Here is a 115,343-nt window from a genome sequence, read left to right as displayed (position 1 = left end):
TCGGAAGCGTTGCGAATCTCGACCTGCAGCTCTGCTGCCTGGCTGGCAAACCATGCGTGGCTCGTTTCTCCCGAGACAATAAACCAGTCGTCCGCCAGCCGGAAAACCAGGCCGTCGCCGACGAGAAGACCGGCGCGATTGCACCACGGCGTGTACATCACATGGTCGACTTCGAGCCGCGTCATGTCGCGGGTCATCAGCCGGTCGACGAGGCGATGCGCGTCGGGGCCACGCAACTCCATCTTGGGCAGCGGCGACATGTCGATCATGGCAACGGCGTTGCGGATGGCCGCAAGCTCCCGCGGCATGCTCGTGTAGACGTCGGGGACGATGTGTTTGTCCCACGCATACCACCAGGTGGTCCGCACCTCGGCGCTGCTTGCAGCATGGAACGGTGTTCCGTTGCCCGCCAATTCAGCCTTGTCCAGCACTGTCTTTCTCCTCCGAACTTGTGTGTCCCGACTGTGCAGCCAACGGGGCTTAGAGAGAATACCGCGCCAACGGCAATCCATATCCCTGATGAAAGCCGGGATGGAATTTATCTAATGGAGGTCTTATTCTGCTTTACCTAATCAAGGCAGAGAGTGTGGTTGCATGGACTCTATCGTCGACGTTGACCACGGCTTCGCCTTTGGCGAAACGACCTATTCCCGCGGCGGCGTCTATGGGCCGTTGTCCAGGCAGTATGTCAGCCTGATCTTCGTCCATAAGGGGCTGATTAGGGTTACCTGCGACGACGAGAAAACGACGGTCATCGGTGGGCAGGCCGCCTTCTTTCGGAATGATCGCCTGTTCTTGATCGAGATGGAGCGCGACATCCTACACCGGGTGGGATGGTGCGAGGGCGTGCCCGGCAAGATCTGGGCGAACGGGCCCTCTCCACTCGCCGGCGCCTCGCCTGTTGTCCCCCTAACCGAAAGGCTGGCCGACCTGCAGCGAATCGGCGTTGAGCTCGGCTTTTCGTCAAGCACGGGTCTCAACGACGTGCGCAATGCTGTTGGCTACGCGCTCTACACCGCCTTGTTCCATGAGGCGCAGCTCACCGCACGCGACCGGTTCGTTCCCAAGCAGGTCCTGCGGGTGAAGCGACACATGGATGAAAACATGGACAAGGACATCACAGGTGGCGCGCTCGCGGCCATCGCCAACCTGTCGCCGCAACAGCTGATTTCGTCGTTCCGCAAGCACATTGGCGTCACGCCGATGCGCTATCTCTGGCAGATGCGGGCCAATCGTGGCCGAGCCCTGCTGCTGCAAAGCGGCCTGTCGGTTTCCGAGATCGCCTATCAATGCGGCTACAAGAACCCGTTTCATTTCTCGCGCCATATAAGGCAGAATTTTGCGATGACGCCGACGGAGATCCGCGCGAACAAGGGCTACCGTCCTCCCAGCGATGTGCTGGAGAATCCAGGCAATACGGCGTTCTGAGATCGCCAGAGAGTATTCTCTCTATCTCCCTGTTTTCGAGCAATTGCGAACGCAAAGCCGCCTTTCCGGAACTGCTCTGGAACGAAACAGGCGACATGCCGGCCGCATGTCGCCTGTTGGAGATATCGCTGCAAGGAACTGCTGCGAAAGCCGGCCCGGTCATTCCCTGGCGTAGGGGATGCCCAGCCTCGCCGGCTGGCCGGACCGGAAGCGCAGGCCCATCAAGAGGCCGATCGAAGCGAGATAGGGCAGCGCGAGCAGCAGTTGGTGCGGAACCTGGGCGCCCACCACCTGCAGGTGGGTGGCCAGCGATTCCAGGAACGCGAAGGCTGTCACCGCGACGAGAACGCCCTTCGGCCGCCAGTTTCCGGCGATGAGCGCAACGATGACGATCCAGCCGCGACCGGCAGTGAAATCGGCCAGAAACCGGTCGGAAAAGCCGAGCATGAGGAAGCCGCCGCCAAGGCCCGTCATAGCACTGCCCAGCATGACGGCTGCATATTGCCGGGCCGAAACGCTGAGGCCCTTGACGTCGAGCGCCTTGGGATTTTCACCAAGGCAGCGCAGTTCGAGCCCGTAGCGGCTGCGATAGAGCAGGAACCAGACGACCGGCACGACCAGCAGGGCGACATAGGTCAGGGCACGTTGCGAAAACAGCACCGGGCCAATGACGGGAATGTCGGAAAGCAGTGGGATGGCAACGTCCTGAAAGCCCGAGAAGATCGGTTGCGGCCGGCCCTGGATATAGCTCTGGAACCAATAGAGCGTGAGCCCGCCGGCAAGCAGGTTGAGGCCGAGACCGGCGATGAAGTGGTCGACGCGCAAGGTTGCGGTCATGAAGGCAATGACGATGCCCATCAATGCGCCGGCGACGACGGCTGCCAGCACCGCCAGCCACAGCGAGCCGGTCGCCGTTGCAACGAGGTAGGCGGCAAAGGCCCCGGTGAGCATCGTGCCCTCGACGCCCATGTTCCAGATGCCGGCACGCTGGGTGATCAGCTCGCCCATCGCCGAAAACAGCAAAGGGGTCATGATGCGGATGGTTGAGGCGAGGATGCTGATGATGATCGCTTCCTGGAACAGCTGGCTCATTGGACGGCAACCTTCATGACGATTCGATAGCGCGCCAGGACGCCGGCGCAGAGGAAGAAGAACAAGGTGATGCCTTGCATGGCCGGCACCAGCGAAGCCGGCACGTCGCCAAGCACCCGCATGTAGACGGCACCGCTCGCCAGGCCGCCGAAGAACAGCCCGGCAAACACGGTTCCTATCGGGCTCAGGCCGCCGATCATGCCGACAATGATGCCGGCATAACCAAGGCCGATGAGATTGTCGGCGCGCAGGCGGTGAGAGACGCCAAAAAGCTCGATGGCGCCGGCAAGCGCTGCAAGTGCGGCACTCGCCATCATGATCACGCTCACTGTACGGGCGATGTCGACGCCCTTGTGGCGCAGGGCCTCCGGATTGTAGCCGAGGCCACGGATTTCATAACCCAAAGGCGTGCGCGACATGACGAGCGCGCAGATGGCGGCGGCGAGGAAGGGCAGCAGCACCCCGGCATGAAGACGGCTGCTGCCGAACAGCGCCGGCAGGAAAGCTGCATCCGGCAGCATCGGCGACTGGTGGTATGCAACCGTGCCGCCAGTCTCGCCCCAGGGCCCGCCCTGCAGCAGCCATGAAAGCAGATAGACGACCAGATAGTTGAGCATGACCGTCGAGATGATCTCGTTGACGGCAAAGCGGCTGCGCAGCACCGCCGCGATCCAGCCAAGCCCCATGCCGGCCGCCATGCCGAAGGCCAGCACGCCGGGAAAAAACAGCACCGGCGGCAGACCGGCAAGCAGCTGGGCGCCGAGATAGCCGCCCATGGCGCCAGCAAAGACCTGCCCTTCCTGGCCGATGCTCCATATCTGAGCGCGGAAGGCGATGACCGTCGCCAGTCCGGTCAGGATCAGCGGGGCGGCCTTGACCAGCGTCGTTGCCAGCGCCTTAGGCGAACCGACCGAGCCCTGCAGCAAGGCGCCAAAGACATCAGGCACATTGGCGCCCGTCGATGCGATCAGAATTGCCGAAGCCGCCAGGCCGGCTACAATGGCCATGATGAAGGAAGCGAGCGTCCAGAGTGCGTTCGCCTCCATCCTGCGTTCGAAGACGATCATGCCGACACCCTTTTCTTGCTGGCCGCGGTTTCCCCACGGCGGCCGGCCATCATGACGCCGACTTCGGCAACCGTGACCGTCCTGGGGTCGACGATGCCCATGATCTCGCCCTTGAACATCACGGCGATGAGGTCGGCGAGGTTGAACAGGTCGCTGAGCTCTTCCGAGGCGAGCACGATGGCAAAGCCTTCGGCGCGCTTCTTCAAGAGTTGCGTCTGCACATATTCGATGACGCCGACGTCGAGGCCGCGCGTCGGCTGGTTGGCGAGCACCAGGCCCGAGGCATGCAGGAACTCGCGGGCGATGATGATCTTCTGGGCGTTGCCGCCCGAGAGCTTGCCTGCCGCGACATGCTCGTCGCGCGTGGCGATCTGGTATTCGCCGATCATCTCCCGGGCCAGGCCAGTGATCGCGTCGCGATCCATCAGCGGGCCCTTGCAGTATTTCGGGTTGCGCTGCCAACCGAGGACGACATTCTCGGCGACGCTGAACTCGGGCACCAGTCCTTCGCGGAACCGATCGTCGGGGATGTGCCCGACGCCGCGGTCCATCATCGCCCGCGGCGACATGCCGGCCACCTCCTCACCCTTGAAGATGATCGAACCGGCGGCCGGCCTGCGCACGCCGCAGAGCACCTCGAACAGTTCCTTCTGGCCATTGCCGGCAACGCCGGCAATGCCAAGGATCTGGTGCCTAGCGACCGAAAAGGAAACATCCTTCAGCACCGCATCGCCCCAGAAGCCGCGGGCCGACAGGCCTTCGACGGCCAGGATCGTCTCGCCCGGCGCAAGTTCGGGCTTGGTGACGGTAAAGAAGACATCGCGGCCGACCATCAGCCTGGCCAGTTCGTCCGGCGTGGTCTCGGGCCTATCGAGCGTCGCCACCACCTTGCCCTTGCGCAGAACCGTCACCCGGTCCGACTGCATCACCTCGACCAGCTTGTGGGTAATCAGGATGATCGACATGCCGCGGGCGCACATCTTGCGCACGATGTCGAACAACACCCGCGACTCGCCCGGCGTCAGCACCGCCGTGGGCTCGTCGAGGATCAGGATCTGTGCATCGAGATAGAGCACCTTGAGGATTTCGACCCATTGCTGGCGCCCGACCGGCAGTTCCCAGACATAGGCATCGAGATCGAGATCGATGCCGTAGCCGTCGCAGATGCCCTTAAGCTTCTGGCGCGCCTCGGCGGCATTCAGCCGCCAACCCGACCGTTGCGTGCCGACGATGATGTTTTCGAGCACGGTGAATTCCGGAACGAGCACGAAATGCTGGTGCACCATGCCGATGCCGTGGCGGATTGCGTCCATCGGCGAAGCAATGTGCACGGGCTGGTCGTGCAGCAGGATCTCGCCCTTGTCGGGCCGGTAGAAGCCAAAGATGCAGGATGAAAGCGTCGACTTGCCGGCACCGTTCTCGCCGAACAGGCAGTGGATCTCGCCGCGGCGAAGATCGAAGTCGACATCGTCGTTGGCGGTAACCCCGGCGAACCGCTTGGTCAGGCCTTCGACACGCAAGGCAGTGGACATGAGAGGCACCAACTTTCGAGTGAGCGAAGGCCGCGGCAGGCGAAGGCGCCCGTCGCGGCCGGGCTTTCAACAGGCTACTTAGCCTTCGGATCGGAGACGTCGACAGGCACCTCGAAGCCGCCGGCCATGATCTTGGACTTAAGATCGTCGAGTTCCGCCTGGACATCAGCAGGCACGTTTGCTTGCAACTCGGCATTGGGCACCACGGCCGAGCCGCCGTCCTTCATCGGGAACCAGTGCTTGTCGGTGTTGCCGGCATAGGGCTTGCCTTCGGCCTTGTGCGCCCACCATTCGTCGACGATCCAGCTGACATCGGGATCCCACTGCGCCACGGCGCTCGACAGGACGGTCGAAGGCGAGAACGACTTCTGGTCCTGGAAATTGCCGAAGCACAGGATCTTGGCTTCTTCGCACGGCTTGAAATTGCCGGTGAGCTGGAAGATCAGGTCCGCCCCGGTGGCGATCTGCGCCTTGGTGTATTCGCCAGCCTTGGCCGGATCGTACCAGGACTCGATAAAGGCAACCGTGCGCTGCACGGCAGGGTTTGCCGCCTTAGCACCGGCGAAAAAGGCATTGATCTCGTCGTTGACGTCATCAGCCTGGAACGTTCCGACAGCACCAAGCTTGTTCGACTTGGTGAGCTTTCCGGCGGCATAACCAAGCAGGTAGGCCGGCTCATGAACACGCTTGTACACCCAGTACTGGTTGCCGCCGAGCCCTTCATTGCCTGAGCCGACGACGACGAAGAGGATGTCGGGAAACTCTTCCCGCAGCTTCTTGACCTGATCGGAATAGGTGCTGTGGGCCCAGATGACGTCATACTCGCCGCTTTCGGCAAACAAGCGCATGGCATCTCCGGCGTCGTCACCCCAGAGCGGATCGGTGTATTTCCAGGTGATATCGAGGCCATGGGGCTTTGCCACTTTTGCGCGTTCGAGCGCCTCGATCAACGTGCCGTCCCAGGCGCTCTCGATGCCTGCCGACAGGATGACGGCGATGTTGAGCTTGTCCGGATCGGCTGCCTCTGAGCGTTCAGGACTTCCGACGATGGCTGCGATGGCAAGCATCGCCAAGACTGCCAGCTTTCTGGCGAAATGTTCGAACATAGGATTGTACCTTTCCCTCTGGTGTCATTGTCTGGGTTCTATCCCGACTGTTCTTATTGTCGTGGAACCGCTTCCTCCTCGAGGCGGATCAGATGGTGACGCGAGCTTCCTCCGGCTCCGCCATCAACAGGCCGATGTCCTTCGTCCACTCGGCATGCCTAGAGATCGAGGATCAGCTCGGCGCTGCGGGCGCGCGAGCAGCACAGCGTCATGTGGTCGGCACGCTGCCTGTCGGTCAAAACGAGATCGCGATGGTCGGGCTCGCCCGAAATCACGCGGGTCACGCAGGTGCCGCAGATGCCCTGTTCGCACGACACCGGAATGTCGATGCCGCTTCCGGCCAGCACCTCGACGATGCTTCGCCCCGGCGCGACGTCGAAGCTGTGGCCGGTACTCGCCAGCGTGACCCTGAACGGCTGATCGGCTTGCGCCTTGGGAGCGGAATTGGCGAAATACTCACGATGGACCGCATCCGCCGGCCAGCCTGCCTTGGCCCTGGCAACCACGGCATCGAGAAACCCCGATGGACCACAGGCGTAGAGATGGGCGCCAGCCGGTCGATACGCCAGCAACCTGTCCAGGCTCAGAAGCTGTGCCGGTGGGCCGTCGTCGAGATGGAACCTGACCTTGCCGGCAAAGGGCGAAGCCTCGATTTCGTCGCGAAAAGCCAACCGGCCTGCACTGCGGGCACAATAGTGGAACTCGAAATCCCGCCCGAGCGACGAGAGCCTGTGGGCCATGGCTAGGACCGGCGTGACGCCGATGCCGCCGGCCAGCAGCAGCGAAAACGGCGCGGCCTCATCGAGTTCGAAGGCGTTGCGCGGCGTGCTCGTCTCCAAGGCATCGCCAACGTCTAACCTGTCGTGGACGTAAGCCGATCCGCCACGGCCGCCAGGCTCACGCAGCACGCCGATTGCATAGCGGTGACGTTCACGCGGATCGTTGCGGAGCGAGTACTGACGCGTGAAGCCGCCGGGCAGGAACAGATCGATGTGGGACCCAGCCGTAAATGCCGGCAGGGGCGCGCCATCGGGTGCAACGAGGTCGATCGCGACGATGCCCTCGGCAGCGGTCCACTTACGTGCGATCCGGAGTCGGAACCTGTTGTCGGCTACCGGCGCCGCGGGTGTGAGCCCGTTTCTCGTGAACGCCATGGTCAAGACGCCCTCCTCCATTGTTGGGCTGCCGGGCCGTCGTCCTGTGCTGGTCGGGCGCGAAGCACGGCCAGGTGATGGAAGCAGGTTTCGAAACGGATCGGCATCGTCTTTCCTGATATCTGCAGTTGCGATGATGCTGCGGGATCAACTCGCGATCGGCGCACCGAGGCCAAATTTGCTGGCCAGCCCACGGCGATATTCGAGCGACATGCGATCCGATGGCACATGGATTTCCTCGGTCAGATCGAGCGGCAGTTCCTCGGGATGCTGCTCCTCGACCATTGGCTTGTCCTCATCGTTGATCAGCAGCGCATCCTTGACCCAGTAGTCGGTGTCCGGATCACCGGAGGTGTCGGTCATCATCTGGAAGATGCGTGTCTCGCGCGCTGACACCGGGCAGACGGTGTCGGCGAAGTAGACGACGTAGTCGGAACCCTGCGGATCGATCTTGATCAGCGTGGAGAACGGATAGGTCAGCTCGTAAGTATATACCACGTCGCGCTCGTCGCCCTCGACGCCATCGTCGAAGCGGTTGAAGCCTTCGTGGTAAGGCAGCTCGAAGCGCAGGCCGTACTCCGTCTGCTCGACGTCGTAGGGAGGGATCGGATCGACCGTGCTGCCACCAAAGCTCTGCGTGTGCACCCATGGGAAATGGGCAACGTCGTTGAAGTTCTCGACATGCCGGCTTGCCGCCGCATACCAGGTGCCCTCAGGGACATAAACCTTCCGGAGAGCCGGGTTTGAGATGCCGTCCCAATCCGGCAGCTGCCAGATCGGCTCTCCCTTCAGGCACGTCCAGATGATGCCGTAGCGCTCGACCGATGCGTAGGTTTCGAGGCGCAGCTTGGGAGGTATGCGCCCTTCGGAATTGGCGATCGACGGGATCTTGGAACAGGCCCCGTCATGCCCGAAATGCAGCCCGTGCATCGGACAGACGATCTGGTCGTCCGTCATCCAGCCGGCGCTGATGCGGGTGCCGCGGTGCGGACACAAATCGCGGGCCACAGTGATGCCGGCCGATGTCTTGTAAATCACTAGGTCGACGTCGAGCAGCTTGGCGCGCACCGGCTTGTCGGCGATGTCGTGAACGAAGGCAATCGGATGCCAGAACGAGGCCAGGATATGCCAGTCGCTCGCGGCAAATGTGCAGCCCCGCGGCAGGTCGTTTCTTGTCTTGGAATTGTCGGCTGGCAGAAACACGTTTTCCCTCCGCAGGATGCGTCTTGCTGGCATGTCCAGGCGGCTTGATCGGCTCGCCTGTTGATGGATGGAGTATTCCGCAGCCCTTGTTTTCACGGAATGCCTGCGCGAGTCGAAAACATATCTGCCATTAAGATCATATTCTTCTAATCTTTGACGACGCATTTAGCCGTGCTAAGAAAACGCATGACGCGACAAGCGAGGCCTTGGCTATGCGTGCATTTATCGACAATGGCCGGGGCTTCGCCTTCGGTGAAGCGATATACCCGGCAGGCGGCGTCTACGGGCCCCTGAAAGAACGCTATGTGACCTTGCTGATCATCCATGAAGGCAAGGCAAGGGTCATCTGCGACGATGACGAGACCGTCTTGAGTTCCCGGAGCTGCGGCTTCTTCCGCAATGAGCGAAGCATCTCCATGGAATACACCGAAGGACGACACACGCGGGTGAGCTGGTGCGAGGGCTACGCTGGCGACGTCAGCGAAGCACTTGCCTCGCGGCTGCGCTCGTTGCCGACCCGGATTCCCCTGCCGCAGCGCATCGAGAGCATTCAGCGTATCGGGGTGGAGCTCGGCGCAGGCTCGGGTTCCAATCTCAACCAGCTTCGCAACACACTGGGAGAGTCGATCTTTCTCGCCTACTTCCATGAAGCGCAGATGTCCGAGCAGGAGCGGCTCACGCCGCGTTCCGTTCTGCGCGCCCGCTTCTACATCGACGAGAACTACGAAAAGGAGATTACGGTCCAACGCCTCGCCGCTCTTGTCGGTGTCACGCCGCAACATCTGGTTTCATCATTCCGCAAGCACATCAGCACCACCCCGATGCGTTATCTCTGGCAAGTCAGGGCCTCGCGCGGCCATTCCCTGCTGCTGCAGACGGCTCTGCCGATCTCCGACATCGCCTATCAGTGCGGCTACAAGAACCCATTCCACTTCTCGCGGCAGATATCCGAACAGTTCGGAATGTCTCCGCGCCAGGTTCGCGAAAACAAGGGCTACCGCGTGGCAAGCGACGTCGCCGAAGGCGCTGGCGACACAGCCTATGGCATGGCGCTTCCCGATACGACGGTACTCCAGCCCGAGACGTCACCGGCGATGATGGTCGAAGAAGAAATCCCCCCCAACACAACAGCCTAGAGTGGCCGTTCGGCGGGCTTGGTCGCGCACATGGATCGCACGAAGTGCCGTTGCGTACGCGGTTGCCGACCCCAATGCCGAAGCAGCTTGGCTGGACATTGAACGCAAGTTCAAGGATTTTTTGACGCGTCTTCAGTGGCGCGCCAGACGACGTATTGGGGGCCGGGAGCGGTCCGTCAGCTCCGCGGATGAGGTAATGGAATAGCGGCCGTTCCGGTCGCGACGAATTGATCTTGGTGCCGGTCATCAGCATCAGGATCAGGCGCAAGTGATCCTCGCCATGGTCCTGGCCGATCTCGCGCAGCGTAGGCTTACAGCATTCACGCGGCTTCCAGCTGGTCGGACTATGCTCGTGCCCTTCCCGCAGGATCACCCCGCATTCACGGGCAACTTTCCAGATATCGCATCGATGCTTCACTCGCGCTTCCGATGCAGGTCGGGAACGGACATCGGGTGCTTGCCGTTGTTTTTGGGAAAGGAGGCCCGCCATGCAAGACCAAGTTGCTGTGCCCTTCCGATCCGGCAGCTGCGTTTGTCGGGGCGTCACATTTCGGGTAACCGGCGATCCGCTCAGGGTCGGCATTTGCCATTGCACTGAGTGCCGCAAGACGAGTGGTGCTCCATTCGCGGCGTTTGCTGTTTGGCCATCGGAGGCATTCGAACAAAGATCCGGCTTCACGACCACGTACGCCGGCCGAAGCTTTTGCACTACATGCGGAGGCCGCGTGTTTTCCGTGTCCGACGAGGAGGTCGAAGTCATGATTGGAAGTCTCGACGAGGCTCCGACCGACTTGACCCCGGAATACGAGTTGTGGGCCGGGCGCCGCGAGACGTGGTTTACCCCCCTGCCCGACACGGTTCAGTTTGAAGGTGATCGGGATCCGCCTAGTCATTCGCAAGCCCCTGGCCCCGTAACGGCCGATGAGCCCTCTCCACCTTGACCTGCCGGCCTTTGACAATGACGGCACCTAGCGCGGCCTCCTGATCCTGTGCAGCGCGGGCGGCGCGTTCCTCATGCCATTCAGCGACACCAAGGACGTCTTTGGCGACTTCGGCCCGCTCGGCATAGATCGTTGGGTTCAGGATGCGCCTGACGCGCACGCCTTGGCCACCTCAATGGCCTGACTAGCAGTATCGCATTCGACCGGGGCATCATCCTTGCGAACATAGCGCCAGCGCTTAAATGCGAAGAGCAACATCGGGCGATATCGACCGTTCCACGGCATCGTGCGTCGCCAGATAAAGCAATATGATCTTACTGAGAGGACGAGGTGCTGCCCTATGGCTGCATCATGACCGGCGACCGGGAAGCGAATGCTCCATGGAGGAGGAAGCGTAAGGCTCGCAGCTGAATCGTCACCGTCGACGCCCCGATTGTCGTCGACGGTGACGGGGCCGTGACCGGACAGTCTGCCTTGTATCCTGCACACCGCGACAGCTGACATTCGCGCACAGTGAACAGGTTGGCACCGAAGTCCCGTCATAAACGCTTGTCCTGGAACATCCAACGCGCGTTTCGATGACAGGTCACGATCGCCCATTTTTTAGCTGAACTTACAGATGCATGCAGTTATCGGCGCCTTATCGCAGAATTCGCAAGGGTCTATCTCTCTGGCAGACAACGCTCGCCGAGACCGGGCGACATGCGCAGAGAGCTCTGGATATGAGACGATACGCCTATATTGCGGCAGTGGCCGCGCTCGCTGCCTGCGCCGCGCCCCTCGTCGGCTGGCAGGTCCATGCCGAGACCGCGCGGGTGCAGTTTCCGGAGCTCGAGGCGCTGGTCCACTACACCACGGTGCGGCGCGGCGAGGTGACCGAGCACATTATGACGACGCCCGAGGCGATCGAGGCAGTCAAGCAGAGGCAGCCCATACCGCACGGCACCCATTTCGTTCTCGTCGACTACCGCAATGACCAGGTCTTTCGTCATGGAGAAGGGCCCGGACTGGGGGCTCGACTATGACGAGTCCCTACCCACGGACGACTGGCAGTTCCAGCGGTTCTGGCCGGACCGGTCGGTGAACATGGACGAGAACACGGCGCGCTGCCAATCGTGCCACAGCAGCCAGTCGGGCAGCGGCTTCCTGTTCACGGCAAACCGGGTTCCCCGCTTCGACGGCACGCCGGTCGAATAGGATTTCGCCCATGTCCCGCATTTTCCTCATGCGGCTCGGCTTCGATCTCGCCGCCGCCGCGCTACTCCTGTTGTGCAGTCAATTCTCGCTTGGCTCCGACCGCCGCCCACCTAGGATCGTTAACCAAATATTAACCTCTGTTGATGCAATTTAAACGCGGACATGAGGCCAAGGCCCCCCCGCTTAGGTTCTCAATCCGCCCCCATGCAAGCCCCGCCGCCGCAAGGTTGCGGGGCTTTTTGTGCGATAGGGAACGCTTAAGCCTTGACGTTGTTTGGGGCACGGCGGAAACGCCGGAGGTAAACATGACCGACGTGCCAAACAAGCCGCTAGATCCTCGGATCGCTTTCGTCCAGCGTTTGGCAAAGGAGACCAATATCACTGAAGAGCAGGCTCGAAAGCTTATTGCTCTCATCGGATACGAGTGGTCGTCCCTGGTGAGAGAGGCGACGCTGTTGGCGAAAAAGAAATAACGTCACTCTCCGACGCCTAGGCGATCCTTCGGATACGACCTTGCGCCAGTCGGAACATGCCGCTCATCCCGCCTTGTTTTGCGAAATCGGATTGCAGCTCATCCCAAATACCGAGATGTCTGCCGCAATCCTCACACGAAATCGGCGTGTTCGGCTCTACATTTTCAGGAATACGTAGGCGAACGGTGCCGCAATGAGGACATTCGAGCTTGTGATTGAGGTACTGAGCGTCGCCCATGATCAGATCCTCCTGCTATGTCCGAAACGTATTCAGATGGCGGCGGATTTCAAGGGATTTGTACGGCTACGCCCCGCCGTATCCGTGGTCGGAGGAGCCATCCTGATTGAATGCCTGCAACCGGCTTGTCTTAAGCGTTCCCATCCACTTCGCCATCTTCCTCAAGCATCCGCACCGGCAGATACCCGCCCTTTCCAGCCATTCGCCCGGGGTTTACCGGCCGTTGCCGCGCCACCATGGCTGAAGCGGGCATGTATCCAGTACCGTTGAATAACCACCCAATCGCCCTGTCGCCTGTCGGTGGCAGGGCTTTTTGCCGTTGCTTTCTAGATCATTGAAGCCTTCGTGCGCCGGAGCGAGTGAGTGCCATATTCCTCTGCACGCAGCCCGATCGCGGTCACCCACTCGTCGACCAAGCGGGCGTATTGCCTTGTGCTCATGTGGTGTGCGTGACCGACTCGACTTGGGAATGCAAAGTCCTCGACGGTACCACCACGCCGTTCCAGCCAAGCCAACAGGCTTGCTCTCACATCGCTGGTGATCTCAAACTGCACTGGCCGGCCTGTCTTTTGCTGAACTACGATCGCGCGGGTCCTGATCTCTGTCCCAGCGACCACATCGCCAATCCTGATCTTGACCAGGTCGCAGCCGCGAAGCTTGCTGTCGATGGCAAGATCGAACAGGGCACGGTCACGAATGCGGCGCTCGCGATCGAGAAAGAAGCGAACGGCCCAGATCTGTTTCTGCGTGAGCGGACGCTTCGTTCCCACCTTCTTGCCAGCGTTCCAAGCCGCGCGCTCGCGGCTGGCATCATCGAATTGAGAATGGCCCATGTGAGTTCTCCTCGGCCGTGATTGGCCGAAGGAGAAACGGTGCAGGGCACTCGCCGCTTGGGGGCCGGAAGCTTGCTGGTCTGGTTTCGGCAGCTGCACGGTAATAGCGGCCGCTCTGGTGCTTACCTTATCGCGAAAGTAAGCACCCTCGCCTCTGGTATCTAGATTTGCCTGACCAGGTCGCCGCCACTCCCCTGTACCAAGGGAACAAAATCGGACGCCGATCGAGGGCTACCGCCGATAGACAGGATAGGCAAACAATCAGTCGAACCGCCTGGGCGTTGCCAGGCGGTTAACCCAGACACCGGCTCTATTTCTCCAAAAGCTCGTTTGTATAAAAATCAGACGAAGGCCGGCGCTCGCCTATCTGCTCATTCGTGGAAATTAGGTCCAGTGCCTCATTGATAAGGTCGTCGCTAATCCACCCGATTGGTTTCTCACTCCCAGTATCCAAAGTCGCAGAAGTTGCCACTATTTGTTGTTGGACCAATTCCTGGGAGGGAGCCGCGCTCCAGGCTTGAAGTAGCGCTGCTGTAGCTGATGCGGGATCCTCGCGAGTAAGTTCAATGGCTTCTTTGGTAGACTGTAGGAAGCGTTTGAGGACGTCGGGCTTTTCGGCAATGCCACGGTCGCTTACCACCGCCGCCAGGCCTGGCACCGACAAACCAAAGTTCGGAAGGTCGAGGACGGCAAACTTCATCCCGGTCCGCTGTTCGATGAGTGGGAGATCCACATTGGTGTAGATGGTAATCAGATCGACGCGCCCTTGCATGAATTGTGGGATCTTCAGTTGCGGATCTAACTGAATTTGCTGGATTTTGTTGCAATCAACATTGTTGGCCTTGCAGAAAGCACCCAGATAAGTCGTAGCGGTGTCACCGACCGAAACTGCAAGCGAGCGGCCTTCGAGTTCGCTTGGCTTGGTAACAGCGTTGTCCAGCTTCGAGATGAATGCGAACGGAGTGCGCTTTTGGTAGATCGCCGCGATCTTGACGGGCATGCCCTTCTGGATTGCCGAGATAGCAAATATCGCAGGCACAATAACAACGTCCTCGTTGCCTTGAACAAGCGCGCCTAGAGCCGCTTGCGCTCCAGCACCTTCGCCCAAATGTGGATCGACATTATTGCGTTGATACAAACCCTTTTCTTTCCCGAGATAGAAGAATCCATACTCTCCCTTCAATTTCCAGCTGAATCTCACATTGACCTGGTCAGCTGCCCACGATGTGATTGGCATTGCGGCAGTTGCAGCAAATAGGACCACACTTATGATTTTCAGTATCTTCGACATGCTATTCTCCCATTGTGTTGATCGCCCATTGGATGCCACCCTCGTCGCTTCAAATTGTCGTTCTATTGAGTGGCCCAACGATGGATATCTTGACTGGTTATGACTTCAGCACACCTTCTTCGCCGCCCAGGTCGCGATATAGTCCATCAGCCCGGGCGAAAGGCAGTCGTAAGGCTCGAGGCCGAGTTCCTTCAGCCGGCCACGCACGCCGTCCATCTCGGAGGGATCGACGCCCGCCTCGATGATCGACGACACGAAGGCAGCAAAACCGGGCCCGGCCCAGCCTGCTTCCTGGAAGCGCTCGGGATGGATGAAGTCGAGGCTCTTGAAGGCGTGGTCGCGCTCGACCGGACCGTACATGTGCACGCCGCAGGCCTTGCAGGCATGGCGTTGGATCAGTGCTGACGGATCGACCACGGCGAGCTTGTCGCCGTTTTCCAGCACAGTGACGTTTTCATGCGCGGTGACGGCGACGACAGAAAACTTGGCGCCCTCGGGCTTCCAGCACTTGGTGCAGCCGCAGGCATGGTTGTGGGCGACCTGCCCCTTGATCGCCACCTTCACCGGCCGGTCGGCGCAGGCGCAGACAAGCGTGCCGCCGCTGAAGCTTGAGCTGCCGGGTTTGACCCCGCCGTCGACTGCGGGATGTATCGATACTGAAATCATATCTTGTTGCTCCGTGTTGCTGAGAAAAATTTGGATGCGGATGCTCCCACAAAGGGAGCTCAGTAAACGACCACGCTTCTGATGCTTTCGCCCGCATGCATCAGGTCGAAGCCCTTGTTGATGTCTTCGAGCTTGAGCGTATGCGTGATCATTGGGTCGATCAGGATCTTGCCTTCCATGTACCAGTCGACGATCTTCGGCACGTCGGTGCGGCCGCGCGCGCCGCCAAAGGCGGTGCCCTTCCAGGTCCGACCGGTGACCAGCTGGAATGGCCGCGTCGCAATCTCCTGGCCGGCACCGGCGACGCCGATGACGATGCTTTCGCCCCAGCCGCGATGCGATGCTTCGAGCGCCTGGCGCATCACCTTGACGTTGCCGGTGCAGTCGAAGGTGTAGTCGGCGCCGCCGATCTGGTCGGCGCCACGCTTGGTCATGTTGACGAGGTAAGGCACGATATCGCCCTCGACCTCCTTCGGATTGACAAAATGCGTCATGCCGAACTTTTCGCCCCAGGCCTTGCGGTCATTGTTGATGTCGACGCCGATGATCATGTCGGCACCGGCAAGGCGCAGGCCCTGCAGCACGTTGAGGCCGATGCCGCCGAGACCAAAGACAATCGCCGTCGAACCGATCTCGACCTTGGCGGTGTTGATGACCGCCCCGATGCCTGTCGTCACGCCGCAGCCGATGTAGCAGATCTTGTCGAAGGGCGCGTCCGGGTTGACCTTGGCGAGCGCGATCTCGGGCAGCACGGTGAAGTTCGAAAACGTCGAGCAGCCCATGTAATGGAAGATCTTGTCCTTGCCGATCGAGAACCGGCTGGAGCCGTCAGGCATCAACCCTTGTCCTTGCGTCGCGCGGATCGCGGTGCAGAGGTTGGTTTTCCGCGACAGGCAGGACGGGCACGAGCGGCATTCCGGCGTGTAGAGCGGGATGACGTGGTCGCCCTTCTTGAGCGAGGTCACGCCCTTACCGACATCGACGACGACACCGGCACCCTCATGGCCGAGGATAGCCGGGAAGATGCCTTCGGGATCGGCACCCGACAGCGTGAACTCGTCGGTGTGGCAGATGCCGGTCGCCTTGATCTCGACAAGCACCTCGCCCTCGCGCGGCCCCTCGAGGTCGACCTCCATGATCTCGAGCGGCTTTCCGGCTCCTACGGCGACGGCGGCGCGGGTTTTCATCGATGATCCCTATTTGGTGTTGAGTAGTATTATATATCGAGCACTAATTGCTTTGATTTCGCACGCGAACAACAAATGGACATCTGTTTGTTTTCGAGTTTTTCTTTTTCGGTCTGATAAGTATCTCGGTGGTCGACATCGCCACTTATTACTCGTGTCAAACACGTTCCACAGATGCCTTGCTCACAAGAAAGAGTCGGTACGATTCCGGCATCAATAAGTGCATCGGCGATCGACTTGTCGGAGGGCACGGTAATCGTCTTTCCGCTGCGCGCAGCCACGACCTCAAACTCGGCCTCCCCTTCGACTTTGAGTGACGTAAAGCTTTCGATATGAATTTGGTCTGCAGAGCAGCAGCCAGAACTCTTCGCAGCGTTTGTGACAAAATCCATGAAGCCTCTAGGGCCGCAAATGTAGATTGTGGCCTGCGGGCCTATCCCGGCAAAAACGCGCGAGGGATCGAAGCGCTGCTGGGATGGCCCCTCATCCAGGTGAAGGTGAAATTTCGATGCGAAAGAACTAGCGGCGATCTCGTCGATGAAGGCCGCGCGATCCCGGGAACGAGCGCATAGGTGAAAGGTGAACTCCGCTCGCAGGATAGATAGCTGATATGCCATCGACAGGATCGGCGTGACGCCAATTCCTCCTGCGACTAGCACAACATCTGTTAAACTTGCTGTGAGGCCAAAATTGTTCCGTGGCCGGCCGATACGGATGACATCATCGGTGTGGAATGTCTCATGGATCGCTTTAGATCCGCCTCTCGAGGTCGCCTCTTTTTGGACTGCAAGGCGATAATAAGAGGGGTCGGCCGGATCGTTGCATATCGAGTATTGTCGAATGACGCCTTCGTTGATGAAAACGTCGACGTGGGATCCGGCCGAAAAGGGAGGAAGGTCAAAATCACCAGCAGGAACAATTTCTAAGCATGCAATGTCTTTTGCGATCACCTCGAAACGACGGATGCGCACGTTCATAAATTGACTAGCTTCATTGGTCATCGGCATACAAACCCATTGATCAGGATTTTCGGCTCCCACGTTGTCGAGGAGAGACCTGACTTCTAGAATTGTAAGCAAGCGCAACGGTGCGGGGAAATTGGCATTGTGGACGGCTGCTATCCGTCAGCGCGATAGATCAGTTTTTCGTTTTTGATTTCTGAGCCGCAACACGGACCACTTCGTCGCGCATCCATTGCAGGCCGGGGTCCCGGTCATGGGAACGGCGCCACTGCAAGACGTCAGTCATTAGTGGCAGCTCAAACGGGACCTCAACTGTTCGAATTGGAAGGTGTGCGGCCGCTCGCTCAGCTAGATCCTGGGGCACCAATGCGAGGAAATGGGTCCCGATCAAAGCATCGGGCAGCAGCGTAAAGCTGGGAGCCGTAATTCCTGCTCTTGGGGCCTTTCCGAACTGCTTAAGAAACCAGGCTTCGATAAAGGTCGTTCGTTCACTATAGGCTTGCGCATGCCTGACTTCTAGAAAGTCTTCCAATGAAATCGAATTGCCGATCAGATCGTTGTTCGCCCAAACGATGCATACATATGCTTTAGAGGGCAGCGGGAGAAAATGGCAATCCTCAAGCATAAATCGGTCAGGGACAATCAGAAGGTCGATGTCAGTCTTGTAGAAGCGGGAACTCGGACCTTGGTAGTAAATGTTCACCGAAGGTGCAATTAGGCGCAAATGCGAAATAATTTCGACTATTAACGTTGCCCAGACATAGTCGGAACAGGCGATGGTAAACTGCCTGTCCGAACTCGCAGGATCAAATGCGCTCCTCATCGCTAGGAGTTTTTCTGTTTCGGAGAGAATTGCGGAGAGTGGGGTAATTAGCTCCTCTGCCAAGGGCGTGAGCGCCATGCGGCGGCCGCTTCTAACTACGAGGTCGTCCTCAAAATGCTCACGTAGACGGGCGAGGATCCCGCTCGTGGCGGATTGACTTAAGCACAGCCGCTCGGATGCACGCGTAATGTTCTGGTGCGTGAGAATTGCGTCCAGCGCGACCAGCAAATTCATATCAAGGTGACGGAATCGCATGACGCGCTTTTGAACGGTTGGGGCTCCCTGCACGTTAGCTCATCTCCGCAGCGCGGGCCACAAATCGCTTGATCATTCTCGTTGCCAATCCAAATGAGAATAGCCCGCTGCGCCCCGGACGAGACTTTGCTCTTTCCGGGGCGCGCAAGAGTCAAATGCTAGCGCTCCGCTTGCAGCTTGGCGTCAACGATACGCCGAGCTCTGACAGCCGGCCCATCGGTTTGCAGCAAGACGGGATTGAGCGCCATCAGCTCGCTGGTGTCGATCGCAATCTGTTGGGCCTCGATTACTGGCTTATCTTCGTCGTCAAAGACCGCTACCCCAACCCGCAAGAGCTCCTCACTCAACGCTACTTCGTCCTGGCGGAAGTCACGTGACATGGCCCAGAAATAGTGAGTGGTAAGGTCCGTTTCAGGGGTGAGCAGGTGCGAGGTGGGGATTGATAGCCCTTCTTCGACAGGCCGGCCAACGCCAGTCATTCCAACGTCGAGTAGCAGGAGTGATGGCGTCGACCAACGCATGAAGTTGCGATGGTCGCCTCGCTGATCCGCCGGATAGCCGAGCATCTGGAAGTACTTGTTTGGGTATTGGTTCGGTCGCGAGAAGCGTGCCCAGACTTCGTTGTCTGACGGATTCTTCTCCGGCTCGAAGTGTGGCGGTCCCTCCGCATTCTTAAACATTGGGTGGATGTATTGACCATGGCTAAGATCGAGAAGGTTATCGGAAATGAGCTGGTAACCCGCCCTGACATGAAGATAGCTGCTGACTGTGCAAAACCTCGGGTCTGTCATGATGCTGAAGTCAGCGATCAGGCCTTCATCGGCCAGCTCGGCTTCGCCGAACCAAAGCCAAGCCACGTTGTACTTCTCGACAACCTTATAACTTTTCACTCGAGCCGCGCGCGGGATCTTACCATCTCCGTGCGGGTTGAGAGTGCAAGCGCCTGACGGATCAAAGCAGAGTCCGTGATATGCGCACTCGACAATGTCGCCTTCAAGCCTGCCAAGATGAAGCGGAACAAAACGGTGCGGACAACGATCTTCGATTGCGGCGACACCACCGGCTTCGGTGCGATAAAAGACGATCTTTTCATTGGCGATCGTACGTGCAAGCATCTGTCGAGTTATTTCTTTCGACCAAGCTGCTGCGTACCAAGTGTTTCTGATAAAAGGCATGGACTCCTCTCTGGCTCCGATTTGTGGATAGGTCCTGAGCCAAAGATTGTCACTTGAGACGCTTTTGTTGAAATCGTGAATCCAAATATCGACTATCGATCAAATCACTAGTTCGATGCCCGCCTAGATGCGGTGGAGCGGCCAAGCCGTTCGGTTTTCAACCCATTGCGAAACTGCCTCGTCTGAGATGGCGGCATCCGTGAAAAGGGGCCGACAACGGACTGTCCGCTCTCCGCCTCAATCCAGCGGATAGCTGCCGACCTCGTATTAGTTGCTCCTTTCCACCATGACGCCGCCAGATTGCGGACGTTAAAGGTGGCCCGGCTGCGACAAGGCAGCCCATGCGCGGCCGGCGCCAGCTTTCGTTCAAGTCGGGGGACGCCTTAGAAACCTCAAGCTTCTCTTGGCTCGATCGCAGTCATCCGGATCGGCGCAGACCCGCCGCACTGGCACGTTAACTCGAAACCACCCTTTGTCGCTGTTCACCAAGCTTGTCTATGTGCAGGTGCATCACATTGCCGGGCTTGAGAAACACGGGGGGTATCTGTGCCATTCCGTTGCCCGGGGGCGTGCCGGTCGTGATCACGTCGCCTGACTGAAGGCTCATAAAGCCAGATACATATGAAACGATCTCGGCGATCCCGAAAATCATCGTGCGCGTTGAGCCGTCCTGATAGCGCTTGCCATCGACCTCGAGCCACATGTCCAGATTGCTTACGTCTCCAGCCTCGTCCTTCGTGACGAGCCATGGGCCAAGGGGCCCAAACGTATCGCAACCCTTGCCCTTGTCCCATGTTCCGCCGCGCTCCATCTGGAAATCACGCGCCGACACGTCATTGACAATGCAATAGCCTGCCACGTGATCGAGTGCGTCAGCCTCGTCGATGTAGACGCCGCCCTTGCCAATGACGACTCCAAGCTCCACTTCCCAGTCGACCTTGGTGGATCCGCGTGGAATGACGACGTCGTCGTTCGGGCCGCTGATTGAACTTGTGGCTTTGAGCAAGACCACAGGCTCTTGTGGCACTTCCTGCTCCACCTCGGCGGCGTGGTCGCCGAAATTGAGGCTGATGGCAATGAACTTGCCGACCCGGCCCACGCAAGGGCCAAGCCTCACCTCCCCCTCAATCATCGGCAACGAGCGCGGATCAATAGCAGCGAGCCGCATGAGCGTCCCTGTCTCCAAGGCGTTGCCCGACAGGTCGTCGATGTGTTCCGAAAGATCGCGAATACAGCCGTCCTGATCCAGCAGGCCCGGGCGCTCGCGGCCCTTCTCGCCATATCGCAAGAGCTTCATTTCTTATGTCCTGACTTATTGAGGCTACCGGCAGAGTTGCGCCAGACCAAGGCCATTGGGCATCAAGCCGCCGCGCCTGAGTGCATCGTCCCATGTCGCGACATGGGCAGGGTTAACCGTGGCATCGGGCACCCAAAGCTCTGCGCGCTGGTATCGTGCCACCTGTGCGGCAATGTCAGTTGCTCTTTTGTCCGCGAAGACCTTGGCAAGTACACGCGATGCCTCTTGGGCTGAGTTGTCATAAAGCCATATAGCCGCCGCAGAGACTGCCTGGCGAAACGCGACGAAAGGCCTATTCTTTTCAGCGGCGAGCACTGATGTGCTGCAATAGACGCTCCACGGTACAGGCCCCAGCGCAGCAGCAACGGATGCAACCTCCTTCAACCCTGTCCGTGGTTCGATGGATTCGGGGTCTACCAGCAGAAAATCTCCAACACCGCGCTTGAATTCGGACACTGCCTGTTCGGCAGAGTAGCCAATCACAAAGGCGACTTCGTCGAGTGCTAAGCCTTTGTTGAACAAAGCTTGGCGGAATGCGACCCATGGCGTAGGCACGTTGGTCGGCGATACAACGACTGTCGCGCCTCGCAGTTTTCCCCATACGAACGTTTGTTGGTCTTCGCGCGCCATCAGCCAGTGGCGCGTATTCTGATTGCTCTGGGCCACGAGGACCGGCGAAAGACCTTCCTGCACCATCCTCAAGGCAAAGAGCACACTGCCGAGAACCAGATCTGCCTGACCGTTGTTCAAGGTATCGATGATGGCGGAATCTCCCGCTGGACAGGCCAGCAACTCCACCTCTACACCCTCACGTTCAAAGAACCCAAGCGCCTGGGCCACGTATTGCGGGGCGTAGGCAAGATGGTGGGCGCTGGCAATTGCAAGTCTGGAGGATGACATGTCAGCTCAGCTTCAGACCAATTTCGCCGGAAAGCAGCGGTTCGATGACCAACCCGTTGCCTGTTGCAAGGGTGTCCTGAACGGGCGCTATCATGCTGGAGATGTGCCGATGCATCAGCCGTTGCGACCGCTCCGGATCGCGAGAGATCAGCGCTTCTGCAATCTCCACATGCTCGTTGGCATGGCCGGCCACTCTGGAGGACTGCACGGAGACATTTTCCAGAACGCCCGTAAGCGCCGGATTCGACGGCTCGAGCAGTACAAGCGCGACCGAGATCAGCATCGGATTGTGCGAGGCCTCGGCAATGCTTCGATGAAAGCGCGTGGAGCTCTCTGCCTCCGGAACACGTTCAGCCCTAACGTCACGGACATGCGATTGCGCCTGAGCAAGAATGTCCTGGAGTTCGGCATCGCTTGCACGAAGTGCGGCGAGGCGAGCTCCTTCGGCTTCCACCGCACGCCGCACCAACAGGAGTTCATGGAGGTCCGACAGATCCGTGACGGTTGCTGCATCCATGAGACGGGAGCTTTTCTCGCGCATGGTCATCTTGTCACGCAGGTCTTCCAAGCGTGCGATGCCGTCCCGGGTGATTGTGCGGCCGCGTTTTCCTCCATCGCCCTTGATGAGGCCAAGAAGGTCAAGCTGGCGCAGAAACCGACCAGCAGTCGCCTGTGACAGGTCGTGCCCAGCCTCCTGCAAGGCTTCCGCCAGACGCATCGACCCCACTGGTCCATCTGCTTCCGCAAGCACGCCAAGGGCGACCAATTCCAGCGCCTCGTTTCTATCAGTCTCCATCATCCGCCCCCTTGCAACGGCGCCGCCAATTATACGATTCGAGCGCGCCAATCAGTGTGATGATACCGGAAATAACTGGAGTATTGACGCCCGCCTGCCGCGCGAGTTTTTCTATCGGAATGAGACCGTAGGGAACATCCTCTGTAACGAACCGTCTGGAGAACGTCCGGCCCATGCGTGGTGACACGGCCTCGCGAGCGCCTGGCCCATAGGACTTCAGCGAAAACTCGGTGCGAGCAATGGCGTAGTCTCCAAGCCCAAGAGCGCGCATGACCTGCATGCGTTCATGGTCCAGCGCCGTACGCAGCTGCAGTACCTCTTCGGAGGAATAGTCCTCGAGGTAGAAGGCGCCGCCACGGGTCGCATCAGGCGCGACCGGCTCGGAGCAGCGGGCCTCGGCGGCATTCAAGAGATAGCTCGGCACGTGAGCGACCGGGTTCTGGTTGTTCAAGCTGGAGGCAAGCGCGTTGTCGCAAACTTCGATGCCCGGAACGATACCTGCGAGCAGTTCATGATGTTTGCGAGCAAGCCCGTCTTCGAATGAGCTCAACTCCATCCAACGCTTACGGGCAGTCACGTGCACCCTACCCGGCTCTGGACTGCAAACGAGGAAGGGCGTGGTGTTGAGTTCGAGCACCGCTGGCCTTGTCGTGCAGCCACCCGCTTCGAGAGCGGCAGCAAAGCGCTGTGAACCGTTCACATAGCCATTGGCAAGAAGCACTAAGTGCTCGTTCATCAACGCCGGAGCAAGTGCATGAGCGACCGCCTCGTGGGCGTCGACGGTCGTAGCCACCAGTATCACTCGACCCTTAGCCGCGGCATCGGCATCGAGAGCGAGAGGAGGCATCAAAACATTCACCTCACCCATGTGGCCGCTAAGTCTGATCTGTCCAACCTCGCGCAAGGCATCAACATGGGCCGAATTGTGCTCGACAAGCGCACTGACTGTGTAGCCGCGCCGTGTAAAATCGACGACGAAAGTCTGGCCGATGGCGCCAGCACCGATAACCGCTATCTCAGGAAACGCGGTCATTTCGACACTCTCTCCGGCCGGATGAAGCGGCCATATCCCGGCTCTGCCGTAACAACTCCGTTGCGTGCAACTTCCCTGCCGCGAACATAGGTGGCTGCAATGCCGCCTCGCGTTTCGCGCCCATCCCAAAGCTGTGCAGCGTCACGGCTCTTCGATTGCATGACGTTGCGATCGACGTTGCCGCGTTGGGAAAGATCGATAAGCACGAAATCTGCGTCGGCGCCCTCGATCAGGGCCCCCTTCCTTGGCGCAAGACCAAAGAGCTGCGCAACATTGCCAGACACAAGCCTTGTCAGTTGCGGCAGTGTCAGTCGCCCGCACACCACCTCGGTGATCAAAACAGTCAAAGCAGATTCAATGCCATGCACACCGGACGGCGCCTGCCAGATGTCGCTCCAGCCAGGGTCCTTCTCTGAAACCAGATAAGGAGCATGGTCGGTGCCGATGAAATCGATCGTGCCATCCAACAGGGCTGCCCAAACAGCCGCGCGATCACTCTCGGATCGGAGCGGCGGATTGATCTTGCCGTAGGGACCGACCTTGAGAAGAACCTCCTCGTTGAGAAGAAGATGATGCGGACATGCCTCCGCCGTCACGCGCCATCCTTGACGCTTGGCGTGGCGAATGCGCTCCAAGGCTCCAGACGTACTGATATGCGCGAAGCTGATGCGCGCATCTGCTTCGCGTGCCAGCAGGATCGCGCGGCTTACCGCCTCTTCCTCGGCGAAGTTGGGGCGCGACTCTCCGTGTGCGGCCGGGTCATTCCGACCCTGGGCGCGCAGGCTCGCGGCAAGCGACTTGCACAGTACGTCATTTTCGGCGTGGAGCACGCCGATGCGCCCGGTCTGTGCGATCCGTTTCATGGCAAGGAGAAAGACATAGTCATCGGGCAGACAACGCGTCAGTCCATCCGGACCGGCGGAGGGGGCCGGTGCATTCATGAAGGACTTGAAGGCCACGGCGCCGGCATCGGCCTGCTCGACAATAGTATCGAGGTTGCTCGCTCCTGCCCCGCCATAAAGTGCAAAGTCGATCAGAGAACGCGACTGAAGATATTCGGCTTTGCTGGTGAGGATCGCGGACGTCGACACGGCCGGCACCGTATTCGGCATGTCGAAGACCGTCGTCACACCGCCGATGGCGGCGGCGGCCGTGCCGCTCACGAAGTCGTCTTTGTCTGCTTGGCCAGGATCGCGCATGTGCACATGCGGATCGATCATACCCGCCATGACAAAAAGACCCTGCGCGTCGATATCGCCGGACTGCAGGGGCGTGCCCCAAGGCTCGAACCCGACGATGATCTCGCCATGCAGGATCATGTCGGCCTCAACGATACCGTCGGCCAGTACTATCTTCCCGCCGCGGATGGCGCGTTCGGCATCAGGCACCGTCGTCGCTCCTCAATCCTTGCTCATCACAACAACGGCACCCTTCACATGGGTGAAGGCGAGAAGCGCGTCATAGCCCTTCTCCACGCCGTAGCCGGATTTCTTGCGGCCGCCGAACGGCAGCTCGACCCCGTTGGAGAAGGTGTTGACCATCACCTGGCCGCAATGAAGTTCTCGAATGAGCCAGTTGGCGCGGCCGATGTTGCGGGTCCATACGCCGGTAACCAGACCGTAATCGGTGCCATTGGCGATCTCGACTGCCTCGTCCAGATCGCTAAACGACGTGACTGTGAGCACCGGCCCAAATATCTCGCGCTGAGCGATTGTCGCCCCGGGCGCCACATTGTCGAACAAAGTCGGTTCGATGAAGTATCCTTCTTCATATTCGGCGCCCGCAGGACGGCGGCCGCCATGGACGAGCATGGCTTCACCGCGCCCGATGTCGACCAGTTCACTGACACGCTGGTGCTGGAGGGCGGAGATCACCGGCCCGAGATCCGGATCGGTTTTGCCTGCTCCGATCGTCGCGCGGGCAAAGATGCCCTTGAGGCGCGAAACGAGATCGTCATGCACATCGCGATGCACGAGAAGCCGCGCGCCGGCAGAACAGGTCTGCCCAGCGTTCTGTAGGATGGCACTTGCCACCACCGGTGTGGCCAGGTCGAGGTCTGCGTCCGCTAACACGATGTTGGGAGACTTGCCTCCCAGTTCGAGCGCGGCAGGGATAAGGTTTTTCGCTGCCGCTTCGGCAATTTTGCGACCGACCGGCACCGAACCGGTGAAGGAAACATGATCAATGCCCGAATGGCCGGAAAGAGCTGCACCTGCCTCCGAACCCAGGCCTGGCACCACATTCAGGACACCTGCCGGGAACCCGGCCACCAGCGCAAGTTCTGCAATCCGCACGGAACTGAGAGGGGCCTGCTCCGCCGGTTTCAGCACGCAGCAATTGCCCGCAGCCAGCGCGGGAGCCAACGTCCGGCTCGCAATGCCGAGCGGATAGTTCCATGGGATGATGTGGCCAGTGACCCCATAGGCCTCACGAGTCGTGAAGGTGAAGCGGTCGGTTGCAGCAGGGATGACCGAACCGAACACGGCCTCGGCCATATGCGAGTAGTATTCGAAATAGCGCACAGAGAAGGCTACATCGATCTTTGCTTGCCGCATCGGCTTGCCCGTATCTCGGCTTTCAAGCGCAGCGAGTTCGTCTGCGTGCTCGGAGATCACCTGGGCGAAGCGTGACAGCAAACGTGCTCGCTCTGCTGCAGTGGTCAGGCGCCAAGATTTATTGAAGGCTTTGCGTGCAGCAGCAACCGCCTGATCGACCTCAGTCTCACCACAACGCGCGACAGTGGCAAAGACCTTGCCAGTAGCCGGATCGATGACCTCGATGCTTTGCGCGGTGAAGATGCGCTCACCGCCGATGATTGCAGGGTAAGCGCCTTCAGGTATCGTCACGTTGCTCATCGCGCTTTCACCTCGAAATTTTTGTGATTTTCAATCCAGTGCCGGGCGACGTCCTCGCGGCGAGCGAACCAGACATCACCGGGGGTCAGTGCATATTCGATGAAGCTGCGCAGACCCGCCATCCGGCCGGCTTGGCCGGTATGACGCGGATGGAGTCCGATGGACATCATCTTGGGGAACCCGCCCCTGCCCTCTCTGCGCAGCTCGTCGAGCCCAAGACGGCAGGTCTCCCAAAAATCCGCGGGGCTTGTGTAGCCAACTGGCTGCACGAGTTTGCCTTCGGTGTAGGTGAGTGTGTAGGGCACGACGAGATGATTGCCCGCATCCTTCGGGAAGTACGGCAAATCGTCGTTGTATGAATCTGAATCGTAGAGGAACCCACCCTCTTCGATCAGTAGCCGGCGCGTGTTTACGCTCGCCCCAGTGCGCGACCGCCAGCCGACTGGGCGACGGCCCGTCGTTTTGATGACGGATTCCACCGCTAGTGCGATACGCTGGCGCTCCTCTTCTTCGTCCAGCAACCACGGTTCGCTCCAGCGCCAGCCGTGACAGCAGATATCGTGCTGGCGTTCGCGCACCCAGGCGCTGACTTCTGGATTGCGCTCGAGAGCGACGGCTGCCGCAAACAGTGTCGCTGGAATAGCGTGCTCGTCGAGCAGTTCAGCCAAGCGCCAAATACCGGCGCGGCTGCCATATTCAAACAGCGTCTCCACGGCGAGGTCACGGTGCGTCTCGCCGATCGGATAGACGCCACCCAGGCTCTCGCCGCGTTCGTCCCCGGAAGGTTTGGAGCGCTCGGCCCCCTCTTCATAGGCGATGCAGAAATTCACCGCCACCGTTGCCTTTTCAGGCCATTCGACGCGCGGCTTCCTGCGGCCATAGCCGACAAAGTCCCGTTCAGGTCCGGGAACGATCTGGTCCTGGAAAGTCAATGTTTTGCTCCCGTCATGATACCGGACGGCTCTGTGGCGGCCCAGGTCTGGTCATGCGTCTTGCGCGGTTGATATAAGGATGGATTGGGTCTCAGCGACGAGGCGAGAAGCTGTTGCGTGTAGGGATGGCTGGGCCGCTCAAGGATCTGCCCGACATCCCCCATCTCCACCACCTTGCCCGACTGCATTACCGCCACGCGATCACAAACGCTGCGGATGACATCGAGATCGTGGGAGATGAATACGTAAGACAGACCACGCTGCTTGCGCAGGTCGTTGAACAGGTTGAGAACCTGCGCGCGCACCGAAACATCGAGCGCCGAAACCGGCTCGTCGGCAACGATGATGTCCGGTTCTGCAGCGATCGCTCGCGCAATGCCAACGCGCTGTCGCTGTCCGCCACTCAGATCCTTGGGAAACCGGCCGGCAAATCGAGCTGGAGGATTGAGCCCCACATCACTGAGCAGCTGTTGTACCCTCTCTTCGATTGCCAGTGACGTTAGGCGCTCAATACGCTCCCGCAACGGCCCACTGACCGAACCCGCAATTGTCTTGCGGGGGTTGAGCGAAGCATAGGGATCCTGAAACACCATCTGGATGCGGCGTCGGAAGCTGCGCAGTTCTTCGTCGCGCAGGGCAAGAAAATCCTTGCCGTCAAGAAAAACGGACCCGGATGTTGGCTCCACCAGCCTTGTGATCAGCCGCGCAACAGTGCTTTTGCCTGAACCTGACTCACCGACAATGCCGAGTGACTCGCCGCGCTTCAGTTCGAAGCTGACATTGTCCACTGCCCGCTTTTCCGGGGCCACGCCACCGAGCAGACTACGCTTGCCACCATAGGTCTTGGTAAGGCCGTCTACTTTCAGGATCACATCAGACATTGGTGCCCTCCTTGTCCTCGACGAGCCAGCAGGCCGCATCACGATGATTGTCGTGGCGGAGCCGCTGGGCGGGGTCCTGAGCGGCGCATATGTCCATCGCGTAGCCACAGCGCGCGCGAAACCTGCAGCCCGATGGAGGCGCCAACAGATTGGGCACAGCGCCCGGAATAGAGGATAGTCGTTCGCTGCCCTCGCTCAGGCTCTTCAATGAAGCGAGGAGTCCTTGGGAATAAGGATGCTGTGGGCGGTCGAAGAAGTCATGAACATCCGCATGCTCGATGACTTGGCCGGCATACATCACATAGACGCGGTCGCAGATATTGGCCACAACGCCAAGGTCGTGGGTGATGAGCACGAGCCCCATCTGCCGCTCTGTCACAAGCTGGCGCAAAAGCTGCAAGATCTGCTTTTGCGTCGTCACGTCGAGCGCCGTCGTCGGCTCGTCGGCGATGAGAAGTTGAGGGTCGCAAGCTAGCGCCATGGCGATCAACGCGCGTTGGCGCAGGCCACCACTGAGCTGATGCGGATAAGAGCCGGCAACACGCTCGATATCGGGAATCTGCGCCGCTGCAAGTGCGTCGCGTACCGCATTCTGCAGTACCTCCCCGCTCAGCTTCTTGTGGGCGTGGAGTACCTCGCTGATCTGGTCGCCGATGCGCATCAATGGATCGAGGTGGCTCATCGGATCCTGGAAGATCATTGCGATACGTGCGCCGCGAATCCGGCGCATTGCGGCTTCAGAGAGCGTGAGCAGATCCGTGCCGCCGAAACGAACGTGGCCCGATGTCACCTTGTCGATAGGACGCGGCAGCACCCGCATGATCGAACGCGCAGTCATCGACTTGCCGCAACCGGATTCGCCAACGATCGCAATCGCCTCGCCGGGGCGCACAGTGAAGCCCACATTGTGGAGGGCATGTACCGTGCCCTTACGGGTGCGAAGTTCGGTGGAGAGGCCCGCGACGCTGAGCAGTGTCTCAGGACCTGCGCTTATGGCAGTCAGACTATTCATGGCCACGCACCGCATCGTTGAAGGCATCGGCAACCAGATTGAGGCTGATGGCCAGAGCCGAAAGCACAAGGCCGGGGAACACCGCGCTCCACCAGGCAAGACCAAGAAGCCCGTAGGCATCCTTGAGCATCAGGCCGAGGCTGCGCGGCTCCGGATCGCCAACACCTAAAAAGGACAGGCCAGCCTCGATGAGAATGGCCGCAGGAACCTGTAGCGCAGTCGACACCAACACGAGGTCAAACGTGTTCGGCAGGATCTCCGAGAAGATCAACTTGAAGCGACGTGCACCATAACCGCGGGCTGCCTCGACAAAGGCTTCCGATCGCAGCTTCAGGAACTCAGCGCGCACGAGCCGCGCAATGGAAGGCCATGCCAATCCACCGATCACGAAGATCACGATCAAGCGGGAGGAGCCGAAGACCGGAATGAGGACCAACGCCAGAAAGAGCACGGGGATCGTCAGTATGAAGTCAGTGATGCGCATGAGAAGCGCATCCACCCAACCGCCGAGGAAGCCAGCAAGCGCACCGATGATTGTTCCGAGGATTGCCGCAACGAGCCCGGCCATGAGACCTACAGCCATGGAAATGCGCAGGCCGTAGAGCGCGCCGCTGTAAACGTCCCGCCCAAGGTCATCAGTACCCCACCAATGAAGGGCATTGGGACTCTGCAGAACGTCCATCACACTGACTTCGGTCGGACTATAAGGCGCAAGCCAAGGTGCAAGAAGCGCGGCAAAGCCCAACAGCAGCAGCACGCCCAGGGCAAGTACAGCGATACGGCTATGCCTGAAGTGGACCCATGCTTCGCGCCAATGCGGTACCGTTTGCATCGGCTCCTCGCCCTTGCTCATGGCAAGCGGATCGGCAACTCTTGAGATATCAGCCATTGCTGCGAAGCCTCGGATTGATGGCGAGATAGACAAGGTCGGTCAGAACATTGGCGATGATGACCATCACCGATGTCAGGAGGAACATGCCGAGCAGAAGCGGATAGTCGCGCTGGGCAACCGCCTGCACTGTGAGCACGCCGAGCCCCGGCCAGCCAAAGACTGTTTCGGTCAAAACGGCCCCCGAAAGCATGAGGCCGATCTGCAGCCCAAGCACCGTCACGATCGGGGTAATCGCGTTCGGAACGGCATGCCTAAGTACGATGCGCCAATTCGACAGACCCATGGCCCGGGCGGTGACGATGAAATCACCACGCAGGGAATTGAGCATCGAGGTGCGCATCAGGCGCGCAATGAGACCGGTGTAGAAGAGCGACAGCACCGCCACCGGAAGCACAAGGTGGTGCAGAACACTCTTCCAATATTCCCAGCTTCCGGGTTCCAGACCGGACTCCACCATGCCTGAGATCGGAAGCCAGCCGAGCTCCACAGCAAAGATCATCAGTGCAATGAAACCGAGCCAGAAAGTCGGCACGGAGTAGCCGAGGATCGCAATTGTCATCAGCACCCGATCCTGCAGCGATGAAGGCCGGAGTGCCGCAACAATGCCAAACAGCAGCCCAAGGAATGTCGACAGGAGATAGGTCGATCCCATCAGAAGCAGGGTTGCAGGGATTCGCGAGGCAATGATCTCGCTCACGGGCTGGTGGTAGACATAAGAGGTGCCGAGGTCGCCCTGCAGAACGCTGGTCAGGTAATCCAGGAACTGGATGTGAAGCGGATTGTTCAGTCCCAGGCTTTCCCTGAGCGCCTCCATCTGGTCCGCAGAAACCGCACCTTCGCCCACCATCATCGTCACGGGGTCGCCCGGTGCGAGATGGATGATAGCGAAATTGACGACCACCGTTGCAATCAGCAGCGGAACAGCCTGTAGCAGGCGCGTCCCGACGATCCTCGGCACCGTTGACATTACTTTGCCTCTACCCAGAGATCGTCCATGGGATCGCGACCGTCCCAAGGACCAGCCGGGAGGCCCTGGACACGGGTGCGCGACGCCGACCAGTCAGACCAATTCATTGGCCAGATCGCTGGAGCATCGTCGATGATACGCTGCTGCATCTCGACGTACACCGCCTTGCGCTTGGCCTGATCGGACTCTGCCGCGCCCTTGGCGAAAAGCTCGTCCACCTGCTTGTTGCAATAGCCCATGAAGTTTGAATAGGGCGCAGGACGAATGTTCTCGCAGGCATAGAGTGGTGCCAGATTGTTGGCATCGAAGGCTGATATCCAGGCGACGCTGGAGACGTCGAAATCGGACTCGATGTAGGTGGAGGCAGTATACGGAGCCGATTCAAGCGGGCGAAGCGAGGCATTGATGCCGATCGCCCTCAAGTTCTGCACCACGATCTCGTTTGCCTTGTGGAACACAGCCACGCTCGGCCGCGTATTGACGGTCATTGCGAAGCGGAAGCCGTCGGCCTTTACAGGAAGGCCAGCCTCGTCGAGCATTTTCTTGGCAAGCTCGGGATCAAAATTATAGCCTTTGAGGCTCGCATCCCAGGCCCAGCTTTTGGAATTCAGAGGTCCGACGGCCGCCTTCTCGTGCTTAAAGCTCACTGCCTCCGCAATGAACTCATTGTTGATCGCGTGGCTGATAGCCTGACGCACCTTCACATTATCGAACGGCGCACGGCGCAGATTGAAGCCAATCGTCAGCACCTTGGCGGCGGCTTCGTCGCCGATCGGCTGCAACTTGATGTTCTCGTCGCCTTCAAGCATCGCGAGCGAGCTGTAAGGCATCGCCGACGGCGGCAGATAATCGATGGCGCCCGTCTTCAGAGCAAGCATGCGGGCGGAGGCATCCGAGATGAAACGAAAAGTCATTTCGTCGAGATTGGGAGTATCAAAGGCGTCGGGGTTGCGAACTACAGTGAGGTGATCGCCCTTCACCCATTCCTTGACCTTGAAAGGACCGCCGGTGACAGCCGCAGTCAGGCTGTTTTCGTTTTTCATCGGATCCGTGCCTTCGTAGACATGCTTTGGCACGATCGGCGCGTAAAGTGAGTTCAGAAGGCTGAGGAACGGGGCATATGAGCGCTTCAGCTTAAAAACGACGGTACCCGGTTTGGAGTCATCGATGCTCTCGATCACGCCGAAATTTGACTTACCAGCCGGCTGATACTTGAGGATCATCTCTTCGAAAGAGAACCTTACGTCGGCGGACGTGATCGCCTTGCCATCGGACCACTTGGCAGTCTCGACGAGGTCAAATTCATAGGTCAGACCGTCGTCGGAAACCCGCCAGGCCTTCGCGAGATAGGGCTTCGGCGTGATCTTGCCGTCGAACTTGAGAAGCGACGGGTAAAGCTGGGCCGCAATGATCTGGACGTTGATGTCCTGACTAAGCGGCATCAGCGTCGTCGGCTCAGCGAAGATAGCGACCTTGATCTGCCCTCCCTTCACTGGCGCTGCAGCCTGCTGGGCAAAGACCGCTGTGGGCCCGAAGACAATCGTCGTGGCCAGCAATGCGGCACGGACGCGCGTGGAAATTACCTGCATAACTCCTCCCGTTTGTGGCCTGGAGTGTTCCCTGTTTTGGCTCCATCCACTCTTGATCATCACTGATGATCAAGAGATTAGGCGCTTTGACGTTTGTCGTCAACCACACATCAGCAGTTGCTTGAAAAAAGGCGGTTCGGTTGATGCAATATGAGGTCGATCGCCGAACGCGATGCTCCCGGGCGACGCGGGGCATTTTTACGGGACCAGCGGAAAACGCACGCCCTGACGAGCGTATGAGAGCCATTGCGCGTGCGTCGGGTCCAACGGTTATCCAACTTGTACGGCGTGGAGCGGAGCAGTCACTGGACCAAAGGGGGGCGGTTTCAGGCTGTCAGCTGTTGGAACGCAGTAGGCCAAAGCGGCCATTCCGCAACCGACCTCTCTGCGGACATTAAGTTGGAATTGATCGCTCTCCGAAAGCTGCCGCCGCACGATCGGTGCATTTTCCAATCTATGGGGATGCCACATGCCACCGGTGCATCCCCAACTCAGCTGACCAGATCGATCCTCAGCGGGAACTCGCCCTTGACGAGCAGTGGCTCGACACCACCTTCGATGCGGCCGAGGCGGATCAGGTCGCCCCGATAGTCATAGGCGGCATAGAAAAACGCCAAATTGCCCCAGCCGCGAAAATAGCAGAGATCGCCGGGGGTTTCATCGCTGTAGTCGGCTAGCCCGCCTTCGTCGAGCCGGCGCGGCAGGTGCGCCAGCTTTTCGTTGCTTGAGAAATCCTCGATCTTCAGGTCCAGCGGCAGCAGCGAAATGAGATCGCGCGTGGTCGGACTGTCGAACAGGCGATAGGTGAAGGACTGGTCAGAAAAGGAACAGCGCATCCGCATCGGAGCCTCATTTGTCTGGGCGCTCGCCACGCGCGGCATTGCCACGGCGATGGCAAGGCCGGCAAGGACGTTGCGTCGGGTGGGAAGTTGGCTCGACATGGTCGTCTCCCGGTCTTCGTCTCAGAACTACTGCGGTGGGTGCCCTGCGCAAGCGCGCGGGGCGCTTTTCGCACGTTGACCGATCAGGCCAACGCTTCGCTGAAGAAGCTCTGCAACCGATCAAACGGGATCACGTCGACGCGGTCGTAAAGGTCGATGTGGCGCGCGTCGGGAACGACAACCAGCTCGCTGTTGCCCTTGGCCTGCTCATGCACCGTTTCGCTGAAATATCGGCTGTGCGCGATGTCGCCGGTAATGAGCATGATGCGTCGCGGGGCAATGTCGGCAATGTGGCGCAACTGGCCGAAATTGACATGTGGCAAGCCGCTGGTCAGGGTGAACCCACCGATGGAGCGTGGATGACGGCCGCGCGGTTCGACATAATATTCGAAGAACTCGCGTGTGATCGGATCCGGCCCTTCCGCTGGCATCGAAGCCGGAAACGTCGGCTGCAATTGCGGCGAACCAGCGTCTATGTCCGCCCAGCGCTGATTGGAGAGAGCTGCCAGCATTTTATGCCTCTCTGCGTCGGAACTGGAGTCCTGCCAACCATTCCGCATGACGCGGCTGATGTCATACATCGCGGTTGTCGCGACGGCCCTGATACGTTGATCGACAGCGGCTTGGCTGAGAAGGAAACCGCCGCTGCCGCACATGCCGATCGCGCCAATGCGCTCGCGGTCAACTACGGTAAGCGTACCGAGATAATCGACGCCTGCGCTGAAATCTTCCGCGAAGATTTCAGGCGAGGTGATGTGACGCGGCTCGCCGCCGCTTTCGCCGTTATAAGAGGGATCGAAGCCGAGCGCCACGAAGCCGCGCTTGGCCATCTCCTGGGCGTAAATGCCGACACCCTGTTCCTTCACGCCGCCGTGCGGAGGGCCGATGACAATCGCGGGGTGCTTGGCCGATGCGTCAAAGGCCTTCGGCCGATAGAGATCGGCGGCGACCTCGATGCCGTAGCGATTGCGGTAGCGCACCGGTGTGCGGGTGACATCGGGCGAGAGTTCGAATGTATAGCCGTGGTTGGTCATGGTCGTATTTCCAGTCGGGTTGGATTGGGCGAAGAGGGTGCGCGGCGCGACGATCGCCACGCTGGCGAGTACGCCGATCATGGTGCGGCGCGTTGCAGTGATAGGGTTGTGGTTAGACATGGTCAGTGCTCCTGTCAGCGGTTGTGGTCGTAGGCGGCTGCGGCGGCGGCAATGGCGGAGCCAAGCAAGAGGATTGCTGCGAGCGCGAACGCGCTCCACCAGCCGAGATGATCAAACAAAAGGCCCCCGGTTGCCGCGCCCAGGGTGATGGCGAGCTGGATGACCGCGACCTGCAGTCCGCCGCCGGCTTCGGAGTCGTCGGCCATGGCGCGGCTGAGCCAAACGCCCCAGCCAACCGGGGCGGCGGTGCCGAAGAAGCCCCAGGCGACCAGCAGTACGGCGACGACGGCGGGCGCTGAGCCGAAAACGATCAGCAGAACGGCAAGCAGCGCCATGAAAAGCGGAATGGCGATCAATATGCTGTAGAGACGGGCCTTCAGCAGCCGGCCGATCGCCCAGGTTCCGATGACACCCGCCAGTCCCAACATCAGCAGGATGGCCGAAAGTGTCTGGACGCTGAAACCGGCGACAGTCTCCAGATACGGCCGCAGATAGGTGAAAAGCGCGAACTGCCCCATGAAGAGCAGGAAGATCGCGAGCATGCCAAGCGCGACCTGACGGCTGCCAAGCAGCCTGAACACATTAGCCGTTCTCACCCGGCCCAGTGAGAGCAGCGACGGCATTGCGACCCACTGCCACGCAAGCGCGGCCAGTGCCAGCGGCACGACCAGGAAGAATGCGCCGCGCCAGCCGACATAGTCGCCGAGCAAGCTGCCCAGCGGTGCGGCGATGGTGGCGGCGATTGCGTTGCCGGCATTGATCATGGCCAACCCCTTCGGCACGGAGTCGGCAGGCACCAACCGCATGACGATCGCTGTCGACATCGACCAGAAGCCGCCGATAGCCACGCCCAGCAGGGCGCGACCGGCCATAAGCACAGGAAAGCTGGGGGCCAAGGTCACGACGGCGCCCGATATGACGAGCAGCGCCGAGAAGGAGAGCAGCACCAGCTTGCGATCGGTGTTCTTCACAAGGCCGGCGATAAACAGGCTGGTCACGACGGCGAAGACGCCGGATATGGAGATTGCCTGGCCGGTCGCGCCTTCCGTCACGCCGAGATCATTCGCAATTGGCGTCAGCAGGCTGACGGGCATGAACTCCGAGGCAATAAGGACGGCAACGCAGAGCGCCATGGACAGAACAGGCCCCCAGAGGACAGGCCTGCGATCCAGAGTTTGGAATGTTGTGTCGGTCACGTCAGCGGCTCGCGGTCGATTGAATGAGCCTCATCTAGCAAAACCCGATAATTCGGATTAGCCACCAAGAATTGCATGAACTAATCGACCAGATCGATTAATATGCATGCGCCCATATAAAGGTGCGCAGATGGCGGGAACCGATTTCAACGATCTGATGTGGTTCAAGGCAGTCGCCGACGAACATAGCTTCACGCGCGCTGCCGCCCGCATTGGCGTCGCGCAATCAACGCTCAGCCATACGATCAAGCGGCTGGAAACCAATATGGGCATCCGTCTTTTGACGCGAACGACGCGCTCAGTTGCTCTCACTGAGGCCGGCGAGCGGCTGCTGCGGGTCATGGCCCCGCGTGTGGCCGAGATCGAAGAGGAAATCGCACAGCTGATGGAATTCCGCGAGCGCCCATCCGGGTCAATCCGTCTCACTCTGTCTCAACACGCGCTAGACACTGTGGTCTGGCCGAAACTGAAGTCGGTGCTGCTAAACTATCCCGACATCGGCGTTGAACTCAGCCTGGACAGCAGTTTTCGCAACATTGTCGAGGATGGATTCGACGCCGGCGTGAGGTTGGGCGAAAGCCTTGAGAAGGACATGATCGCCGTCCGCATTGGGCCGGATTGGCGAATGGTGGCCGTCGCCGCGCCAGGGTATGTCGCCGCGCACGGCGCGCCGCAGCACCCGCAGGAGCTGATTGGACACAACTGCATCAACATGCGCCACGAGACGCGTGGCGGGCTCTATGCGTGGGAGTTCGAGAAGGACGGCCAGGAACTGCGTGTGCGCGTGAATGGCCAGCTGACGTTCAACAAATCGGAGCCAATGATGGATGCGGTGTTGAACGGGCTGGGCATCGCCTTCGTGCCGAACAGCCTGGCCGATCAGCTGGTAGCATCGGGCGAACTAGTGCTTCTGCTCGATGACTGGTCGCCCTTCTTCGACGGCTATTTCCTCTATTACCCAAGCCGTCACCAGAACCTGCCGGCATTCCGGATTGTGGTTGATGCTCTGAGGCAGAAGTAGCAGATTCCTGACTTTGGCGGGTCGGATTTTCCGCCAAGACCGCGATTGGATCGCGTTGCAGTCGAACTGCCGTAGGATTCAAGCGACCGCTCTTTCGAGCGCCAGTCTAAGAGCGGACCGTCTCAGTCAAATTTCCGGCAGCATCGGGCCCGTCTCCGGACAGGCAGCTTCCGCCGACCAGAAAGCGATAGCTGACATCAATTCAAGTATGACCGAGGTCCCGAACTAACCTCGGATTCATTTCATACATCGTGGAGCGTGGAGCGTGGAGGGCGGGAAGAGGGAATTTTGCACGCTGGGGGGCACTCGCTGCCGATCGGGCCTCGCCGCTTTTCACCACAGAAGCTCGCCAGGCATTTCTTGTTTTCTGTATCGATGCCCAAAATTCTTGCGAAAATCGCCTAAGCCAGTGGTACTCCACCCGACATTGCTCGATTGCTGACCCCTGCGTCAAACTGTTCTTGAAACCGGAAATCTGACGACACATATCGATTGCAGGTCGCTGCCGCTGTCGGCGTCGGCCTATTCAAAAACGCAAACTTTCGTTCGACTTGGAGGATCTAATGAGCGATCGGATGTTCGACAGCCCTGTTTTCGTAAAGTCCGGAAACAGTCTTATCGAGGAAATAGCATGTCTCGAGGACGCCCTCGAATTTCTCTATGAATGGCCAAAGAACCGACGCGGCACGATTTACGAGACGGCGCTCCGCGCCTGTCAACGCGCTTTTGAGAGCAACTATCCGCTCGGCGCCGCGCGACAGGCATTCTGCGGCTTCGCCAAATCCGCCAACATCCTCGAAGAGGTCAGCATCCCGCTGCCATGGATGACAGGGGGAAAGGCTGGCGCAAGCGGTCTCGGTCCATAAGCGGAGGACGCGCGATGCTCGCACAATCTTTCCAAAAGCCCATCCGTGTTTGGGTCGGACTTGGCTTCCCTCGCCAACTCAATACCGTTGTCGATGCCTTTCAATTCGCGATGGAGTGGTGCGGGAATAGCCCTGAGCAGCGAGCGGCAATCAGGGCCTGTAAAGCTGCATTGTCTGGGGACATTGACGCTGAGACAGCCAGGGGTGTCTTCGCCGCCTTTGCTCGGAAGAATGACATCCTGGTCGAGGACGGCGAGATGCCCCTGGAAAGTGCGGGGTCTCGATCTGCCCACGCTTAATTGATCGGCGGGGCAGCAGCTAGCTGCTGCCCTCTCCCAGCTATTCGGACGTAACTAATGGCAAAGCTACCCATGATAAAATCGCCCGAAAATCACCCAAGTGCCCTGGCTTACGATGCTGAATGCCAAGGCGCCTTAGCAGAACATGTCGATAAGCTTCTGGACCATGCCGAGGCCGCCGGCTGGGACCGCACGAAAGCGGCGTCAGCAGTGATGTACCTCGGTGCCAAACGTTTGAAAGCTAAGACTGATGGGCCCTAGCCTCGTCCGTCCACCATCCTGACAATGAAAAGCCGCTCGGGTGACCAAATCCGAGCGGCGGAAGCGAATGCTCCACGGAGGAAGGAATCATCACCGTTGACGGCCCGATTGCCGTCGGCGATGACGGGACCGGAAACGGCCAGTCCGGTTTTCGATGAATTTCGCGGTGAGCTGCCGCTCGGCCTACAACCTCCCGCGCGGTAAGGGTGTGACGTGGGGAAAAGTGGATTTTCAGGGCAATTGACAACGGTCCGGTGCGACTAGGCTGCTGCGCTAGCGGCTGACGGGTCCATTGCGGGCTTCGCGCAACACCTTTTCCACAACCCCAATTGCGCAATTTGCAACGATTTCGACGATCGAGCTCAGAGGCTTCGAGGCTGCGGCCGCGACACCGGACGTTTGCCTTATTGCGTCGCTATCCACGATCGGCACGAAGCGGAGGACACCGCTCACCAGTTCCTCGGCAGTATCGAGTTCGGAGGTCAGCGCGACGTAGTTGCCACTGCGCGCCAAGTTCTTGACCAAGTGCAGGGAGTTGGTTTCAACATGCCCCCGCGGCTCGGTGAAAAGCCAACTGTATCGTGTCTCAAGGAGCCTTCGGATAAGCAGCGACTTGCTCTGCAACGCGATCGGGTAAGCGATGACATCGTGCAGTCTCACTTCCGGTAGATCGAGAAGCGGGTGTTTTGGATGAACGACGCATCCAAGCGGAAGGGTCGAATTCCAGAGCACACGCAATTCCCTGAGCGCCGGCAAATTGAAGGCGACGACCAGGTCAGTCTCGCCGTCCATGAGTGCTGCGACTGCCTCGTCCGTGGAGCCAATCTGAACCGACAATCCGATTAGGGGATGTTCGACCGCAAGGCGCTGGACGAGTTGCGGCAGGATGCTGCTTGCATGGCTGTCCATCGCGAAGATGTTGACTTTCCCCTGCTGGATGCCTTGCAGGCGAAAGATCTCGGTCACGGTCTTGCTCTCTTCGACCTGCCAGCGGCGCACCAACCCGGTCAATATTTCACCGGCTGCCGTCAACCGCATGCCCTTCGGCATTCTCTCGAAGAGCTTGGCGTTCAGCCGATCCTCAAGACCGAGGATTTGCCGATCGATCGCCGAAGCGGCGATGTTCAAGCTTCGAGCGGCCGCCTGAATGGAGCCCTCTGTCGCAACCCGGTCGAAGTAGATGAGCGACACGGGGATAAGTGTGCGGGACATTGGTTGTGCTGCGTTCTGTTTTCGGCAATAGAGCGTTGCACATTCTGAAATGGACGGCAACGACAGAAACGACGAAGCTCTGACGAGGTTCTTAGCCACCGCATCACGCGAAGGCGCCCCGGAGGAGGGAAGCATGAGAACGACCCGTCGTGACATCTTCAAAGCAATGGGCGGTGCTGCCGTCCTGGCGTCCGCAGTTTCACCGGCTTTCGCCCAAACAACAGCGCCGGCCGCTTCCGGCGACCTGCTGAAGGTCAAGCTCCTGTTGAACGGCGGAATATCCGGCCCACATGCCTTTTTCTGTCTTGCGCATGAGCGCGGTTATTTCAAGGAAGCCGGGCTGGACGTGGAGTTCTCGCCTGGTGATGGCGCGGCGTCGGTCGTCACGCGCATTCCCCAAGAAGGCTATGACGGCGGTTATGGTGACATGAACGCGCTGATCAAGCTTGCCGGTCTTCGACCCAAAAACTGCCCGACAGCCGTCTTTGTCGCGTTCAACACAACGCCGCTGACCATCGGCATCCGCAAGGGCGGGCCGATCAGGGAACCAAAGGATCTCAAGGACAAGGTCATCATCGGTCACCCGATCGACGCCGCGATCGAGGCCTTCCCGCCTTATGCAAAGATCGCCGGCATCGATCCGGAAGACGTTCGGATCCTTCGCTCCAACGCCAGCATGGCGGCCAATGCCAAGGAGGTTGTCGATGGTAACGTCGATGGGGTGTTCGGCTTCGTCAACACCATCATTGCGGCACTGCGCGGCATCGACATAGACGGACGCGAGAAACTGGATTTCCTCGAATTCCAGGATCTGGTGCCGGAGTTCTACGGCAATGCGCTGATGATGAGCCCGGAGTTCATCGCCAAGCATCCGGAAGCGGTCAAGGGCTTGGTCGCCGCGGTCAACCGTGGCCTGGTGGAAACCCTGAAAGATCCCGAAACGGCGCTGAACGCCGTCCAGAAGATGGCACCGAAATTCCGCCGCGAGGTCGATGGTCCGCGCCTGATGGGTACCTTGCAGGTCGAAATGGCACATCCGGAAGGCGCCGTTCATGGCATCGGCGATGTCGACGACAAGCGCATCGCTCGTTCTATTGCCCTGATGGTGGACGCATGCCGTCTGCCTCGCACGCCGAAGCCCGAGGAAATTTTCACCCGTGCGTTCCTGCCGCCTCTCGAAGAGCGTGCGAAACCGCTCGCGAAATAGCTCCAGCTTGGCAACTGCGTGAAGGCGCGGGCCTCACCCGTCGCGTGCCGACCATCGCGACGATGGCTGCGTCTTGAGACTTCACGCACCATGAAACCGCAGGGCCGGAAGGCGGGAGCGGATGCATAAAGTAAGGCTGCTTACGAATTCCGGCTTCACCGGGGCGAATGCCTGGTTTCCGCTGGCCTGTGATCGCGGCTATTTCCGCGATGAGGAGATCGACGTCGAGTTTGTCGACGGCCTGGGTGCATTCAGCGCTGCCGGGCGCATGGTGAAGGAAGGAATCGAGTTCGGCTACGGTGACTTCCAGGCCCTGATCGAAGAGGCGGCGCGAAAGCCCGTAACCTCTCCGGTCGGCGTCTACATGGTCATGGACCGGTCGCCGTCGGTGATTGTCCTGCCGGCTGGCTCCCAAATCAGTTCGCCCGCCGGCCTGTCCGGGATGACGATCACAGCGCACGCGGTGGATGTCGGGCTGAACACCTTCGAACAATATGCCAGCAAGGCCGGGCTTGATCCCCGCTCCGTCAGGACGGTGAGCAACGATGGCGACTGGATCGCACTTCTCAACCTGCTCAAGGAAGGCAAGACCGACGCGCTGTTCGGTTATCTTTCCACGGTGTCGGCAGCCATACGCGCCAGCGGCAAGGATGTTCGCTCCGAAGTCCGCTTCCTCAAATTCAAGGATGTTGCGCAGGATCTATATGGCAGCGCCCTGATGGTCTCGCCGACCTTTGCACGCGACAAGCCAGCCGTAGCAAAGGCATTCGTACGGGCTATCAACCGGGGCGTGCTCGCGGCCGCCTGCGATCCCGACGCGGCCATCCAGGCCCTCATCAACCACGCTCCCGATCGTCCGCCGCAGGTCGATCGGCTGCGTCTGCTGGAAACGATCGAGGAGGACATGGGAGGCTGGCAAACGCTTGCCAAGGGCGTGGGGGATATCGACAGGGCCAGGATGGAACGTCTGCTGAAACTGAGCGCGGACAGCCGGAAGCTGCCCCGGCAGCCGGCAGTCGACGAGGTGTTCACGACGGCCTTCCTGCCTCTTATCGATGAGCGCAGGATTGGCCCTGACGCGACGTCCACGGCAGCCGGCGATGCTATCGAGGAGGACGCATCCTGCCGCGAAGGCCGGCTCGCACTCGCAGGCTCACAGTCATTCACGCATTCAGATAAATATGGGAGGGAACCATGAAATTGCGTTTTCTGCACGGCGCCGCGCTATCGGCTCTTCTGCTCACCAGCACCGCCTATGCCGAGACACCGGGCAATACGCTCGTCGTCGCCAAGGCCATCGATGACATCATCTCGCTCGATCCGGCGTCGAACTACGAACATTCCGGCACAGAGACGATCAACAACGTCTACGAACAGTTGATGCAGTTCGAGCCCGAGGATGTCACCAAGCTGGTGGGTGGCGCGGTCGAAAGCTGGACGGTATCCGAAGACGGCAAGACGTTCGAGCTGAAGCTGAGGCCCGGCCAGGTATTCCATTCCGGCAACGCGATGACGTCCAACGACGTCGTCTTCTCGCTGCAGCGCATGGTCAAAATGAACAAGGCGCCGGCATTTGCCGTCACGCAGTTCGGCTGGACCGCAGACAATATCGAAAAGCTGGTCGTGGCGCGCGATCCCATGAGGGTCGACCTAACCATAACCACCGACCTCGCGCCGAGCCTGGTGATCAGCATTCTCGCCAACAACATCACGTCGGTCCTCGACGAGAAACTGGTCCTGGAGCACGTGACCGCCAACGATATGGGCGCTGGTTGGCTGCGCAACAATTCAGCAGGGTCGGGTCCGTTCGTCCTGAAGTCCTGGAAGCCGAACGAGTCGCTTGTGCTCGAAGCCAACCCGAACTTCCGGCTCGGCGCTCCCAAGGTCCAGAGGGTGCTGATCCGTCACGTAGCGGAGCCGGCGTCGCAGCGTCTCCTGCTGGAGCGCGGCGACATCGACGTGGCGCGGGCGCTGACCCCCGATTTGATGCAGGGTGTTGCCGGTAACCCCGACATCGCCATCCAGGACTCAGTGGAAGCGTCGGTCCAGTATCTGGCGGTCAACGAGAAATTCGAGCCGTTCAAGAAACCCGAGGTCCGCAAGGCCTTGAACTACCTGGTCGACTATCAAGGGATGGTCGACACCTTCCTGAAAGGCCAGTGGACGGTGCACCAGTCGTTCTGGCCGAAGGGTTTCGATGCAGAGCTGGACGGCACCCCCTACAAGCTCGATGTGGAGAAGGCCAAGGAGTTGCTGGCGAAAGGCGGATATCCCGACGGGTTCACCGTCAAGCTGAACGTGCGTAACTCCTCGCCTTACCTGGAAATGGCGCAGTCCATCCAGAACACAATGAGCCTCGCCAACATCAAGGTGGAAATCAATCCGAGCGACGTGAAGCAGTTGGTCACCGCCTATCGCGGGCGCCAGCACGAGCTGAGCCAGAACGCCTGGATCCCGGACTATCGCGACCCACAGTCACATGCTTACGCGTTCACCTACAATCCCGACAATTCGGATGACGCTCCGAACAAGACGGCGGCATGGCGCAATGCCTGGGAGATTCCGCAGGACGTGAAGGATCTGGCCGCGGCGGCGGTCAAGGAACGCGACACAACAAAACGCATGCAGATTTATGTCGACCTGCAGAAAAAGCTCCAGGAAGACAGCCCCTATGTGTTCATGTTCCAGGGCATGACCCGCATTGCCGAGAGGAAAAACGTCCAGAGCATCGCGATCGATCCCGCCAACGGCGTGCTCTACTACCGGCTGACCACAAAGTAGCCATCGCACCGCTTGGGCCGAACCCGGGTTCGGCCCATCTTTCCAATCCAGATCGAGTATCATCATGAAGACGTTGCGTGTTCGGCTTAATCACACCCCAATGGGCCCGCTTGCGGGCTTCTTCCTCGCTGAAGATCGCAACTATTTTGCCGATGAGGGGCTCGAGATCGAGTGGTCCGGCGCCCGTGGGGCATCCGCCGCCATCGCCGACATCAGGACCGGGGACTACGCCGCCGTCTACGGTGACATTAATTCGTTGACGATGCTTTTGTCGTCCCTTCCCGAGGGAACCGGTCCGCAGGCGGTTTTCGTCGCCTTCAACAGGACACCGCTGACCGTGGCTGTGCGCGCCGACGGGCCGGTGCAAACGCCCCGTGATCTGATCGGCAAGACACTATTTGGTCATCCTCACGATTCCGCTCGGATATTCTTTCCCGCCTATGCACGCGCCAGCGGCTTCGATGTCGCGGACGTGGATATCCGGGATGCCCAAGGCAGCCTCGGTCAACTCGTGCGCGCCATGATCGAGGACAAAGCTGGTGAAGGTGTCTTCGGTTTCGTGAATTCCACCATTGCGTCTCTCAGCGATATGAATTCGCCGCATGAGGCCAATACGCGCTTTCTCGAGTATTCGACCGTTCTTCCCGATTTCTATGGCAACGCACTCGTCGTGACGCGGGCGCTGCTTGAGACGGATCCGGCCGCCATCCAGGGGCTAGTGCGGGCGACCAGCCGAGGTTTTCGTGACGCAATCCGCGATCCCCGTGCTGGGATCGATGCCGTCATGGCACACGGGGCTGACATGAGCTACGCGGTCAATCTTCGGCGCTTCATGGGAACTCTCCAGCGCGAGATGAGCCATCCGGAACGGGAACGGCTCGGCATTGGCGACGTCGATCAGGCGCGGCTCGCCCGCAGTTGCGAGCAGGTAACAGTCGCCATGCAGCTCGACCGCAAGGTCGACGCGGCCGAGCTTTTCTCGCCCGCCTTCCTGCCAGCCCTGGAAGAGCGCCGTTTCGAGCCTTCGGCAGGATGAGTGCATCCATACACACCTCTTTGAACCCGGCATTCCACCTTCATCACGTCCTGAACAGGGATAGACGCAAGGCATGATAACTTCAGGGAAAGACAGTCCAAAAGGCGGCGTCTCATTGCGGCGTTTCGGTTCGATCGGACAAGTCGTCGCGCGCGAAACTTCGACAATCCTCGCCACGTTCCTTGGTCTGCTGATCGTCACCTTTCTCATCGGCCGGGTCGTGCCGATCGATGCGGTCCTCGCGGTGGTCGGCGAGAACGCGTCGGCGGAAGTCTACAACAACGCCAAGGTCGAACTGGGTCTCGACAAGCCGTTGCTCACCCAGTTCGGCATATATCTCGTCAAGATATTACAGGGCGATTTCGGGGTCTCGAACCTGACCGGCAATCCGGTGTTCTCGGATATCGCAACGGTGTTTCCGGCGACGCTCGAACTGGCGACGCTGGGCACGCTCATCGGCGTGCTGATCGGCATCCCAACCGGTGTCGCGGCGGCGGTGTACCGGGGCAAGTGGATCGACCATCTGGCACGGGTCGTCGGGCTGTTCGGCTATTCGGTTCCCGTATTTTGGCTCGGATTGATGGGACTGCTTCTCTTCTATGCGAAGCTGGGTTGGGTCGAGGGTCCTGGGCGCCAGAGCGTCGCCTATGCCGACCTCCTGTCCCCGGTGACCGGCGTCATTCTGCTGGATGCAGCTGTGCAGGGAGAATGGGAGATCTTCTGGGATGCCTTCTACCACCTGATCCTGCCGGCGACGCTGCTCGGCTTCTTCAGCCTCGCCTACATCAGCCGGATGACCCGCAGCTTCATGCTGACCGAACTCCAGCAGCAATATGTCACGACAGCTCGGGTCAAGGGGCTGTCTGAAGGACGCATCATCTGGCGCCACGCATTACGCAACGCTGTTGCCCCCCTGGTCGCGGTAATCGCGCTCTCCTATGCGAGCCTGCTGGAAGGTTCGGTGCTGACCGAAACCATCTTCGCCTGGCCGGGACTCGGTCGCTACATCACAAACTCCCTCCTCAATGCCGATATGAACGCCGTGCTCGGCGGCACCGTCGTGATCGGCGCCATATTCATCGGCGTCAACCTCCTGTCGGACATTGCCGGCCGGCTATTCGATCCGAGAACCAGATGACAGCTCTCCGCGCCTATCTACTGACTGACGACGCGCAGTCGCGTATGCAATCGCGGCTCGGCCAGGCTTATCGCCGGTGGCTCGTTCTTCGCGGCAATCCGCTGGCGATGGTCGGGCTCTTCATCGTGATCACGTTGCTGCTGGTCGCTGCATTCGCACCTCTGGTCGCTACCCATGATCCCATCGAACAGAACCTTGCACATCGCTTGCAGCCAATGAGTGCGGAATACTGGCTCGGAACCGACGCCCTCGGCCGCGATATCTTCAGCCGCATCGTCTACGGGTCGCGCGTCACGCTGTTCATCGTCCTCGCGGTGGTCGTGACCGTGGGGCCCGTGGGGCTGCTGATCGGTGCGACGGCGGGATACTTCGGCGGATGGGTCGATACGCTCCTGATGCGCATCACGGATGTGTTCCTCGCCTTTCCCCGGCTGATCCTGGCACTGGCGTTGGTGTCCGCGCTCGGGTCCGGCCTCGAGAACGCGATTCTCGCCATCGCGCTCACGGCATGGCCGCCTTATGCGCGAGTCGCGCGCGCCGAGACCATGGTGGTTCGCAAGTCCGACTACATCGCGGCAGCCCGCATGCAAGGAGCATCGGCATTTCGCATAATCCTGGGCCACGTGACGCCGATGTGCGTGCCCTCGGCAATCGTCCGCTCCGCGCTCGACATGGCCGGTATCATCCTGACCGCCGCCGGGCTTGGCTTCCTCGGCCTGGGCGCACAGCCGCCGCTGCCGGAATGGGGCGCCATGGTGGCCACCGGGCGGGAACAGGTGTTCGACCAGTGGTGGGTCGCGGCCTTCCCCGGCCTCGCCATCTGTATCTGTGCCCTTGGCTTTAACCTGCTCGGCGACGGGCTTCGCGACGTGCTGGACGCAAGATGAGCTCCTCAACCGCAAGACCCCCGCTGTTGGAGATCGCCAATCTCAACGTGCAGTTCCACAGCCGTGTCGAAACCGTGCACGCGGTGCGCGGCCTGTCGTTCACACTCGGGAGGGAGCGACTGGGCATCGTCGGCGAATCTGGATCAGGTAAATCGCTCACCGGACGGGCTATCCTGGATCTGGTTCCCCTGCCTGGTCGGGTGAGCGCCGACCGGATGACCTTCATGGGCCAGGATCTGCTCGCCATGAGCGCGAAGCAGCGAGGCGCGCTGCGCGGAGCCCACATGTCGATGGTCATGCAGGATCCGAAATTCTCGCTGAACCCGGTGATGACCGTGGGCAGGCAGATCGCCGAAGCTTACCGCGCCCATAGCAAGATGAGCGGCAGGCAGGCGGAGGAACACGCGTTGCACGCGTTGGAATCCGTGCGCATCCGGGATCCTCGCCGCGTCTACAACCTCTACCCGCACGAGGTGTCGGGCGGCATGGGTCAGCGCATCATGATTGCCATGGTGCTTGCTGCCGAGCCCGAGCTTCTTATCGCTGACGAACCGACCTCGGCACTTGACGTGACCGTGCAGATGCAGGTGCTCGCAATATTGGACGACCTCGTCAAGGAACGTGGAATGGGGCTGATCTTTATCAGCCACGACCTGCCTCTTGTCGGCGCCTTCTGCGACCGGGTCATCGTCCTCTACAGCGGACAGGTGATGGAGACACTCGAGGCCAGTGAGCTTGCGCAGGCCAAGCATCCTTACACGCAGGGGCTTTTGAACTGCATGCCCGACCTCAACCGCAGGGACGATGCCCTGCCCGTACTCAAGCGTGACAAGGCATGGCTGGCATGAGCGAGGCCGCGGTTAACATCGACAATCTCAACGTCCACTTCGGTGGATTGCATGCAGTGCGCGACGCGCACTTCAGCGTCCGCCCCGGCGAATGCTACGGCATCGTAGGGGAATCGGGATCCGGAAAATCGACCATCCTCCGCGCAATATCCGGCCTCAATCCGACTTGGACCGGTACGATCGAGATCAATGGGATTCAACAGACGCCGCATCGCCCCAAGAGCTTCTACCGCACGGTCCAGATGGTGTTCCAGGATCCGTACAGCAGCCTGCACCCACGCCACACCATCGACCGGACACTGTCCGAGCCGATTTCGATCTTCCGTCTTGATCGGGCCGAAGAGCGCGTCCGTTCGGCGCTCGAACGGGTCGGGCTACGGCCCAGTTTCAGGTTCCGCTATCCGCACCAACTGTCCGGCGGGCAGAGGCAGCGCGTCGCCATCGCGCGCGCCCTCATCCTCGAGCCGTCGATCCTGCTGCTCGACGAGCCCACCTCCGCGCTCGACGTGTCGATCCAGGCGGAAGTGCTCAATCTGCTGAAGGAGTTGCTCGTCAGTTCCGGACTGACGATGGTCCTGGTCAGCCACAACCTCGCAGTCGTCGCGCATATGTGCCAGCGTGTCGCCGTGATGAATGGCGGCAGCATCGTGGAGGAAACCACCGCTGATGCTCTGCGCGATGGCCGCGTGCGGGAGGACTACACGGCACAGTTGCTCGCAGCGACACGCAGCTACGACCGCGCCGCTGCGCGTGGCCTAGACCCCTCCGATTGAAACCGTTTTCGGGCGGCGTGTTTGCGGCGACGCTGGCCCGTTTCTCTTGGTGTCGCCGCGGTGGTTCAGGACGTTACCGATATGGACACGACACAGGCGTTGCGCGAATTATGGCCCGCAATTGAACCCTACAGAACGGGGCGGTTACGGGTCAGCGCTCTCCACGAGCTCTATTTCGAGGAGTCGGGCAATCCGGCGGGTAAGCCCGTTGTGCTGGTCCATGGCGGCCCTGGATATGGAACCGATCCGGAGGATCGTCGATATTTCGATCCGTCGCGCTATCGCATTATAGCTTTCGACCAGCGTGGCGCCGGCAAATCCACGCCGCTCGGCGAGACGAAGGAAAACACCACTTCCTTGCTCGTCGAAGACATGGAAACGCTGCGCAAGAAGCTCGGTCTCGACGACTGGATGCTGTTCGGCGGCTCCTGGGGTACCACGCTCTCCATCGCCTATGCGCAGAGCCACCCGGACCGCGTCACCGCGGCGATCCTGCGCGGCATCTGGCTCAACAGCAAGGCCGAGATCGACTGGTTCATGAGCGGCGTCAGCCGCTTCTTTCCCGAAACCTGGGAAACCTTCGCCAGCCTTCTGCCCAAAGGCGAACGCGACGATGTTGTTCCCGCCTACGCCAAGCGGCTTCAGGGCGACGACGTGGCGCTGCGTGACGCCGCGGCACGCGCGTGGAGCCGCTACGAGGGGTCATGCTCCACGCTCACCCCCGACCCCGGAACCATGAGCGGTTTCCAGGAGCCGCATGTCGTCGGGGCACTCGCTCGGATCGAGGCATCGTACTTCATCAACGAGGCGTTCCTGCCGCCCAATCATCTCATGGACAATATGCACCGCATGGCCAAGATTCCCGGCGTCATCGTCCAGGGCCGCTACGATATGGTCTGTCCACCGCGGACGGCTTTTGAAGTGCACAAGCGCTGGCCCGCGTCACGCCTCGAGATCATTCCCGATGCCGGCCACTCCGACAGCGAGCCGGGCATCCGCCAGGCACTGTTGGCAGCAACCGAAGAATTCACAGACAGGTCGGCGATCCTGCCTAAGGACGATCGGCGTCCAGTCTTTGGATAAGTTCTCGTCCCTCAATCGGTAGTTGATCAGTTGGGCGGGCGTCTCGAACACCGTTGCCGGCGCGCCGTTTCCGATGGGCGGGCAGCACCGGGCCTCTCGACAATTCAATGGTGGCGGCTACAGGCCGCTGCGGACGGCGCAACAAGACCATTCAAGGGACAGGAAGAAATGCTCAGTATCGACCGGATAAACCACATGGAATGGGACGAATTCGTATCCACTTTGGGACCGGTATTCGAGAATTCGCCTTGGATCGCCCGCGGCGCTTGGAATAGTCGCCCCTTCGTGAATGCCGAGGCGTTGCATCGCGCCATGTTCGATCAGGTGCTCCGACGTGACGTCGCAACTCGAATGGAGTTTCTGCGCGTTCACCCAGACCTGGCTGGAAAGGAGGCCAAGGAAGGTCGAATGACTACAGAATCGACAGTCGAGCAAGGAACGGCGGGCCTCGATCGGCTATCCTCTAGAGAAGCCGCGATGATAGACGACCTGAACAGCCGTTATCGCGCAAAACATGGCTTTCCCTTCATCATATGCGTGCGTCACTACACCAAGGTTGGTATTTTTGCCGAGTTCATCCACCGACTGGGGTGCGGCACCGAAATCGAACTGGAGGAAGCTTTGCGCCAGATCGCCAACATCAGCCGTTACAGGCTTGACTCCATCCTCGCGCCCCAGACCGATGGTGAAATCAAGCCTAGTTGAACGGCCGACAAGGGGCCGAAATCTGCTGGTCCGCTTTCGAAAAACAATTGGCTGAAGCAGACATTCGGCAACCGACCCCGAACGGACATTTCAAGGACTAAGTGGTGGGAGAGCCCTTTCACCATTCGACCGCGAGTCTCCCAACGCCGCGCGAGAGAGGTGCGTTCGGCCGCGATTTACTGGATCGCAGTCCTCTGAGTAAAAGCGATGGCATTTTCCAATGGCAATGAGAGCGGACTGGGATTGGCGGCGCGGCTGTTTTCCTGCTGGCAGAAGCCTCCAGCTATGTGCACGGCGCGACCATTCCCGTCGATGGCGGTTGGCTGGCACGGTAAGGGTAGGCGCTAGCGGCAGTGGATACGTCTCGAGGCCGCGCGGCAGCTCCTGAGCAAAACATTAGGAGTAGCGGCCAAGGCCGCTACTCGTCCTTCAGGGCAGAACCGGCACGGCCGGCGGTGCTGATCGCGATTGCGGCAAAGGTTACAAGCGCCGCGGCAACGAGGAACCAGGCCGGGGCGAGCTTCGAGCCGGTGGCGCCGATTAGCCAGGTCGCGATCAAGGGCGCGGTGCCGCCGAACAGCGCATTGGCCGAGTTGAAGCTGAGCGCAAAACCGGAAAAGCGGACCCGGGTCGGGAACAATTCGCACAGGAACGTAGGCAGCGTGCCGCCGTTCATCGACAGGAGCGCGCCGAACAACGACCAAACGCCGAGGATGACAAGGAAGCCGGCCGAGTTCATGCCGGTGAAGACCACGCCCGAAAGCAGCGCAAACATCGGCACGGTCAGGACCGCGAACAGCACCGAACAGACCATCAGGACCTTCTTGCGGCCAAGCTTGTCGGACAGCGCGCCCATCAGAAAGATTGAGCCGAGATAGACCGCCAGCGAGATGGTCGAGCCGACAAAAGCGGCGGTCTCGGAGATACCCAGTTCGGTGGCGAGATAGGTCGGCATATAGCTCAGCACCAGATAGAAACCGACCGCGTTCAGGAGCGTGCCGCCGAAGGCGATCACCAGTTCGCGGCGATGCTTGGTCAACAATTCGACCACCGGAGTCTGCGGCACGTGGTGCGCCTGTTCGAGCATCTTGAAGTGCGGGGTCTCGTCCAGCTTGCGGCGGATATAGATGCCGATGAAGCCAAGCGGCAACGCCATCAGAAACGGCAGGCGCCAGCCCCAGCTTTGCATCTGTTCGACGCTGAGCAGGCCATGGAGGATCGCGACAAACAGCGAGGCGGCGAGCAGACCTGCGGCCTCGCCTGCAGGCACCAGGCAGGTCAGGATGCCGCGTTTGCCATCGGGTGCGTATTCGGCCAGGAAAGAAGCGGCTCCGGCGTACTCGCCCGAAGCGGCAAAACCTTGCACCAGACGTGTGGCCAAAAGCAGCCCCGCCGCCCAGAGCCCGACCGATTGGTAAGTGGGCAAAAGCGCGATCACGAACGTCGACGCCGACATGATGAAGATCGACAGCGAAAGGGTTTTCTGCCGGCCGATCCTGTCGCCGAAATGGCCCCAGATGACGCCGCCAATCGGCCTCACGATGAAGGATAGCGCAAAGACCGCATATGTCGCCATTAGCGCGCTGCGGGCATCGGTCCCGGGAAAGAACACGACGGCGATCACGGTGGCGAGAAAGCCGTAGGAGGCATAGTCGAACCACTCGACAAAAGTCCCGATGAAGCTCGCCATGCCTACGCGACGCAGCACCAGGCCGGTTGCTTCGGCTGCGGGCAATCTTTTCCCGGACGGTATAACGGTGTCAGTCATGCGAAGGTCTCCTCCCTGTCGCGCTAAGAGTGACGGCATCACTCCGAGGGGCTCGAGGTCGAGTTTCTCCGGAGGCAAATGCGTATCTACCGAAGCGGATGACTCGGATAAATCCGAAGTTAGTGATGCCAATATCGAAATCACCGATGTGAAGTTCGCCAGAGACGGCCGGGAGCGGGACGCAGCTTCGTCAGCTGGCAAAATCAAGATCGAACCGCAGCGACATCATCGTCGCGGCAGGATAGCCAAGAGGCTGCATGCAAACTCGTCGTGCTGCAGAACGGGCTTTGTCTCGAAGTTTCAGAGCGTCTGCGATGAGCCGGCGATAGCTGGCGGCCTGATCCCGAGCCCCGCTTCTTGCGTGTATTCCACGGTGCGGAATGGATTAATTGACTTAGCTCTCCCAGCGACTTTGATGATGACCAGCTAAACAAACAACCTTTTTTGGGAGGAAACGGTGGCAGGTTTGGACACATCTGGCGCGGTCAAACAGACCGGCGCCGACATCAGCCGCGAGGCCGCTGAAAGCGCCAACGAACTTGGCAAGATCGGTTATAAACAAGAGCTTGGGAGGCGGTTGAAAGTCTGGCATGTGGTCTGCCTGGCCATGGCTGACGCATCGCCTGCCATGGCGGTGCTTCTTCTGACGGGCGGCGTGTTCGCCGTCGGCGGCACGTTTGGTGTCGGCGCCATGCTGATCCTCTCCGTCGTCGTGCTTTTGATTGCGCTGTGCCTGGGCGAACTCGCATCCGTCCACCCATCGACTGGCGGCTCGTACTCGATGGTACGCAGCGTTCTCCCAGAACCGCTCGCCTGGATCACGCTATTCAACTTTGTCACCCAGGGCGTCGTCATCCCTGCGAGCCTGATGCTGGGAATTGTCATCTTCTTGAAGGATCTGTTTCCCGGTCTGGCGGTCTCCAACGAACTTGTCGCGCTGGTCCTGCTTTGCGTGTCCGGAGCGATCGCCATGACGCGCGTCGAAGTCGGTGCGAGCGTAAACATCGTGATCCTCTGCATCCAGATAGTGGTTGTGGGTCTCGTGGTCGTTGCCGCGTTCGTTTCGCCTCAGCAGAACCCGATCGATGTCGTCTTCAATCCCGTGCGGCTCGAAGGCGGTGTCCTGGTTCCCGTGACGCTAGCTGTTGCGTTCTCGACGCTTGCGCCAGCGTTCAACGTCCTGAACGGGTATGATGCGACGTGCGGTTTTGTTGAAGAGCTGGTTGGTGGCGCCCGCGATATCGGCCGGGCGGTCGTCACGGCGGCCATCGTCGCGTCGCTTCTTATTGCATTGCCGCTGTTCGCCGGGGTCGTTGCGGCACCGGATCTGGTTAGCTTCCTGAGCGCAGAAGCGCCGATTGTTCTCGCGGTTGAACACGCACTCGGCCCCTGGGCAAGCACGGCCGTGAACATTGGCGTGATCGCGGCCCTTTTCAATGGCGCCCTGACGCTTCAGATGTACTTCGCCCGAGGCATCTATGCGTCGGCGCGTGATGGATTGTGGCCGCCCTTCCTCGGGAAGAGGCTGGCGGAAATCAACAAGTTCCAGTCACCCGGCTGGGGGGTGGTCGCGCTGGTCATTCCGGCAGCCGCGTTGATCTTCATGAGCAGCCTGGACTGGCTCATCATCTTTGCGGGCACGATGATCGCGACGGTCTATTTTTTTGTCGGCCTCGCGGCACTTTGGAGCCGCATCTTGCAAAAGGACGCCGTTCGCCCGTTTCGCATGCCGTTTTGGCCCCTGCCACCGCTGATAGTGGTGGGCTTCACAGGCTATGCACTGTTGACCCAGACCAGCGACTTCCTCATCGGAGCGCTCGTGCTGGCCGCAGTCGCCGTTGCCTGCTGGGCGCTGTCGAAACTGTGGCGCGACGGCAAGAGCTCTAGCGGCATCTGAAGGAGACAACGGCCAAATAGCATTCCGCCAAGGAATGAATACCAGAACCGAGGTATCCGCGTGTTGCGCGTGGGTACCTTTTCCGGGCCGCAGTTGGAATCCGGCTTTCAAGGCATTCCGATGGTTGGCCCGAATTCCAACCTCGGGCCGGGCAGCCTCCGAGTTGCTGGGGAAAAATGTCGACGTCGCCCCGTCAGGCGGCACCTATTGTCCGGAAGTTGCGCCTGATGCGCTCGTGCAAACGCTCTCGATTCCACGATGCGAAATGCATCTCTTGAATTGGTCGTCCGTGCAAACGATCCTCGGTCTCAGCCATCCGGCGGACATGCCGCCTTTTCATGCAACACGAGTGTAACATGACCCGATGCATTATCATTACCGGCGCTGGCCGGGGCATAGGAAGGGCCACGGCCCAGCGTTTTGCCATCAGTGGCGATCATCTTGTTCTGATGGACCGTAAGTTCGACAACGACGTTGCCGATCTGGACCGGACCGCGCGCGCCGCCGGCGGCTCGGTCATCGCGCAGACGGGTGACATTACTGTAGCACAGGACGTTGCCGCGTTGATCTCCACGGCGCTGGAAACCCATGGCCGCATCGACGTGCTAGTCAACAATGCCGGCATTCTGTTGTCCCGCGAAACCACGCAAACGACGATGGACGAGTGGAATCGCGTCATTGCCGTCAACCTCACGGGCACGTGGGCCTGCATACATGCTGCGCTGCCCACCATGCTGACCCAGAAGTCCGGCCGGATAATCAACGTCTCGTCGGAGCTTGGCTTGATTGGATTTCCGACCTACGCCGCCTATTGCGCTTCAAAAGGCGGGGTCATTGCCATGACAAAGGCGATCGCCAAGGAAGTTGCGCAGCATGGCGTCCTGGTGAACTCCGTCGCGCCTGGTCCCATCGAGACCCACATGCTGAAATACGACACGATCGAATTCAATGACGAGACCCGGGAACAACTCCCGATCAAGAGGTTCGGTCAACCCGACGAGATCGCCGCAGTGATCGAGTTTCTGGCTGGCCCCGGTGGCACCTACATGGTGGGTCAGATCGTTAGCCCAAATGGAGGGGCGGCGATCTGAATTCGCGGCGTAGATAGCGAATTCGATAACGCACCGCTGGCGGCGTTTTGACCAGGGCGCCAAAAACGGCACTGGCCCGCACCTGAAACGATCAGGGAGGGCAGGTTGGCGGAGCATGTCCAGCCGCCGCCACCCGGTCATGCACCCGGAAACGCCCATCAATTCCACTGTACGGAATTCATATCTTGAGAACGCCGGATATCCGGGCGAAACTTTGCCGACATGTTGAGGAGCAGAGAATGGCGAAGAGCAGGAAAACAGTCGGCATTCGCAGCGGGCATGCCATGGACCGGACTACTTGCCCGAACCTCGGCATCGGTTTCTAGCCATGGAGTCGCGCGACAAGGAGCCGGAAATGGCGGGGACGGTCCAGTCTCTCCTGCGCGGGCTTTCCATCCTGGAGGCTCTGTCGGAGTTCAGCGTCCGTGGGGCAACTTTGCAGGACATTGCGGATCGCACGAAACTATCCCCAAGCACCGCGCACCGCCTGCTCGCGACCATGGTCGAAGCCGCTTATGTGACGCGGGGCAAGAGCCGCAACAGCTATGTTCTGGGCCATCGGATCATTGCGGTGGCTGGCTCGGTGCAATTGCGCACCGCTCATCTGCGGGTCCTGGTGCGTCCACATCTCGAGGCCATTGCCGAGGAAAGTGGAGAAGCTGCTCATCTGGTCGCTTTGGATGGGCGCAATTCCGTTTACATCGACCAAGTCGAGGGTCCGCGCATGCTACGCATGTCGATCCGGGTGGGGAGCACATTTCCGGCCAATACGTCGGCGTCCGCCAAAGCCATCCTGGCATTTCAGAATTCAGACGAGGCCCTTCGCCTGATCTTTTCGAACCAGCAGTTGAAACGCTACACCCGCCGGACGATCCTCGACGTAGACCACTTTCGCTCCGAATTGCGAGACACGCGTGAACGCGGCTATGCGATCGAGCGCGAGGAAATTGAAGACGGCATAAGCTGCATAGCTGCGCCCATCCTCGATCGGTCCGGCACCGCCCTTGCTGCCATCAGCGTTCCCGGACCAACGACGCGCATCATGCACCCAGCACCTGAACGCCTGGGTGCGATCATCGTGGCCCATACGACCAAAATCACCAGCATTTTAACTGCCGCAAGGGCGCCCGGGCTGGCGCGCTAGAGCATCATTCGAAAATCGGAAACGACTTTCGCAAGGTACCGAGCAGTTTCAATCACTTGGAGCGTCCCTCGTGCGTCCTCTCGGACGCAGGGCGCCCCATTGCCACGCAATCAGTCTCCAGGGAGGAAACAAAAATGGCATCCATACTCGTCACCGGCGGTCTCGGGTACACCGGGCGCATCATCGTGCGCCAACTGGCCGAGTGCGGGATCCATGTCGTGAGCTACAACCGCGACTACGCCGAGCTCTCGACGGATTTCATAACCTGCGTCCAGGGCGAACTTTACGAGGTGCCGCGTCTTGTGCGGACCATCGAGAAATACGGAGTCGACCGGATCATCCATACCGCTGCGATGTCTCATCCGGACCTTTCGATCGACCTGCCGCTGACAACCGTGATTTCCAACATCGACGGCACGGTGAACGTGATGGAGGCGATGCGGCTGGCGGGCATCAAGCGGTTGGTGAATTTCTCCTCCGAAACCGTCTATGGCAACCACCCCGAACCGATCGACGAGCGTTCAGCGACCGTACCTACGACACCCTACGGCGTAACCAAGGTTGCGATGGAGCATTTCGGCCGCGTCTACAACGACCTTTTCGGGTTGCAGGTCATGGCGCTGCGCTTCACGGAGGTCTACGGACCGGGAAACCGGATGCCGCAGATCTTGCGCGACATCGTCAAGACCGTGCTGCGTGGATCGAGATTCTCGATGACCAGCGGCGCCGACCATCTGTTTCATTTCATCCATGCGGAAGATGTCGCGCGCGCTGCCATATTGGCCGCCACCACCGACAACCAGCTGGGCTCTGTCTTTAACGTTTTCGGCGATCGCTGCTGGACCTTGGCGGAATCGGCCGATCTGGTGCGCAAGCTCCTGCCTGAGGCACAGATCGACATTGGCCCCGGCCATTGCCACCTCGACCGCCAAGGACCCTGGGACCAGTCGGCGGCGATCCGCGAGCTTGGCTACACCCCCAGATATACACTCGAAGATGGCCTTTCCCGCTATGTGGAATGGCTGCGCGTGAACGAGTACTGACCGATGGCGACGCACCGAAGCCGAGCAGCCGCGGGCGACTATTTCATTCCCGTGGCGCCGTTGACCCGAGAGGCATTCCTGCCCTTCGGCGATGTCATCGACGACACCGGAGCGACCGTTTTCCCGACGAATGACGGCACCGCCTTGCGTATCCATGAACTCGGCATAGCCGATTGCCAGGCGGATGGCGGGCGAACCTTGTTCAGCATCTTTCGCATGAGGCAGGCTTCCTTGCCTGACACGATCAGGCTCATGGAGCGTCATCCTCTCTCGAGCCAAGCCTTCGTGCCTCTCGGCATTGTGCGTCTTGTTGCGCTCGTCGCTCAGGCTGGATCGCGGCCTGAAGTCAGCGAACTGCAGGCCTTCGTCACCAACGGACGGCAAGGGGTGAATTACCGCCGGGGGACCTGGCATCACCCACTGATCACGCTTGATCCCGGCGATTTCCTCGTCGTGGACCGCGCCGGGCCAGGTGCAGCGTTTACCCAGGACTACGAAGAGGTGGCCCTGGCTGCAACACCGCGCCTCGCCTTGAACGCTGCCTCCCCTATCCCAGAATACAAATCTTAAGGCTGACTCCCATGATCTCCAATCCCATCAAATGGCCGAACGGCGCGAAATGCGCCTGCTCCCTGACCTTCGACATGGACGCCGATAGCCTGATCCATGTCGACTATCCCAACGATGGCAACAAGCGGGTCTCGGCGATTTCGATGCTGCGCTATGGCCCGCTCGTTGCCGTGCCGCGCATCGTCGAGACCTATCGCCAGCTCGGCATCAGACAGACATTTTTTGTCCCGGCGTGGTGTATCGAGCAATATCCGCAAATCGTGCAAGGCATCCTCGAAGGTGGCCACGAGATCGCTCATCACAGCTACATCCACGAAAATCCGCTGCATCAGACCGAAGCGGACGAGGCTCATTGGCTGGATGTCGGGATCGAGGTGATCAAGCGTGTGACCGGCAAGGCGCCGCGTGGCTGGCGTGCGCCGCTCTACAACTTCTCCAATCACTCGCTCGACCTGCTTCTCGATCGGGGGTTCCGCTACGACGCTTCCTTGATGGGGGCCGATATCCCCTATGTCATCAAAAGCCGCCGCGACGGACGCGAACTGATGGAACTGCCCAGCCACTGGGGCCTCGACGACTGGCCGCAATATGTGCAGTCGTTCGACCTCAACTACATGATGCCGGTTCGCAGCGCCCGCAATGGTTTCGATCTGTACTTGCGCGAATTCGAGGCGGCTTACGAACATGGGGCGCTTTGGGTTCCGGTGCTTCACCCCTTCGTCACCGGCCGGCTGGCGCGGTGGCATGTCTTCGCTGAATTTCTGGAGAAGGTCGTAAGCCAGGGCGACGTCTGGTTCGCTCCGATGGAGGAGATCGCCGAATTCGTTCGCGGCGAGATCGATGCTGGTCGACATCAACCGTTGGTCGAAGCGATTCCACAATACGAAAAGCCTGTCGGGCGGGTCTTTGCAAGACGCTAGCGCAACTGCCCGAAATCGAAACCGGTTTCAGCAGAACAACGCGCACATCCACTAATAACGTCCGCTGTGCGTCCATTTGGACGCACAGCGCTCAAGTGCGCTCCTACAAGGTGGTGTCAAATTGCCCATATTGCGGTTCACGGTACCAGGAGAGGTTGATGTCTGGCCCACGGTCGAACGCGTGTTGCTGGGAGGCTATACGGGCAGGCGAGAACAAGACGTCGCTGTACATGTCGCGGAAATGCAGAAACTCGGGGTGACCTCGCCGAGTTCGCTTCCTGTCTTCTACGAAGCACTGCCCTGCCTGCTGACGCAGGGCAAAAGCGTTTACGTCGTCGGCGAGGACACGCTGCCCGAGGTCGAATTCGTCTTGTTCGGGTTTGAAGGAAGACAATATGTGACGGTGGGCAACGACCAGTTTGACCTAGCCATCGAGAAGCACTCGCCTGCAAAGTCGAAGGGCCTCTGTCAGAAAGTCGTTGCGACCGCAGCGTGGGCTTTGGACGAAATCACTGATCACTGGGATCATCTTCATCTCGAACTTTGCAGCCGGGGAACGATCCTTCAGGCTTCGTCAGTAGACTGTATCCTCAAGCCGGCCCAATTGCTCGACAAAGCGCGCTGGGACTGCCGTTTCGACGCGCAAGCAGGCATGCTTTTTTCTGGTACCGTGCCGAACTTGAGTGCCATCGATGCCTGCACGAGAGACTTTACAATCAAGCTTCAGGATCGGTTCCTCGATCGGGAAATCCGTTGCGACTTCGATGTCGTCGACGTTACGTCCCGATGAACCGTCACATCCGCGGCAAATTACCAGTGTTCATCGATTGAATTGTCGCGCTTCGCCACCATCATCATCTGCGCCGGCAACCACGGCCAGATGTAGGCGACCTTGATCCCGGCTACAGTCCCTCGAAGGTCTCGTCACGCCAGCGGCAAATCTCCATCGCATTTGCCCTGCCGCCGCGCGGTCCGTGGATGGTCACGGAGCGGGAGGCTGCGGCGACGGCGAAATCCATCGCTTCAGCGAAGGGGTGATCCTGCGCGAGGCACCAGGTCAGCGTGCCGCCGAAGGTGTCACCGGCGCCGGTTACGTCAACCACGTTGACAGGGTAGCCGGGCGTACGCAAAAGCGTCTCGCCATTGCTGGCCTCAGCGCCGTCAGCCGCCAGCGTGCGCACCACCCAGCCGATTGCATGGTCACGCATCCAGTCGCCGATGCGGCTGAGATCGTCATGGCCGAAGGCGGTGCGGAAACCGACCTGGTTGAAGATGACGACGGCCGCACCTGTCAGGTAGGGCATGTCTTCGACCGTACAACCGCCGACGTCCAGGTCGAAAATGGCGCGCCGGCCGTGGCGGTGAATGTCTGACAGAAGGTCGGCCTGCTTGAGCACCCCCTCTTCCGCTTGCGCATGCAGGCGCCGGGCGCGGTAGAGCGTCGTGTAAAGGAAACCCGGCTGGCGCAGCGCCGCAAGCGTGTCGGGCGCCAGCCACATGGGCTGCTCACCCATCTCGACGGTAAGCACGACATGCTCGCCGTCGACGAGGAAGATCAGGTTGCGCGATTCCGCGATGGCTGGGTCGGTCAGCATATGTTCGATGCCGACGCCATTGTCCTGAAGATCGGCAATGAGCCGGTGCGACAGCGGGCTGTCGTTGAGCAGTGAAATGAACTCAGTGTCGCCGCCGAGTGCCGCATGCACGACGGCGGCATTGGCGATGGAGCCACCAATCTCGGCGGGCAGTTCGGTGACCATGCCCTTGTCAGCGCGGCCGGGCCAGCGATTGGCGGTGTAATATTCGTCGAGCGCCACGTCGCCGATGAAGAAGGCTGTCATGCGCCCGGTCCTTCCGGCGCTTCGGCCTCTACCATCCTCGGCCCACCAGCAACCGGCACCCAGGGGCTTTCGCCGAGCCCACAGATCGCCATCCAGTAGTAGGACGTCGGGCCGGACACGCCCCGGCAGGCATCGTGCCAGACGCCGCGATGCATCACCACAGCGTGGCCCGGCGCAATCACGAATGCTTCAATGCCCTCGCGATGCGGCGCTTCACCATCCGACGCGGGGGCGACGGCGAGAACGATGGGAAGTGCAGCACAGAAGAGCGCCTCCTCGGTGCCCAAATGGCGCTCCATGGCTGTGCAGGACCACGGCGCACCGCCGCCGCGTGTGATGCCGAGATGGCCGGAACCCTCGATCAGCGGCGTCCTGGTGAAGCCGTCGCGCCAGCCATCACCGGCGGTCCAGATCGCCTTGGGATCGGCATCGTCGGTTAGGTCGTAGACCGTGCCGAAGCGCGCGAAATTCTCGGACGTAACCGGCCGGGCGATGATGGCATCCGTAGAGTTCATGCAGCGCTCCTTGCGGCGCGCACGGCGCGCATCAACCGGGCTACATGGCTTGACTCGACGCGGCCGGTATCCTTGTGGTCGTGCTTGAACCAGCTGCCCACGACCGCACCATCGGCTTCCGCCAACTGTTCGGCAGCATTGTTTTCGGTTAGACCGGCGCCAATCAACAGTGGCACGCTGCCGCCGGTGGCACTGCGAAAGCGTGCCACCTTGTCCATGTCGGTCGGCTGGCCAGTGGCGTCCGAGGTCACCACGAGGCCGTCGCAGCGCGCCGCGCCGATACGCACGTCCTCCGCCTCGGGCCGGCCGGAAAGGATAGGCTGGTACTTGAAGCGCACGCCACCGAGAAGCAGCGCGGGAACGCTTGTCCGACGGGCGGCGAGATCGGCGGCAAAGGGCGCGTCGGCTTCCGTCGGCAGATGGCCAGCGACAGAATCGACCTGGATGAAAGCGACCGGATAGCGCTTGGCGAGCGCGAAGGCGCGTATGTTGTCCCGCAGCACATTGACGCCGATCTTCGTGCCGAGGTCGACGCCGAACAGCCGTTCCAGCACGCGCTCGACATCTTCGGCATCGCCGAAATAGTTCTCGACCACCAGCCCGTCGACACCTTCGCCGGCCATGATGCGGGCCTCTTCCTCGGCCTGGGCGAGTTTCGCCTCAGGGCCGTCTCCGGCCAGGTGCAGCATGCCGAGGATCGGTTTGGGGGTGGTAAAAGTCTCGCCGAAGCGGCTCATAGTCTTGTTCTCCTGCGTCGCGCTGCTCTCAGGCAGGCGCGGTATCGCGTCCCCAGCGGGTTGCGAATTTCATCTGGACCGCCGGCGAGTAGACGATCGACGTGCGTTCAACCAACCGGTCGTCGGCGTCGAGCACATCCCCGCTGGCGCAAAGATAGCCCGGCACCTCGGGTGCCGGGGCAAAGACCTCCCGGAGGCGATCAGACGGCGGCACGACGGTCAGCAGCAGTTCGGAACGCAGGGGATGGCGGTCATAGTCGCGGCGCAAAACCTCATAGAGCGATTGCGCCGCGAAATCGTTGCGGTCGATGCCGGGATAAAGAGCAAGGTCGAGCTGCGACGTGTCGACGTTCAGCCAGTTGATCGTCTCGCCATTGGCAAGGCCGCGGGCGCGGACCAAAAGCAGTTCGCCGTTTTCCACCCGGTGTTCCAGCACCCGCGTTACCGGGCGCTGGCCCTGCCGGCGTGCCAGTTCAGTGAAGCTGCCGAAGTTCCAGATATTGTGGCTGATCGGCCGGTGCGACACGATGGTGCCGCGACCGCGAACCTGCTGGACCAATCCTTCCGACACCAGCAGCGCCATCGCATTACGCACCGTGGTCCGGGCGATGGCGAACTGGTCGCGCAGCTGGTTTTCCGAAGGGATGGCTTCCCCCTCGGAAAAATCACCGCTCAGGATCGCGGCGCGCAGCGCCCGGTAAAGCTGCCGGTAGAGCTGCTCGCTCGAATAGGGATCGAGAAGTAACCGGGACAATCTGTCGTCGGTGCGTTCGTCCGCCACGATGGGGGCGTCTGGCATGAAGGGATGGGTCAAGACAGGCTCCGGCTCGGTTCCGTTACTTGGTGGTGCCGTTTATCTTGAACTCTTCGACGCCGGCCTGTTTCAAGCCGTAGCGGTCGAGGATCTGTGTATAAGTGCCGTCGGCCTTCATGGCATTGAGCGCTGCCAGCACGGCATCGCGCAGATCCCCGTTCGCCTTGGCGAATGCGATGCCGTAATGATTGACCTCGCCCACCTCGCCGATCTGGTAGAACTTGCCCGGATCCTGCTTCATCAGGTCGAGAAGCCCTTCGAGGCCGATCACCGATGCCTGTGCGCGGCCCTGGCGGATCTGCATGATGTGCTCGGCCTGGGTCGGGATCTGAATGACGGTGATCAGCTTGTCGGCCGGGCAGATGGATTTGCCGAGCTCTTCCGCCCAGGTGACCCAGCTCGTTCCCGTCGCAACCGCTACAGTCTTGCCGCAAAGGTCGGCCTCGGCCTTGATGTCGGCCTGATGATCGACGGACGAGTAGAACACGTTGCCGGTCTTGAAATAATCGATGAAATCGAGCTGCGTCTGGCGCTCGACCTTGTCGGAGAACGCGGTCATGATCAGGTCGGAGCGTCCGGTGACGACCTGCGGGATCAGCTGCGGGAATTCGACATTCTGGAATTCCGCGGCAAGGCCGAGGCGTTCGGCGATGGCCTTGGCGAGGTCGATGTCAAAGCCTTTCAGCTCCGTCGAACCCGCATCGCTGAACTCCATCGGCGGATAAGCGAGGCTGATCGTGACGTTCAGCTTGCCGGTGGTGCGCACGGCTTCCGGCACGGCGGCAGCCAGCTTCTCGTCGGCGGCGGCGTGGGCCGCGCCACTTGCGGCAAGGCTGAGGAACGTGGCGGAGGCGAGCGCCAGAGCCATCGGTAGCGGTCGTTTCATTTTCTCTTCTCCCATTGAGCTGTGAATGTCAGGCCAGCACGCGGCTGAGGAAGCTGCGTACGCGCGGATCGGCAGGATTGCTGAGGACCTGCCCCGGAGCCCCGGTTTCGCGAATTTCTCCGTCGATCATCACCACGACGCGGTCGGCCACCTCGCGGGCGAAGCCGATCTCGTGGGTGACGACAATCATGGTAGTGCCGCCGCGTGCCAGGTTGCGCATCACCTCTAGCACCTCGCCGACGAGTTCCGGGTCAAGTGCGCTGGTCGGTTCGTCGAACAGCATCACGCGCGGCTCCATTGCCAGCGAGCGGGCGATCGCCACGCGCTGCTTCTGGCCGCCGGAAAGCTGCGAGGGATAGCTCGACGCCTTGCCGGCCATGCCGACCTGCTCGAGCAAGTCCATGGCGTGGGCCTCAGCTTTGGCGCGGCTGAGGCCGCGCACGACCATCGGCCCCTCGATGACATTGCCGAGCACTGTGCGGTGGGCGAACAGGTTGAAATGCTGAAACACCATGCCGAGCTGGCTCTGCTGGGCGCGCAGCTTCTTGATCGGCAATTCCTGCAAGGCGCCGCGGCTAAGTTCGTAGCCCATGATGGCGCCGTCGACCCAGACATAGCCACCGTTCGGCGTTTCCAGATGGTTGATGCAGCGCAAGAAGGTGCTCTTGCCACTGCCCGAAGGGCCGAGGATGCAGAGCACCTCGCCATAAGCGACTTCCAGGTCGAGGCCCTTCAGGACTTCGTGATTGCCAAAACTCTTGCGGATGCCGACCGCCTTGATCGCGAGATTCATGCTTCACCCTCGACGGCGGGGCGCCGCGCCCAACCCCTGAACCAGCGCCTCTCGCTGGTTGCAGTTGCAGCGTCGCGGCCGAAATGGCGTTCGAGATAGTATTGGCCGATCGAGAGTATCGTGGTGCCGGCCAGGTACCAGACGGCACAGACGAACAGCAGCTCGATGACCGCGCCGTTGATGAAATAGATGCGCTGCGCGGCGTTCAGCATTTCGCCCATGGCGATGGTGGCGGCGAGCGAGGAAAACTTCAGCATGCCGATGGCGCTGTTGCCGAGAACCGGCAGGATCAGCCGCAAGGTCTGCGGCAGGATGATGCGGCGCATCGTTTGGCCAGGTGTCATGCCGAGCGTATGGGCCGCTTCCTTCTGGCCGCTGTCGACGGAGCCGATGCCACCGCGCACCACTTCCGTCAGATAGGAACCTTCGTTGACGCCGAGGCCGAGGACGGCGGCGACGAAGGGCGTCACCACATCGACCATGCGCTCATCGACGAGGCCCGGAATGTAGAGGCGCGGAAAGACGAGCGCGATGTTGAACCAGATGAGAAGCTGCAACAGCACAGGGGTGCCACGGAAAATCCAGACGTAGAGCCAAGCGGCAAATCGCAGGATCGGGTTTTCCGAGAGCCGCATGATGCCGAAGGCGAAGCCAAGCGCCACGCCGAGAACCAGGGCGCAGGCCGAGATCAGCAACGTCCAGCCAAAGCCGGTGATGATGACGCCGGCCGTCAGGAATTGACCGACCACGAGCCATTGGATCTGCCCAACTGCAAAGGCATGGCCGATCAGGGCGAGCAGCAGGACGACGATGCCACCGCTGATCCAGCGGCCGGGATGACGCAAATGTCGAACGGCGACGTCCCGCCCCGGCAGGTCGGCTAGGGACAACGCGGCGATCGAAGGGGAAGATGGTTGAGGCATGACGTCCACTTGTAGGGTTAGGCCTACAACTTAATATGGATGCTCTTAGATAGAGTCAAGCCGGCCTCGGCTACAAACTTTTCGGTACAGACGGTCGGCGAGAGATTCTCCATTTTCGAAGACGTCTCGTGTTCAAAGGCCGTCATTTCGATCAATCGGCAGTTCCTGGCCCTGCGCGCTGGCGCTCCGGTGCTAGGATGTCGCCCGTCAGACGTCGCGAACTGGAACACTCGCCTGAGGTAGCTCTTTTAGGGTCACGCTGGACGGAGAGCTTTCAGTGCGGCCCGATGCAATTCCTCGTTTGCCGCCATAAGCACGGTGTCGTAGCGCGACGCATCACCGAGCTGCCGTCCATCCCAGTCGGTCACGATGCCCCCTGCAGCCTGCACGATAGGCATTTGCGGCAGGATATCGTAGTCGAAGACGTTGCTTTCGACGAGAAGATCGATCCCGCCAAGTGCCAGGAGCCCGGCGGCGTAACAGTCATGCGAGAAGCGGGTGAATCGGACCTTTGCGGCCAGGGCGGAGAACCGGTCATGTCGAGATGGGTCGAACTGTTCGAGCGCCGATGTGTAGAGGATCGCTTCGTCGAGCGCTGTCGTGCCGCTGGTGTGTATCGGCTCGCCGTTGAGGGTCGCGCCGGAGCCTGTGCCGAACCAGCGTTCGCCCGTGATCGGCTGGTTGATCAGGCCGATCACCGGCTTGCCCCGGTGGACAAGCGCGATCTGGGTGCCGAAGGCAAGCGAGCCAGAAACGAAGGATTTGGTGCCGTCGATGGGGTCGAGCACCCAGATCCATTTGGCGTCGGTTCGGCAGGCACCGAATTCCTCGCCCCTTATGCCATGGTCGGGAAACTGCGCCTCGATCATCTGCCGCATCGTGGCTTCCGCGTCCCGGTCAGCAACGGTGACGGGGCTGGCGTCGGCCTTGGTGTCGATGGCAAGGCGTTTTCGGAAATGGGGGCGGATCACGTCGGCGGCTGCATCGGCCATCGCATGGGCTAGTGCCAGATAGGCAGGCTCGTGGGTCATCCTTGCGTCCTTTCAGCTTCGGTAGCGATGGCGTCGAGCAAGGCCCGAACGGTTTCGACCTGCCTGCGAGCGGCATCGGCTTCCTGCAGGAGGCGCGTGCTCAGATCGCCTGAGCCGACATGCGTGAAACTGGCGGATCGGGCGGCGATGAAGGGGTCGGCCTCCTCCGCGGGAAAGCGCAAGGCAGGCGCGAAATAGCCCTCCTCCTCCTCCAACCCAAACGCTAGGACCTGCGGCCGGTCCTCGCCCAGAAGCAGCAACTCCACAAACATTGCATGCATCGGCAGGTGGCCCTTGCCGGACTGGCACGCGGCATGCGCCCAGCCGCCGCGGTCCGGCTGGACGAGACAATCCTTGACGTGCACCTCGCTCACATAGGGCGCCTGGTCCACGAGCGCGGCCAATGGCGGCTCATAAGCATTTATCATGTTGCCGAAATCGAACAGCAGGCTGAGGCGCGGGTTGGCGACGGCCTTCAGGATACGGATCAGTTCTTCGGATTTCAGATCCTCGTGCTGTTCGAGTGTGAAGCGCAGGTGCCCGTCGGGATCCAATGCCGTCAGCTGCCGCAGATCGGCGGTCGTGCGTTCAATGATGTCGGAAACGCGCCCCTCGTAGCGCGGATAGCAGCGCAGCGAAGTGGCGCCGGTGGCGTGCGCGATGCGCACCGCGTTCGCGAGGCCTGTCACTTCCGTCGTACTTGTCTCGACATGCAGCTCCAGCCCGAGACCCTTCATCGCCGCGCCGTATGTGTGTAGCGCTTCTTCGGACATGCGGCTCAGGCTTGCCTGCTCGCCATCCTCGACATGGATCTTGAGACCGGCGAGTTTTTGCGCCCTGGCGAATTCAGCCATGCGCAACGGCGGCATCCCGCCGAAGCGCATATTGAGGTGGAAGGCATAGGCATGGGCGAACAGCGGCGCGCTCCGCGCCCGCTGCGCCAGTCTGGTGCGGAAGGGAGCGGCCAGCGCGGCAATTCTTGCCCGCCAATCGGGGACTGCTAGGGCAGTCCAGGACATCTCGGTCAATCGGCCGGCTCCTTCACTGGGCGTCGGTTCGGGTGGGAGGTCAGGCAGCGAGAACCAAAAGGTCGCGATGGGACACGCTGACCTCGACCGGCGTGCCTAACGAGGGCGGCGGCCGGTCAGGCTGGTTGAACGTATCGAGCGAGAGGTGGCCCCCTTCGACCGCGACGCGGATTCGGATCACCGAGCCAAGGAAATGCACGTCGGCGATCCGGCCGGCAAGCACGACATGGTCTCCATCGCTGCGCCCCAGCGTGACGATCTCAGGACGAGCCGCCAGGGAGATGCGTTCGCCGGTGCGGCCGGGTAGCGGCCGGTTCAGCGACACGGGCACCTCGCCTAGCAGCACCTTGCCGGCGGCGGCGTCCACGACGTTGGCCTCGAGCAGGTTCAAAGTGCCAACGAACTGCGCGACGAAGCGTGTGGTCGGCCGGTTGTAGATCTCGAACGGCGTGGCGACCTGGTCGGCGATGCCCTGGTGCATGACCACCACCCGGTCCGACATGGAGAGTGCCTCCTCCTGATCGTGCGTCACGAAGATCGTGGTGATGCCGAGGTCACGCTGGATGCGGCGGATTTCCTCACGCAGGCTGATGCGGATTTTGGCGTCGAGCGCCGAAAGCGGCTCGTCGAGCAACAGCACCTGTGGACGAGGTGCGAGCGCTCGGGCCAGCGCCACGCGCTGCTGCTGGCCGCCAGACAGCTGGAACGGATAGCGGCTGCCCAACTGCCGCAGGCCGATCAACTCGAGCATCTCGCCGACCCGGCTGCGTATCGCGACCTTACCCTCACCCGCCACCTTGAGGCCAAAGCCGATGTTTTCTTCCACCGTCAAGTTGGGAAAGAGCGCATAGGCCTGGAACACCATGCCGATGTTGCGGCGGTTGGCGGGCAGGCAGGTCATGTCTTGCCCGTCGATGCGGATGGCGCCGGATGTCGGTGTCTCGAAGCCGGCGACCATGCGCAGCACCGTCGTCTTGCCGCAGCCGGAGGGGCCGAGGAAGGAGACGAATTCGCCCTTTTCGACGCCGAGATTGAAATCCTTGACCACGTGCATCGCGCCGAAGGACTTTTCCAGATGCTGGATGTCGAGGAAGGCCATAATCAGCGCCTCACGGTGGAGAATTTGGAAAAGCTGGTGAAAAGCTGGATCAGCCCCATGCATGCCCAGGTGATGGCAAACGCGATGACGGCAAGTGCCGAGGGTTCGTAGGCCCTGTTGCCGCCCATCCAGACCATGTAGGGGCCGAAGGAGTCGACGTTCAGCAGCGCAGCGAAAACGTATTCGCCGATGACGATCGCAAAGGTCAGGAAGGCCCCTGACAGCACAGAGACGAAGACGTTCGGCAGGATGACGACGGTCAGAATGCGCGCCCAGCCGGCCCCGAGCGATTGGGCCGCTTCGGTTAGGCTGGCGATGTCGATGGTGCGCAGGCCGGTATCCACCGAACGGTACATGTAGGGCAACGACAGCATCACATAGCCAAACAGCAGCAGGATGTTGGTGCCCCACCAGCTTCCCGTCAGCGGCAGGATGGAAGAGGTGTTGTAGATGCGGATGTAGCCGAAGACGATGACGATGGGCGGGATGACCAGCGGCAGCAGCGTGATGAACTCAATGACCGGCCGGAGGCCGGGAAAACGCAGCCGCACGAAGTAGGCGGTCGGCACGACGATCAGGATGCCGAGGACGATGGTCAATAAGGCAAGGACAACCGAATAGCCGAAGGTCTGCTGGAACTGCGGATCGGCAAGCACGACGCGGTAGGCCTCGAAGGAATAGGCGCCGCGCTGCATGCGCATCGAGAAATCGAACATGCCGACGAGCGGAAGCAGAAAATAGAGTCCGCCGAACGCAACGGCGAGCCAGGACCAGAAGCGCTTTCCCGTCATTTGACCCACCTTTCGGCGCGCATGCGCAGGAGGATGTAGATGCCGTTGGCAATGGCGGTGAGCACTATCATCGCGAAGGCGATGGCGTAGCCGAGATGCGGATCGTTCAGCACATCACCGCGAATCTGCGCGAAGAGCACGATGGGCGCGATGGAAAGCGACGAGCCGGTGAGCGCGATGGCGGTCGCGACGGCCCCGAAGGCATTTGCGAAGAGCAGCGCCAGCGTGCCGAGCAATGACGGCCACAGCACCGGCAGCGCCACCAGGCGCCAGTATTGGAAACCGCTGGCCCCGAGGCTTTCGGCCGCCTCGCGCCATTCGCGCCTGAGCCCGTCCAGCGCCGGCGTGATGATCAGTACCATCAGCGGAATCTGGAAATAGAGATAGGTAAGCGCGAGGCCAAGGAAAGAGACGATGCTGAAGCCCGAGCCGTACAGGTTGATGCCGAACCAATGGCGCAGCAGCATCGTCACGAAGCCCAGACGGCCGAGCGTGGCGATGAAGGCGAAGGCGAGCGGCACGCCGGCGAAGTTGGAAGCAACACCGGAAAAGGTGAGGATGGCGTTGCGCAACGGGCGCGGCAGGTCACCGAGCGTGATGGCCGCGGCGATGAGGAAGCCGAAGATACAGCCGAGCACCGCCGTCAGCAGGCTGAGTTCGATCGAGATCCAGAAGGCCGACTGGATGGAGGGCGAGAAAAGCTTACCAAGATTTTCCAGCGTCGCCTGACCTTGCGCATTGCGGAAGGCGCCGACGACGATGTTGAGCGTTGGCAAGATGAGGAACAAAAGGGCGAAGAGGAAAAAGGGAGCGACCCCGAACCAGCTGAGAACCTGCCGTGGCCGCAAGGAGGCTGGCAGGGATACGGCGCTTGTCGTCATTGGATTGTTCCTGAAGGCGCTGCGGCCGGAGGCTCCGCGAGAGGGAGCCTCCGTACCGGACGCGGCCTATTTCACGTTGGCGCCGACCACCTTGTCCCAGCCTTCGACGATGGCGGTCTTGTTGGCGTCGAGCGCCTCGACAGTCGGGAAAATGGCCTTTTCATAGGCTTCGGCCGGCGGCAGCTTGTCGAGCAGGACCTGCGGGAACTTGCCGGCCTTCAGCATGGCGTTGAAACGCGCCGGATGGCAGTAGCCCTTCAGCCAGCCGGTCTGGCCTTCGTCGGAATAGAGATGTTCCATCCAGAGCTTTGCGGCATTCGGATGCGGCGCATAGGCCGAGATCGCCTGCACATAGACGCCGGCCACCACGCCGCTGGTCGGCACGACCACCTCCATCGGCGGATTGCCGTTGAGCGCGTCGCGCCAGGCCAAAAGGTTGTAATCCCACGCGGCGACGATCGGCGTCTGGCCCTGGGCGATGGTACCGGCTTTGCCCAGAACGGGCACGAAATTGCCGACCTTGTTCAGTTCGGCGAAGAGTTCCAGTCCCTTGGCACCGGAGTCCGTGCCAGGTTCGGCGCCGCGCGAAATGCCAGCCGACATCAGCGCTAGGATCGCCTGCGCCGAGGAACGAGGATCACCGGTAAGCGCCACCGCGCCGGAATATTCGGGCTTGGCAAGGTCCGACCACTCGGTTGGCGCGGTCGAAAGCAGGTCCTTGTTCACGCCGAAGGCCATGACGCCGTAATAGTCGCCGTACCAATAGCCGTTGGCGTCCTTGATGTTGTCAGGGATTTCGTCCCAGGTTGCCACCTTGTAGGGCTGGAGCAGGCCTTCCTTGGCCGCCGCCGGGGCGAAAGCGAGGCCGAGGTCGACGACGTCGGGGGCCTGCGAACCCATATTGCCCTTGTTGGCGCGGATCGCCTCCAGCTCGTCGGCCGTTCCCGCGTCAGGGTTCAGCTCGTTGACCTCGATGCCGGTGTACTTGGCCTTGAAGTTGGCGATGACCTCACCGTAATTGCACCAGTCATGCGGCAGCGCGATGACCGTCAGCATGCCTTCCTTGGTAGCGGCATCCACGAGGTCCTGCGACGGCTCGGCGCTCGCCAGGCCCGGCAAGGCGACGACAAGGGCAAGCGTCGAGACGAATGCGCGGCTGGCCGCGCTAGATACGAAGCGGTTCATGGAATCCTCCTATTGGCCGTCTTCGACGGCGCGTGGGCAATGGCTGCTTTGGTCCTTGCATCCGGTCGTCGGCTTCTCCGCCCGGCCCGGTTCCCCTTGCACCTGTCTGCGTCCTGGGGCTGCATCGGTGCTTTTTCGTGTAGGGACAGCATGTAACAATTGGACAACAATCAAACGTCCATTATCGTGCATTTAACTGTACCAATTTTTCCGAAGGCACGCCCTTGGCCAAGCAGTTCGAAGGCCCAATCCTGCCCTTCCTCCGCCTCGACGCAGCAGCGGCGCTGTCGAAATTCCGCCAGGTCCAGGACCAGTTGCGCATGGCGATCCTGCGCGGCCATCTCAGGGCGGGCACACGCCTGCCGGCAAGCCGTGTCCTCGCGCAGGAGCTTGGCCTGTCGCGCCAGACACTGGTGCGGGTCCTGGAGAACCTGAAGGCGGAAGGCTTCCTCGAGGCGCGTCAGGGCGCAGGCACCTTCGTTTCCGCAGCCCTGCCCCCTCAATCGCCGAAACCGCGCTTCGCGCCGGCCGAAGGTGATGCGCCGCCACGGCTGTCGCGGATCGGCGCCCTGTCGCGCAGCGTCTCGGCCGAAATCGGCCAGATGGAACAGAAGCCTTTCTTGCCCAACCAGCCGGCACTCGACCGGTTTCCCTTCGCCGTCTGGCGCAAATGCTGGAATGCGGTGACGCGCGGCGGCAGGGCCGCGATGGGCTATGGCGATGTCGCGGGCGAATTGATGCTGCGCCAGAGGATCGCTGAATATCTCGCCCTGCACCGGCGCGACTCCTGCGATCCGGAACAGATCGTCATCACGCCTGGCGGACATGCCGCTTTCACGCTCGCAGCCTTGGCGCTTGCCGATCCCGGCGACGGCATCTGGTTCGAGGATCCCGGCCCCGTCACCACAAGCAACTTGTTCCGCACGCTCGGGCTGCGTCTGTGCCCCGTGGAAGTCGATTCCGACGGCATGGATGTGGCTGGCGCCGTGGCGCGCCATCCCGATGCGCGGCTTGCCTTCGTCATGCCCTCGCGCCACCACCCGCTCGGCGTGACGCTCTCACTGCCGCGCCGGCTTGCCCTCCTCGAATGGGCGCGGGTGAACGATACCTGGATCATCGAGGACGATTACGACAGCGAATTCCGTTACGACGGAGCACCCCTGCCCTCCATGCGCTCGGTCGACAGTCATGGCCGGGTCATCTATGCGGGCAGCTTCAGCAAGGCGCTGTATCCGGGTATCCGCGTCGGCTATCTCGTCCTGCCGCCGCAGCTCGTCGGCGCCTTTCGCAATCTTTCTGCCCTGATCCATCGCAGCGTGCCGGTGGAAACCCAACTCGCCCTTGCCGAATTCATCGGCGGCGGCCATTTCGCCAGCCACCTCAGGCGCATGCGCAGCCTCTATGCCGAACGCCGCGAGATATTCCAGCAAGCCGGACGGATAGCCCTTGGCGGGCTTGCGCGCGTCGATTGCTCCGAAAGCGGGCTCAACGCGCTCGCCTGGCTGGAAGACGGCCGCGACGACCGGACAGCGCATCGCGCCGCGCGCGATGCCGGGCTGCAATGCTATCCCCTATCCGACTATGCGATCGTCACACCCGGCCCCGGCGCACTTATCCTCGGCTATGCCGGCGTGCCCACGGAGCGGATGACGCCCTATCTCAGCCGTCTCGCGGAAGCACTCTCCCGGCAGTGAGGCTGGTCCTGCGACTTTTCCGGGAAGCCAGCCGATCGGCCAGCAAGGCGGATCCGCAATTTGCGGAAAAGGGCTTCGATGAAGAGCGCCCAATCATGCGGCTCCTCGGGATCTTCGTGATCCCGGCGCGCGATGACGTAGCCCATGCCGCGCAACATCATCTGCCTCTTCCTATTGGCGCATTGCGCGCACCGGCGTGCCGCTGCGCTGCGTGACGCCGACGCCCGGTGCCATGCCGACCTCGGCATTGGATGCAGCCAGCAGCGGCTTGCCGCGCACGATGTCGGAGGCGCGCTCGGCCAGCATGATCGTCGGCGCGTTGAGATTGGCATTCGGCTCCGTCGGGAAGACGGAACTGTCGATGACCCGCAATCCCTCGATGCCGTGCACCTTGAGTTCGCTGTCCACCACCGCCATGGCATCCTCGCCCATGCGGCAGGAGCCACACGGGTGGTAGGTGCTTTCCATGGTCTCGCGCACCCACGCGTCGATCTCGTCATCGCTGCGCACGTTGGCGCCGGGCGCGATCTCCTCGCCGCGAAAGCGGTCAAAAGCGGGCTGGGCGATGATCTCGCGGGTCAGCCGCAGACAGCGGCGGAAACCCTCGCGATCCTCCTCGCGATCGAGGTAGTTGAACAGGATGTCCGGCTGCTCATGCGCTTCAGGCGAACGCAGACGCACATAGCCCCGGCTCTTCGGCTTGTTCGGCCCGGTCAGTACCATGAAGCCGTGGCCTTCGAGCGGCTTCTTGCCATCGTAGCGCATGGCTGCCGGCAGGAAATGGAACTGGATGTCCGGCCATGCGAGCGAGGCATCCGAGCGGATGAAACCGCCACTCTCGAAATGGTTGGAGACCGACAGTCCCTTCTTGAACAGCAGCCATTCCGCGCCGATCAGGGCGCGGCTCAACAGGCCCATCTTGCCGTTCAGCGTGATCGGTTCCTTGCAAGCGTACTGGATATAGACTTCGGAATGGTCCTGCAGGTTTTCGCCCACGCCCGGCAGATCGTGCAGCACCACGACATCGGCCTCGCGCAGCACGGCGGCCGGACCGATGCCGGAGCGTTGCAGCAGGTGCGGCGAGCCTATCGGTCCGGAGGAGATCAGCACCTCGCGGCTGGCCTTCGCCACGGTGCGCTCCCCGCCCAGTTCGTATTCGATGCCTGTGGCACGCTTGCCCTCCAAAAGCACGCGTCGCGTCATGGCATGGGTGATGACCGTGAGGTTCGGCCGGTTCATCGCCGGCTTGAGGTAGGCATTTGCCGTCGACCAGCGCACGCCGTCCTTGACGGTCATGTGCATGGGACCAAACCCTTCCTGCATATGGCCGTTCGGATCTTCGGTGGTAATGTAACCTGCCTCGCCGCCGGCATCAACAAAGGCCCGGTAAAGCGGGTTCTTCATCTTGTTGCCGGCGTTGGTGGCAAGCGGGCCGGAAGCGCCTCGATAGGCGTCGCCCCCGTCCTGCCAGCTTTCGGCGCGCTGGAAATAGGGCAGGCAATTGGCATAGCGCCAGCCGCGTGCGCCTCGCTCCTCCCATTCGTCGAAATCGCTGGCATGGCCGCGCATGTAGACGAGCCCGTTGATCGAGGACGAGCCGCCGATGACTTTCCCGCGTGGGCAATGCACCCGGCGACCGTCCAGGCCGGGTTCCGGCAAGGTCATGTATTTCCAGTTGTACTTGGCACCATTCATCGGAATGGACAGCGCCGTCGGCATCTGGATGAAGATCGACTTGTCGCTGCCGCCATATTCGACAACGAGGACCTTCGTGGCAGGGTCTTCCGAGAGCCGGTTGGCAAGCACGCAGCCCGCCGAGCCGGCGCCGATGATGATGTAGTCGTAGGTATCGGTCATGACGGTTTTCCCGAAGTTACGGATACTGGCCCCAGCCGCGCCCGCGGGCGAACAGCCGGGTCAGCACGTAGTGGACCGCACCCGCCGCGACAAAGGCGGGAAGCGAGGCGGTGAGGTATTTGAATGCCGGCAGGCTCGCGAGCGTCTGCGGATTGAAGACTGCGACATAGACGATGCAACCGACGGCGAGCGCGAAGAGCCCGATGGGGTTGAAGCCGGCCCAGAAGCGATAGGGACCATTCTCCTGCGGCCCGTGCAGGCTGCGCATGTCGAGCTTCTGGCCGCGCAGGAAGAAGTAGTCGACGATGCCGATGCCGGCGAGCGCGGAATTGAGCGCCGAGGTCCAGACGAGGAAGATGAAGAACCCGTCATACATCTGCGGATAGACGACCACGAGCCCGAGCGGGATGAGGCAGAACAGGAAGAGCACGGTACCCCAGGATATGGCGCGCACCGAGGCCGTTCCCACCTGTCTGAGGCCGACGATGGAGGTGTAGAGGATGTTCGCCATCGAGGTCATGTTGGCGAAGGCAACAAAGAGCAGCGCGATGATGCCTATGACGGGACCGGCGATCTTGGTCATCCAGATGGTCGGGTCGCTTTCGCCCAGCGCCACGGCCGCCAAAAGGCCGACGATCTCGCCAAGTGCTGCGGCGCCGAAGATGCCGAGAATGTTTGGCCAGAAGGCGGTACGCTCGTTCTTGGTAAGCCGTGCCAGGTTGCCGATATAGGGCCACCAGGAGAAACCGGCGGCGAGGTTCACCTCGACGGCGACGATGAAATTCAGCGTTTTGTCTTCGAAGGGCGGCGACAGTGCCGGCATCGCCAGGAGTTCGCCGAAGGAATGGTGGCTGAGGATGAGATAAAGCATCACCACCATCAGGATCACCAGGGCTGGCGAGACGACCATGTTGAAGAACTTGATCGAGGTCGGCCCGCGGGCGACGATGAACCAGGTGACGAGGATGGCGCCGACGGCGGCGATGATCATCTTGATGCCGGTGGGGTTGGCGGCCTCCCCGGCGCTCAGCGCCATCAGGCCGTCGATCGAGCGGCCGAACATCATGGCGAGCACGGCAAGCCAGCCCATGGTGAGCACAACCACGGCCAGCACATAGACAACGCGGCTGCCGTTGTAGCCAAACTGGCTGCGCAGCGCGATGAACTGCTCGACGCCGTAGCGGCCGGACATGGTGGTGGTGGCGAGCGCCGTCAGCACCACGCCGACTATGTTGCCGATGACGATGGCGGCGATACCCTCCTTCGGCCCGACGAACAGGCCGATGGCACCGCCGATCAGGAAGGCCCAGGTGGCGATGGCAAGTGCTGAATTGGCATAGGTGAATTCCCAGAAACCCCAGAGCCGCTCGGAAGGCAGCAACGGCGCGTCGCCGCGTTCGGCAGCGGCACGGTGACGGGCAGCTTCTTCGTGCTCGGCTTCGAGGGTAGTGAGCGTACCGTTGGCGATGTGATCGGTCATCTCACGCCCCCCAGATCCAGAAGGCGACGACGAGCACAAGCGTCAGCGCGGTCACGGCGGCATAGTCGAGCGCGCTCATGGTGCCTTCGAAGCGGCCGCTGGCCTCGATGTCTTCATAAATGCGGGCGCGCCGCGCCAGTTCGTTTTGCCAGGCGGTATCGTTTTCCATGCTCGTTCCCCTTGTCGCGCCGCGCCTTAAGGCGTCTTTCCGCGACGACACGCGGCTCCATCAGCCGCCGATCTTCAAAGCCGGCTGCCCATACGCGGCGGCCGGAGGTGTTTCTGCCGCTCAGGGCAGCGTGATCCAGACAGCCTTCGTCTCCATGAGGTAATCCAGTTGCTCCGGCCCCAGATCCTTGCCGAAGCCCGATGCCTTGAAGCCGCCGAACGGCATGGCAGGATCGATGGTGCTGTGGGCGTTGACGTAGATCGAGCCGGCATGCAGACGCGGGATGAGCCCATGCACGCGGGACAGGTCGTTCGAGTAGACGGCCGCGGCCAGGCCAAAAGGAGAGTCGTTCGCCAGCGCGACCGCGTCGTCCAGTTCGTCGAACGCATCGGTCACCAGAACCGGGCCGAATATCTCCTCGCGAACGATGCTCATTTCGGGCTTGCAGCGGGCGAAGATGGCGGGCTCGATGAAATGGCCCGGCCGGTCGAGGCTCTTGCCCCCATGGATCAGTTCGGCGCCTTCGCGGCGACCGGCCTCGATGTAGCCGGAAACCACCTTCTTCTGCTGCGCCGAAACCAGGGGACCGATGTAGCAGTCGCGGTCCAGCCCGGGCGCGATCTTCAGCCTGCGGGTGACGGCAACCAGTTCGTCGAGGAATGCGTCATGGACCGAACGCTGGACATAGACGCGTGTACCGGCATCGCAGACCTGGCCAGAGTTGAAGAACACCCCATTGACCACCGCACGCGCGGCACTTGCCAGATCGGCGTCCTCGAGCACGAGGACGGGGGACTTGCCGCCCAGTTCAAGCGTGACATGCTTGAGATTTCCAACGGCCGTGCGGCCGACTTCCTGCCCGACCGGCGTCGAACCGGTGAACGTGACCTTGTCGATGCCGGGATGGGTCGACATGGCCGCGCCGATCACGCTGCCGCGGCCCGTCACGATGTTGACCACGCCATCCGGAATGCCGGCCTCCTGCACCAGTTCCGCGAACCGCAGCGTGGAAAGCGAGGTCAACTCAGCCGGCTTGACGATCGTGGTGCAGCCAACCGCAAGGGCTGCGGCCAGCTTCCAGGCCATCGTCTGGAGCGGGAAATTCCACGGCACGATGGCCGCGACCACGCCCAAGGGTTCCTTGCGGGTATAGGCCAGGTAGTTGCCGGGCAGCGATGGCTCGACAGTGCGTCCATGCAACTTGGAGGCCCAGCCGGCAAAGTAGCGGAAGGTGTCGATCGTGCCTTGAATATCGACCTCGCGGGCGAACGTCACCGACTTGCCCATGTCGATGGCTTCGATCTCCGCCAGTTCGTCGGCATGGCTCTCGATCAGGTCGGCGAGGCGATGGATCAGGCGTTCGCGCTCGAGCGGCTTGAGGCGGCGCCAGGCACCCCTGTCGAACTGGCGCCGGGCGGCCTTGACGGCGCGGTCGAGATCCTCGGTCGTGGCCGATGGCACGCGGGTGACCAAGCCTCCCGTGGAGGGTTCGTAGACGTCGAAACTTGCGCCATTGCCACTTTCCACCCAGGCCCCGTCGATGAACATCTTCTGGGGCTTTGCCAGAAACCGCCGGGTCGCATCGCTGACGCCATAGTGGTCGAGATAGTTGCGGACGTTTTCGTCCATGTCCTGTCCTCCTCGCAGGCCTGCGGCCTCACGTTGCCTTTGCATGCATGACGCGGCCGATCAGGTTCATCAGCACCTGCGCCGCCAGAATGGATGTGGAGCCGGAATGGTCGTAGTCAGGCGCGACCTCGACGAGATCGATACCGACGACCGTGCCGCGCTTGGTGAGCGCGCTAAGGATTTCCAGCACTTCGTAATAGATGAAGCCACCATGCGACGGTGTGCCCGTGCCTGGCGCGATCGACGGATCGAAACCGTCAATGTCGATCGTCACGTAGTAGCGTGCGCCGGCCGGCACGCGCTCGGCTACCGTCTGTGTGCCGAGCGCCCGGATCTGGCGCACCGACAGGATGTCGGAGCCCATCTTGCGGGCGTCCTCGTATCCTTCCTTCGCCGTGGACGACACGTTGCGGATGCCAAGTTGCGACAGGCCGCTGACATAGGGCTTTTCCGCCGCCCGTCGCATCGGATTGCCATGGCCGTAGCGTACGCCGTGGCGCTCGTCGACGAAATCGAGATGGGCGTCGATCTGCACGATGTGGATCGGCCCATTCTTCGCGCAGTCCTCGGCAAAAGCGTTGATGCAGGGGATATTGACGGAATGGTCGCCACCCAGCACGACAGGCAGTGCGCCGGCGGCAAGGATCTTGCGAACGCCGAATTCGATGTTGGCATGGCTCTTCATCGTGTCGGTGTGCACGATGTCGGCATCACCGATATCGACGATGGAGACCGCACCACTCGGCAGGTAGGTGACGTCGTCCTCGTGGTCGTAGGCGCCGCCGTGGCCGAACGAAAAGAGGGTCGAGGCCTCGCGGATCGACCGCGGCCCGAAGCGGGTGCCGGCGCGCCATTGCGTGCCGCAGTCGAAGGGCGCGCCGAGGATCGCCACATCGGCGTCGATGGCATCCCAATCCGGCTGGTAGGGATATTTGCCGAAGGTGCAGATGCCGACGAACGGCAGGTTAAGCCGTCCGGTCTCATAAGAATTGCTGGCCATGTTTCTCCTCCACGGTGGAAGGAGTGTGCCAAAGGCTGATACGTTTAAAAGTATCTATGATTGCATGTTCACTTGTGCATTAATCAATGTATGATCAACAAGGTTCGCCACCGTGTCCTCAATCTGTCGCTAGGAGACGCGGAGCTCAGGCTCCTGCGGGTGTTCGCCTCGGTGGTGCAGCATGGCGGCTTCTCCGCCGCGCAATCTGCGCTTGGAATGACCCAGGCGACGATCTCCACCCATATGCGCCATCTGGAAGAGCGTCTCGGCCTGCGCCTCTGCAGCCGTGGCCGCAGCGGGTTCCTGCTCACCGACGAGGGACGGCTCGTCTACGAGTCGGCGCTGGAACTCTTCGGTTCGCTGGAAAAGTTCCAAAGCCGCATCGGCGAGGCGCAAGGCGAACTGACCGGGAATCTCAGCTTCGGCACCGTTGACGCCATGATCACCAACCGCGATCTCGACTTGCAGGGCGCCCTCGCCGCCTTCCACGGCCAGGCCCCACGCGTGCATCTCGAGATCGACGTCGCCGCACCGCAGGTCCTGCACCAGGGCCTGCTGAATGGCACCTACCAGATCGTGCTCATGCCCTCGGTCGGCAGCGTCACGCCGCATTTCCGCAGCCAGCCGGTGTTTTCCGAGATGCAGAAGCTCTATTGCGCCAAGGAACATCCGCTCTTTGCGACACCCGACGCCGACCTCAGCGACGAGCTTCTGGAGGCGCAATCCTTCGCCGGACGCACCTATATGCTGAACGAGACGATCTGCGGCGCGAACTTTACCTGGGCGGCCGCGACACCACATATGGAGGGAACGCTGCTGCTTCTCCTCTCAGGCGCCTATATCGGCTTTCTGCCTGATCACTATGCCGACGAATGGGTGCGCAATGGCCGACTGCGGCTGCTCGCCCCCGAGCGCATGACTTTCGAGGACATGTTCCACATCGCCTACCCGCGCAACAAACCATCCCGCGCGGCCGAAACCCTAGCAAAGGCCATTACCAAAAGCGTGCGCAGGCCGCTTTGAGGTTCTGCCGGCCTCGGCCACGGCTGTGGGTCCGACTTTTCATCACCGCTGTCACAATCCCGCTGCGCAACCACGTAGCCGATGCCGCGTGAGATCACCCTCATCCTCCCCGGTTAGGCGTTCGAGATTCAAGGCACGATCCGTCGACCAAGCGGGGTCAGCCAAACTTCGATACCGGTTTGACCGGTCCGTCATATTGAGGCACGGCGACGCGACGCGGACTGAAGCTTCCCTCCCGCGTCACCTTGGCTACGTGCGCCGCTATCTCTTCCATGGGGGCGAACCAGACGTTTCCGCGGGCCAATACCTCTTCCAGGAACTCGGCCACCACATGCCATCTTGCCAATCTGCCAGTGGCGAACGGATGCACCACCGGTACCCAAAGCCCGCCATAGAGATAGGCCGCCTCGAACTCCTGGCGGAAAATCTCGAACCCGGCGCGCGGGGCACGGACCGGCATCATGTAGTCCAGGTCGAAGGACTGCACGAACTGTGGCCAGTCATCGAGTCCCCAATGAGAAGGCAGTTCTACGAGTTCGCCCTTGGGTGTGGTCAAAACATAAGGCACGTCATCGCCCATCAGCGACGCGTCATAGAGAAAGCCGCGCTCCACCAGCAGATCCGCCGAATGGTTTGAGAAATTGTAGAGCGGCGCGCGCCATCCTCGAGGGGCGGCCCCGGTCATGCGGCGAATAACCTCCATCGAGCGATCCAGCCAATAGGCCTGTTCTTCACGGCTTTGCTTCAACGGGTTTTCGTGAAGGTAGCCATGCTGGCCAATCTCGTGTCCGCCCGCGAGGATCGTGTCGACCGCCGCCGGGTAGCGTTCCATGCACCAGGCGGGAATGAAAAACGTCTGGCGCAGGCCCAGGCGGCGGTAGGTCTCGACAATCCGGGGCACGGCGATCTCAGGCCCGTATTGCAGCATCGAGATCCCCGAGACTCGGGTGTGCCCATCCTCGGGGTGTTCGATGTGGATCAGGCTGTCGGCATCCATGTCGAAAGAGATCGAGCAGGCGCAGCGTGCGCCATTCGGCCAGGGAACCGGGTTTGCAATCATGGCTTGGGTCGTCGGTGTCATCTTATTTTCCTCCCCTGACGTATTTCTTGCCGATGGCGGCAGGTGGACGGACCTTTCCGCTCAGCAGCACCAACGCCAGCAACGAGGCGAGGAACGGCACCATCGAAAACAACTGGTAGGGCACGTCGGGGCTTGTGAACTGCAGGCGCAGCTGCAGCGCGTCGGACATGCCAAAGAAGATGCAGGCCAAGAACGCCCCCACCGGGTTCCAGCGCCCGAGGATCAGCGCGGCCAAGGCGATGAAGCCCTTGCCGGCACTCATATGCTCGGTGAACACGAACACCTGGCTGAGCACCAGATAGGCGCCCCCAACCCCCGCCAGCATGCAGCTGACGATGACGCAGACCGTTCGTACGAAGGGAACGCTGATGCCGGCACTGTCGGCAGCGACGGGATAGTCGCCGATCGCACGCACGTTCAGCCCCCAAGGCGTCCGGTACAAAAACCACCAGGATGCCGGCACGACCAGATACATCAGGTAGGTCAGGATATCTTGCTGGAACAGGACGGGGCCAATGATTGGGATCGAGGCTAGTCCAGGCAGCGCTATGGGGTGAAAGCCTGGCAGGGTCGACGTCGCATCGCCACCCAGGATCAGGCGCGCAAGATACGATGTCAGCCCGACCATCAGCAGGTTGATCGCAATGCCCGCCACGAGCTGGTTGATGCCCAGCCCCACCGCCAGCATCGCCAGCATGATACCCACCGATCCCGCAACAGTGATGCCAAGCATCAGCCCGCAAAAGGGCGAGCCCGTCAGGTAGGTGCCTACCGCGGCACCAAAGGCGCCGCCCAAGATGCAGCCCTCCAGCGATATGTTGAACACGCCCGATCGCTCGGCCAGAACGCCACCAATAGCGGCAAAGATGATCGGCACTGAAAGGCGCAGGCTGGAGCCAAGGAAATCAGCCATGAACTGCGCGTCGAAGAGCTGCTCCACTATTTCTCTCCCATGCTTGCGCCAAGGTCGGCCTCGACCTGACGCCGGCGTTCGAGAAGCAGCTTCCAGAACGTACGGTTGTAGGTGAAGGCAAGGCTGGCGGCGACGAAGATGATGACCAGGCCGAGAATCGCCTCGATCACGGTGCTTTCGAGCCCGACGGCCCGCTGCATCACCAGGGCTCCTGCCTTGAGGCCGCTGAGGAAAAATGCCGCGACCGGAGCAAACAACGGGTTGAGCTGGGCCATGAAGGCCACGACGATGCCATCGAACCCGTAACCCGGCGAAAACAGATGATACAGCCGGTGCTTCAACCCGAGAATTTCCAGCGCCCCAGCCAGGCCGCCAATGGCGCCGGCAGCGAACATGCTCAGCATGACATAGCGGCGCACCGGAATGCCTGCATAACGAGCGGCCTGGGGGTTGCTTCCGATCGTGTCCAGGGCGAAGCCGGTCGTGGTGAAGCGCAGCAAGAAATACATCGCGACCGCCAGCACCAGCCCGACAAGAAAGCCGATATGTGCGTCGGTGCCAGGCAGGACGATCGGCAAGAACAGCTGTTCACCGATTTCATCGGAATAGGGATAGGGGGCGCCTTCCTGCATCATCGGCCCACCCACCACGAAGCTGACGATGTTGATCGCGATGAAGTTCAGCAAGATGGTGACGATGACCTCGTTCAAACCATGCAACGCCTTGAGATAGCCGGGGATCAGCCCCCATAACCCGCCTCCGAGTGCCCCAAAAAGGATGCAGATCGGCAAGTGGATCATTGCTGGCATGGGAGGAAGCAGCAGGGCTGCGAAGGTCGAAAACAGGCCGCCCATGTAGATCTGGCCTTCGACGCCGATGTTCAGCAATCCGGCGCGCAAAGGCAGGATCACGGCAAGGCCGGCCAGCAGGATGGGCGAGGTCTTCACCAGCGTTCCGGCAAGGCCGTAGTAGTCCAGGAAGGCGCCCGAAAAGAGTTCGGAATAGGCGGTGAGCGGGTTTACGCCGGACACCGCAATCAAGCCTGCACCGACAAACAGTGCGGCAAGCACGGCCCAGACCGGACGCAGCATGTAGACGTAGCGTATGATGTCGAGCATCAGGCACTCTCCGCTTCGCTGATGCCACCCATCAAGGCACCGACGCGAGCGTCGGTAGCGTCTTGCGGGCGCAGAATTCCGGTGATCCGACCTGCGCACATGACCGCCACGCGGTCGCAGACATTGAGGATGTGCTCGAGTTCGGTCGAGATGTAGAGGATTGCCGTGCCGCGTTGACGTTCGCTCAGGATGGCGCGTTGCAGTACCTCGATGGCTCCGACATCCAGCCCCTTGCAGGGCTGCATGACCACCATGACACGCGGGCGGCATTCGACTTCGCGCGCAAAGATCAGCTTTTGCTGGTTGCCACCCGAAAGGAACCGCACCGCCTGATCGACGGAGCGCAGACGCACGTCAAACTGCTTCACCCAGGCATCGGTGACTTCTCTTGCGCGGCGCATGTCCAGCACGCCGTTTTTCGAGAAGGGCGCGACGCGGAAATCACGCAGCATCGCGTTTTTCATCACCGAAAAATCAAGCACCAGACCAGTGTGGTGCCGATCCTCGGGAACATAAGACAGTCCGATCCGATGCCGGCGGTCGTATACCGACAGCGCGGTTATGTCCTCGCCATCCACAGCCAGGCTGCCTGCGCTTGGCGCACGCATGCCGGTCAGCACCTCGGCAAGTTCGGCCTGCCCGTTGCCATCAACCCCGGCCACGCCAAGAATCTCGCCAGAGCGGATCTCAAACGACACATCCTTGAGCGCCTGGATGCCCCTGTTGTCGATGGCGCTAAGATTGCGAGCGACGACTCTGAGCGGTCCCGGCGGGGTGTCCGGTTTTTCGAACGCCGTCAGTACGACGTCGCGTCCGACCATCATCCGCGCCATGTCGCGGGTGGTGATGCTTGCCACCTCGGTTTCGGCCGTGACCTGGCCAAGCCGCATGACGGTGATGCGGTCGGCTACTTCGGCCACCTCATCGAGCTTGTGGGTGATGAAGATCACCGTCTTGCCGGCATCGCGCAGTCGTTTCAGTCCCTCCAGGAAACTGGCCACCTCGTTGGGGGCAAGCACGCTGGTGGGTTCGTCGAGGATGATGATGTTCGCCTGGCGATACAGCACCTTGAGGATTTCGACGCGTTGGCGCATGCCAATCGGCAGCTTCCAGATCTCGACATGCGGATCAATGTCGAACCCGTACGTCTGGCTCAGCTCGGTCAGCCGGGCAGCATGCTCGGCAAGCGAGAGCTGCAGTCCCTGACCCGGCAGGCCCAAGACGACATTTTCGACGACTGTCAGCGTGTCTACCAGCATGAAATGCTGATGGATCATGCCGATCCCCATCTCCATCGCCGCACTGGGCGAAGGAATGACGGCGGGCTGGCCATTCAACGTGATGGAGCCGCCATCTGGCTGGTAAAGCCCATAGAGAATGTTCATCAGCGTGGTCTTGCCCGCGCCGTTTTCTCCAAGAATTGCATGGATTGAGCCCGCAACGACACGCAAGTCGATGTTGTTCAGGGCACGGAAGTCACCAAAGACTTTGCTGACACGGTCAAGTTGAAGCGCAAACGTCTTCATCGCCTGTTCCTGCTTGGTGCGCACGACAGATCACCCAGTGTTCTGGTGTCACGTACTGACGGAAGGGGACGAAGAGGCAGTGAAGAGCTGCCTCTTCTGCCAAATGGCTGATTTGGTCAGTGCGTGGTGAGTTGACCGGCAATGATCTTCTTGATCACTTCGTCGACCTCTTGCTGTACCTCCTGAGGCACGGCAGGACCATATGTGCCGATACGCGTGGCTTTGGACGAGTCCAGTCCGTAGATGTAGGCCTTGCCCTCGAGCTTGCCGTTCTTGGCGGTGGTGATGATGTCCGCCATGGCGCTGCGCATGTCAAAGACTGCAGACTGGATCACGGTGTCGGGCCAATCGGCAATCGCATCGTAGTAGATGCCGATCGCCATCTTGCCCTTTTCCTTGACACCCTGAAGGCTGCCGACCACGGCGTTGTCCATGGACGCGAAGATCACGTCGGCGCCCTGACCGATCAGGTTCAAGGCGGCTTCCTTGCCCTTGGCTACGTCGTCCCAATCATTCGTCCAGGCGGTAAAGACGGCGCCATCGGGGCGCGCATCGGTGAAGCCCTTGGCAAACCCCTCGCCCAGTTCGACATAGAACTTCAGCTTTTGGGCCCCGACATAACCGGCCTTCCCGGTTTCCGATACCTTGCCGGAAACATAGCCCATCACATAGCCGAGTGCCGGGAAGTCGAAGCTCATGATGGCGATGTTGCCACCCGCCTTGGTTCCGTTGACTGCCAGAAACTGGGTATCGGGGAACCGCCCCGCTATGCGATCCACGGCATCCTGAAACTCGCCGCCGTGGCCGATGACAAGATTGTAGCCGCGGCGAGCGTAATCAGCCAACGCCTCGGGCTGATCGGGCTGTGCGGTCTTTTCGCTATAGGCAAACTCGATCCCGAGCTCGCGCGCCGCACGCTCGACGCCCTCATATCCAGCCTGATTAAAGGAGTTGTCGGTGATGACACCCGGCAGGACGATCGCGACTTTGAAATCGTCGGCATGCACCGGTGCTTGTGGCAGCGTAACCGCCAACGCGGCCATGGCCAGCGTCGTGCTCTTGAGACCCAGACCCTTGAGAATTGTCCTCAGCATAATTCATCCTCCCTGATGATTTATTCCGACAAAACTTTTAGGCTATAAAAAATTATTGTCAATAAAATTCCTTGCCCTTTTTCCCTCAAAACGCCAAAGTGGCCAAGAAATGGAAAGCTAAGAAGAGATGAAGTCAGTAGGTTTGAGAGAGGAGCAAAAGGCGGGCCGTCGCCAAAGCATCCTCGAGATTGCCCGAGTGAAATTTGAGTCCGAGAAGTATGCCGACGTGACGATCGAAGCGATCGCGGCCGAGGCGAAGTTGTCACCCGTTACGGTCTACAATTACTTCGGCAACAAAGCGGGACTTCTGCTGGCGCTGGTCAGCGAAAGCGACGAGCTGCTGATCGCGCAGCTTGAGGCAATGATCCGCGAGGATCCCGGCGATCTGATCGAAAGTGTGGCATGGTTCGGACAGATCCTGCGCCAGCACGCGATGAGCTATCTGAGCAAGCAGACTTGGCGCGAGGTGCTGGCGGCAAGCATCCAGTTCGGCAGCCAGGATTTCGGTCGCTCCTATGCCGAGCTGGATCAGGTGCTGATCGAGTTGATGGGTTCGCTGATCGAAAATCTGCAGTCCAACGGTTTGCTGGCGAAGAACATCGACAGAGCGGCTCTGGCCAACACATTGTTTTCTCTGCAGAACATCAGGTTTTTTCAGTTCATTGCGGACGACAACATTTCCAACGAGATGATTGACCGCACCTTCCGTGCCGATCTTGCAGGCCTCGCAAAAGCGTTCGGCGCTCCGACATGATGATCGCGTCTGTCAGCACTCGGGCAGGTTGACGGCGAGGCCGCCAAGGCTGGTCTCCTTGAACTTGGAACTCATTTCCTCGCCGGTCTGTCGCATCGCCTCGATGCAGTTGTCGAGCGGCATGAAATGTGTGCCGTCGCCGCGCAACGCCAGCGAGGCGGCTGCCACAGCCTTGGTCGCACCGATGCCATTGCGCTCGATGCACGGTACCTGCACCAGCCCGCCGACGGGATCGCAGGTCATGCCGAGATGATGCTCCAGCGCGATCTCAGCGGCGTTTTCGACCTGCTCCGGGGTTCCGCCCAGAACGGCGCAAAGGCCTGCCGCCGCCATCGCCGCTGCCGAACCGACCTCGCCTTGGCAGCCTGCCTCGGCACCCGATATCGAAGCGTTGTGCTTGATCAATCCGCCGATCGCCGCGGCCGTCAGCAGAAAATCCTGGACCTTGGCCCGGCTGGCGCCGGTGCAATGGTCGAGATAGTAGCGCAGGACGGCTGGAACGACCCCGGCAGCGCCATTGGTCGGTGCCGTCACCACCTTGCCGCCGGCGGCATTTTCCTCGTTGACCGCCATGGCATAGACGCTGAGCCAGTCCGCGACGACATGCGGCTGGCTCGAATTGGCGCCGCGTTCATTGACGAGCTGGTCGCGTATTTTCTTGGCACGGCGGCGCACCCGCAGCCCGCCCGGCAATTCGCCATCCTGCGCAAGCCCGCGCGCGATACAGCCATCCATCACCGCCCAGATGCGCTCGATCCCGGCTTCGACCTCTGCCGCCGGGAGCGAGGCGGCTTCGTTGGCGCGCTTCATCGCGGCGATCGACAGCCCGCTTTCGCGCGCCATGCGCAACATCGTTGCCGCATTTTCGAACGGAAAAGGCCAGGCCGCGGTCTCGCCGGCAACCGCTGTCATGGGTGCTTCGCGTTCGGCCGCGGTGACGACGAAACCGCCGCCGATGGAATAGTAGGTTTCGCTGAGCAGAAGCCTTGCCTGCGCATCGAACGCTTGGAACACCAAACCGTTGGCATGGCCCGGCAAGGCCGGGCCATAGTCAAAGACGATGTCCGTGGCGGGATCGAAATCCAGCGCAGGCAGGCCCAGCGGCCGCAGCATCTTGTCCTTGTGCAGTTCTGCAAGCTGCCGCTCGGCCGCATCCGGATCGAGTTCGGCGGGAAGATAGCCAAGCAAGCCGAGCGCCACCGCCCGATCGGTGGCGTGGCCCTTGCCAGTGAAAGCAAGCGAACCGTGCAGCACCACCTTCAGCCTTGCCGCACCCTGTGCGGCATCCGCCTGCCGCAGCAAGTCGAGAAACCGCACCGCAGCCGTCATTGGCCCCATTGTATGGGACGACGATGGGCCGATGCCGATCTTGAACACGTCGAAAACGCTGAGGAACATGCGCGGCCTCATGGGAATCGCAGGGGGCGCGCCGGGCGCGATTGCGCCCTGCACGCTGGTGGAAAGAGCTACTGGTAGATCGGGAAACGCTGGCAGAGGCCCCGCACTTCGGCGAGAACCGCCTGCTCGACGGCCGCGTCGCCTTCCGCGCCGTTGGATGCCAGTGCGTCGATGACCTTCAAGACCAGCTCACCGATGCGGTGGAACTCTGCCGCGCCAAAGCCGCGCGTTGTTCCCGCCGCGGTGCCGAGCCGTACGCCCGATGTGACGGCCGGCTTTTCGGGATCGAAGGGGATCGAATTCTTGTTGCAGGTGAGGCCCGCACGCTCCAGGGCATGCTCGGCGTCGCGGCCCTTGACGCCCTTCGGCCTGAGGTCGACCAGCACCATGTGGCAGTCGGTGCCGCCCGAGACGATGTCGAGACCCCCGGCCAGCAGCGTCTCGCACAGCACCTTGGCATTGTTGACGACATTGGCCGCATAGTCGCGGAAGTCGGGTCGCAAAGCCTCGCCGAAAGCCACAGCCTTGGCGGCAACGACATGCATCAGCGGGCCGCCCTGGTTGCCGGGGAACACCGCCGAATTGAACTTCTTGGCCAGAGCCTCGTCATTTGTCAGGATCATGCCGCCGCGCGGCCCCCGCAGGGTCTTGTGCGTGGTGGTGGTGACAACGTGAGCATGCGGCAACGGATCGGGATAGAGCCCGGTGGCAATGAGGCCGGCATAATGCGCCATGTCGACCATCAGATAGGCTCCAACCTCGTCGGCGATGCTGCGAAACGCGGCGAAATCGATGGCGCGCGGATAGGCCGAGGCGCCGGCGATGATCAGCTTCGGCCTGGTTGCCAATGCCTTGGCGCGGACGTCTTCATAGTCGATATGCTGGTCCGACTGGCGCACTTCGTAGCTGACGATGTCGAACCATTTCCCCGACATGGTCACCGGCGAGCCATGTGTCAGGTGGCCGCCATGAGCCAGTGACATGCCCATCACCCGGTCGCCGGGGTTGAGCAGCGCCAGCAATATCGCCTGGTTGGCCTGTGCGCCCGAATGCGGCTGGACATTGGCAAACCCAGCACCAAACAGCTGCTTGGCGCGTTCGATGGCGAGCGTCTCGATCTCGTCAACGAACGCGCAGCCGCCATAGTAGCGCTTGCCCGGATAGCCCTCGGCATATTTGTTGGTCAGCACCGATCCTTGGGCTGCCAGCACATCGGCGGAGACGATGTTTTCCGAGGCGATCAGTTCGATCTGGTTCTTCTGCCGGTCGAGCTCGCGCTCGATGGCCGCGGCAACGACCGCGTCGCCAGGCATGTTGGTGTTCAGCATGATGTCCTCCCTTGGGACCTGTTGGATGTCGAGTACAATTACACTGGCCAACAGATCGCCGCCGTGGCCGGCGGATGACCGCCAGCCCCCGCTGCGAGCCGCGAGCTCGCACAGCGATCAGTTGAACGTTGTCAGGTGGTGTGCGTTTTGCGGACTTCGCTGCTGCGAACCGAGGCGGCCCGACGCGCCCTGGCCAGCCAGGCGACGGCAGCCAAAGCCGTCACGATTCTGGACCAGAAAGCAGGGGCGCTCGGTTTCAAGCTCCGGCTCTCCGTCCCGGATGTATCGGAACCGTCACGACGATCAACGACCATCCAGCCAACACCGCGTGCGAAAGGCATTTGTGGTCTCCTCCGACCAATTTGCGTCAACCGGGCACCGGACACAGGTCAGGTGCCGGCCTGACCCCATCGAGAGCCAGGCCGGGACAGCCTGCTACTCGGCGGCCTCCGCGTAGTCTTCCATCGGCGGACAGGTGCAGACCAGGTTTCGGTCGCCGAACGCATTGTCGACGCGATTGACGGGCGGCCAGTACTTGTCGACGCGGAACGCCCCGGGCGGGAAGCAGCCCTGCTCGCGGGAATATGGCCGTTCCCATTCGCCAACCAGATCCTCGACCGTGTGCGGCGCGTTCTTCAGCGGGTTGTTGTCGCGGTCAATCGCACCATCTTCGATGGCTTGCGCTTCGGCACGGATCGCAAGCATCGCGGTGATGAAGCGGTCGAGCTCGGCCTTCGGCTCGGACTCGGTCGGTTCGATCATCAGCGTGCCGGGAACCGGCCAGCTCATCGTCGGTGCGTGAAAACCGCAATCCATCAGCCGCTTGGCGACATCCTCTACACTGACGCCCGAGGTTTCCTTGAGCGCGCGGGTGTCGATGATGCACTCATGAGCCACCCGTCCGGTCGGCGCGGTGTAGAGAATCGGATAGGCCCCCTCCAATCGCTTGGCGATGTAGTTGGCGTTCAGGATCGCTATCTTGCTCGCCTGCGTCAGCCCGGCACCACCCATCAGTAGGCAGTAGGCCCAGGAAATGGTCAGGATCGAGGGCGAGCCATAGGGCGCTGCCGAAACGGGGCCCGCGTGCCCACCTGTCTCGGGATGCCCCGGCAGGTGTGGGATCAGGTGGTGCTTGACGCCGATCGGACCCATACCGGGCCCGCCGCCGCCATGAGGAATGCAGAAGGTCTTGTGCAGGTTGAGATGCGAGACGTCGCCACCGATCTCGCCTGGGGCCACCAGCCCGACCATGGCGTTCATGTTGGCGCCGTCGATGTAGACCTGGCCCCCATGCTCGTGGGTGATGTCGCACACCTCGCGCACGGATTCTTCAAAGACGCCGTGCGTCGAAGGATACGTGATCATGCAGGCGGCAAGGTTTGCGCTATGCTCGCGCGCCTTGGCCCTGAAGTCCTCGATGTCGATGTCGCCGTTTTCCGCCGACCTGACCGGCACGACGCGCCAACCCACCATCTGGGCGGAGGCTGGATTGGTGCCGTGGGCCGACGTCGGGATCAAGCAGACATCCCGGTGTCCCTGGCCACGCGCAAGGTGATATCCACGGATCGCCAGCAGCCCGGCATATTCGCCTTGTGCGCCGGAGTTGGGCTGCATCGAAACGGCATCATAGCCGGTGACATCGCACAGCATGTTCGAGAGATCGGCGATCATCTCGGCATAACCTTGCGCTTGGTCGAGCGGAGCGAACGGATGCAGGTTGGCGAATTCCGGCCAGGTGACCGGGATCATTTCCACCGTCGCGTTGAGCTTCATCGTGCACGAGCCAAGCGGGATCATCGCCCGGTCGAGCGCCAGATCGCGATCCGCAAGACGCCGCATGTAGCGGGTCATTTCGGCTTCGGCCCGGTTCATGTGGAAGATCGGATGCATGAGATAGTTGCTCTCGCGCATCAGTGCTTCGGGCAGCCGGTATTCGCGGATCTTGGTGCTGTCGTCCTTCATGTTGCCGCCGAAGGCCCGCCATACCGCCTCGATGGTCTCAGGCCGGGTCAGTTCGTCGAGACTGATGCCGACGCGGTCGGTCGAGATTTTGCGAAGGTTGACGTTGTTGGCGACGGCCGCATTGAGAATGACGCCCTGCATGGCACCGACTTCGACCGTGATCGTGTCGAAGAAGGCCTCCGGCGAAACCTTGAAGCCCAGTTCCTCCAGCCCCTTGGCGAGCCGAACCGTTTTGCGATGGATGCTTTGGGCGATCGCCTGCAAGCCCTCCGGGCCGTGGAAAATAGCGTACATCGCCGCCATGACCGCCAGCAACGCTTGCGCGGTGCAGACATTCGAATTGGCCTTCTCGCGGCGAATATGCTGCTCGCGCGTCTGCAATGTCAGCCGGTAGGCGCGGTTTCCACGCGCGTCGATCGACACGCCGATGATGCGGCCGGGCATGGCCCGCACGAACTCCTGGCGGCAGGCCATGTATGCGGCGTGGGGGCCGCCGTAGCCGATCGGCACGCCGAAGCGCTGGGTCGAACCGACCGCGATGTCGGCGCCCATTTCGCCCGGGGCCTTCAGCAGCGTCAGGGCCAGCGGATCGGCAGCCACGACGGCGATTGCGCTCGCCTTGTGCAGTTCTTGGATGACCCCGGTCAGATCGCGCACATGGCCGTACGTGCCCGGATACTGGAAGATCGCTCCGAAGACGTTTTCCGAAACCATGTCATCGGGGTCGCCCACGATGACCTTGATATCGAGCGGCTGAGCGCGCGTCTGGATCACCGCGATGGTCTGGGGATGACAATTCTCGTCGACGAAAAACGCCGTGGCTTTCGATTTCGCGCCTCGTTTTGCCATGGTCATCGCCTCGGCCGCGGCAGTTGCCTCGTCCAGCAAAGACGCATTGGCGATATCGAGGCCGGTCAAGTCGGAGATCATCGTCTGGAAGTTCAACAACGCCTCGAGCCGACCTTGTGAAATCTCGGGCTGGTAAGGTGTGTAGGCCGTGTACCAGGCCGGGTTCTCCAGAATGTTGCGCAAGATCACAGGCGGCGTGGTCGTGCCGTAGTAGCCCTGCCCGATCAGCGAGGTCAGCACGTGGTTCTTGCCCGCCACCTGGCGCATGTGATGCAGTGCGTCCCGCTCGGAAAGTGCCGGGCCAAAGGCCAGCGGCTTGCTGCGCCGGATCGCCGAGGGAATGGTCTCTTCGATCAGTGCGTCGACGCTCGGCAGGCCGAGCGTTTCAAGCATTGCCGCCATTTCGGAAGGCGACGGCCCGATATGGCGTCGGTTGGCAAAATCATAGGGTTCGTACTGTGTCAGTTTGAGCGACATGGGACCCTCCTCACGCGATCAGCGCGGCATAGGCATCTGCATCCATCAGGCCATCGAGTTCGGCGACGTCGGCAAGCTTGATCTTGTAGAGCCAGCCGGTTGCCTCCGGATCGTCATTGAGGATCGAAGTCACATCGACCACTGCCTGGTTGGTCTGGATGACCTCACCCGCCACCGGCGCGTAGATCGGGCTCGCGGCCTTGACGCTCTCGATCACTCCGATCTCGTCCGATTTGGCGAAACGCTCGCCTGCCGCCCTCAACTCGACGAAGACGACGTCGCCAAGCTGGTCGGCGGCGTGTCTGGTGATGCCCACCACCGCGTGATCGCCGGTGACTCGAACCCATTCGTGGTCGTCGGTGTAAAAGGTGCTCATCATGGCTCTCCCTAGCGCTTGTAGTTGTGCGGAACGAACGGCAGCGACACGACCCTGGCCGGAACGGGGTTGCCGCGAATGACAAGGCTGACTGGCGTGTCCGGGGCGGCATGCGACGCCAGCACGTATCCGAGCGACACTGGCCCACCCACCGTCGGCCCAAAACCTCCCGATGTCACCTCACCGATGACCGCTCCAACAGCATCGACGATCTGCGTGGACTGGCGGGCCGGTGCGCGCCCTTCCGGCAACAGACCGACCAGCTTTCGTGCCGGGCCCGACGCCAGTTCGCGCAGGATACGTTCCTCTCCGGGAAACCCGCCCTCCTCGCGCCGTCGTTTCTGGATCGCCCAATTGAGCTGAGCCTCGATCGGCGATGTCCGCGTGTCGATATCGTTGCCGTAAAGGCAAAGCCCGGCTTCCAGGCGAAGGCTGTCGCGGGCGCCCAGGCCGGCAGGCTCGCAGTCCTCGTGGGCGAGTAGCGCGCGGGCCACTTTCTCCGCCTCGCTGGCCGGCATCGAGATCTCGTAGCCGTCCTCGCCGGTATAGCCCAGGCGCGAGATGCGGCAGGGAATGCCTGCCAGGTCGGCCTTGGCCGTCTCCATGAAGCGCAGGTGTGCCGCAGCCGGCGCCAGTGACGCGACCACCGCCTCAGCCTTCGGTCCCTGGACCGCCACCAGCGCCAGATCGGAGCGCTCGACAACCCTGATCCCGGCGAGGTTGTCGCGCATATGGGCGATATCCTGATCGCGCATCGCTGCGTTGACCACCACAAACAGGTGGTCGCCGGCATTGGAGACGATCAGGTCGTCGAGAATGCTGCCATTCTGATTGGTGAACATGGTGTAGCGCGCCTTTCCTGGCGCAAGCCCAACCATGGCGCTCGGCACCAGCCGCTCCAACTCGGCTGCCGCTAACTCCCCGTGCAGTTCGACCTGCCCCATATGCGAGACGTCAAACAGCGCGGCTTTGGTGCGGCACGCATTGTGTTCGGCGATAATGCCAGCTGGATATTGGACCGGCATCGCCCAGCCGGCGAAGTCGACGATCTTGCCGCCGAGCTCGACATGCAGGTCGTGGAGCGGTGTTCGTTTCGGCTGTCCCGTCATCGCCATGCTCCCTTTGTGTTGGCGTTGCCGAGCTGAGCCAGTCGCGCGGCACGCAATGCGGCGAAGCCTTCGTCGGCGTGGTAGGACGAGCGCGTCATCGGCGTGGCCGCGACGGTCAGGAACCCCTTGGCCTTGGCGACGGTCTCGATGCTGCGGAACTCGTCAGGTGTGACAAACCGGTCGATCGGATGATGCCGCGGCGTCGGCTGCAAATACTGGCCCACCGTGAGGAAGTCGGTTCCGGCGGTTCTCAAATCGTCCATGACCTGCGCCACTTCCGCGATGCTCTCGCCAAGGCCGACCATCAGCCCCGACTTGGTGAAAATGGACGGACCGGCTCTTTTCACGTCATCGAGCAGCCTGAGGCTCTGATAATAGCGCGCGCCAGGGCGAACCGTCTGGTAGAGCCGCGGCACCGTCTCGAGATTGTGATTGAACACATCTGGCTTCGCGGCCGCGACCTCCTGCCAGGCATCGCCCTTGCGCAGAAAGTCCGGCGTCAGCACTTCAATCGTGGTTTCGGGGCACAACCCTCTGACAGCCCGGATGGTGGCTGCGATGTGTCCAGCACCTCCGTCGATCAAGTCGTCGCGGTCGACGGAGGTGATCACGACGTGACGCAAGCCAAGCCTTGCAACCGCAGCCGCCACACGCATCGGCTCACCGGGGTCGAGTGCGTTCGGCCTGCCGGTAGCGACATTGCAGAAGGCGCAGCCACGCGTGCAGATCTCGCCCATGATCATCATGGTCGCGTGCTTTTTCGACCAGCACTCTCCGATATTCGGACATGCGGCCTCTTCGCAGACGGTGGACACCGCCGCTTCCCGCATGATGCGCCGGGTCTCGAAATACACCGGCGACGTGACCGCCGCCCTGCGGATCCAGTTCGGCTTGCGTGGAACCCTGCTCGGTTCGCGCAGTGCCTTTTCGGGATGGCGAACTCGCTTCTGCGCGGTCCCAGTGGAACCGGATGCCTCAACGAAAGGATCGACCTTTCCAGGCGACGTTCCAGACATCTTTGCGATCCTGTTTCGTTGGACGTCGAGCAACCTCAGCCGCCGGGACGAAGCGCGGGATTGGCAGCACGCGCCGCGAAGATGAAGCCAAGCAGGTTCAACAGCACCTGCGCGGCCAGGATCTGTGTCGATCCGGACTGGTCGTAGTCGGGCGCGACCTCGACCAGGTCGATGCCGACGATGTCGTGTTCCCGCGCCACTGCCTGAAGTAGTTCCAGCACATCGTAATACTGAAATCCGCCATGGCTCGGTGTGCCCGTGCCGGGCGCGATCGAAGGGCAAAAGGCGTCGATGTCGATCGTCACGTAGACACGCGCGCCGCCCGGGATACGCTCGGCGACTCCCTTGGGGCCGAGCGCGCGCGCCTGGCGAACCGACAGGATGTCCGATCCCATTTCGCGGGCCGCATCATAGCCTTCCTTGGCGGTTGACGAGACATTGCGGATGCCTACCTGCGTCAAGCCGGTCACGTAGTCCTTTTCGGCGGCGCGACGCATCGGGCTGCCATGACCGAAGCGAACACCATGCCGCTCGTCGACAAAGTCGAGATGGGCATCGATCTGCAGCACGTGGATCGGACCGCGTCCTTCGAAGGCATCGATGCATGGGATATTGATCGAATGGTCTCCGCCGAGGACGACGGGAAGTGCGCCGGCAGCCAGGATTTTCTGCACGCCATGCTTGATGTTGGCGTGGCTCTTGACCGTATCGGTGTGGATGATGTCGGCGTCGCCAATGTCGACGATGCGAACATCGCCGCCGAGATAGGTGGCGTCGTCCTCATGATCGTATGCTCCGGCATGGCCGAACGAAAACAGGGTCGAGGCTTCACGTATCGAACGCGGGCCGAAACGCGCGCCGGAACGCCATTGTGTTCCAAAATCGAACGGCGCGCCAAGCACCGCGACATCGGCATTGATGGCGTCCCAATTCTGAATGTATGGGCGCTTGCCGAAAGTCGCGATGCCGACGAATGGCAGGTCGAGCCTACCGCTTTCATATCCATGTGCCATTGGACGCTCCTTGCCAGTGTCTGGAAAGAGCAAGCCATGCCAACGTCATGTTGAAAAGCTGAATTCAGTGGCCTTCACATCGACGGATTCGATATGAAGCAACTAGTTGGCTTCGCCGCGCATCGACCCTTGCTGGAGTAGCTCGCGCTGGAACAGCCGCTGCAGCGGCGATTGGTCAGCACTCCCATTCGTCGCGACCACGAACAGCGAGGCAATGCGTGTATCGGGCGAAAGGATCGGCCGCATCAGGTCGCGTTCCACCCAGTGGCGCGCAAAGTGCTCGGGTAGGTATCCGATCAGCTCGCCGCTCAGTATGAAGGCGGCCTGTGCCTCCATGTTCGACGCCAGTGCCCTGATCCTCGCATTGGGAAAATGCACCAGCTCGCGGCTGCGCGCATAAGGCCGGACTACGAAGTTCGATGCCTCGGCCTCGGCGATTGATGGCTTCGTGCCAAAAAGCCCATGGCTGCGGCCGCAATAGAGCGAGTGCAGCTCTTCATGGAAAACGACCTGCTCGAATCCCGCGACCGCGTCGACCTGGGGTGCGACCACGATATCGACGCCACCATTGGCGAGCTCGACGAACAGCGTTTCCGGAGCGGCGACCGTCAGCAGGATTTCGACCTCGGGCGAGCGGCGCATGCAGTTGCCAATGACCACAGACAGTGAAAGGTTTTCGTCCGTGATCGTATTGTCGACCACCCCTACCCGCAGCGTTCCAACCAACTGATGGCGGAGCGCGCCAAGCGCGCCCTCGAAGCTCGACAGCGACGCGGCAAGCGGTTTCGACGCATCGTAGACTGCGCGCCCTCGTTCGGTCAGTTCGAAGCCACGGCGTCCACGCCGGCAAAGTTCAAAGCCAAGCCGCTCCTCGAGCGACTTCAGATGGAAGCTGACTGTGGACTGGCTCATGCCCAACGCGAGTTGCGCGCCCATGAAACCGGCATGATCGACAAGCGCGCGAAACACGGTCAGCGCCCTGATGTCTCCTGGTGAAATCCGCATCGGCACGCCTTCCCGCAAAGCTTGGCAACTACCGGACGAGACTACTGGGCCGAATCGGTTGGATCAATATCATCGATATGAAGACCAGATTTCCCAATTTCTTAAGAATGTGTACTCTTGTCGGAACTGTCGCCAATTGACTAGCGCCATGGCAAGGCGAAGCCGTCTCGCGTGAGACGGGGTGCTGTGGGTGCTCTACTGGGCAGCGGCTAAAATCGACAACTACCACCAGGTCGCGCCATCGATAGCGAGCTGGACGGCCAGTCGACATTGCCGAATGCAGCCAGCGGCGCACCGATGGTGTCAGCAGCGGGGCCGTATCCGGACGGTCTGTTCTTCAGAACCGCTGGGCGGTAAGCTGCAGTCCCGCTTCGCGGTCCTCGGGCGAAGTTTACCTTGTCAGCTCATTACCCCGTTGGCGGACGACGGTGACAGCCCCAAAGCTGCCACTCGTCCGCATCGAGCCCTCTTGAAGCCGTATCACGAAGTTGTTCGGTTTTAGTCGGTCGAGGGCCGACGGGCGCCTGTTAGGCGGTCGGGACAGTGCCTCCGTCGATCACGTGCTCTGTACCGGTGATGGACGACGCTCGGTCGGAAGCGAGGAACGCGATGAGGTCCGCAACCTCCCCAGGAGCAGCCGGTCGCCCGAGCGGGATGCCGCCGAGTGTATCCATGATCACCTGCACCGCTTCCTCGTAACCAATGCCGGACTGTTCGGCTATGCGCAGCGCCAGACCGTTCTTGCCCGGATCGGCGATCCAGCCAGGAGACACCCGCACGACGCGGACGCCTTTCGGCGAGATCTCCTTGGAAAGGCTCTTGCTGTAGGTGTTAAGCGCGGCCTTGGCAGAGGCGTAGCCGGTCGTTGCCTGGGGCAGTGGCATTCGACCCTGGATTGAGGTCACATGAATGACGACGCCTTTTCCCTGTGCCAGCATGCTGGGGATGAGAGCACGATCCAGCCTGACCGCCGGGAAGAAGTTCAAGTTGAACTCCTTATCCCATTCGCCATCATCCAGTGTTGCGAAGCCGCCGGAGGGCGCGGAGGAGCCGCCCAGGACATTGACGAGAATATCGAGCCCGCCCAGTTCCCGCTGGACTGCATCCACGATCGTCGCAACACCATCCCTGGTGGTGAGATCCGCAGCGACGAATGCAGCGCCAGCGAAGTCTGCGGGCTTGGTACGCGCGGTCGTCAACACGCGCGCCCCAAGCTCTTGAAAGAGCGCCACGGTCGCGGCGCCGGCTCCCATCGTGCCGCCGGTGATCAAGGCACGGCGGCCCTCAAGCGTCAGGAAGGGGCTCATACCGTGATCTCCAGATGGGCGATCTTGTCGCCCTTGAGAACGAAGAAGTACCGCAGATCGACGGGGCTTCCGGGGAAGTCGCCGGACACATGCCCCGTCACCTGGGTCTTTCCGTTCTCGGTGGTGATGAGAAGGGGCTCAGTCAGGGTGTACGAGTACTTCTGATCGGTCTCGACCTTCCAACGCCGGATGGATTCTCGGCCGACGCGGACTTCGCCCGCGTCCCGGACGACGGCATCGTCGGTGAAGGCAGCGGCGACGGCGTCGGGGCTGCGGGCATTGTCGGCGTCGAAGTAGGCTTGGATGCTCGGTGGCAACTTGATCGTCATCTTGCTTCTCCTGTGGTTCCCCAGGCCCTTCTCGCTTGGGGTCCAGCGCATGTGCGGCTGGCAGGATATAATCTATGGCTCGACGAATGATCCGATAACTGGGATAGATAGGGACGAGGAATTGCGAAAAGCAGGACAATGACGAGAGATATCCTATCGGACATCGATGCTGTGATCAGCATCGCCCGGCATGGATCGTTTCGCGCCGCGGCACTTGATCTCGGCATGTCGACGACCGCCCTGAGCAATGCCATCGCCAAGTTGGAGCAGCGCTTGGGCATTCGGCTCTTCAATCGGACGACACGGAGCGTGTCCCTCACCGACGCGGGGAGGACCTTCGTCGAACGAGTCGGCCCGGCGATGACGGATATCCACGATGCCCTGTTGGCCGCGCAGTCGCTGCAGCAGACACCGTCCGGCACGCTCCGCATCAACGCATTTGCGTCGGCAGCGCGTGAAGTGCTGGCGCCCCTCCTGCTTCCGTTTTTGCGGCGTTACCCGCAGGTTCACATCGATCTGGTGACCGAAGGAAAGCTCGTCGACATCGTCGCCGCCGGCTTCGACATTGGTCTGAGGCCAGTCGACCTCGTGCCCATCGACATGATCGCCGTGCCCCTCGGCCTGCATCGACAGCACGCGGTCGTGGCGTCACCGGAGTTTCTAGCCATACACGGCAAACCGAACGTGCCGACCGACCTCTATCGCTTCCGCTGCCTCCGCGCGCGTCTTCCAAACCACGCCTTGTTCCGATGGCGTTTCGTGAAAGACGGCGACGCCGTCCAGATAGATGTCCAGGGCTCGCTCACCCTGGATGAGCCGAGCCTCGTTCGGATTGCCGCTCAGAATGGCGTCGGGCTCGGTTATCTCATGGAAGCCGAGGTCCGAGAGGACATCGCCGCCGGCAGACTGGTTCAGGTTTTGGGAGATTGGACACCCAGCCTACCGCCGCTGGCGCTGTACTACCCAGGCCGAAAGAATCCGCCCGCCGCCTTCACCGCGTTCATCCAGGCCGCTCGTGAGTTTGCTTCTTCCGCGAGATAGGCCTCAGCGCACATTCCCCGTTACCATCTGCACGAGACCTGTCGTTGCGAGACATCCTGAAAAATTCGGCACGACAGCTTCTTGATGGTGGTCTGCAACAAAACCGATCAGTCTGCCTTCCACTCCAGACGAGTCCTACCGTCTGCCTGTGAGCGAAACGCCTGGTTCAGGCAGAATGGGGCCGCAACCGGATGGGCAGCTCCTGGCCTCAAAAATTCGATAGCAGTCATCCAGCATGGCCAGACTGACGTCGCGACCTGACCCATTGGCGTTCTAGCGTTGCGAATGGCAGCAATGCGCCGCAAAGCTGGCCGGCAGACTATGCATGGCTGCTGGTCCCGGTGAGCATCATGAATGCGATCCCGATCTAGCCCTCTAGCCGGGCGACCTCGCAGTCGTTGATCAGAATGTCGATAGGCATGGTCGCCTCGCCAGCACCATTTGTGACCTATCTTCACATCACCTAAATACCGAACTGCATCCGCTCCCGCGAACTATCCGATGAACATGACCTTTACCGCGCTGCCACCAGGATCATGTCGGATGCCTTCTCCGCGATCATGACGGTCGCCGCATGGGTGTTGCCGCATATGATGCGCGGCATGATCGAACCGTCGACAACACGCAGGCCGCGCACGCCATGGACGCGCAATTGAGAGTCGACGACGCTGGTGGCACAATCTGGCCCCATGCGACAGGACCCGACAGCGTGGAGGTTAGATACCGCCTTCTCTCGCAGGAACGAAACGATGTCCGCATCGCTCGCTATGGCACGTCCGGGCTGGATCTCGTCCGCGATATACGGTTGTAGTCCCGGCTGCGCAGCGATCCGCCGCACCAGTCGCACGCCAAAAATCATCGATTGGATATCGTAGTTGGTCTTGAGGAAGTTGAAGCGGATCGATGGCCGTCCGCGGGGGTCGGCACTCGTCACATGCACCGCGCCGCGCGCATCCGGGTTGATGTGGACCGGGCTCAGCGAGAAACCGGGAAATGGGTGCGGCTTGGCGCCGGAAGCGGTGCGCTCGGCCACACTCCAGGCCGTCATGTTGAACTGGATGTCCGGCTTCGATAGCCCTTCCCGGCTGTGCGTGAAGCCGCCGACGTAGATATGGTTGAAAGCAAGCTTGCCAGTACGCGTCAGTAAGTAGCGCGCGCCCTCGAACATCTTACGCGGCCAACTGTTTGCCAAGTCGTTGATAGTGATCGGCTGCGAGCACTTGAACATGAGCTGCGTGTAGAAATGGTCCTGAAGGTTTTCGCCGACGGCGGCCAGTTCCAAGACGGGTTCGATGCCCTGCTCTTTCAACACAGATGGGTTGCCGATGCCGGAATGTTCGAGCAACTGGGGCGAGCCGAACACGCCCGCAGCGACGATAACTTCCGCCTTCGCCCGCACCTCGAAAGTCTGGCCATCTCTTTCATAGACGATACCCGTGACTTGGCTGTCGCGCATGGACAGCCTGAGTACATGCGCCTCGGTCACGACCTTGAGGTTCGGTCGCGCACGCGCCGGCCGGAGATAGGCGCTGGACGCGCTCCATCGGCGGCCCTTGAAAATATTGTAGCGGTAGTAGCCAACGCCCTCCTGCCGCTCCCCGTTGAAGTCATGCGTGTAGGGCAAACCAGCGTTTTGTGCGGCTCGCAGTACGGCTTCGGCCAGTTCATGCTTCTTGGTGTGCGGCTGCACCCTTAGCCCAGTCGGGCCCTCCGCGCGCTCGAAGTACGGTTTCACGTCCTCCCAGCCCCATCCTTCGCAGCCGGCGTCGCGCCACCCATCATAGTCCGCATGGTTACCACGGATGTAAATCATCCCGTTGATCGAGCTTGTACCACCCAAGACCTTGCCGCGCGGCTGGTACATGCTGCGGCCTTGCAGCTCGCCTTCCGCTTCGCTCTCCAGCATCCAGTTGATGCGACGGTCGGCAAAGACGTTGGCGTAGCCGAGAGGAACATGGATCCAGAAATGGCGGTCCTCCGGCCCAGCCTCGACCAGAAGAACCCGGTAGCTGCCGGATTCGGTCAGCCGCGCGGCCAAGACGCAGCCCGCCGAGCCCGCGCCGACTATGATGAAATCGAATTCGCCAGCGTCTTGTATCATGTTGCGCTATCCGAGGTTGAAATTCGGCCGGTTCATATTCCCCAGGCGACACGGCTTGCCGCCGCGTCAACGCGAGGGCTTGTGTCTCACACCCCCGATTGGGAAGCATCAACGGCTTGCGTTCAGAGGCGCTGCCCCATGATACGGCCGATCGTGCCAAAGCGCGCCGTGACGAACACCACCAGCATCGCGATAGCAATGAGCACGGTGGATATCGCAGCCGGGAGGGGGTCGAGATTGTGTTGGATGTACTCGAACATCGCCACCGGTAGCGTCTTGGTTCGCGGCCCAGGAAGAAACAGCGTCACCACCACCTCATCGAAGGAGTTGAGGAAGGCGAAGACGGCGGCGCTCATCATAGACGTTTTCACCGCGGGGATCGTCACCGTGAGGAATGCGACGGGGCGGCTTGCGCCGAGGCTGATCGCCGCCTCCTCGATCGACTTGTCAAACGATTGCAAGCCCGCCACGACGATGATTACGACGAACGGGATCGACAGGACGACGTGGCCGATGAGGAGCGCGGTGAACGATCCGCGTAGGCCCATCGCGCTGAAGAAGATGAGCATCGACAGGCCGGTGACGACGCCTGGTGTTATGAGCGGGGCAGTGTGGAGCGAGTGGATCAATCCTCCAAAGCGCGACGTCATCCGGGTCATCGCAAAGGCAGCCAGACTCCCCGCCACGCCCGCCACTACGGCAGTTACCGACGCCAGCGCCAGGCTGAGCAGCAGCCCGTCCATCAGCCGCCTGTCGTTGAAGAACTCCACATACCAACGCAGCGACCACCCGCTGGGCGGGAACTGCATGAATTGGTCGGCACTAAAGGAGGTGACGATCACAATCAGGATTGGCGCCAATAGGAAGCTGCAAACGAGGATGTTCGCGACCGCCAGGAGATGACGGCTATCCAGGAATGGTCGGCTGGCGCGGGTGATAGGCGCCACCGGCGAAGCGATCGTGCGGTCAGCGTTTTGCACGGAGCATCCTCCCCTGCAGGGCGATCAGCATGAGCACGATCGCGGTCATGATAAAGCTGGTGGCGGCTGCGAACGGCCAGTTCAGCGTCGAGATCGCGTCGGTGAACACCAAGGTCGCGAGTAACTGCCCGGCCCGGCCGCCGCCGCCGATCAGGAGCGGGGTGGCGAAGGCCGCTACCGCCTGCACGAATATCAGCAGCCAGCCAGCAAGAATTCCTGCCCAGCTCAGTGGAATGAGGACATCCTTGACGACATGCCAGGTCGTACCGCCCAGTCCTCGGACGCTCTCCTCCAACTGCGGGTTTATCTGCTGGATCACGCCGAACAGCGAGAAGACGGCAAATGGCGTCAGCACCTGCGTAAGCGCTACAATCACGCCAGTTGTCGTGAACATCAGCGTCAGGGTTGGCAGTCCCAGATACTGGAGAAAAGTGTTGAGGAGACCGTTGTCGGACAGGATCACCATCCAGCCGTAGTTGCGCACGACCAGATTGGTGATGAGCGGTAGCACGACGATGACGACCATCAAGGTCTTCCAGCGCGACTTCGACCGCGCCAGGGTGTAGGCGATCGGATAAGCGATGACTACCGCGATCGTTGCGACAACAGCGGCGACGACCAGCGTTCGACCCAGCACCTCCCAGTAGAACAGGTCAGTGAAGAACTTGACGTAGTTATCAATGACGTAGTGTACCGGCCCGACCTGAGCCGGGCCGTCGAACCTGCGGAACGAATAGCCGAGCATGATCATCAACGGGACGATGAAGAACGCAATCAGCGTCCCGATACTCGGCAGAAGCAGGATGCCGTAATTTGCCGTTGGCGCCTTCTTGGCGCCTGGCGCGGCCGGGGCGGGTCCTTGGGATACGCCAGCCGATGAATGGACCAACTCCGCCATCAGTTTATCTCGACTATCTGGCAGGCATCGGGCGTCCACGACAACCGAATGGTCTGGCCCTCGACGAAGGCGACAGGCGCTTCCGAGCCTGCGTCGTTCTGGACGGAGACCATAAGATCGCGGGTCGGCGTCTTGATCTCGAACACCGTGCGGGCGCCAAGATAGTTGATCCCGGCCACAGTGCCCCTCAACGCGTTCGGCGACGCCTCGGCTTCGCCCTGGCTCGGCGAGATCGTTAGCGTTTCAGGACGAAGGCTAAGCAGCAACTGGCGACCGGGCTCGAGATTGTCGGCCTTGCGGATGCACGCCTCGAAGCCGCAGTCTGCGCGGAACACGAGCAAACCGTCTACGTTCGCTGCGTGCACGATCTCTCCTTTGAAAAGGTTAGTCTCGCCGATAAAGCTTGCCACGAAGGACGTCTTCGGCTGGCGATAGATGCTGGAAGGCGTTCCTTCCTGCTCGACATTGCCCTTGTTCATCACCACGATGTGGTCCGACATTGATAGGGCCTCTTCCTGATCATGTGTGACCAGGACAGTGGTCATGCCGATCTGGCGCTGCAGGTGCCGGATCTCCAAGCGCATGCGCTGGCGCAATTTTGCGTCAAGCGCCGAAAGCGGCTCGTCGAGCAGCAAAATCTTCGGGCGGATGACGATGGCGCGGGCAAGCGCAACACGCTGCTGCTGGCCGCCTGACAGTTCATTTGGCAGTCGATCCCCGAACTGGCCGAGATCTACGAGCTGCAGCGCTTCGCGCACGCGCTGGACGCGCTCCTCCTTGGGCACGCCGCGGCGCTTGAGGCCATAGGCGACGTTGTCGGATACCCTGAGATGCGGAAACAGGCTGTAGCTTTGGAAGACGATCCCGATTTCGCGCTTGTTCGGCGGCGTGTAGGTGACATCCTTGCCGTCGATGACAATTTGGCCGGCGGTCGGAAATTCGAAGCCGGCGATCATACGTAGCGTGGTGGTCTTGCCGCAGCCGCTCGGCCCCAGCAGTGTGACCAGCTGGTTCTTCTGGACGGCAAGCTCGACATTCTCGACGGCAGCGACGCTGCCGAAATACTTCTGCACACCGGCGAGCCGCAGCACGATTTCGCTGGGCTGCGCGTTGGAAAGCTCTGCCATCGGTTTCCTCCCTGGCATTCCGACTTGCGAGAGGGCCTCCCTGTCGGTTTGGGGCAGGCCACGGCTCGTTCGCTCGGCAACTTGGTTCACCTAGCAGCCCTGTTAGGCTGGCACTGGTTTACCTATTTCAACAGTTCCTGCGGCTCCAGGATCGTGCCGTTGGGCGACCTGTAGAACACCACCTTGCGACGGCCGAGCTCGCCGATGTCGACGGAGTAAGGCCCTTTGAACGGCTCGATGCCCTGGCGAGACAGGTGTGCGACCAACTCGTCCAGATCGTCGACCATGAACGCGACGTGGCTGATGCCTCCTGGGTGCGGCTCGCTCAGGTCCGCATCGTAGGCGAGCGATGAGAAGAAGAAGAACTTCACGCCATTAAACTCGACCGCCGGCACTTTTTTGGGGCCGCTCGCCGAGCGAGAGCGGTCCATGTAGAAGGTCCGGTCGGGGTTGAAAGCCGCGAAGAAGGTGCTTTCTGCCGCGACGTCCGGCGCCTTCACGCCGAGGTTGAAGATCTGCTTGAGCCGGGGTTCGGTCGTTGTTTGTTCGGTAGTCATATTAGGTCCTTTAGGAGCCGGTCGGGGACAGGCGAGTGGAATTCACGAAGCGGGTGCGGGTGCAGGAGCAGGCGTCTGCTGGCGCATCAGCGACGTCAGTCCACCGTCGATCACGAGAATAGAGCCCGTTACGAAGCCGGCCTCCTCGGAGGCCAGATATGCGATCGCAGCGCCGATCTCCTCAGGCTTAGCGACGCGTCCGACCGGCACACTCGATTCCAGGCGCTGCCGGCGTCCAGGATTGTTGGCCCACAGGTCGAGCGAGAGCGGCGTCTCGGTCGGTCCCGGGGCGACGACGTTCACAGTGATGCCTTGCAGGGCGAGTTCCCGGGCGGCTGACAACGCCAGACCGTTGATCGCGGCCTTGGCGGCGGAATAGGCCGGCCAGCCCATGCCGTAGATGCCGGACGACGAGCCCAGGCAGATCATGCGGCCGTATTTATTCAGCAGCATCAAGCGCTTGGCGTGCTTCATGCAGAGGAACGTGCCGGTGACATTGATGTCCATCACTCGCCGCCAGTCCTCCACCGGAATGTCGGCGAGTTCCTTATGGAAATCGACGCCAGCTGAATTGACGAGCACGTCGAGGCGGCCGAATCTGACTTCCGTCTGCTGCATTGCCGAGCGTACGGACTCCTCGTCTGACACGTCGACCCGCAGCGCCAATGCGCCAGCGCCGATCTGCGCCGCCTCTTCAGCGACACCGCGCGCCTTTACCTCGTCGATGTCAGCTATAACTACATCCATGCCCGAGCGGGCGAAGATCAGCGTGGCAGCGCGGCCGATTCCGGACCCGCCGCCGGTCACGAATGCAACCCGGCGGGCCATCACGCGTAAGACCCGAGCTGGAACTCGACAAGATTGCCGCCCGGGTCGACCATGAACACCTGGTGCTTGCCGGGGATGCCGTGCGGCGACCAGTCCATCCATTTTACGCCGGCCTTGGTGAGTCGCTCCGTTATCTCCTTGATCGATTCCACGCTGTCGACCTCAAAGGCGAAGTGCGCCTTGAGCGGATCGATCTCCAGGGCCAGACGCGGCGCCAGCGAGTCGTCACGCTGCACGATGTGAATCTCTTTGTCGTCGATGCGCAGCCATTTGTAAGAGTTCGGATCGATGCTCTTCGCGCCCGGCGTGTGCATCGGCTCCAGGCCGACGACTTCGCGGTAAAAGCGCGCGAGTTCATGCGAATCGTCGGCCATCACGGCGACGTGGTTGAGTTTCAGCTTCATCTGCAAAATCTCCCTGGACGCGTTGCGTTGGCAATACGATTGCGCAGCTTTCGTTCTATGTCAATGGCATTGACTTACGATTCTGACGCTGGAGCCTGAACCAAGATGCCATGTGAAACCGTCGCCAGGATGCCCTCAATCATGACATCGTCCACCGCATGAAGTCCGGTGAGAAGCCGGAAAATGAGCGGGCCGAACAGAACGTCAACGATCAGGTCCGCATCAGTGTGAGCGGCAAGATCGCCGCGTGCGATCCCCTTGCGAATGATTTTGTGGAGAACTTCGCGGCGCTCGGCGAAGAAGCGGCTGTGGAATTCCTCGATGCGGTTGTTTTGCTGCGCCTCTACGAGCAGAGAGATGTATGTGTAACCAAGACCGCCATTCTGGAGGATCGCGGCGAACTGGGTCATCAGCGAACGAAAATCGTTGATCGCTGAACCTGTGTCCGGTGTCAGCAATTCCTCGTTGAAAATACGCAGGATCGCGTCCATCGCGACCGAGTGCTTCGACTCCCACCAGCGATAGACCGTGCCCTTGCTGACGCGCGCTTCGGCGACGACGGCATCGACGGTTAGGCCCGCCAGCCCGTGCGTCCGCAACAGGCGTATCACAGCGGCCATGATGGCTTTCTGCGACCTGCCGGAGCGCGGTCGGCCAGGCCGTCGCTGCACGACAGCATCCGGCGTGTCGTCGCGCGGTCGTTCTTCGTCTGCTTGCACAGCCATAACGCTTATTGATCCTTCTGAACGCGGCCTTCGCTTACCGACCGCCTTGCGGCAACTTCACCCGCCGTCTCCTACACCACAAGAACCCTCTTGCTATTAATTATGGTAATGGTAGTATCATAATTGTCTGCAGCACAGGCGACACGCAATCGCTGTCGAGCCGATGCAGCATCAGGCCATCCTCATGAACCATGTCGAAAGCCACCTCATGTCCGACACAAAACAATTTCCAGGAACGTCCGCCGAAGCCGCGCCGATGGCATCTGGCTGTCCCTTCCACGCCGCTGCGACAGCGCCGGACTTCGCCATTCTGCGCGAGCATCCACTTCATCCGCCGGAGCAGCTAAAAGATCTTCGCCAGCGGCCTGGCCCGACCAAGGTCCGCCTATGGGACGGGTCTGAAACCTGGATCGCCACTCATTACGAAGACGTGCGCGAGGTGCTCGCCGATCCGCGCTTCAGCACGGTGACAACGCGTCCGGGCTATCCTTTCGTCAGCCAGCAGCGGCGTGACGTGCTTGTCAACGGCCGCCCCAATTTCACTTTCATGGATCCGCCCGACCACACCAAGTTCCGGCGCACCATGGCCCGAATGTTCACAGTTGAGCGGTTCTCACGGATGCGCCCGTTCGTGCAGACCGTCGTGGACGATTTGTTCGACGCGATGGAGCGCAAAGGCGCTCCCGCCAACTTCGTCGACGATTTCGCGTTGCAGGTTCCGGTCCGGGTTCTGGCGCAACTGGTCGGCATCCCGAAGGAAGGCCAGGAGTTGTTTCTGCAAGCCGGAAAGGACCGCTTCGACTTGAGCGGTGATGCCACCTTGTCCCATGGATCCGGTGAGGTGCTCTGGAACTATCTCGATAGCCTGCTGGCCGAGAACGAGCGCACCCCCGGCGACGGCGATGAGGTCATCACGCGCCTGGTCGTTGACCAGATCGCTACCGGCAAGTTCAGCCGCGATGACGCCATCTTGGTGATCAACCAGCTGCTGGTGGCAGGGTTTGACACCACCGCCAGCACGATCACAATGGGAACCTTGGCGCTGCTGGAGAACCCGGACCAGTTTGCCAAGCTGAAGTCCGATCAGGCGGCTGTAGAGAACGCAGTGCACGAGATCCTGCGCTATGCCAGCGTCCTTCAGTTCCACTCGTCGCGAGTTGCCAGGGAGGATGTCGAAGTCGGCGGCAAGCTGATCAAGGCCGGCGAAGGAATGCTCGCGCTGCTGCACGCCGCTAACAGGGATCCGGCCGAGTTCCCAGAGCCGGACAAGTTCGACATCGAGCGCCACGCCGCCCATCACGTGGCGTTTTCCTACGGCATCCACCAGTGCCTCGGGCAGTCGCTCGCACGGTTAGAGCTGCAGGTGGTCTTTTCGACATTGGCCAAGCGCTTCCCGAACCTGCGGCTGGTGAAGCCGCTCAACGAGATCGAGTTCGCTGCGCACAGTCTGGCCTACGGCCCGCACGAATTCCAGATCGAATGGTAGTCCAGCCGGCATCACAAGAGGAGACGAAGGGAATGCGTATCAAGGTTGATGTTGAGAAGTGCATCGGGGCGGGCCAATGCGTCAACGCCGCGCCGGCCGTCTTCGCGCAGAACGAAGACGACGGAATGGTTGTCCTGCTGAACCAGGCGCCACCGGAGTCCATGGCGGCGGGCGTGCGTTCGGCGATCCGGCTCTGCCCGGCGCGCGCTATTGTGTTCGACGACTGATTTTCGGCACGGAACTCGCGCACGAAAACAAACGGGAGGATTCATGTCGACTTCGGCTGGAATTGTTGTGGTTGGCGGCGGGCAGGCTGGCTTCCAGCTGCAGCAGGCTCTCAGGTCGCAGGGGTTCGACGGCAGGATCAGCTTGCTCGCCGATGAGCCGTTCCTCCCTTATCAGCGTCCGCCGCTATCAAAGGCCTATTTGAAGGGTGAGGCGACGGACGACGACCTGGCGTTTGCGACTGCGGACTTCTACCGTGACAGCGGCGTCGAGATAATAGAGGATCGCGCGGCTGCCATCGATCCACGTACGAAGACCGTCACGCTCAGCCGAGCTGGTTCACTATCCTTTGACCGCCTGATTCTAGCGACAGGTGCGAGAAACCGGCGCCTTCCCGGTCTAGAAGGCGTGCACGGCCTGGTGTCGCTCCGGACGCTCGCCAACGCGCAGGAGCTGCGCGACCGGCTACTCGCCACTGGCGACATTGTAATCATCGGAGCAGGCTATCTCGGCCTCGAGGTCGCCTCCGTCAGCGCCGACATGGGCGCATCAGTGCGCGTAATCGAAATGGCACCAAGGTTGATGAGCCGCAGCGCCTCACCGGCGGTCTCGCGCCTGTTCCAGGAGCGACTGGAGGCGCGCGGCGTCCGTTTCGAGCTTGCGAGCAGCGGCGTCCGCGTACTGCACCACGGTGGCCAGGTGACCGGCGTCGAGTGGAACGGTGGTTCTGTCCGAACGAAGCTGGTGTTGGCATGTATCGGCGTGGATCCGAATACGGAGCTTGCACGTGATGCCGGCCTAGATGTTGCCAATGGGATCCTGACGGACGGTTATCTGCGGACTGCTGTTCCGGAAATCTATGCCATCGGCGACTGCGCGGCCTATCCGAACATCCATTTCGGTCAGACGGTTCGTCTCGAATCCGTCCAGAATGCCGTCGACCAGGCGAATTGCGTGGCGGCGGCGATTGTCGGGGAAGCCCGGCCCTATGCCAGCCTCCCGTGGTTCTGGAGTGAGCAGGCGGGCATGAAGCTCCAGATAGCAGGCAACACCACCGGGCAGGCACAGGAAATCGTCGTGGACGGTGACCACCAAGCGGGGGCCTTGTCGGCCTTCCATTTCCGCGATGACGTCCTTGTCGGCGTGGAATCCGTCAACCGGCCGAAAGACCATATGCTGGCGAGGAAAATCCTTCGTTCCAGACAGGTCATTTCTGCGGCAATGCTGCCGCAGCTACTTGCCCCGGCGCCCGCCGCCTGAGACAGCAGGGCCTTGCGGGTCAGATAGTTGCAGTGACGCGCTTCTCCGACCAGATTTCCGCCAGAAGTTCGTAAGACCGTTGCCGCGCGGCCGGGTCGAACAGCGTCGCTGACACGATGAGCTCGTCGGCTTTCGTCATATCGATGAAGCCATCGAGCCCCTGCCTCACGACATCGGGAGTGCCGACGAACGAATAGCGGAGCATCGATGCGACTTGCGCCTGCTCTTTGGCCGTCGAGTAATCGGCTAGGTCGTCCACTGGCGGTGGCAGCTTGCGCGGATCGCCGCGGACAACGTTAACAAAGCGCCGCTGGATCGTCGTGAACAGGCGTTCGGCCTCTCGCTGCGACTCTGCCACCACCACGTTGACACCGAGCATCACATAAGGACCGTCGAGTTGGGGTGAGGCAACGAAGTTGGCACGGTAAGCAGCGATAGCTTCCAGAAGCGCCGAAGGCGCGAAATGCGACGCGAAGGCGAATGGGAGGCCCAGCGAGGCGGCGGCAGCCGCGCCCGATTCGCTCGATCCGAGCACCCACATCGGCAGGTCGAGACCACCTCCGGGCACCGCTTGCACAACCTGCTCGGGGATCACCTCGCCGAAATAGCGACGGAGTTCCATCACTTCCTGCGGAAATTCCTGCGCTCTTGCCCCATCTCGCCGCAGGGCGCGCGCGGTGAACTGATCCGTTCCCGGCGCACGCCCAAGGCCCAGATCGATGCGGCCTGGATAAAGGCACTCCAGCGTTCCGAATTGTTCGGCGACCATCAGCGGTGCATGGTTGGGAAGCATAATGCCGCCTGCACCGACACGGATCGTGCTCGTATGCGCGGCGATGAATCCGATGACCGTACCTGTCGCCGCGCCAGCCGCCCCAATCATGTTGTGGTGCTCGGCGATCCAGTATCGCTCGTAGCCCAAACGTTCCGCCGCCTGTGCGAGCGTCAGCGAATTGCGGAGCGCCTCGCCGGGCGTCGCTCCTTCTGGCACCGGCACGATGTCTAGTATCGAAAGCTTGGTCATGGGGTTTCTCCAACGTCAGAGCAACATGACGATTGGCAGAGTGCTGGACGCAAGTCAATCTTATTGACTTGCGCCCAGCACTGCGTCATTTATTGACCTTAGCTCGGTCTTTGGCGGAGCGGCGAACGCGGTTTCGGGAGGAAGTCATGGCGGTCCGCAAGAGAAGCCTGAGGCGGTCGAAGTTGGTGGTCAAGGGCGGAGAATGGCACGCTCTCGTCGCCGCCAGCGCTTCGGACGCCGACATCGTGCATCTCGAACTCGAGGCGGGTTTCCCGCCCGAAATGCGGCCGCAGGCATTGGAGAACACACGCCGTGCGCTGGATGAACTCGATTGGTCGAACAAGGAAGCCTGGGTGCGCTTCCGGCCCATCGATAATCCGCAGACAAGGGAAGAGCTTGCCTGCATTCTCGGCGGCCGGCCGCATTTGGTCTATTGCGCGAAGGTCAAGTCGGCGCGCGACATTGTCATACTCGACCACGCCGTGACGCAGTGCGAGGAGCAGCTAGGTATTCAATCCGGTTCAACCGAGATCGGTGCTGTCATCGAAAGGGTCGAGGCGCTTGCTAACGTCAAGGCGATCGCTAACGCCAGTCCGCGAATGGGCGCAATCATGTTCGGCGCAAATGACATGGCGCTCGACTTCGGTTATCGCCGCACAGGGATCGTAGGGATAGATCATGAGACGCTCTACATCCGCAGCAGGATGGTGCTCGCCGGCCGGCTCGCCAACATCGACATACTCGATGCGGCCTACATGCGCGACGATCTGGAAGGAGGCGAAGCCGATGCAGCGTTTAGTGCAAGAATGGGTTTCACTGGCAAGACTGCGATCTCGGCGCGGCACATCGCCGGCATCCACCGTGCTTTCTTGCCTACTGAAAAAGAGCTCGTATGGGCGCGGGAAATAGTTGCCGCCGCTTCAAATCCCGACCCCGATAAGCGACGATTTGACAACGAGCTGGTCGGTGCGGCCGATATCGCAAGGGCCAACATGCTCGTGGGCCGGGCATCGCGGTGAACCCCGCAACTGTTCGAAAGTTGATCGCATCGCGTCAAAATCTCGGCTGACCTTCGTGTTGTCGTCCTCGCTCAGCGCCGCAGTGTAGGCGCGGCTGCTCTATTCTGAAATAGCCGAAGATCCTAGGTAGGGCATTTCAGCGCTTGCCCTGAGGACCCGGCGAACTGGGCGGGAAGATCGACGCAAGACGAAGGCATCGTGCGTCGTAGGAATCGATCATAGAAGTCGAACATCCGCACGAGTTCGCGGGGTCGGGGCGTGCGAACTGCCCCCGTGTTCGTCACGCAGCGATGGGTACACTGCTGGCATCGTCTAGTTTCTTGACCTCGTCCGGCGAGAGAACAATGCCGGCAGCCTTTGAAAAACTCTCGACCTGTTTGACCGAGGTCGCGCTTGCAATCGGCGCGGTCACGCCTTTGCGCGCCATCAGCCATGCCAACGAAACTTCCGCCGGCGTTGCATGGTGGTTCGCGCCGATCGCATCCAGGGCATCGAGGACAGCCCAGCCGCGAGACGTGAAATAGCGCGTCATCCGCGCACCGCGGGCTGACTTGCCACAGTCCTCCAGCGAGCGGTACTTACCTGACAAAAAGCCTCCAGCGAGACCATAATAATTCACGACGCCGATGTCTTCCGCGATGCTCAGGTCGCGCAGTGCGCCATCGAAGGTCTCGTGGCTGTAGAGATTGTATTCTGGCTGCAGCACCTGGTAGGCGGGCAAGCCCTGCGTGCGCGCCGCGCCGAGCGCGGTGGCCAGTTGTACCGCGTTGAAGTTCGACGCGCCGATGGCCTTGACCTTCCCCGCCTCGATGAGCTTCGCATAAGCAGAGAGGGTCTCGTCATGAGGCGTGAGGGGATCGGGCCAGTGAGAGAAATAAACGTCAATCGCTTCGACACCGAGCCGCTTTAGGGACTGTTCGACCGCTTTAGATATCCAGCTTTCCGACAGTCCACGCGTACGCGAAGCTCCGTCCGTTCCTGACCCGACTTTGGTGAAGATGACGATTTTGTCGCGCGCCAACGGCCGTGCCTTGAGCCAGGCGCCGATGATGGACTCGGATTCACCGCCTTTGTTGCCGGGGACCCAGGCGGTATAGACGTCAGCAGTGTCGATAGCGTTGAAGCCATGGTCGAAAAAGGCGTCGAGAACGTCGAACGAAACCTTCCGGTCGATGGTCCAACCGAAAACGTTGCCGCCAAGGACCAGTGGTGAAATCTTTAGCCCCGTCCTACCAAGCTTACGCTTCTCCATGATTTCTTCCTCCGTTGGATGCACGGCTGTTGCCCACAAAACTGGGCAGCAGTCCATCGACGTTTGCAAACGCCATGGCCGGCAGCGAGATGCCACCGGCCATTTGAACATCGCGCAGCCGGTTACTTGCTGACGATCTCTTTGGTGTAGCGCTCGACCCACTGCGCCTGATTGGCGGCGATCTCGCCCCAGTCTGGCGATAGCGAATTCTTCATGGCGTCGCCCTGAGGGAGAAGCTCCCGTACGTTCTGCGACACTTCAATGTCCTTAACCGTCGGGATCTGGCCGATGCGATCGGCCATCAACTTCTGCACCTCGGGCGACAGGAGATAGTTCACATAGGCCTCCGCAAGATCTTTCTTTTGCGTACCCTTTGTCACACCAACTGCGTTGCCGATGAAGACAGTGCCACTTGCCGGATAGGTCGCGCCGACAGGGGCGCCCTTCAGCGCCTGGTCGATTGTGCGGTCGGAAGACGATACCGCTAGCCAGGCTTGCCCAGAATTCATGAGATTGAAATTCTGGTCGAAGCTCGTCCAGTAGGTCATGACATTCGGAGCAATCTTCTTGAGCTCGCTAATGGCCGGGTCGATGTTCTTCACGTCGCCGCCGCCTGCGTTGTTGAACTCCTCGATCAACATAACCGCGAAGGTGCTGCTGGCGGCCGGCAGGATGAGCCTGCCCTTGTATTTGGGGTCGGCAAGGTCAGCCCATGTCTTAGGCAGGTCCTCGGGCTTCAACTTGTCCTTGTTGTAGGTGATGTTCATTGCTGCGAGCGACATCAGCATGAAAGCGTCGTTCTTGCGCCGACCGGTGGGCATCAGGGTCTCAAGCGCCGGAACGCCTTTGACACTCAGCGGCTCCAGCAAGCCTTCCTTTTCGAGCACCGTGCCCCAGGTCTCCGCGACCATCCAAACGTCTGATTCCTGGTTGCCAGCATTGGCGCGCATCTTGGCGACCGTGTCGGAGGACAAGCTCTCGAACATCGAAAGCTTTGCGTTGTATTTTTTCTCGAATGGCTCGGCGATGTCGCGGAAAAACTTGCCAGCGGTGCCGGTTAGCGTCTGGACGACCAGTTCTTCGCCCTTGAAGTCGCGCGGGGCTTCCTGTGCGAGCGCTGCCTGCGGCAACGCTACCCCCGCGAACAGACCACCTGCTATCAGCATGCCGGCCAAACGCCTGTTGATTGTCACTACCATGACTACCTCCCAGTTATGATGATTGAATGAGAAAATGGGACGGGACTAACGAAACCACCTCGCCGTCCTATGCACGTCGCGGATCAGACCGAGGAACGCGACGTTGCTTCTTAACGCCCGGGCTCCGAGCCGACACTCGATGGTTGGTTAGCAGAGCTTTGCAAAGACCTCCCTGATTGCCCTTTGCGGCCTGAGATTGACGCGCCTGCTTTCGTATGTCAATGACGTTGACTTAGAAATGTTGTGGCGTTCCAGTCGGGCTCGCGAGCCGTCAGGAGCGATACCGAAGTGCGTGAGAACGGTGCGGGATGAGCCGATGAAACAGAGCCTTGTCGTCAAGGCACCACTAGTCGATACGCATGCGCATATATTCCGCCGCGACCTGCCATTCATTGCCGGCGCGCCGAATCCCTTTGAACGCGACTACACGGC

The 115,343-nt window shown here is 61.0% G+C and carries 108 protein-coding genes and 3 pseudogenes (2 of these 111 only partly in view); 35 read left to right on the top strand and 76 right to left on the bottom strand.

Features of this window, described 5'->3' with window-relative positions; all coding sequences use genetic code 11:
- Positions 1–431 carry the 5' end (the start) of an aminomethyl transferase family protein gene (locus tag J1C56_RS16800; protein ID WP_214391190.1) on the bottom strand. It extends 799 nt beyond the left edge of the window, so only the first 431 of its 1,230 coding nucleotides appear in the window; the start codon lies at positions 429–431; the stop codon falls past the left edge of the window.
- A 163-nt stretch (positions 432–594) separates the two neighbouring features.
- Between J1C56_RS16800 and J1C56_RS16795 the strand changes: the two genes are divergently transcribed.
- Entirely contained in the window at positions 595–1,428 is an 834-nt protein-coding gene (locus tag J1C56_RS16795) for a helix-turn-helix domain-containing protein (protein WP_214391189.1), read from the top strand.
- A 159-nt stretch (positions 1,429–1,587) separates the two neighbouring features.
- On the opposite strand, the gene J1C56_RS16790 is transcribed toward J1C56_RS16795, so the two are convergent.
- From J1C56_RS16790 to J1C56_RS16765, 6 genes are all read right to left on the bottom strand, one after another.
- Entirely contained in the window at positions 1,588–2,520 is a 933-nt protein-coding gene (locus J1C56_RS16790; protein ID WP_214391188.1) for an ABC transporter permease, read from the bottom strand.
- Entirely contained in the window at positions 2,517–3,587 is a 1,071-nt protein-coding gene (locus J1C56_RS16785) for an ABC transporter permease (RefSeq protein ID WP_214391187.1), read from the bottom strand. Before J1C56_RS16785 ends, J1C56_RS16790 begins: the two co-directional genes overlap by 4 nt.
- The gene (locus tag J1C56_RS16780) at positions 3,584–5,119 is read right to left on the bottom strand and encodes an ABC transporter ATP-binding protein (RefSeq protein WP_214391186.1); all 1,536 of its coding nucleotides are present in this window, start codon (positions 5,117–5,119) and stop codon (positions 3,584–3,586) included. Before J1C56_RS16780 ends, J1C56_RS16785 begins: the two co-directional genes overlap by 4 nt.
- Before the next feature lie 74 nt (positions 5,120–5,193).
- Entirely contained in the window at positions 5,194–6,225 is a 1,032-nt protein-coding gene (locus J1C56_RS16775; RefSeq protein WP_214391185.1) for a BMP family lipoprotein, read from the bottom strand.
- A gap of 158 nt (positions 6,226–6,383) precedes the next feature.
- Positions 6,384–7,379, bottom strand: a complete 996-nt coding sequence (locus J1C56_RS16770) for a PDR/VanB family oxidoreductase (protein ID WP_214391184.1) — start codon at positions 7,377–7,379, stop codon at positions 6,384–6,386.
- A gap of 147 nt (positions 7,380–7,526) precedes the next feature.
- The gene (locus J1C56_RS16765; RefSeq protein ID WP_214391183.1) at positions 7,527–8,582 is read right to left on the bottom strand and encodes an aromatic ring-hydroxylating oxygenase subunit alpha; all 1,056 of its coding nucleotides are present in this window, start codon (positions 8,580–8,582) and stop codon (positions 7,527–7,529) included.
- A 212-nt stretch (positions 8,583–8,794) separates the two neighbouring features.
- Between J1C56_RS16765 and J1C56_RS16760 the strand changes: the two genes are divergently transcribed.
- The 4 genes and pseudogenes from J1C56_RS16760 (at position 8,795) to J1C56_RS16745 (ending at position 12,329) form a co-directional block, all read left to right on the top strand.
- Positions 8,795–9,718, top strand: a complete 924-nt coding sequence (locus J1C56_RS16760; RefSeq protein ID WP_214391182.1) for a helix-turn-helix transcriptional regulator — start codon at positions 8,795–8,797, stop codon at positions 9,716–9,718.
- Positions 9,719–10,206: 488 nt separating this feature from the next.
- Positions 10,207–10,659, top strand: a complete 453-nt coding sequence (locus J1C56_RS16755) for a GFA family protein (RefSeq protein WP_214391181.1) — start codon at positions 10,207–10,209, stop codon at positions 10,657–10,659.
- A gap of 722 nt (positions 10,660–11,381) precedes the next feature.
- Positions 11,382–11,856, top strand: a pseudogene (locus J1C56_RS16750) (cytochrome P460 family protein).
- Positions 11,857–12,161: 305 nt separating this feature from the next.
- Positions 12,162–12,329, top strand: coding sequence for a hypothetical protein (locus J1C56_RS16745; protein WP_214391180.1), 168 nt, complete (start codon positions 12,162–12,164; stop codon positions 12,327–12,329).
- 16 nt (positions 12,330–12,345) lie between these two features.
- On the opposite strand, the gene J1C56_RS16740 is transcribed toward J1C56_RS16745, so the two are convergent.
- From J1C56_RS16740 to J1C56_RS16630, 23 genes and pseudogenes are all read right to left on the bottom strand, one after another.
- Complete coding sequence (locus tag J1C56_RS16740; protein ID WP_214391179.1) at positions 12,346–12,567, bottom strand: hypothetical protein; 222 nt, start codon at positions 12,565–12,567, stop codon at positions 12,346–12,348.
- A 329-nt stretch (positions 12,568–12,896) separates the two neighbouring features.
- A pseudogene (locus tag J1C56_RS16735) lies at positions 12,897–13,400 on the bottom strand (tyrosine-type recombinase/integrase); the annotation flags it as partial.
- A gap of 310 nt (positions 13,401–13,710) precedes the next feature.
- Positions 13,711–14,691 carry an ABC transporter substrate-binding protein gene (locus J1C56_RS16730; RefSeq protein ID WP_214391177.1) on the bottom strand — a complete coding sequence of 327 codons (981 nt, stop codon included), beginning with the start codon at positions 14,689–14,691 and terminating at the stop codon, positions 13,711–13,713.
- Between the two features lie 105 nt (positions 14,692–14,796).
- Positions 14,797–15,357: an S-(hydroxymethyl)glutathione synthase gene (gene gfa / locus J1C56_RS16725; protein ID WP_214391176.1), complete on the bottom strand. Its 561-nt coding sequence runs from the start codon at positions 15,355–15,357 to the stop codon at positions 14,797–14,799.
- A 59-nt stretch (positions 15,358–15,416) separates the two neighbouring features.
- Positions 15,417–16,544: an S-(hydroxymethyl)glutathione dehydrogenase/class III alcohol dehydrogenase gene (locus tag J1C56_RS16720; RefSeq protein WP_115732167.1), complete on the bottom strand. Its 1,128-nt coding sequence runs from the start codon at positions 16,542–16,544 to the stop codon at positions 15,417–15,419.
- A 29-nt stretch (positions 16,545–16,573) separates the two neighbouring features.
- A complete protein-coding gene (locus J1C56_RS16715) occupies positions 16,574–17,545 on the bottom strand; it encodes a PDR/VanB family oxidoreductase (RefSeq protein ID WP_214391175.1) in 972 nt (323 codons plus the stop codon).
- A gap of 136 nt (positions 17,546–17,681) precedes the next feature.
- Positions 17,682–18,584, bottom strand: coding sequence for a LysR family transcriptional regulator (locus tag J1C56_RS16710; protein ID WP_214391174.1), 903 nt, complete (start codon positions 18,582–18,584; stop codon positions 17,682–17,684).
- A gap of 158 nt (positions 18,585–18,742) precedes the next feature.
- Positions 18,743–19,759 (bottom strand): aromatic ring-hydroxylating oxygenase subunit alpha, encoded by a 1,017-nt coding sequence (locus J1C56_RS16705; RefSeq protein ID WP_214391173.1) that lies wholly within the window; start codon positions 19,757–19,759, stop codon positions 18,743–18,745.
- A 454-nt stretch (positions 19,760–20,213) separates the two neighbouring features.
- Complete coding sequence (locus tag J1C56_RS16700) at positions 20,214–21,056, bottom strand: fumarylacetoacetate hydrolase family protein (protein ID WP_214391172.1); 843 nt, start codon at positions 21,054–21,056, stop codon at positions 20,214–20,216.
- A 24-nt stretch (positions 21,057–21,080) separates the two neighbouring features.
- Positions 21,081–21,956 (bottom strand): ABC transporter substrate-binding protein, encoded by an 876-nt coding sequence (locus J1C56_RS16695; protein ID WP_214391171.1) that lies wholly within the window; start codon positions 21,954–21,956, stop codon positions 21,081–21,083.
- Position 21,957: 1 nt separating this feature from the next.
- On the bottom strand, positions 21,958–22,752 hold the full coding sequence (locus tag J1C56_RS16690; RefSeq protein WP_214391170.1) for an FCD domain-containing protein: 795 nt from the start codon (positions 22,750–22,752) through the stop codon (positions 21,958–21,960).
- Positions 22,742–23,785 carry an NAD/NADP octopine/nopaline dehydrogenase family protein gene (locus J1C56_RS16685; RefSeq protein WP_214391169.1) on the bottom strand — a complete coding sequence of 348 codons (1,044 nt, stop codon included), beginning with the start codon at positions 23,783–23,785 and terminating at the stop codon, positions 22,742–22,744. Before J1C56_RS16685 ends, J1C56_RS16690 begins: the two co-directional genes overlap by 11 nt.
- Positions 23,782–25,173: a dihydroorotase gene (locus tag J1C56_RS16680; RefSeq protein WP_214391168.1), complete on the bottom strand. Its 1,392-nt coding sequence runs from the start codon at positions 25,171–25,173 to the stop codon at positions 23,782–23,784. Before J1C56_RS16680 ends, J1C56_RS16685 begins: the two co-directional genes overlap by 4 nt.
- A 12-nt stretch (positions 25,174–25,185) precedes the next feature.
- Positions 25,186–26,640 carry an aldehyde dehydrogenase family protein gene (locus tag J1C56_RS16675; protein ID WP_214391167.1) on the bottom strand — a complete coding sequence of 485 codons (1,455 nt, stop codon included), beginning with the start codon at positions 26,638–26,640 and terminating at the stop codon, positions 25,186–25,188.
- Entirely contained in the window at positions 26,637–27,572 is a 936-nt protein-coding gene (locus J1C56_RS16670) for a polysaccharide deacetylase family protein (RefSeq protein WP_214391166.1), read from the bottom strand. Before J1C56_RS16670 ends, J1C56_RS16675 begins: the two co-directional genes overlap by 4 nt.
- Entirely contained in the window at positions 27,569–28,453 is an 885-nt protein-coding gene (locus tag J1C56_RS16665) for an ATP-binding cassette domain-containing protein (RefSeq protein ID WP_214391165.1), read from the bottom strand. Before J1C56_RS16665 ends, J1C56_RS16670 begins: the two co-directional genes overlap by 4 nt.
- The gene (locus J1C56_RS16660) at positions 28,446–29,492 is read right to left on the bottom strand and encodes an ABC transporter ATP-binding protein (RefSeq protein ID WP_246591450.1); all 1,047 of its coding nucleotides are present in this window, start codon (positions 29,490–29,492) and stop codon (positions 28,446–28,448) included. The genes J1C56_RS16665 and J1C56_RS16660 overlap by 8 nt, the downstream gene beginning before the upstream one ends.
- Positions 29,458–30,354 carry an ABC transporter permease gene (locus tag J1C56_RS16655; protein ID WP_214391164.1) on the bottom strand — a complete coding sequence of 299 codons (897 nt, stop codon included), beginning with the start codon at positions 30,352–30,354 and terminating at the stop codon, positions 29,458–29,460. Before J1C56_RS16655 ends, J1C56_RS16660 begins: the two co-directional genes overlap by 35 nt.
- The gene (locus tag J1C56_RS16650) at positions 30,347–31,324 is read right to left on the bottom strand and encodes an ABC transporter permease (RefSeq protein ID WP_214391163.1); all 978 of its coding nucleotides are present in this window, start codon (positions 31,322–31,324) and stop codon (positions 30,347–30,349) included. The genes J1C56_RS16655 and J1C56_RS16650 overlap by 8 nt, the downstream gene beginning before the upstream one ends.
- Positions 31,324–32,913 carry an ABC transporter substrate-binding protein gene (locus J1C56_RS16645; RefSeq protein ID WP_214391162.1) on the bottom strand — a complete coding sequence of 530 codons (1,590 nt, stop codon included), beginning with the start codon at positions 32,911–32,913 and terminating at the stop codon, positions 31,324–31,326. Before J1C56_RS16645 ends, J1C56_RS16650 begins: the two co-directional genes overlap by 1 nt.
- A gap of 491 nt (positions 32,914–33,404) precedes the next feature.
- A complete protein-coding gene (locus tag J1C56_RS16640) occupies positions 33,405–33,854 on the bottom strand; it encodes a cyclophilin-like fold protein (protein ID WP_214391161.1) in 450 nt (149 codons plus the stop codon).
- An 83-nt stretch (positions 33,855–33,937) separates the two neighbouring features.
- The gene (locus J1C56_RS16635) at positions 33,938–35,107 is read right to left on the bottom strand and encodes an alpha/beta hydrolase (protein WP_214391160.1); all 1,170 of its coding nucleotides are present in this window, start codon (positions 35,105–35,107) and stop codon (positions 33,938–33,940) included.
- The gene (locus J1C56_RS16630; protein ID WP_338001456.1) at positions 35,023–36,204 is read right to left on the bottom strand and encodes an MFS transporter; all 1,182 of its coding nucleotides are present in this window, start codon (positions 36,202–36,204) and stop codon (positions 35,023–35,025) included. The genes J1C56_RS16635 and J1C56_RS16630 overlap by 85 nt, the downstream gene beginning before the upstream one ends.
- A 130-nt stretch (positions 36,205–36,334) precedes the next feature.
- Between J1C56_RS16630 and J1C56_RS16625 the strand changes: the two genes are divergently transcribed.
- From J1C56_RS16625 to J1C56_RS16615, 3 genes are all read left to right on the top strand, one after another.
- Complete coding sequence (locus J1C56_RS16625; RefSeq protein ID WP_184773914.1) at positions 36,335–37,225, top strand: LysR family transcriptional regulator; 891 nt, start codon at positions 36,335–36,337, stop codon at positions 37,223–37,225.
- Positions 37,226–37,788: 563 nt separating this feature from the next.
- A complete protein-coding gene (locus J1C56_RS16620; protein ID WP_214391158.1) occupies positions 37,789–38,091 on the top strand; it encodes a DUF982 domain-containing protein in 303 nt (100 codons plus the stop codon).
- Positions 38,046–38,390, top strand: a complete 345-nt coding sequence (locus tag J1C56_RS16615) for a DUF982 domain-containing protein (RefSeq protein WP_338001455.1) — start codon at positions 38,046–38,048, stop codon at positions 38,388–38,390. The genes J1C56_RS16620 and J1C56_RS16615 overlap by 46 nt, the downstream gene beginning before the upstream one ends.
- A 534-nt stretch (positions 38,391–38,924) precedes the next feature.
- On the opposite strand, the gene J1C56_RS16610 is transcribed toward J1C56_RS16615, so the two are convergent.
- The gene (locus J1C56_RS16610) at positions 38,925–39,863 is read right to left on the bottom strand and encodes a LysR family transcriptional regulator (RefSeq protein WP_214391156.1); all 939 of its coding nucleotides are present in this window, start codon (positions 39,861–39,863) and stop codon (positions 38,925–38,927) included.
- A gap of 49 nt (positions 39,864–39,912) precedes the next feature.
- Here J1C56_RS16610 and J1C56_RS16605 point away from each other — a divergent pair, with 49 nt between their 5' ends.
- The 11 genes and pseudogenes from J1C56_RS16605 to J1C56_RS32940 all read left to right on the top strand — a co-directional run.
- On the top strand, positions 39,913–41,070 hold the full coding sequence (locus J1C56_RS16605; protein ID WP_214391155.1) for an ABC transporter substrate-binding protein: 1,158 nt from the start codon (positions 39,913–39,915) through the stop codon (positions 41,068–41,070).
- 121 nt (positions 41,071–41,191) lie between these two features.
- Positions 41,192–42,268 carry an ABC transporter substrate-binding protein gene (locus J1C56_RS16600; protein WP_214391154.1) on the top strand — a complete coding sequence of 359 codons (1,077 nt, stop codon included), beginning with the start codon at positions 41,192–41,194 and terminating at the stop codon, positions 42,266–42,268.
- Positions 42,265–43,851 carry an ABC transporter substrate-binding protein gene (locus J1C56_RS16595; protein WP_214391153.1) on the top strand — a complete coding sequence of 529 codons (1,587 nt, stop codon included), beginning with the start codon at positions 42,265–42,267 and terminating at the stop codon, positions 43,849–43,851. Before J1C56_RS16600 ends, J1C56_RS16595 begins: the two co-directional genes overlap by 4 nt.
- A gap of 64 nt (positions 43,852–43,915) precedes the next feature.
- On the top strand, positions 43,916–44,887 hold the full coding sequence (locus J1C56_RS16590; protein ID WP_214391152.1) for an ABC transporter substrate-binding protein: 972 nt from the start codon (positions 43,916–43,918) through the stop codon (positions 44,885–44,887).
- A gap of 73 nt (positions 44,888–44,960) precedes the next feature.
- Positions 44,961–46,025: an ABC transporter permease gene (locus J1C56_RS16585; protein ID WP_214391151.1), complete on the top strand. Its 1,065-nt coding sequence runs from the start codon at positions 44,961–44,963 to the stop codon at positions 46,023–46,025.
- Complete coding sequence (nikC, locus tag J1C56_RS16580; RefSeq protein ID WP_214391150.1) at positions 46,022–46,912, top strand: nickel transporter permease; 891 nt, start codon at positions 46,022–46,024, stop codon at positions 46,910–46,912. Before J1C56_RS16585 ends, nikC begins: the two co-directional genes overlap by 4 nt.
- The gene (locus tag J1C56_RS16575) at positions 46,909–47,760 is read left to right on the top strand and encodes an ABC transporter ATP-binding protein (RefSeq protein WP_214391149.1); all 852 of its coding nucleotides are present in this window, start codon (positions 46,909–46,911) and stop codon (positions 47,758–47,760) included. The genes nikC and J1C56_RS16575 overlap by 4 nt, the downstream gene beginning before the upstream one ends.
- Positions 47,757–48,533 (top strand): ABC transporter ATP-binding protein, encoded by a 777-nt coding sequence (locus tag J1C56_RS16570; protein WP_214391148.1) that lies wholly within the window; start codon positions 47,757–47,759, stop codon positions 48,531–48,533. Before J1C56_RS16575 ends, J1C56_RS16570 begins: the two co-directional genes overlap by 4 nt.
- A gap of 81 nt (positions 48,534–48,614) precedes the next feature.
- Entirely contained in the window at positions 48,615–49,616 is a 1,002-nt protein-coding gene (pip, locus tag J1C56_RS16565) for a prolyl aminopeptidase (RefSeq protein ID WP_246591448.1), read from the top strand.
- A gap of 168 nt (positions 49,617–49,784) precedes the next feature.
- On the top strand, positions 49,785–50,321 hold the full coding sequence (uraD, locus tag J1C56_RS16560; protein WP_214391146.1) for a 2-oxo-4-hydroxy-4-carboxy-5-ureidoimidazoline decarboxylase: 537 nt from the start codon (positions 49,785–49,787) through the stop codon (positions 50,319–50,321).
- Positions 50,322–50,563: 242 nt separating this feature from the next.
- Positions 50,564–50,656, top strand: a pseudogene (locus J1C56_RS32940) (2-deoxy-D-gluconate 3-dehydrogenase); the annotation flags it as partial.
- An 83-nt stretch (positions 50,657–50,739) separates the two neighbouring features.
- Here the strand turns inward: J1C56_RS32940 and J1C56_RS16555 are convergent.
- On the bottom strand, positions 50,740–52,089 hold the full coding sequence (locus J1C56_RS16555) for an MFS transporter (RefSeq protein ID WP_214391145.1): 1,350 nt from the start codon (positions 52,087–52,089) through the stop codon (positions 50,740–50,742).
- Positions 52,090–52,546: 457 nt separating this feature from the next.
- Between J1C56_RS16555 and J1C56_RS16550 the strand changes: the two genes are divergently transcribed.
- The 7 genes from J1C56_RS16550 to J1C56_RS16520 all read left to right on the top strand — a co-directional run bounded on the left by J1C56_RS16550 (position 52,547) and on the right by J1C56_RS16520 (position 59,544).
- Entirely contained in the window at positions 52,547–53,986 is a 1,440-nt protein-coding gene (locus tag J1C56_RS16550; RefSeq protein WP_214391144.1) for an APC family permease, read from the top strand.
- Between the two features lie 356 nt (positions 53,987–54,342).
- Positions 54,343–55,077 (top strand): SDR family NAD(P)-dependent oxidoreductase, encoded by a 735-nt coding sequence (locus tag J1C56_RS16545; RefSeq protein ID WP_214391143.1) that lies wholly within the window; start codon positions 54,343–54,345, stop codon positions 55,075–55,077.
- Positions 55,078–55,405: 328 nt separating this feature from the next.
- A complete protein-coding gene (locus J1C56_RS16540; protein WP_214391142.1) occupies positions 55,406–56,221 on the top strand; it encodes an IclR family transcriptional regulator in 816 nt (271 codons plus the stop codon).
- Positions 56,222–56,355: 134 nt separating this feature from the next.
- Entirely contained in the window at positions 56,356–57,264 is a 909-nt protein-coding gene (locus J1C56_RS16535; protein WP_214391141.1) for an NAD-dependent epimerase/dehydratase family protein, read from the top strand.
- A 51-nt stretch (positions 57,265–57,315) separates the two neighbouring features.
- Positions 57,316–57,834 carry an ureidoglycolate lyase gene (locus J1C56_RS16530; RefSeq protein ID WP_214391140.1) on the top strand — a complete coding sequence of 173 codons (519 nt, stop codon included), beginning with the start codon at positions 57,316–57,318 and terminating at the stop codon, positions 57,832–57,834.
- 11 nt (positions 57,835–57,845) lie between these two features.
- A complete protein-coding gene (locus tag J1C56_RS16525; protein WP_214391139.1) occupies positions 57,846–58,754 on the top strand; it encodes a polysaccharide deacetylase family protein in 909 nt (302 codons plus the stop codon).
- 121 nt (positions 58,755–58,875) lie between these two features.
- Positions 58,876–59,544, top strand: a complete 669-nt coding sequence (locus J1C56_RS16520; protein WP_214391138.1) for a DUF2848 family protein — start codon at positions 58,876–58,878, stop codon at positions 59,542–59,544.
- 112 nt (positions 59,545–59,656) lie between these two features.
- On the opposite strand, the gene J1C56_RS16515 is transcribed toward J1C56_RS16520, so the two are convergent.
- The 13 genes from J1C56_RS16515 to J1C56_RS16455 all read right to left on the bottom strand — a co-directional run bounded on the left by J1C56_RS16515 (position 59,657) and on the right by J1C56_RS16455 (position 71,278).
- Positions 59,657–60,595 (bottom strand): carbohydrate kinase family protein, encoded by a 939-nt coding sequence (locus tag J1C56_RS16515; protein WP_214391137.1) that lies wholly within the window; start codon positions 60,593–60,595, stop codon positions 59,657–59,659.
- Positions 60,592–61,110 (bottom strand): ureidoglycolate lyase, encoded by a 519-nt coding sequence (locus J1C56_RS16510; RefSeq protein WP_214391136.1) that lies wholly within the window; start codon positions 61,108–61,110, stop codon positions 60,592–60,594. Before J1C56_RS16510 ends, J1C56_RS16515 begins: the two co-directional genes overlap by 4 nt.
- Positions 61,107–61,847, bottom strand: a complete 741-nt coding sequence (locus J1C56_RS16505) for a BtpA/SgcQ family protein (protein ID WP_214391135.1) — start codon at positions 61,845–61,847, stop codon at positions 61,107–61,109. Before J1C56_RS16505 ends, J1C56_RS16510 begins: the two co-directional genes overlap by 4 nt.
- A gap of 28 nt (positions 61,848–61,875) precedes the next feature.
- The gene (locus J1C56_RS16500) at positions 61,876–62,661 is read right to left on the bottom strand and encodes a GntR family transcriptional regulator (protein WP_214391134.1); all 786 of its coding nucleotides are present in this window, start codon (positions 62,659–62,661) and stop codon (positions 61,876–61,878) included.
- Positions 62,662–62,683: 22 nt separating this feature from the next.
- The gene (locus J1C56_RS16495) at positions 62,684–63,547 is read right to left on the bottom strand and encodes an ABC transporter substrate-binding protein (protein ID WP_214391133.1); all 864 of its coding nucleotides are present in this window, start codon (positions 63,545–63,547) and stop codon (positions 62,684–62,686) included.
- Between the two features lie 28 nt (positions 63,548–63,575).
- Positions 63,576–64,340 (bottom strand): amino acid ABC transporter ATP-binding protein, encoded by a 765-nt coding sequence (locus J1C56_RS16490; RefSeq protein ID WP_214391132.1) that lies wholly within the window; start codon positions 64,338–64,340, stop codon positions 63,576–63,578.
- A complete protein-coding gene (locus tag J1C56_RS16485; protein WP_214391131.1) occupies positions 64,337–65,263 on the bottom strand; it encodes an amino acid ABC transporter permease in 927 nt (308 codons plus the stop codon). The genes J1C56_RS16490 and J1C56_RS16485 overlap by 4 nt, the downstream gene beginning before the upstream one ends.
- A gap of 254 nt (positions 65,264–65,517) precedes the next feature.
- Complete coding sequence (locus J1C56_RS16480) at positions 65,518–66,294, bottom strand: inositol monophosphatase family protein (protein WP_214391130.1); 777 nt, start codon at positions 66,292–66,294, stop codon at positions 65,518–65,520.
- Positions 66,291–67,313, bottom strand: a complete 1,023-nt coding sequence (locus tag J1C56_RS16475) for a sugar phosphate isomerase/epimerase family protein (protein ID WP_246591518.1) — start codon at positions 67,311–67,313, stop codon at positions 66,291–66,293. Before J1C56_RS16475 ends, J1C56_RS16480 begins: the two co-directional genes overlap by 4 nt.
- Before the next feature lie 49 nt (positions 67,314–67,362).
- Positions 67,363–68,421: an ABC transporter ATP-binding protein gene (locus J1C56_RS16470; RefSeq protein ID WP_214391128.1), complete on the bottom strand. Its 1,059-nt coding sequence runs from the start codon at positions 68,419–68,421 to the stop codon at positions 67,363–67,365.
- Between the two features lie 2 nt (positions 68,422–68,423).
- On the bottom strand, positions 68,424–69,212 hold the full coding sequence (locus J1C56_RS16465) for an ABC transporter permease (RefSeq protein WP_214391127.1): 789 nt from the start codon (positions 69,210–69,212) through the stop codon (positions 68,424–68,426).
- Positions 69,209–70,093: an ABC transporter permease gene (locus tag J1C56_RS16460; protein WP_214391126.1), complete on the bottom strand. Its 885-nt coding sequence runs from the start codon at positions 70,091–70,093 to the stop codon at positions 69,209–69,211. Before J1C56_RS16460 ends, J1C56_RS16465 begins: the two co-directional genes overlap by 4 nt.
- A gap of 66 nt (positions 70,094–70,159) precedes the next feature.
- Positions 70,160–71,278, bottom strand: coding sequence for an ABC transporter substrate-binding protein (locus tag J1C56_RS16455; protein ID WP_214391125.1), 1,119 nt, complete (start codon positions 71,276–71,278; stop codon positions 70,160–70,162).
- A gap of 224 nt (positions 71,279–71,502) precedes the next feature.
- On the opposite strand from J1C56_RS16455, the gene pdxR reads away from it, so the two are divergent.
- Positions 71,503–72,972, top strand: coding sequence for a MocR-like pyridoxine biosynthesis transcription factor PdxR (pdxR, locus tag J1C56_RS16450; protein WP_214391124.1), 1,470 nt, complete (start codon positions 71,503–71,505; stop codon positions 72,970–72,972).
- Positions 72,973–73,143: 171 nt separating this feature from the next.
- On the opposite strand, the gene betA is transcribed toward pdxR, so the two are convergent.
- The 5 genes from betA to speB (J1C56_RS16425) all read right to left on the bottom strand — a co-directional run bounded on the left by betA (position 73,144) and on the right by speB (J1C56_RS16425) (position 79,107).
- On the bottom strand, positions 73,144–74,829 hold the full coding sequence (betA, locus tag J1C56_RS16445; RefSeq protein ID WP_214391123.1) for a choline dehydrogenase: 1,686 nt from the start codon (positions 74,827–74,829) through the stop codon (positions 73,144–73,146).
- A 16-nt stretch (positions 74,830–74,845) separates the two neighbouring features.
- On the bottom strand, positions 74,846–76,309 hold the full coding sequence (locus tag J1C56_RS16440) for a purine-cytosine permease family protein (RefSeq protein WP_214391122.1): 1,464 nt from the start codon (positions 76,307–76,309) through the stop codon (positions 74,846–74,848).
- A 1-nt stretch (position 76,310) separates the two neighbouring features.
- Complete coding sequence (locus J1C56_RS16435; RefSeq protein ID WP_214391121.1) at positions 76,311–76,478, bottom strand: hypothetical protein; 168 nt, start codon at positions 76,476–76,478, stop codon at positions 76,311–76,313.
- A gap of 120 nt (positions 76,479–76,598) precedes the next feature.
- Positions 76,599–78,107, bottom strand: coding sequence for an aldehyde dehydrogenase family protein (locus J1C56_RS16430; protein WP_214391120.1), 1,509 nt, complete (start codon positions 78,105–78,107; stop codon positions 76,599–76,601).
- Positions 78,108–78,135: 28 nt separating this feature from the next.
- A complete protein-coding gene (gene speB, locus J1C56_RS16425; RefSeq protein ID WP_214391119.1) occupies positions 78,136–79,107 on the bottom strand; it encodes an agmatinase in 972 nt (323 codons plus the stop codon).
- Between the two features lie 90 nt (positions 79,108–79,197).
- Here speB (J1C56_RS16425) and J1C56_RS16420 point away from each other — a divergent pair, with 90 nt between their 5' ends.
- Positions 79,198–80,130, top strand: a complete 933-nt coding sequence (locus J1C56_RS16420) for a LysR family transcriptional regulator (RefSeq protein ID WP_214391118.1) — start codon at positions 79,198–79,200, stop codon at positions 80,128–80,130.
- A gap of 157 nt (positions 80,131–80,287) precedes the next feature.
- Here the strand turns inward: J1C56_RS16420 and J1C56_RS16415 are convergent, their stop codons facing one another.
- The 5 genes from J1C56_RS16415 to J1C56_RS16395 form a co-directional block, all read right to left on the bottom strand.
- Positions 80,288–81,211: a polysaccharide deacetylase family protein gene (locus J1C56_RS16415; protein WP_246591446.1), complete on the bottom strand. Its 924-nt coding sequence runs from the start codon at positions 81,209–81,211 to the stop codon at positions 80,288–80,290.
- 1 nt (position 81,212) lies between these two features.
- A complete protein-coding gene (locus J1C56_RS16410) occupies positions 81,213–82,151 on the bottom strand; it encodes an ABC transporter permease (RefSeq protein ID WP_214391117.1) in 939 nt (312 codons plus the stop codon).
- Positions 82,151–83,242, bottom strand: coding sequence for an ABC transporter permease (locus tag J1C56_RS16405; RefSeq protein WP_214391116.1), 1,092 nt, complete (start codon positions 83,240–83,242; stop codon positions 82,151–82,153). Before J1C56_RS16405 ends, J1C56_RS16410 begins: the two co-directional genes overlap by 1 nt.
- On the bottom strand, positions 83,242–84,792 hold the full coding sequence (locus tag J1C56_RS16400; protein ID WP_214391115.1) for an ABC transporter ATP-binding protein: 1,551 nt from the start codon (positions 84,790–84,792) through the stop codon (positions 83,242–83,244). Before J1C56_RS16400 ends, J1C56_RS16405 begins: the two co-directional genes overlap by 1 nt.
- A 92-nt stretch (positions 84,793–84,884) precedes the next feature.
- Positions 84,885–85,811, bottom strand: coding sequence for a BMP family protein (locus J1C56_RS16395; protein ID WP_214391114.1), 927 nt, complete (start codon positions 85,809–85,811; stop codon positions 84,885–84,887).
- A gap of 178 nt (positions 85,812–85,989) precedes the next feature.
- On the opposite strand from J1C56_RS16395, the gene J1C56_RS16390 reads away from it, so the two are divergent.
- Complete coding sequence (locus J1C56_RS16390) at positions 85,990–86,616, top strand: TetR/AcrR family transcriptional regulator (RefSeq protein ID WP_214391113.1); 627 nt, start codon at positions 85,990–85,992, stop codon at positions 86,614–86,616.
- Between the two features lie 12 nt (positions 86,617–86,628).
- On the opposite strand, the gene J1C56_RS16385 is transcribed toward J1C56_RS16390, so the two are convergent.
- From J1C56_RS16385 to J1C56_RS16340, 10 genes are all read right to left on the bottom strand, one after another.
- Positions 86,629–88,014 (bottom strand): L-serine ammonia-lyase, encoded by a 1,386-nt coding sequence (locus tag J1C56_RS16385; protein WP_214391112.1) that lies wholly within the window; start codon positions 88,012–88,014, stop codon positions 86,629–86,631.
- Between the two features lie 68 nt (positions 88,015–88,082).
- Positions 88,083–89,342: a serine hydroxymethyltransferase gene (gene glyA, locus J1C56_RS16380; RefSeq protein WP_214391111.1), complete on the bottom strand. Its 1,260-nt coding sequence runs from the start codon at positions 89,340–89,342 to the stop codon at positions 88,083–88,085.
- 435 nt (positions 89,343–89,777) lie between these two features.
- Positions 89,778–92,630 (bottom strand): aminomethyl-transferring glycine dehydrogenase, encoded by a 2,853-nt coding sequence (gene gcvP / locus J1C56_RS16375; RefSeq protein WP_214391110.1) that lies wholly within the window; start codon positions 92,628–92,630, stop codon positions 89,778–89,780.
- A gap of 10 nt (positions 92,631–92,640) precedes the next feature.
- Complete coding sequence (gene gcvH / locus J1C56_RS16370) at positions 92,641–93,006, bottom strand: glycine cleavage system protein GcvH (protein ID WP_214391109.1); 366 nt, start codon at positions 93,004–93,006, stop codon at positions 92,641–92,643.
- A gap of 11 nt (positions 93,007–93,017) precedes the next feature.
- Positions 93,018–94,121, bottom strand: coding sequence for a glycine cleavage system aminomethyltransferase GcvT (gene gcvT / locus J1C56_RS16365; protein ID WP_214391108.1), 1,104 nt, complete (start codon positions 94,119–94,121; stop codon positions 93,018–93,020).
- Entirely contained in the window at positions 94,112–95,131 is a 1,020-nt protein-coding gene (gene lipA, locus J1C56_RS16360; protein ID WP_214391107.1) for a lipoyl synthase, read from the bottom strand. The genes gcvT and lipA overlap by 10 nt, the downstream gene beginning before the upstream one ends.
- Positions 95,132–95,166: 35 nt before the next feature.
- Positions 95,167–96,144 carry an agmatinase gene (gene speB / locus J1C56_RS16355; protein ID WP_214391106.1) on the bottom strand — a complete coding sequence of 326 codons (978 nt, stop codon included), beginning with the start codon at positions 96,142–96,144 and terminating at the stop codon, positions 95,167–95,169.
- A 102-nt stretch (positions 96,145–96,246) separates the two neighbouring features.
- Entirely contained in the window at positions 96,247–97,149 is a 903-nt protein-coding gene (locus J1C56_RS16350; protein WP_214391105.1) for a LysR family transcriptional regulator, read from the bottom strand.
- A 527-nt stretch (positions 97,150–97,676) separates the two neighbouring features.
- Positions 97,677–98,456 carry an SDR family oxidoreductase gene (locus tag J1C56_RS16345; RefSeq protein WP_214391104.1) on the bottom strand — a complete coding sequence of 260 codons (780 nt, stop codon included), beginning with the start codon at positions 98,454–98,456 and terminating at the stop codon, positions 97,677–97,679.
- Complete coding sequence (locus J1C56_RS16340; protein WP_214391103.1) at positions 98,453–98,785, bottom strand: nuclear transport factor 2 family protein; 333 nt, start codon at positions 98,783–98,785, stop codon at positions 98,453–98,455. Before J1C56_RS16340 ends, J1C56_RS16345 begins: the two co-directional genes overlap by 4 nt.
- 138 nt (positions 98,786–98,923) lie before the next feature.
- Between J1C56_RS16340 and J1C56_RS16335 the strand changes: the two genes are divergently transcribed.
- A complete protein-coding gene (locus tag J1C56_RS16335; RefSeq protein ID WP_214391102.1) occupies positions 98,924–99,826 on the top strand; it encodes a LysR family transcriptional regulator in 903 nt (300 codons plus the stop codon).
- Between the two features lie 514 nt (positions 99,827–100,340).
- Here the strand turns inward: J1C56_RS16335 and J1C56_RS16330 are convergent.
- The 8 genes from J1C56_RS16330 to J1C56_RS16295 all read right to left on the bottom strand — a co-directional run bounded on the left by J1C56_RS16330 (position 100,341) and on the right by J1C56_RS16295 (position 107,446).
- Complete coding sequence (locus tag J1C56_RS16330) at positions 100,341–101,927, bottom strand: GMC family oxidoreductase (RefSeq protein WP_214391101.1); 1,587 nt, start codon at positions 101,925–101,927, stop codon at positions 100,341–100,343.
- 122 nt (positions 101,928–102,049) lie between these two features.
- Positions 102,050–102,907: an ABC transporter permease gene (locus tag J1C56_RS32935; RefSeq protein ID WP_214391100.1), complete on the bottom strand. Its 858-nt coding sequence runs from the start codon at positions 102,905–102,907 to the stop codon at positions 102,050–102,052.
- Positions 102,894–103,805: an ABC transporter permease gene (locus J1C56_RS16320; protein WP_214391099.1), complete on the bottom strand. Its 912-nt coding sequence runs from the start codon at positions 103,803–103,805 to the stop codon at positions 102,894–102,896. The genes J1C56_RS32935 and J1C56_RS16320 overlap by 14 nt, the downstream gene beginning before the upstream one ends.
- On the bottom strand, positions 103,805–104,932 hold the full coding sequence (locus J1C56_RS16315; RefSeq protein WP_214391098.1) for an ABC transporter ATP-binding protein: 1,128 nt from the start codon (positions 104,930–104,932) through the stop codon (positions 103,805–103,807). The genes J1C56_RS16320 and J1C56_RS16315 overlap by 1 nt, the downstream gene beginning before the upstream one ends.
- A 122-nt stretch (positions 104,933–105,054) precedes the next feature.
- Positions 105,055–105,489: a VOC family protein gene (locus J1C56_RS16310; RefSeq protein WP_214391097.1), complete on the bottom strand. Its 435-nt coding sequence runs from the start codon at positions 105,487–105,489 to the stop codon at positions 105,055–105,057.
- A 42-nt stretch (positions 105,490–105,531) separates the two neighbouring features.
- Positions 105,532–106,296: an SDR family NAD(P)-dependent oxidoreductase gene (locus tag J1C56_RS16305; RefSeq protein WP_214391096.1), complete on the bottom strand. Its 765-nt coding sequence runs from the start codon at positions 106,294–106,296 to the stop codon at positions 105,532–105,534.
- A gap of 20 nt (positions 106,297–106,316) precedes the next feature.
- Positions 106,317–106,721 carry a VOC family protein gene (locus J1C56_RS16300; protein ID WP_214391095.1) on the bottom strand — a complete coding sequence of 135 codons (405 nt, stop codon included), beginning with the start codon at positions 106,719–106,721 and terminating at the stop codon, positions 106,317–106,319.
- A gap of 74 nt (positions 106,722–106,795) precedes the next feature.
- Positions 106,796–107,446: a TetR/AcrR family transcriptional regulator gene (locus J1C56_RS16295; protein WP_214391094.1), complete on the bottom strand. Its 651-nt coding sequence runs from the start codon at positions 107,444–107,446 to the stop codon at positions 106,796–106,798.
- Positions 107,447–107,630: 184 nt separating this feature from the next.
- Between J1C56_RS16295 and J1C56_RS16290 the strand changes: the two genes are divergently transcribed.
- The 3 genes from J1C56_RS16290 to J1C56_RS16280 are packed head-to-tail and all read left to right on the top strand — an operon-like array spanning position 107,631 to position 110,417.
- Positions 107,631–108,932, top strand: a complete 1,302-nt coding sequence (locus J1C56_RS16290) for a cytochrome P450 (RefSeq protein ID WP_214391093.1) — start codon at positions 107,631–107,633, stop codon at positions 108,930–108,932.
- Positions 108,933–108,964: 32 nt separating this feature from the next.
- On the top strand, positions 108,965–109,159 hold the full coding sequence (locus tag J1C56_RS16285; RefSeq protein WP_214391092.1) for a ferredoxin: 195 nt from the start codon (positions 108,965–108,967) through the stop codon (positions 109,157–109,159).
- Positions 109,160–109,202: 43 nt separating this feature from the next.
- A complete protein-coding gene (locus J1C56_RS16280) occupies positions 109,203–110,417 on the top strand; it encodes an NAD(P)/FAD-dependent oxidoreductase (protein WP_214391091.1) in 1,215 nt (404 codons plus the stop codon).
- A gap of 19 nt (positions 110,418–110,436) precedes the next feature.
- On the opposite strand, the gene J1C56_RS16275 is transcribed toward J1C56_RS16280, so the two are convergent.
- Positions 110,437–111,441, bottom strand: coding sequence for an LLM class flavin-dependent oxidoreductase (locus J1C56_RS16275; protein WP_214391090.1), 1,005 nt, complete (start codon positions 111,439–111,441; stop codon positions 110,437–110,439).
- Positions 111,442–111,587: 146 nt separating this feature from the next.
- On the opposite strand from J1C56_RS16275, the gene J1C56_RS16270 reads away from it, so the two are divergent.
- On the top strand, positions 111,588–112,460 hold the full coding sequence (locus J1C56_RS16270; protein WP_214391089.1) for an HpcH/HpaI aldolase/citrate lyase family protein: 873 nt from the start codon (positions 111,588–111,590) through the stop codon (positions 112,458–112,460).
- A gap of 280 nt (positions 112,461–112,740) precedes the next feature.
- Here J1C56_RS16270 and J1C56_RS16265 read toward each other — a convergent pair whose 3' ends face one another.
- Positions 112,741–113,712, bottom strand: coding sequence for an aldo/keto reductase (locus tag J1C56_RS16265; RefSeq protein ID WP_214391088.1), 972 nt, complete (start codon positions 113,710–113,712; stop codon positions 112,741–112,743).
- Positions 113,713–113,834: 122 nt separating this feature from the next.
- Positions 113,835–114,911 carry an ABC transporter substrate-binding protein gene (locus J1C56_RS16260; protein WP_214391087.1) on the bottom strand — a complete coding sequence of 359 codons (1,077 nt, stop codon included), beginning with the start codon at positions 114,909–114,911 and terminating at the stop codon, positions 113,835–113,837.
- 316 nt (positions 114,912–115,227) lie between these two features.
- Between J1C56_RS16260 and J1C56_RS16255 the strand changes: the two genes are divergently transcribed.
- On the top strand, positions 115,228–115,343 hold the 5' portion of the coding sequence (locus J1C56_RS16255; protein ID WP_214391086.1) for an amidohydrolase family protein. The gene runs 706 nt beyond the window's last position; only the first 116 of its 822 coding nucleotides appear in the window; it begins with the start codon at positions 115,228–115,230; the stop codon falls past the right edge of the window.

This window comes from Aminobacter anthyllidis, from assembly GCF_018555685.1.
In the GTDB taxonomy this organism is placed as follows: domain Bacteria; phylum Pseudomonadota; class Alphaproteobacteria; order Rhizobiales; family Rhizobiaceae; genus Aminobacter; species Aminobacter anthyllidis.
The sequence above is the reverse complement of the archived record's forward strand: the minus strand, read 5'-3'. Positions and strand labels throughout refer to the sequence as shown.

Coding starts and splice junctions, on each gene's coding strand:
- J1C56_RS16350 (WP_214391105.1), bottom strand. CDS start 97,149: ATGCGGATTTCACCAGGAGACATCAGGGCGCTGACCGTGTTTCGCGCG.
- J1C56_RS16705 (WP_214391173.1), bottom strand. CDS start 19,759: ATGCCTTTTATCAGAAACACTTGGTACGCAGCAGCTTGGTCGAAAGAA.
- J1C56_RS16650 (WP_214391163.1), bottom strand. CDS start 31,324: ATGTCAACGGTGCCGAGGATCGTCGGGACGCGCCTGCTACAGGCTGTT.
- J1C56_RS16695 (WP_214391171.1), bottom strand. CDS start 21,956: ATGTCATCCTCCAGACTTGCAATTGCCAGCGCCCACCATCTTGCCTAC.
- J1C56_RS16460 (WP_214391126.1), bottom strand. CDS start 70,093: ATGACGACAAGCGCCGTATCCCTGCCAGCCTCCTTGCGGCCACGGCAG.
- J1C56_RS16740 (WP_214391179.1), bottom strand. CDS start 12,567: ATGGGCGACGCTCAGTACCTCAATCACAAGCTCGAATGTCCTCATTGC.
- J1C56_RS16435 (WP_214391121.1), bottom strand. CDS start 76,478: ATGGAAAACGATACCGCCTGGCAAAACGAACTGGCGCGGCGCGCCCGC.
- J1C56_RS16780 (WP_214391186.1), bottom strand. CDS start 5,119: ATGTCCACTGCCTTGCGTGTCGAAGGCCTGACCAAGCGGTTCGCCGGG.
- J1C56_RS16685 (WP_214391169.1), bottom strand. CDS start 23,785: ATGACCGCGTTTCCTGAGATAGCGGTTATCGGTGCTGGCGCCATCGGC.
- gcvT (WP_214391108.1), bottom strand. CDS start 94,121: ATGGCGATGACGGGACAGCCGAAACGAACACCGCTCCACGACCTGCAT.
- betA (WP_214391123.1), bottom strand. CDS start 74,829: ATGACCGATACCTACGACTACATCATCATCGGCGCCGGCTCGGCGGGC.
- J1C56_RS16790 (WP_214391188.1), bottom strand. CDS start 2,520: ATGAGCCAGCTGTTCCAGGAAGCGATCATCATCAGCATCCTCGCCTCA.
- J1C56_RS16535 (WP_214391141.1), top strand. CDS start 56,356: ATGGCATCCATACTCGTCACCGGCGGTCTCGGGTACACCGGGCGCATC.
- J1C56_RS16625 (WP_184773914.1), top strand. CDS start 36,335: ATGGCGGGAACCGATTTCAACGATCTGATGTGGTTCAAGGCAGTCGCC.
- gcvP (WP_214391110.1), bottom strand. CDS start 92,630: ATGTCGCTCAAACTGACACAGTACGAACCCTATGATTTTGCCAACCGA.
- J1C56_RS16600 (WP_214391154.1), top strand. CDS start 41,192: ATGCATAAAGTAAGGCTGCTTACGAATTCCGGCTTCACCGGGGCGAAT.
- J1C56_RS16300 (WP_214391095.1), bottom strand. CDS start 106,721: ATGAAGCTGAAACTCAACCACGTCGCCGTGATGGCCGACGATTCGCAT.
- J1C56_RS16785 (WP_214391187.1), bottom strand. CDS start 3,587: ATGATCGTCTTCGAACGCAGGATGGAGGCGAACGCACTCTGGACGCTC.
- J1C56_RS16525 (WP_214391139.1), top strand. CDS start 57,846: ATGATCTCCAATCCCATCAAATGGCCGAACGGCGCGAAATGCGCCTGC.
- J1C56_RS16620 (WP_214391158.1), top strand. CDS start 37,789: ATGAGCGATCGGATGTTCGACAGCCCTGTTTTCGTAAAGTCCGGAAAC.
- J1C56_RS16275 (WP_214391090.1), bottom strand. CDS start 111,441: ATGACCAAGCTTTCGATACTAGACATCGTGCCGGTGCCAGAAGGAGCG.
- J1C56_RS16690 (WP_214391170.1), bottom strand. CDS start 22,752: ATGGAGACTGATAGAAACGAGGCGCTGGAATTGGTCGCCCTTGGCGTG.
- J1C56_RS16745 (WP_214391180.1), top strand. CDS start 12,162: ATGACCGACGTGCCAAACAAGCCGCTAGATCCTCGGATCGCTTTCGTC.
- J1C56_RS16770 (WP_214391184.1), bottom strand. CDS start 7,379: ATGGCGTTCACGAGAAACGGGCTCACACCCGCGGCGCCGGTAGCCGAC.
- J1C56_RS16710 (WP_214391174.1), bottom strand. CDS start 18,584: ATGCGATTCCGTCACCTTGATATGAATTTGCTGGTCGCGCTGGACGCA.
- J1C56_RS16495 (WP_214391133.1), bottom strand. CDS start 63,547: ATGAAACGACCGCTACCGATGGCTCTGGCGCTCGCCTCCGCCACGTTC.
- J1C56_RS16480 (WP_214391130.1), bottom strand. CDS start 66,294: ATGACCCACGAGCCTGCCTATCTGGCACTAGCCCATGCGATGGCCGAT.
- J1C56_RS16405 (WP_214391116.1), bottom strand. CDS start 83,242: ATGCTCGACATCATACGCTACGTCTACATGCTGCGTCCGGTCTGGGCC.
- J1C56_RS16510 (WP_214391136.1), bottom strand. CDS start 61,110: ATGAACTCTACGGATGCCATCATCGCCCGGCCGGTTACGTCCGAGAAT.
- J1C56_RS16575 (WP_214391149.1), top strand. CDS start 46,909: ATGAGCTCCTCAACCGCAAGACCCCCGCTGTTGGAGATCGCCAATCTC.
- J1C56_RS16540 (WP_214391142.1), top strand. CDS start 55,406: ATGGAGTCGCGCGACAAGGAGCCGGAAATGGCGGGGACGGTCCAGTCT.
- J1C56_RS16485 (WP_214391131.1), bottom strand. CDS start 65,263: ATGCCTCAACCATCTTCCCCTTCGATCGCCGCGTTGTCCCTAGCCGAC.
- J1C56_RS16470 (WP_214391128.1), bottom strand. CDS start 68,421: ATGGCCTTCCTCGACATCCAGCATCTGGAAAAGTCCTTCGGCGCGATG.
- gcvH (WP_214391109.1), bottom strand. CDS start 93,006: ATGAGCACCTTTTACACCGACGACCACGAATGGGTTCGAGTCACCGGC.
- J1C56_RS16415 (WP_246591446.1), bottom strand. CDS start 81,211: ATGACACCGACGACCCAAGCCATGATTGCAAACCCGGTTCCCTGGCCG.
- gfa (WP_214391176.1), bottom strand. CDS start 15,357: ATGATTTCAGTATCGATACATCCCGCAGTCGACGGCGGGGTCAAACCC.
- J1C56_RS16590 (WP_214391152.1), top strand. CDS start 43,916: ATGAAGACGTTGCGTGTTCGGCTTAATCACACCCCAATGGGCCCGCTT.
- pip (WP_246591448.1), top strand. CDS start 48,615: ATGGACACGACACAGGCGTTGCGCGAATTATGGCCCGCAATTGAACCC.
- J1C56_RS16700 (WP_214391172.1), bottom strand. CDS start 21,056: ATGAAGCTCTTGCGATATGGCGAGAAGGGCCGCGAGCGCCCGGGCCTG.
- J1C56_RS16285 (WP_214391092.1), top strand. CDS start 108,965: ATGCGTATCAAGGTTGATGTTGAGAAGTGCATCGGGGCGGGCCAATGC.
- J1C56_RS16315 (WP_214391098.1), bottom strand. CDS start 104,932: ATGGCAGAGCTTTCCAACGCGCAGCCCAGCGAAATCGTGCTGCGGCTC.
- speB (WP_214391119.1), bottom strand. CDS start 79,107: ATGGCCAGCAATTCTTATGAGACCGGACGGCTTAACCTGCCGTTCGTC.
- glyA (WP_214391111.1), bottom strand. CDS start 89,342: ATGCTGAACACCAACATGCCTGGCGACGCGGTCGTTGCCGCGGCCATC.
- J1C56_RS16775 (WP_214391185.1), bottom strand. CDS start 6,225: ATGTTCGAACATTTCGCCAGAAAGCTGGCAGTCTTGGCGATGCTTGCC.
- J1C56_RS16640 (WP_214391161.1), bottom strand. CDS start 33,854: ATGTCGAGCCAACTTCCCACCCGACGCAACGTCCTTGCCGGCCTTGCC.
- speB (WP_214391106.1), bottom strand. CDS start 96,144: ATGGCACATGGATATGAAAGCGGTAGGCTCGACCTGCCATTCGTCGGC.
- J1C56_RS16655 (WP_214391164.1), bottom strand. CDS start 30,354: ATGGCTGATATCTCAAGAGTTGCCGATCCGCTTGCCATGAGCAAGGGC.
- J1C56_RS16615 (WP_338001455.1), top strand. CDS start 38,046: ATGGATGACAGGGGGAAAGGCTGGCGCAAGCGGTCTCGGTCCATAAGC.
- J1C56_RS16605 (WP_214391155.1), top strand. CDS start 39,913: ATGGACGGCAACGACAGAAACGACGAAGCTCTGACGAGGTTCTTAGCC.
- J1C56_RS16270 (WP_214391089.1), top strand. CDS start 111,588: ATGGCGGTCCGCAAGAGAAGCCTGAGGCGGTCGAAGTTGGTGGTCAAG.
- J1C56_RS16430 (WP_214391120.1), bottom strand. CDS start 78,107: ATGGACGAAAACGTCCGCAACTATCTCGACCACTATGGCGTCAGCGAT.
- J1C56_RS16295 (WP_214391094.1), bottom strand. CDS start 107,446: ATGGCTGTGCAAGCAGACGAAGAACGACCGCGCGACGACACGCCGGAT.
- J1C56_RS16610 (WP_214391156.1), bottom strand. CDS start 39,863: ATGTCCCGCACACTTATCCCCGTGTCGCTCATCTACTTCGACCGGGTT.
- J1C56_RS16330 (WP_214391101.1), bottom strand. CDS start 101,927: ATGATACAAGACGCTGGCGAATTCGATTTCATCATAGTCGGCGCGGGC.
- J1C56_RS16455 (WP_214391125.1), bottom strand. CDS start 71,278: ATGAACCGCTTCGTATCTAGCGCGGCCAGCCGCGCATTCGTCTCGACG.
- J1C56_RS16260 (WP_214391087.1), bottom strand. CDS start 114,911: ATGGTAGTGACAATCAACAGGCGTTTGGCCGGCATGCTGATAGCAGGT.
- J1C56_RS16760 (WP_214391182.1), top strand. CDS start 8,795: ATGCGTGCATTTATCGACAATGGCCGGGGCTTCGCCTTCGGTGAAGCG.
- J1C56_RS16585 (WP_214391151.1), top strand. CDS start 44,961: ATGATAACTTCAGGGAAAGACAGTCCAAAAGGCGGCGTCTCATTGCGG.
- J1C56_RS16265 (WP_214391088.1), bottom strand. CDS start 113,712: ATGGAGAAGCGTAAGCTTGGTAGGACGGGGCTAAAGATTTCACCACTG.
- J1C56_RS16475 (WP_246591518.1), bottom strand. CDS start 67,313: ATGTCCTGGACTGCCCTAGCAGTCCCCGATTGGCGGGCAAGAATTGCC.
- J1C56_RS16660 (WP_246591450.1), bottom strand. CDS start 29,492: ATGCCTTCAACGATGCGGTGCGTGGCCATGAATAGTCTGACTGCCATA.
- J1C56_RS16345 (WP_214391104.1), bottom strand. CDS start 98,456: ATGAGCCCCTTCCTGACGCTTGAGGGCCGCCGTGCCTTGATCACCGGC.
- J1C56_RS16715 (WP_214391175.1), bottom strand. CDS start 17,545: ATGACCAATGAAGCTAGTCAATTTATGAACGTGCGCATCCGTCGTTTC.
- J1C56_RS16390 (WP_214391113.1), top strand. CDS start 85,990: ATGAAGTCAGTAGGTTTGAGAGAGGAGCAAAAGGCGGGCCGTCGCCAA.
- nikC (WP_214391150.1), top strand. CDS start 46,022: ATGACAGCTCTCCGCGCCTATCTACTGACTGACGACGCGCAGTCGCGT.
- J1C56_RS16310 (WP_214391097.1), bottom strand. CDS start 105,489: ATGACTACCGAACAAACAACGACCGAACCCCGGCTCAAGCAGATCTTC.
- J1C56_RS16795 (WP_214391189.1), top strand. CDS start 595: ATGGACTCTATCGTCGACGTTGACCACGGCTTCGCCTTTGGCGAAACG.
- J1C56_RS16280 (WP_214391091.1), top strand. CDS start 109,203: ATGTCGACTTCGGCTGGAATTGTTGTGGTTGGCGGCGGGCAGGCTGGC.
- J1C56_RS16755 (WP_214391181.1), top strand. CDS start 10,207: ATGCAAGACCAAGTTGCTGTGCCCTTCCGATCCGGCAGCTGCGTTTGT.
- J1C56_RS16385 (WP_214391112.1), bottom strand. CDS start 88,014: ATGTTCCTCAGCGTTTTCGACGTGTTCAAGATCGGCATCGGCCCATCG.
- J1C56_RS16320 (WP_214391099.1), bottom strand. CDS start 103,805: ATGGCGGAGTTGGTCCATTCATCGGCTGGCGTATCCCAAGGACCCGCC.
- J1C56_RS16290 (WP_214391093.1), top strand. CDS start 107,631: ATGAACCATGTCGAAAGCCACCTCATGTCCGACACAAAACAATTTCCA.
- J1C56_RS16665 (WP_214391165.1), bottom strand. CDS start 28,453: ATGTCTGATGTGATCCTGAAAGTAGACGGCCTTACCAAGACCTATGGT.
- J1C56_RS16395 (WP_214391114.1), bottom strand. CDS start 85,811: ATGGCCGCGTTGGCGGTTACGCTGCCACAAGCACCGGTGCATGCCGAC.
- J1C56_RS16420 (WP_214391118.1), top strand. CDS start 79,198: ATGATCAACAAGGTTCGCCACCGTGTCCTCAATCTGTCGCTAGGAGAC.
- J1C56_RS16340 (WP_214391103.1), bottom strand. CDS start 98,785: ATGACGATCAAGTTGCCACCGAGCATCCAAGCCTACTTCGACGCCGAC.
- J1C56_RS16555 (WP_214391145.1), bottom strand. CDS start 52,089: ATGACTGACACCGTTATACCGTCCGGGAAAAGATTGCCCGCAGCCGAA.
- J1C56_RS16675 (WP_214391167.1), bottom strand. CDS start 26,640: ATGAGCAACGTGACGATACCTGAAGGCGCTTACCCTGCAATCATCGGC.
- J1C56_RS16490 (WP_214391132.1), bottom strand. CDS start 64,340: ATGAATCTCGCGATCAAGGCGGTCGGCATCCGCAAGAGTTTTGGCAAT.
- uraD (WP_214391146.1), top strand. CDS start 49,785: ATGCTCAGTATCGACCGGATAAACCACATGGAATGGGACGAATTCGTA.
- J1C56_RS16730 (WP_214391177.1), bottom strand. CDS start 14,691: ATGTCGAAGATACTGAAAATCATAAGTGTGGTCCTATTTGCTGCAACT.
- J1C56_RS16515 (WP_214391137.1), bottom strand. CDS start 60,595: ATGACAGCCTTCTTCATCGGCGACGTGGCGCTCGACGAATATTACACC.
- J1C56_RS16335 (WP_214391102.1), top strand. CDS start 98,924: ATGACGAGAGATATCCTATCGGACATCGATGCTGTGATCAGCATCGCC.
- J1C56_RS16545 (WP_214391143.1), top strand. CDS start 54,343: ATGACCCGATGCATTATCATTACCGGCGCTGGCCGGGGCATAGGAAGG.
- J1C56_RS16465 (WP_214391127.1), bottom strand. CDS start 69,212: ATGACGGGAAAGCGCTTCTGGTCCTGGCTCGCCGTTGCGTTCGGCGGA.
- J1C56_RS16720 (WP_115732167.1), bottom strand. CDS start 16,544: ATGAAAACCCGCGCCGCCGTCGCCGTAGGAGCCGGAAAGCCGCTCGAG.
- J1C56_RS16505 (WP_214391135.1), bottom strand. CDS start 61,847: ATGAGCCGCTTCGGCGAGACTTTTACCACCCCCAAACCGATCCTCGGC.
- J1C56_RS16645 (WP_214391162.1), bottom strand. CDS start 32,913: ATGCAGGTAATTTCCACGCGCGTCCGTGCCGCATTGCTGGCCACGACG.
- J1C56_RS16570 (WP_214391148.1), top strand. CDS start 47,757: ATGAGCGAGGCCGCGGTTAACATCGACAATCTCAACGTCCACTTCGGT.
- lipA (WP_214391107.1), bottom strand. CDS start 95,131: ATGTCTGGAACGTCGCCTGGAAAGGTCGATCCTTTCGTTGAGGCATCC.
- J1C56_RS16440 (WP_214391122.1), bottom strand. CDS start 76,309: ATGACCGATCACATCGCCAACGGTACGCTCACTACCCTCGAAGCCGAG.
- J1C56_RS16595 (WP_214391153.1), top strand. CDS start 42,265: ATGAAATTGCGTTTTCTGCACGGCGCCGCGCTATCGGCTCTTCTGCTC.